The 112,738-nt window shown below is 72.1% G+C and carries 112 protein-coding genes and 1 tRNA gene (1 of these 113 only partly in view); 45 read left to right on the top strand and 68 right to left on the bottom strand.

The features are described 5' to 3' along the window. From NE235_RS20235 to NE235_RS20210, 6 genes are all read right to left on the bottom strand, one after another. Positions 1-1,726: the 5' portion of a DEAD/DEAH box helicase gene (locus NE235_RS20235; RefSeq protein ID WP_252805205.1), read on the bottom strand. The gene continues 998 nt to the left of window position 1, outside the view; the window shows 1,726 of its 2,724 coding nt (coding positions 1-1,726); the start codon lies at positions 1,724-1,726; its stop codon lies beyond the left edge, outside the window. Between the two features lie 122 nt (positions 1,727-1,848). Beyond that, positions 1,849-2,703 carry a twin-arginine translocase subunit TatC gene (gene tatC, locus NE235_RS20230; RefSeq protein ID WP_252805204.1) on the bottom strand — a complete coding sequence of 285 codons (855 nt, stop codon included), beginning with the start codon at positions 2,701-2,703 and terminating at the stop codon, positions 1,849-1,851. A 23-nt stretch (positions 2,704-2,726) separates the two neighbouring features. After that, the gene (gene tatA / locus NE235_RS20225) at positions 2,727-3,056 is read right to left on the bottom strand and encodes a Sec-independent protein translocase subunit TatA (RefSeq protein WP_252805202.1); all 330 of its coding nucleotides are present in this window, start codon (positions 3,054-3,056) and stop codon (positions 2,727-2,729) included. A 65-nt stretch (positions 3,057-3,121) separates the two neighbouring features. Further along, entirely contained in the window at positions 3,122-3,310 is a 189-nt protein-coding gene (locus tag NE235_RS20220) for a hypothetical protein (RefSeq protein WP_406567606.1), read from the bottom strand. 160 nt (positions 3,311-3,470) lie between these two features. Then, on the bottom strand, positions 3,471-4,412 hold the full coding sequence (locus NE235_RS20215; protein ID WP_252805200.1) for a helix-turn-helix transcriptional regulator: 942 nt from the start codon (positions 4,410-4,412) through the stop codon (positions 3,471-3,473). After that, positions 4,409-5,353 (bottom strand): helix-turn-helix transcriptional regulator, encoded by a 945-nt coding sequence (locus tag NE235_RS20210; protein WP_252805197.1) that lies wholly within the window; start codon positions 5,351-5,353, stop codon positions 4,409-4,411. The genes NE235_RS20215 and NE235_RS20210 overlap by 4 nt, the downstream gene beginning before the upstream one ends. 51 nt (positions 5,354-5,404) lie before the next feature. On the opposite strand from NE235_RS20210, the gene NE235_RS20205 reads away from it, so the two are divergent. Next, positions 5,405-6,499 (top strand): DUF3866 family protein, encoded by a 1,095-nt coding sequence (locus NE235_RS20205; RefSeq protein WP_252805195.1) that lies wholly within the window; start codon positions 5,405-5,407, stop codon positions 6,497-6,499. 289 nt (positions 6,500-6,788) lie between these two features. Here the strand turns inward: NE235_RS20205 and NE235_RS20200 are convergent, their stop codons facing one another. From NE235_RS20200 to NE235_RS20140, 13 genes are all read right to left on the bottom strand, one after another. Next, positions 6,789-7,253, bottom strand: coding sequence for a DUF3291 domain-containing protein (locus tag NE235_RS20200; RefSeq protein ID WP_252805193.1), 465 nt, complete (start codon positions 7,251-7,253; stop codon positions 6,789-6,791). Positions 7,254-7,286: 33 nt separating this feature from the next. Beyond that, on the bottom strand, positions 7,287-8,063 hold the full coding sequence (locus NE235_RS20195; RefSeq protein ID WP_252805191.1) for a helix-turn-helix transcriptional regulator: 777 nt from the start codon (positions 8,061-8,063) through the stop codon (positions 7,287-7,289). 48 nt (positions 8,064-8,111) lie between these two features. Next, complete coding sequence (locus tag NE235_RS20190; protein WP_252805189.1) at positions 8,112-9,020, bottom strand: FKBP-type peptidyl-prolyl cis-trans isomerase; 909 nt, start codon at positions 9,018-9,020, stop codon at positions 8,112-8,114. A gap of 25 nt (positions 9,021-9,045) precedes the next feature. Continuing rightward, positions 9,046-10,374 carry an FKBP-type peptidyl-prolyl cis-trans isomerase gene (locus NE235_RS20185; RefSeq protein ID WP_252805187.1) on the bottom strand — a complete coding sequence of 443 codons (1,329 nt, stop codon included), beginning with the start codon at positions 10,372-10,374 and terminating at the stop codon, positions 9,046-9,048. A gap of 87 nt (positions 10,375-10,461) precedes the next feature. Beyond that, entirely contained in the window at positions 10,462-11,820 is a 1,359-nt protein-coding gene (gene pafA / locus NE235_RS20180) for a Pup--protein ligase (protein ID WP_252783541.1), read from the bottom strand. 161 nt (positions 11,821-11,981) lie between these two features. Continuing rightward, the gene (prcA, locus tag NE235_RS20175; RefSeq protein ID WP_252805287.1) at positions 11,982-12,716 is read right to left on the bottom strand and encodes a proteasome subunit alpha; all 735 of its coding nucleotides are present in this window, start codon (positions 12,714-12,716) and stop codon (positions 11,982-11,984) included. Between the two features lie 51 nt (positions 12,717-12,767). Next, complete coding sequence (gene prcB / locus NE235_RS20170) at positions 12,768-13,571, bottom strand: proteasome subunit beta (RefSeq protein ID WP_252805185.1); 804 nt, start codon at positions 13,569-13,571, stop codon at positions 12,768-12,770. Positions 13,572-13,743: 172 nt separating this feature from the next. After that, the gene (locus tag NE235_RS20165; protein WP_252805183.1) at positions 13,744-14,130 is read right to left on the bottom strand and encodes an endonuclease domain-containing protein; all 387 of its coding nucleotides are present in this window, start codon (positions 14,128-14,130) and stop codon (positions 13,744-13,746) included. A 301-nt stretch (positions 14,131-14,431) separates the two neighbouring features. Next, positions 14,432-14,641, bottom strand: coding sequence for a ubiquitin-like protein Pup (locus NE235_RS20160; protein WP_252805181.1), 210 nt, complete (start codon positions 14,639-14,641; stop codon positions 14,432-14,434). Positions 14,642-14,875: 234 nt separating this feature from the next. Next, a complete protein-coding gene (gene dop, locus NE235_RS20155) occupies positions 14,876-16,390 on the bottom strand; it encodes a depupylase/deamidase Dop (protein ID WP_343886897.1) in 1,515 nt (504 codons plus the stop codon). A gap of 303 nt (positions 16,391-16,693) precedes the next feature. Next, the gene (gene arc / locus NE235_RS20150; protein WP_252805179.1) at positions 16,694-18,466 is read right to left on the bottom strand and encodes a proteasome ATPase; all 1,773 of its coding nucleotides are present in this window, start codon (positions 18,464-18,466) and stop codon (positions 16,694-16,696) included. 238 nt (positions 18,467-18,704) lie between these two features. Then, positions 18,705-19,637 carry a tRNA (adenine-N1)-methyltransferase gene (locus NE235_RS20145; protein WP_252805177.1) on the bottom strand — a complete coding sequence of 311 codons (933 nt, stop codon included), beginning with the start codon at positions 19,635-19,637 and terminating at the stop codon, positions 18,705-18,707. Between the two features lie 9 nt (positions 19,638-19,646). After that, positions 19,647-20,723, bottom strand: coding sequence for a site-2 protease family protein (locus tag NE235_RS20140; RefSeq protein WP_252805283.1), 1,077 nt, complete (start codon positions 20,721-20,723; stop codon positions 19,647-19,649). 273 nt (positions 20,724-20,996) lie between these two features. Here NE235_RS20140 and NE235_RS20135 point away from each other — a divergent pair, with 273 nt between their 5' ends. The 5 genes from NE235_RS20135 to NE235_RS20115 all read left to right on the top strand — a co-directional run bounded on the left by NE235_RS20135 (position 20,997) and on the right by NE235_RS20115 (position 27,344). Then, positions 20,997-21,905, top strand: coding sequence for a RecB family exonuclease (locus NE235_RS20135; RefSeq protein WP_252805175.1), 909 nt, complete (start codon positions 20,997-20,999; stop codon positions 21,903-21,905). 118 nt (positions 21,906-22,023) lie between these two features. Continuing rightward, a complete protein-coding gene (locus NE235_RS20130) occupies positions 22,024-23,205 on the top strand; it encodes a sensor histidine kinase (protein ID WP_252805173.1) in 1,182 nt (393 codons plus the stop codon). Beyond that, positions 23,206-23,883, top strand: a complete 678-nt coding sequence (locus tag NE235_RS20125) for a response regulator (protein WP_252805171.1) — start codon at positions 23,206-23,208, stop codon at positions 23,881-23,883. It abuts the gene before it with no gap. A gap of 165 nt (positions 23,884-24,048) precedes the next feature. Further along, positions 24,049-24,843 (top strand): ABC transporter ATP-binding protein, encoded by a 795-nt coding sequence (locus NE235_RS20120; RefSeq protein WP_252805169.1) that lies wholly within the window; start codon positions 24,049-24,051, stop codon positions 24,841-24,843. Then, the gene (locus NE235_RS20115) at positions 24,843-27,344 is read left to right on the top strand and encodes an ABC transporter permease (RefSeq protein WP_252805167.1); all 2,502 of its coding nucleotides are present in this window, start codon (positions 24,843-24,845) and stop codon (positions 27,342-27,344) included. Before NE235_RS20120 ends, NE235_RS20115 begins: the two co-directional genes overlap by 1 nt. A gap of 73 nt (positions 27,345-27,417) precedes the next feature. On the opposite strand, the gene NE235_RS20110 is transcribed toward NE235_RS20115, so the two are convergent. From NE235_RS20110 to NE235_RS20075, 8 genes are all read right to left on the bottom strand, one after another. Continuing rightward, positions 27,418-29,130 carry an ABC transporter substrate-binding protein gene (locus NE235_RS20110; RefSeq protein WP_252805165.1) on the bottom strand — a complete coding sequence of 571 codons (1,713 nt, stop codon included), beginning with the start codon at positions 29,128-29,130 and terminating at the stop codon, positions 27,418-27,420. A gap of 107 nt (positions 29,131-29,237) precedes the next feature. After that, on the bottom strand, positions 29,238-30,323 hold the full coding sequence (locus NE235_RS20105; protein ID WP_252805157.1) for an ABC transporter ATP-binding protein: 1,086 nt from the start codon (positions 30,321-30,323) through the stop codon (positions 29,238-29,240). Positions 30,324-30,414: 91 nt separating this feature from the next. After that, the gene (locus tag NE235_RS20100) at positions 30,415-31,473 is read right to left on the bottom strand and encodes an ABC transporter ATP-binding protein (protein ID WP_252805155.1); all 1,059 of its coding nucleotides are present in this window, start codon (positions 31,471-31,473) and stop codon (positions 30,415-30,417) included. Continuing rightward, positions 31,470-32,483 carry an ABC transporter permease gene (locus tag NE235_RS20095; protein ID WP_252805153.1) on the bottom strand — a complete coding sequence of 338 codons (1,014 nt, stop codon included), beginning with the start codon at positions 32,481-32,483 and terminating at the stop codon, positions 31,470-31,472. The genes NE235_RS20100 and NE235_RS20095 overlap by 4 nt, the downstream gene beginning before the upstream one ends. A 47-nt stretch (positions 32,484-32,530) precedes the next feature. Then, positions 32,531-34,279 carry an ABC transporter substrate-binding protein gene (locus NE235_RS20090; RefSeq protein ID WP_252805151.1) on the bottom strand — a complete coding sequence of 583 codons (1,749 nt, stop codon included), beginning with the start codon at positions 34,277-34,279 and terminating at the stop codon, positions 32,531-32,533. Positions 34,280-34,325: 46 nt separating this feature from the next. Next, positions 34,326-35,324, bottom strand: a complete 999-nt coding sequence (locus NE235_RS20085; protein ID WP_252805149.1) for an ABC transporter permease — start codon at positions 35,322-35,324, stop codon at positions 34,326-34,328. A 252-nt stretch (positions 35,325-35,576) separates the two neighbouring features. After that, the gene (locus NE235_RS20080; protein WP_252805147.1) at positions 35,577-36,005 is read right to left on the bottom strand and encodes a hypothetical protein; all 429 of its coding nucleotides are present in this window, start codon (positions 36,003-36,005) and stop codon (positions 35,577-35,579) included. Between the two features lie 291 nt (positions 36,006-36,296). Further along, complete coding sequence (locus NE235_RS20075) at positions 36,297-36,947, bottom strand: HAD family hydrolase (protein ID WP_252805145.1); 651 nt, start codon at positions 36,945-36,947, stop codon at positions 36,297-36,299. A 319-nt stretch (positions 36,948-37,266) separates the two neighbouring features. Here NE235_RS20075 and NE235_RS20070 point away from each other — a divergent pair, with 319 nt between their 5' ends. Both NE235_RS20070 and NE235_RS20065 read left to right on the top strand, forming a co-directional pair. Then, positions 37,267-37,773 carry a MauE/DoxX family redox-associated membrane protein gene (locus tag NE235_RS20070; RefSeq protein WP_252805143.1) on the top strand — a complete coding sequence of 169 codons (507 nt, stop codon included), beginning with the start codon at positions 37,267-37,269 and terminating at the stop codon, positions 37,771-37,773. After that, positions 37,773-38,285, top strand: coding sequence for a peroxiredoxin family protein (locus tag NE235_RS20065; protein ID WP_252805141.1), 513 nt, complete (start codon positions 37,773-37,775; stop codon positions 38,283-38,285). The genes NE235_RS20070 and NE235_RS20065 overlap by 1 nt, the downstream gene beginning before the upstream one ends. Before the next feature lie 111 nt (positions 38,286-38,396). Here NE235_RS20065 and metH read toward each other — a convergent pair whose 3' ends face one another. Next, a complete protein-coding gene (gene metH / locus NE235_RS20060) occupies positions 38,397-41,870 on the bottom strand; it encodes a methionine synthase (protein ID WP_252805139.1) in 3,474 nt (1,157 codons plus the stop codon). A 293-nt stretch (positions 41,871-42,163) separates the two neighbouring features. Here metH and NE235_RS20055 point away from each other — a divergent pair, with 293 nt between their 5' ends. Together NE235_RS20055 and NE235_RS20050 are read left to right on the top strand one after the other, a co-directional pair. After that, positions 42,164-42,622, top strand: coding sequence for a universal stress protein (locus NE235_RS20055; RefSeq protein ID WP_252805137.1), 459 nt, complete (start codon positions 42,164-42,166; stop codon positions 42,620-42,622). Positions 42,623-42,779: 157 nt separating this feature from the next. After that, positions 42,780-43,628: a PAC2 family protein gene (locus tag NE235_RS20050; protein WP_252805135.1), complete on the top strand. Its 849-nt coding sequence runs from the start codon at positions 42,780-42,782 to the stop codon at positions 43,626-43,628. 80 nt (positions 43,629-43,708) lie between these two features. Here the strand turns inward: NE235_RS20050 and mshC are convergent, their stop codons facing one another. Further along, on the bottom strand, positions 43,709-44,971 hold the full coding sequence (gene mshC / locus NE235_RS20045) for a cysteine--1-D-myo-inosityl 2-amino-2-deoxy-alpha-D-glucopyranoside ligase (RefSeq protein ID WP_252805281.1): 1,263 nt from the start codon (positions 44,969-44,971) through the stop codon (positions 43,709-43,711). A gap of 247 nt (positions 44,972-45,218) precedes the next feature. Here mshC and NE235_RS20040 point away from each other — a divergent pair, with 247 nt between their 5' ends. After that, positions 45,219-46,139: an alpha/beta hydrolase gene (locus tag NE235_RS20040; protein ID WP_252805133.1), complete on the top strand. Its 921-nt coding sequence runs from the start codon at positions 45,219-45,221 to the stop codon at positions 46,137-46,139. Between the two features lie 64 nt (positions 46,140-46,203). Here the strand turns inward: NE235_RS20040 and NE235_RS20035 are convergent, their stop codons facing one another. From NE235_RS20035 to NE235_RS20025, 3 genes are read right to left on the bottom strand one after another with little or no spacing between them, the layout of a single operon-like run. Next, positions 46,204-46,968 carry an SCO1664 family protein gene (locus NE235_RS20035; RefSeq protein WP_252805131.1) on the bottom strand — a complete coding sequence of 255 codons (765 nt, stop codon included), beginning with the start codon at positions 46,966-46,968 and terminating at the stop codon, positions 46,204-46,206. A 27-nt stretch (positions 46,969-46,995) separates the two neighbouring features. Further along, positions 46,996-47,547: a DUF3090 domain-containing protein gene (locus NE235_RS20030; protein ID WP_252805129.1), complete on the bottom strand. Its 552-nt coding sequence runs from the start codon at positions 47,545-47,547 to the stop codon at positions 46,996-46,998. Between the two features lie 9 nt (positions 47,548-47,556). Further along, positions 47,557-48,219, bottom strand: coding sequence for a histidine phosphatase family protein (locus NE235_RS20025; RefSeq protein ID WP_252805127.1), 663 nt, complete (start codon positions 48,217-48,219; stop codon positions 47,557-47,559). Positions 48,220-48,323: 104 nt separating this feature from the next. Here NE235_RS20025 and corA point away from each other — a divergent pair, with 104 nt between their 5' ends. Continuing rightward, positions 48,324-49,295 (top strand): magnesium/cobalt transporter CorA, encoded by a 972-nt coding sequence (gene corA, locus NE235_RS20020; protein ID WP_252805125.1) that lies wholly within the window; start codon positions 48,324-48,326, stop codon positions 49,293-49,295. Positions 49,296-49,338: 43 nt separating this feature from the next. On the opposite strand, the gene NE235_RS20015 is transcribed toward corA, so the two are convergent. Beyond that, entirely contained in the window at positions 49,339-50,157 is an 819-nt protein-coding gene (locus NE235_RS20015) for an undecaprenyl-diphosphate phosphatase (RefSeq protein ID WP_252805123.1), read from the bottom strand. A gap of 196 nt (positions 50,158-50,353) precedes the next feature. Here NE235_RS20015 and NE235_RS20010 point away from each other — a divergent pair, with 196 nt between their 5' ends. The 3 genes from NE235_RS20010 to NE235_RS20000 all read left to right on the top strand — a co-directional run bounded on the left by NE235_RS20010 (position 50,354) and on the right by NE235_RS20000 (position 53,709). Further along, positions 50,354-51,292, top strand: coding sequence for an aldo/keto reductase (locus NE235_RS20010; protein ID WP_252805121.1), 939 nt, complete (start codon positions 50,354-50,356; stop codon positions 51,290-51,292). An 87-nt stretch (positions 51,293-51,379) separates the two neighbouring features. Then, positions 51,380-52,984 (top strand): helix-hairpin-helix domain-containing protein, encoded by a 1,605-nt coding sequence (locus NE235_RS20005; RefSeq protein WP_252805119.1) that lies wholly within the window; start codon positions 51,380-51,382, stop codon positions 52,982-52,984. 83 nt (positions 52,985-53,067) lie between these two features. After that, positions 53,068-53,709 carry a hypothetical protein gene (locus NE235_RS20000; RefSeq protein WP_252805117.1) on the top strand — a complete coding sequence of 214 codons (642 nt, stop codon included), beginning with the start codon at positions 53,068-53,070 and terminating at the stop codon, positions 53,707-53,709. Between the two features lie 576 nt (positions 53,710-54,285). On the opposite strand, the gene NE235_RS19995 is transcribed toward NE235_RS20000, so the two are convergent. Together NE235_RS19995 and NE235_RS19990 are read right to left on the bottom strand one after the other, a co-directional pair. Beyond that, a complete protein-coding gene (locus tag NE235_RS19995; protein ID WP_252805115.1) occupies positions 54,286-54,618 on the bottom strand; it encodes a hypothetical protein in 333 nt (110 codons plus the stop codon). Then, entirely contained in the window at positions 54,615-54,905 is a 291-nt protein-coding gene (locus tag NE235_RS19990; RefSeq protein ID WP_252805113.1) for an ATP-binding protein, read from the bottom strand. The genes NE235_RS19995 and NE235_RS19990 overlap by 4 nt, the downstream gene beginning before the upstream one ends. A 263-nt stretch (positions 54,906-55,168) precedes the next feature. On the opposite strand from NE235_RS19990, the gene NE235_RS19985 reads away from it, so the two are divergent. The 3 genes from NE235_RS19985 to NE235_RS19975 all read left to right on the top strand — a co-directional run bounded on the left by NE235_RS19985 (position 55,169) and on the right by NE235_RS19975 (position 57,516). After that, complete coding sequence (locus NE235_RS19985; RefSeq protein ID WP_252805111.1) at positions 55,169-55,978, top strand: helix-turn-helix domain-containing protein; 810 nt, start codon at positions 55,169-55,171, stop codon at positions 55,976-55,978. Continuing rightward, positions 55,975-56,085, top strand: coding sequence for a DUF397 domain-containing protein (locus tag NE235_RS19980; RefSeq protein ID WP_252805110.1), 111 nt, complete (start codon positions 55,975-55,977; stop codon positions 56,083-56,085). The genes NE235_RS19985 and NE235_RS19980 overlap by 4 nt, the downstream gene beginning before the upstream one ends. Positions 56,086-56,253: 168 nt before the next feature. Next, positions 56,254-57,516: an MFS transporter gene (locus NE235_RS19975; protein WP_252805108.1), complete on the top strand. Its 1,263-nt coding sequence runs from the start codon at positions 56,254-56,256 to the stop codon at positions 57,514-57,516. An 89-nt stretch (positions 57,517-57,605) separates the two neighbouring features. On the opposite strand, the gene fabI is transcribed toward NE235_RS19975, so the two are convergent. Both fabI and NE235_RS19965 read right to left on the bottom strand, forming a co-directional pair. Further along, the gene (gene fabI, locus NE235_RS19970; RefSeq protein ID WP_252783574.1) at positions 57,606-58,370 is read right to left on the bottom strand and encodes an enoyl-ACP reductase FabI; all 765 of its coding nucleotides are present in this window, start codon (positions 58,368-58,370) and stop codon (positions 57,606-57,608) included. A gap of 67 nt (positions 58,371-58,437) precedes the next feature. Then, positions 58,438-59,142, bottom strand: coding sequence for a beta-ketoacyl-ACP reductase (locus tag NE235_RS19965; protein WP_252783575.1), 705 nt, complete (start codon positions 59,140-59,142; stop codon positions 58,438-58,440). Between the two features lie 115 nt (positions 59,143-59,257). Between NE235_RS19965 and NE235_RS19960 the strand changes: the two genes are divergently transcribed. After that, positions 59,258-60,757, top strand: coding sequence for a TldD/PmbA family protein (locus NE235_RS19960; RefSeq protein WP_252805106.1), 1,500 nt, complete (start codon positions 59,258-59,260; stop codon positions 60,755-60,757). Next, positions 60,754-62,145 (top strand): metallopeptidase TldD-related protein, encoded by a 1,392-nt coding sequence (locus tag NE235_RS19955; protein WP_252805103.1) that lies wholly within the window; start codon positions 60,754-60,756, stop codon positions 62,143-62,145. The genes NE235_RS19960 and NE235_RS19955 overlap by 4 nt, the downstream gene beginning before the upstream one ends. A 79-nt stretch (positions 62,146-62,224) precedes the next feature. Here the strand turns inward: NE235_RS19955 and NE235_RS19950 are convergent, their stop codons facing one another. Beyond that, positions 62,225-62,437, bottom strand: a complete 213-nt coding sequence (locus tag NE235_RS19950; protein ID WP_252783578.1) for a dodecin — start codon at positions 62,435-62,437, stop codon at positions 62,225-62,227. A gap of 203 nt (positions 62,438-62,640) precedes the next feature. On the opposite strand from NE235_RS19950, the gene NE235_RS19945 reads away from it, so the two are divergent. After that, positions 62,641-62,994 carry a DUF3099 domain-containing protein gene (locus tag NE235_RS19945; protein WP_252805101.1) on the top strand — a complete coding sequence of 118 codons (354 nt, stop codon included), beginning with the start codon at positions 62,641-62,643 and terminating at the stop codon, positions 62,992-62,994. Positions 62,995-63,279: 285 nt separating this feature from the next. Here the strand turns inward: NE235_RS19945 and NE235_RS19940 are convergent, their stop codons facing one another. Together NE235_RS19940 and NE235_RS19935 are read right to left on the bottom strand one after the other, a co-directional pair. Then, positions 63,280-64,116, bottom strand: coding sequence for an ABC transporter permease subunit (locus NE235_RS19940; protein WP_252805100.1), 837 nt, complete (start codon positions 64,114-64,116; stop codon positions 63,280-63,282). Further along, positions 64,113-65,045, bottom strand: a complete 933-nt coding sequence (locus tag NE235_RS19935; protein WP_252805099.1) for an ABC transporter ATP-binding protein — start codon at positions 65,043-65,045, stop codon at positions 64,113-64,115. The genes NE235_RS19940 and NE235_RS19935 overlap by 4 nt, the downstream gene beginning before the upstream one ends. Positions 65,046-65,350: 305 nt before the next feature. Here NE235_RS19935 and NE235_RS19930 point away from each other — a divergent pair, with 305 nt between their 5' ends. From NE235_RS19930 to NE235_RS19895, 8 genes are read left to right on the top strand one after another with little or no spacing between them, the layout of a single operon-like run. Continuing rightward, entirely contained in the window at positions 65,351-66,382 is a 1,032-nt protein-coding gene (locus tag NE235_RS19930; RefSeq protein ID WP_252805098.1) for a cation diffusion facilitator family transporter, read from the top strand. Next, entirely contained in the window at positions 66,313-66,810 is a 498-nt protein-coding gene (locus NE235_RS19925; RefSeq protein WP_252805293.1) for a hypothetical protein, read from the top strand. Before NE235_RS19930 ends, NE235_RS19925 begins: the two co-directional genes overlap by 70 nt. Then, complete coding sequence (locus NE235_RS19920) at positions 66,804-67,049, top strand: monovalent cation/H+ antiporter complex subunit F (protein WP_252805096.1); 246 nt, start codon at positions 66,804-66,806, stop codon at positions 67,047-67,049. Before NE235_RS19925 ends, NE235_RS19920 begins: the two co-directional genes overlap by 7 nt. Beyond that, the gene (locus tag NE235_RS19915) at positions 67,046-67,315 is read left to right on the top strand and encodes a monovalent cation/H(+) antiporter subunit G (RefSeq protein WP_252805094.1); all 270 of its coding nucleotides are present in this window, start codon (positions 67,046-67,048) and stop codon (positions 67,313-67,315) included. The genes NE235_RS19920 and NE235_RS19915 overlap by 4 nt, the downstream gene beginning before the upstream one ends. Continuing rightward, the gene (locus tag NE235_RS19910) at positions 67,308-67,559 is read left to right on the top strand and encodes a hydrogenase subunit MbhD domain-containing protein (protein ID WP_252805091.1); all 252 of its coding nucleotides are present in this window, start codon (positions 67,308-67,310) and stop codon (positions 67,557-67,559) included. The genes NE235_RS19915 and NE235_RS19910 overlap by 8 nt, the downstream gene beginning before the upstream one ends. Next, entirely contained in the window at positions 67,556-68,257 is a 702-nt protein-coding gene (locus NE235_RS19905) for an MnhB domain-containing protein (protein ID WP_252805090.1), read from the top strand. Before NE235_RS19910 ends, NE235_RS19905 begins: the two co-directional genes overlap by 4 nt. Continuing rightward, positions 68,254-68,595 carry a sodium:proton antiporter gene (locus NE235_RS19900; RefSeq protein ID WP_252805087.1) on the top strand — a complete coding sequence of 114 codons (342 nt, stop codon included), beginning with the start codon at positions 68,254-68,256 and terminating at the stop codon, positions 68,593-68,595. The genes NE235_RS19905 and NE235_RS19900 overlap by 4 nt, the downstream gene beginning before the upstream one ends. Beyond that, on the top strand, positions 68,595-70,346 hold the full coding sequence (locus NE235_RS19895) for a complex I subunit 5 family protein (protein ID WP_252805085.1): 1,752 nt from the start codon (positions 68,595-68,597) through the stop codon (positions 70,344-70,346). The genes NE235_RS19900 and NE235_RS19895 overlap by 1 nt, the downstream gene beginning before the upstream one ends. Positions 70,347-70,365: 19 nt before the next feature. Here NE235_RS19895 and NE235_RS19890 read toward each other — a convergent pair whose 3' ends face one another. Beyond that, entirely contained in the window at positions 70,366-70,950 is a 585-nt protein-coding gene (locus tag NE235_RS19890; protein WP_252805083.1) for a hemerythrin domain-containing protein, read from the bottom strand. 217 nt (positions 70,951-71,167) lie between these two features. Between NE235_RS19890 and NE235_RS19885 the strand changes: the two genes are divergently transcribed. Further along, complete coding sequence (locus NE235_RS19885) at positions 71,168-71,374, top strand: hypothetical protein (RefSeq protein WP_252805081.1); 207 nt, start codon at positions 71,168-71,170, stop codon at positions 71,372-71,374. Positions 71,375-71,413: 39 nt separating this feature from the next. Here the strand turns inward: NE235_RS19885 and NE235_RS19880 are convergent, their stop codons facing one another. From NE235_RS19880 to moaA, 4 genes are read right to left on the bottom strand one after another with little or no spacing between them, the layout of a single operon-like run. Beyond that, positions 71,414-71,659 (bottom strand): DUF6457 domain-containing protein, encoded by a 246-nt coding sequence (locus tag NE235_RS19880; RefSeq protein WP_252805079.1) that lies wholly within the window; start codon positions 71,657-71,659, stop codon positions 71,414-71,416. Beyond that, on the bottom strand, positions 71,652-72,236 hold the full coding sequence (gene mobA / locus NE235_RS19875; RefSeq protein ID WP_252805077.1) for a molybdenum cofactor guanylyltransferase: 585 nt from the start codon (positions 72,234-72,236) through the stop codon (positions 71,652-71,654). Before mobA ends, NE235_RS19880 begins: the two co-directional genes overlap by 8 nt. Beyond that, positions 72,223-72,534, bottom strand: a complete 312-nt coding sequence (locus NE235_RS19870; RefSeq protein ID WP_252805075.1) for a DUF3467 domain-containing protein — start codon at positions 72,532-72,534, stop codon at positions 72,223-72,225. Before NE235_RS19870 ends, mobA begins: the two co-directional genes overlap by 14 nt. A gap of 10 nt (positions 72,535-72,544) precedes the next feature. Next, entirely contained in the window at positions 72,545-73,534 is a 990-nt protein-coding gene (gene moaA, locus NE235_RS19865) for a GTP 3',8-cyclase MoaA (protein WP_252805074.1), read from the bottom strand. A 213-nt stretch (positions 73,535-73,747) separates the two neighbouring features. Here moaA and NE235_RS19860 point away from each other — a divergent pair, with 213 nt between their 5' ends. After that, the gene (locus NE235_RS19860; protein ID WP_252805054.1) at positions 73,748-74,245 is read left to right on the top strand and encodes a DUF4232 domain-containing protein; all 498 of its coding nucleotides are present in this window, start codon (positions 73,748-73,750) and stop codon (positions 74,243-74,245) included. A gap of 231 nt (positions 74,246-74,476) precedes the next feature. Here the strand turns inward: NE235_RS19860 and NE235_RS19855 are convergent, their stop codons facing one another. The 3 genes from NE235_RS19855 to selA form a co-directional block, all read right to left on the bottom strand. Further along, a complete protein-coding gene (locus tag NE235_RS19855) occupies positions 74,477-75,670 on the bottom strand; it encodes an RtcB family protein (protein ID WP_252805051.1) in 1,194 nt (397 codons plus the stop codon). A 91-nt stretch (positions 75,671-75,761) separates the two neighbouring features. Then, positions 75,762-77,492 carry a selenocysteine-specific translation elongation factor gene (gene selB, locus NE235_RS38275; protein WP_252805049.1) on the bottom strand — a complete coding sequence of 577 codons (1,731 nt, stop codon included), beginning with the start codon at positions 77,490-77,492 and terminating at the stop codon, positions 75,762-75,764. Continuing rightward, positions 77,483-78,787, bottom strand: coding sequence for an L-seryl-tRNA(Sec) selenium transferase (gene selA, locus NE235_RS19845; protein WP_252805047.1), 1,305 nt, complete (start codon positions 78,785-78,787; stop codon positions 77,483-77,485). The genes selB and selA overlap by 10 nt, the downstream gene beginning before the upstream one ends. A gap of 96 nt (positions 78,788-78,883) precedes the next feature. Here selA and NE235_RS19840 point away from each other — a divergent pair, with 96 nt between their 5' ends. Then, the gene (locus NE235_RS19840) at positions 78,884-79,825 is read left to right on the top strand and encodes an ornithine cyclodeaminase family protein (protein WP_252805045.1); all 942 of its coding nucleotides are present in this window, start codon (positions 78,884-78,886) and stop codon (positions 79,823-79,825) included. 482 nt (positions 79,826-80,307) lie between these two features. Here NE235_RS19840 and NE235_RS38710 read toward each other — a convergent pair whose 3' ends face one another. The 4 genes from NE235_RS38710 to NE235_RS19820 form a co-directional block, all read right to left on the bottom strand. Continuing rightward, positions 80,308-80,442: a DUF397 domain-containing protein gene (locus NE235_RS38710; protein WP_406567604.1), complete on the bottom strand. Its 135-nt coding sequence runs from the start codon at positions 80,440-80,442 to the stop codon at positions 80,308-80,310. A 5-nt stretch (positions 80,443-80,447) separates the two neighbouring features. Next, the gene (locus tag NE235_RS19835) at positions 80,448-81,341 is read right to left on the bottom strand and encodes a helix-turn-helix domain-containing protein (protein WP_308206114.1); all 894 of its coding nucleotides are present in this window, start codon (positions 81,339-81,341) and stop codon (positions 80,448-80,450) included. A 270-nt stretch (positions 81,342-81,611) separates the two neighbouring features. Further along, positions 81,612-82,211: a DJ-1/PfpI family protein gene (locus NE235_RS19825; protein ID WP_252805044.1), complete on the bottom strand. Its 600-nt coding sequence runs from the start codon at positions 82,209-82,211 to the stop codon at positions 81,612-81,614. Beyond that, positions 82,208-83,164, bottom strand: coding sequence for a GlxA family transcriptional regulator (locus NE235_RS19820; protein WP_252805042.1), 957 nt, complete (start codon positions 83,162-83,164; stop codon positions 82,208-82,210). Before NE235_RS19820 ends, NE235_RS19825 begins: the two co-directional genes overlap by 4 nt. 97 nt (positions 83,165-83,261) lie before the next feature. On the opposite strand from NE235_RS19820, the gene NE235_RS19815 reads away from it, so the two are divergent. Continuing rightward, on the top strand, positions 83,262-83,786 hold the full coding sequence (locus tag NE235_RS19815) for a DinB family protein (RefSeq protein WP_252805040.1): 525 nt from the start codon (positions 83,262-83,264) through the stop codon (positions 83,784-83,786). A gap of 173 nt (positions 83,787-83,959) precedes the next feature. Here NE235_RS19815 and NE235_RS19810 read toward each other — a convergent pair whose 3' ends face one another. Both NE235_RS19810 and NE235_RS19805 read right to left on the bottom strand, forming a co-directional pair. Continuing rightward, entirely contained in the window at positions 83,960-85,027 is a 1,068-nt protein-coding gene (locus NE235_RS19810; RefSeq protein ID WP_252805038.1) for a hypothetical protein, read from the bottom strand. A gap of 92 nt (positions 85,028-85,119) precedes the next feature. Continuing rightward, a complete protein-coding gene (locus NE235_RS19805) occupies positions 85,120-85,515 on the bottom strand; it encodes a MarR family winged helix-turn-helix transcriptional regulator (RefSeq protein WP_252805036.1) in 396 nt (131 codons plus the stop codon). 60 nt (positions 85,516-85,575) lie between these two features. On the opposite strand from NE235_RS19805, the gene NE235_RS19800 reads away from it, so the two are divergent. After that, positions 85,576-87,063 (top strand): MFS transporter, encoded by a 1,488-nt coding sequence (locus NE235_RS19800; RefSeq protein WP_406567603.1) that lies wholly within the window; start codon positions 85,576-85,578, stop codon positions 87,061-87,063. Between the two features lie 4 nt (positions 87,064-87,067). On the opposite strand, the gene NE235_RS19795 is transcribed toward NE235_RS19800, so the two are convergent. Continuing rightward, positions 87,068-87,826, bottom strand: coding sequence for a protein phosphatase 2C domain-containing protein (locus NE235_RS19795; protein WP_252805032.1), 759 nt, complete (start codon positions 87,824-87,826; stop codon positions 87,068-87,070). A 265-nt stretch (positions 87,827-88,091) separates the two neighbouring features. On the opposite strand from NE235_RS19795, the gene NE235_RS19790 reads away from it, so the two are divergent. Both NE235_RS19790 and NE235_RS19785 read left to right on the top strand, forming a co-directional pair. Next, positions 88,092-88,910 (top strand): acetate uptake transporter family protein, encoded by an 819-nt coding sequence (locus NE235_RS19790; protein WP_252805030.1) that lies wholly within the window; start codon positions 88,092-88,094, stop codon positions 88,908-88,910. 214 nt (positions 88,911-89,124) lie between these two features. Further along, the gene (locus NE235_RS19785) at positions 89,125-89,325 is read left to right on the top strand and encodes a hypothetical protein (RefSeq protein WP_252805028.1); all 201 of its coding nucleotides are present in this window, start codon (positions 89,125-89,127) and stop codon (positions 89,323-89,325) included. Between the two features lie 124 nt (positions 89,326-89,449). On the opposite strand, the gene NE235_RS19780 is transcribed toward NE235_RS19785, so the two are convergent. Then, positions 89,450-89,989, bottom strand: coding sequence for a hypothetical protein (locus NE235_RS19780; protein WP_252805026.1), 540 nt, complete (start codon positions 89,987-89,989; stop codon positions 89,450-89,452). A gap of 162 nt (positions 89,990-90,151) precedes the next feature. On the opposite strand from NE235_RS19780, the gene NE235_RS19775 reads away from it, so the two are divergent. Beyond that, positions 90,152-90,967 (top strand): alpha/beta fold hydrolase, encoded by an 816-nt coding sequence (locus tag NE235_RS19775; RefSeq protein ID WP_252805024.1) that lies wholly within the window; start codon positions 90,152-90,154, stop codon positions 90,965-90,967. A 2-nt stretch (positions 90,968-90,969) separates the two neighbouring features. Beyond that, the gene (locus NE235_RS19770; RefSeq protein ID WP_252805022.1) at positions 90,970-92,211 is read left to right on the top strand and encodes a hypothetical protein; all 1,242 of its coding nucleotides are present in this window, start codon (positions 90,970-90,972) and stop codon (positions 92,209-92,211) included. Positions 92,212-92,361: 150 nt separating this feature from the next. On the opposite strand, the gene NE235_RS19765 is transcribed toward NE235_RS19770, so the two are convergent. From NE235_RS19765 to NE235_RS19745, 5 genes are all read right to left on the bottom strand, one after another. Continuing rightward, a complete protein-coding gene (locus NE235_RS19765; RefSeq protein ID WP_252805021.1) occupies positions 92,362-93,873 on the bottom strand; it encodes an alpha/beta hydrolase domain-containing protein in 1,512 nt (503 codons plus the stop codon). 72 nt (positions 93,874-93,945) lie between these two features. After that, positions 93,946-94,134, bottom strand: coding sequence for a hypothetical protein (locus tag NE235_RS19760; RefSeq protein ID WP_252805020.1), 189 nt, complete (start codon positions 94,132-94,134; stop codon positions 93,946-93,948). Further along, positions 94,121-94,216 (bottom strand) — tRNA-Sec (locus NE235_RS19755). The genes NE235_RS19760 and NE235_RS19755 overlap by 14 nt, the downstream gene beginning before the upstream one ends. A gap of 14 nt (positions 94,217-94,230) precedes the next feature. Further along, positions 94,231-94,935: a YidC/Oxa1 family membrane protein insertase gene (locus NE235_RS19750; protein ID WP_252805019.1), complete on the bottom strand. Its 705-nt coding sequence runs from the start codon at positions 94,933-94,935 to the stop codon at positions 94,231-94,233. Between the two features lie 127 nt (positions 94,936-95,062). After that, positions 95,063-95,329, bottom strand: a complete 267-nt coding sequence (locus NE235_RS19745; RefSeq protein WP_252805018.1) for a DUF6412 domain-containing protein — start codon at positions 95,327-95,329, stop codon at positions 95,063-95,065. Between the two features lie 108 nt (positions 95,330-95,437). On the opposite strand from NE235_RS19745, the gene selD reads away from it, so the two are divergent. The 3 genes from selD to NE235_RS19730 all read left to right on the top strand — a co-directional run bounded on the left by selD (position 95,438) and on the right by NE235_RS19730 (position 98,080). Further along, positions 95,438-96,448, top strand: coding sequence for a selenide, water dikinase SelD (selD, locus tag NE235_RS19740; RefSeq protein ID WP_252805017.1), 1,011 nt, complete (start codon positions 95,438-95,440; stop codon positions 96,446-96,448). 69 nt (positions 96,449-96,517) lie between these two features. Next, the gene (locus tag NE235_RS19735; protein WP_252805016.1) at positions 96,518-97,159 is read left to right on the top strand and encodes a trimeric intracellular cation channel family protein; all 642 of its coding nucleotides are present in this window, start codon (positions 96,518-96,520) and stop codon (positions 97,157-97,159) included. Between the two features lie 150 nt (positions 97,160-97,309). Beyond that, positions 97,310-98,080: an LppU/SCO3897 family protein gene (locus NE235_RS19730; RefSeq protein ID WP_252805015.1), complete on the top strand. Its 771-nt coding sequence runs from the start codon at positions 97,310-97,312 to the stop codon at positions 98,078-98,080. 56 nt (positions 98,081-98,136) lie between these two features. Here the strand turns inward: NE235_RS19730 and nrfD are convergent, their stop codons facing one another. The 3 genes from nrfD to fdh all read right to left on the bottom strand — a co-directional run bounded on the left by nrfD (position 98,137) and on the right by fdh (position 103,204). After that, complete coding sequence (gene nrfD, locus NE235_RS19725) at positions 98,137-99,045, bottom strand: NrfD/PsrC family molybdoenzyme membrane anchor subunit (RefSeq protein WP_252805014.1); 909 nt, start codon at positions 99,043-99,045, stop codon at positions 98,137-98,139. Between the two features lie 83 nt (positions 99,046-99,128). Then, positions 99,129-99,965, bottom strand: coding sequence for a 4Fe-4S dicluster domain-containing protein (locus tag NE235_RS19720; protein ID WP_252805013.1), 837 nt, complete (start codon positions 99,963-99,965; stop codon positions 99,129-99,131). A gap of 5 nt (positions 99,966-99,970) precedes the next feature. Further along, positions 99,971-103,204, bottom strand: a complete 3,234-nt coding sequence (gene fdh / locus NE235_RS19715; protein WP_252805012.1) for a formate dehydrogenase — start codon at positions 103,202-103,204, stop codon at positions 99,971-99,973. 153 nt (positions 103,205-103,357) lie between these two features. Here fdh and fdhD point away from each other — a divergent pair, with 153 nt between their 5' ends. After that, positions 103,358-104,167 carry a formate dehydrogenase accessory sulfurtransferase FdhD gene (gene fdhD / locus NE235_RS19710; RefSeq protein ID WP_252805011.1) on the top strand — a complete coding sequence of 270 codons (810 nt, stop codon included), beginning with the start codon at positions 103,358-103,360 and terminating at the stop codon, positions 104,165-104,167. 22 nt (positions 104,168-104,189) lie between these two features. Then, positions 104,190-105,083 carry an alpha/beta fold hydrolase gene (locus NE235_RS19705; RefSeq protein WP_252805010.1) on the top strand — a complete coding sequence of 298 codons (894 nt, stop codon included), beginning with the start codon at positions 104,190-104,192 and terminating at the stop codon, positions 105,081-105,083. On the opposite strand, the gene yczR is transcribed toward NE235_RS19705, so the two are convergent. Next, a complete protein-coding gene (gene yczR, locus NE235_RS19700) occupies positions 105,080-106,498 on the bottom strand; it encodes a MocR-like transcription factor YczR (protein WP_252805009.1) in 1,419 nt (472 codons plus the stop codon). The two genes, NE235_RS19705 and yczR, sit on opposite strands and share 4 nt — an antisense overlap. Positions 106,499-106,628: 130 nt before the next feature. On the opposite strand from yczR, the gene yczE reads away from it, so the two are divergent. Beyond that, complete coding sequence (gene yczE, locus NE235_RS19695; protein ID WP_289848880.1) at positions 106,629-107,294, top strand: membrane protein YczE; 666 nt, start codon at positions 106,629-106,631, stop codon at positions 107,292-107,294. A gap of 51 nt (positions 107,295-107,345) precedes the next feature. On the opposite strand, the gene NE235_RS19690 is transcribed toward yczE, so the two are convergent. Next, positions 107,346-108,890 (bottom strand): MFS transporter, encoded by a 1,545-nt coding sequence (locus NE235_RS19690; protein ID WP_252805008.1) that lies wholly within the window; start codon positions 108,888-108,890, stop codon positions 107,346-107,348. Positions 108,891-109,040: 150 nt separating this feature from the next. On the opposite strand from NE235_RS19690, the gene NE235_RS19685 reads away from it, so the two are divergent. Then, entirely contained in the window at positions 109,041-110,843 is a 1,803-nt protein-coding gene (locus tag NE235_RS19685; RefSeq protein ID WP_252805007.1) for a glycoside hydrolase family 15 protein, read from the top strand. A 50-nt stretch (positions 110,844-110,893) separates the two neighbouring features. On the opposite strand, the gene NE235_RS19680 is transcribed toward NE235_RS19685, so the two are convergent. Together NE235_RS19680 and NE235_RS19675 are read right to left on the bottom strand one after the other, a co-directional pair. After that, positions 110,894-111,757, bottom strand: a complete 864-nt coding sequence (locus NE235_RS19680; RefSeq protein WP_252805005.1) for a hypothetical protein — start codon at positions 111,755-111,757, stop codon at positions 110,894-110,896. Beyond that, positions 111,754-112,710, bottom strand: a complete 957-nt coding sequence (locus NE235_RS19675) for a S66 peptidase family protein (protein ID WP_252805004.1) — start codon at positions 112,708-112,710, stop codon at positions 111,754-111,756. The genes NE235_RS19680 and NE235_RS19675 overlap by 4 nt, the downstream gene beginning before the upstream one ends. Between the last annotated feature and the right edge of the window lie 28 nt (positions 112,711-112,738).

Raw genomic sequence — 112,738 nt, 5'->3', positions numbered from 1 at the left:
CGAACCGGCCGTGCGGGACCATGATGACGTCACCGAACCGCAGCCGCTCCAGCGACCGTGCCGCCTCGGCGCGCCGCGCCCCCGACCGCTCCCGGGCCAGGTCCCGCTCGCGTTCGGTGAGGCGCTGCCGCATGCGGGCGTACTCCATGAAGTCGCCACGGTCGCAGGTGGCCGCCTCCAGGTAGCCCTCCAGGGCCTCCTCGTTGCGGCGCAACTGCTTGGCGAGCCCGACGACCGCCCGGTCCGCCTGGAACTGCGCGAAGGACTCCTCCAGGAGCGTACGGGCGCGTTCGCGGCCGACCTGGCCGACGAGGTTCACGGCCATGTTGTACGACGGGCGGAAGCTGGAGTTCAGCGGGTACGTGCGCGTGCCCGCCAGACCGGCCACCGCCGCGGGGTCGACGCCGGGCGCCCACAGGACGACGGCGTGCCCCTCCACGTCGATGCCGCGCCGCCCCGCCCGCCCGGTGAGCTGGGTGTACTCGCCGGCCGTCAGGTCGGCGTGCATCTCGCCGTTCCACTTCACGAGACGCTCGATCACGACGGTGCGGGCGGGCATGTTGATGCCCAGGGCGAGCGTCTCGGTGGCGAAGACGGCCCTGATCAGCCCTTCGGTGAACAGCTCCTCGACGACCTCCTTGAAGGTCGGCAGCATGCCCGCGTGGTGCGCGGCGAGACCGCGCTCCAGCCCGGCCAGCCACGTGCCGTACCCGAGCACGTCGAGGTCGGCGCGCGGGATGTCGGCGGTGCGCGCCTCGACGTGCGCGCGGATCTCCTCGCTCTCCTCCTTGGAGGTGAGCCGCAGCCCGGAGTACATGCACTGCTCGACGGCCGCGTCGCAGCCGGCCCGGCTGAAGATGAAGGTGATGGCGGGCAGCAGCCCGGCGCGGTCGAGGCGCTCGATCACGTCGGCGCGCGACGGCGGCCGGTACCGCTCGGGGCGGCGTTCGCGCCGCTGCCCGGACCGGCGGCTCTGGTTGATCCGCGTGCGCCGCAGGTCGTCGAGGGCGAACCGCCGCAGCTCCGGGTTGACCTTGGTGTGCTCGTCGTCGACGAACAGGTCGTACAGCCGGTTGCCGGCGAGCATGTGCTGCCACAGCGGCACCGGCCGCTCCTCGTCGACGATGACGGTGGTCTCGCCGCGGACCTCCTGCAGCCACTCGCCGAACTCCTCGGCGTTGCTGACGGTCGCCGACAGCGCCACCAGCCGCACCGATTCGGGAAGATGGATGATCACCTCTTCCCAGACCGCGCCGCGGAACCGGTCGGCGAGGTAGTGCACCTCGTCCATCACGACGTACGCCAGCCCGGTCAGCGTCGAGGATCCGGCGTACAGCATGTTGCGCAGGACCTCGGTCGTCATGACGACGATCGGCGCCTCGCCGTTGATGGTGTTGTCGCCGGTCAGCAGGCCGACCTTGCCCGCGCCGTAGCGGCGGACGAGGTCGGCGTACTTCTGGTTGGACAGCGCCTTGATCGGCGTGGTGTAGAAGCACTTCCGGCCGCCCGCGAGCGCCAGATGCACGGCGAACTCACCGACGACGGTCTTGCCCGACCCGGTGGGCGCGGCGACGAGCACGCCGTGGCCCTCCTCCAGCGCACGGCAGGCGTCGACCTGGAAGAAGTCCAGGTCGAAGTCGTACAGGCTTTGGAACTCGGTCAGCGCGGGCGTGAAGAGCGCCATGCGCTGCCGGTGCGCCGCGTAGCGCTCCGCGGGGGTGGTCATGGCTCAAGCCTACGGACCACCGCCGACCGAAACGGTGGCACTCCGCGGATTGCGGATCGCGGCCGGCCGGGAGCCGCGGGTCGTAGCGGAGACGGCCGCCGCGGACGGCCCGCGCGGGCCGTCTACACGCGCTCGCCGTCCTCCAGCTCACTGTCCGGCAGGTCCAGCGGCGAGGCCTCGTCGTCCGACAGGCCGGCGTACGGGTCGGGCCGGGCGGCCTTATGCCGATCGTGGAAGTACGCGATGACCTCGGCGACCTCGAAGAGCACCACGGTCGGCAAGGCCAGCGCCAGCATCGTGAACGGGTCCTGGCTGGGGGTGGCCACGGCCGCGAACACGAACAGGCCGAAGAGGATCAGGCGGCGGGACTTGCGGATGCGGGCGTGCGTCAGCACCCCCGCCAGGTTGAGGATCACGACGAACAGCGGCAGCTCGAACGCGACTCCGAAGATCAGGAGCATGGCCACGGCGTAGCCGAGATAGCTCGAGACCGTGATGAGGGCGGTGGTGCCGTTCGGCACGAAGCCGAGCAGGATGCCCAGTCCCTTGTCGAGGGTCACGTAGGCCAGCGTGGCCCCACCGGCGAACAGCGGGACGGAGGCGGTCAGGAAGATGTACGTCCAGCGCCGCTCGCGCTGGTACAGCCCCGGGGCGACGAACGCCCAGAGCTGGTACAGCCAGATCGGAGCGGAGATCACCAACCCGACGATCAGGGAGATCTTCAGGTTGAGGAAGAAGCCTTCGGTCAGGCCGTTGACGACCAGGCCGCACCCCTTGCCCAGCCGGTTCTTCTCCGGGAGCTGGCAGTACGGCTGCTGGAGGAACCTCCAGATCGGGTCGAAGAACCACAGCCCCACGCCGGTGCCCACGAGGATGCCCAGCAGAGCCTTGAGCAGGCGGTTTCGCAACTCGCGGATGTGCTCGATGAGCGGCATGCGCCCATCGGGGTTCGCATTCCGCGACGGTCTGATCGTCATGGTCGTCGATTGTGCCGGGTCGGTCAGGACTTCCGGCCGTGCTCCGTCTGGGAAAGCGGCACGCCGCTGATGGTGGTGCCGTCCTCGCCCGGGGCGTTCAGCTGCTGCGGCTGCTGGGCCGCCGCCTGCTGCTCCAGCAGCGCCGCCTGCTCACGAAGCCGGGCCGCCTGCGCACGGGCGTCCTGCGCCTGCCGCGGCTGCTCCTCGTCGTCGCTGATCAGGCCCTTGGTCTCGGACTTGAAGATGCGCATCGACCGCCCGAGCGAGCGGGCGGCCTGGGGCAGCTTGGCGGAACCGAACAGCACCAGGATGACGACCGCGATGATCGCGATCTCCCACGGTCCAAGATCCATTAGGTAGTCCTCTTCAGCAGGAGGGGCGTTACTCCCCCCGATCGTACGCCGTCGAGCCGGATGTCTCACTCCCCTGATCGCTCCAGGCGGCGCAACGCACGGGCGAAGGCCTCCTGTTCCGGCTGCAGACGCGCCCGCGTCCGCCGCAGTTCACGGCCCAGACCGCGGACCGCCAGGCCCACCTTCACCGCGCACACGCTCAGAACGACCAGCCCGGCGAAGGCCAGCCCGACGTACACCATCATCCACGACACACGCCGACCCTAGTGCGGCGCGCGCCGAGGTTCCCAATCCCTCGGGCCGGGCCCGCGCCGGGCCCGCGCCCTCACGGCCGTGCCGGCCTGCACGCGTTCCCTTGCCCGGCGAACAGAACGTCCGCGCGCCAGGGCACCGCCGGCCGCGGCGGCGCGGGTGTCACGCGTCGTACAGCTTCAGGGCCCTGGCGGCGTCCTCCCGGACCTGGGCGGCCAGCTCGGCGGGCTCGGTGATGCGGCCGGTGCCGGCGAGGCGCAGCGCCAGCCGGCGCACCCAGCGCACGTCGCGGGTCCGCAGCACGACGCGGAGACGTCCCTCCCCCAGCTCGGAGACGCTCTCACAGGGGTAGTGGTCGGCGACCCAGCGCCCGGCCGGGGACAGCTCCAGCGTCACCCGTACGTCCTCCGGCGAGGGGCGGAACAGCCCGGCGTCCAGGTCGAGCGGTTCGGCCTCGTCCGGGATGCTGGCGGGGACGTCGAGGACCCGCAGGTCGACGATCCGGTCCAGGCGGAACAGGCGGACGGCCTCGGCGCGGCGGCACCAGCCCTCCAGGTAGGACCAGCCGTCGATGAGGAGCAGCCGCATCGGGTCGACGTCGCGCACGGTGTTCTCGTCGCGGCCCGGCACGTAGTAGGTCATCTTCAGCCGGTGGCTCTGGTCGAGGCCCGAGCGCACCTGGACCAGGACGTCCGGGCGCACGTCGAGCTCGACGGCGACCTGACTGCTGGGCCGGGCGGCGGTGCCCGCCGCGTCCTCCAGCTTGGCGATCACCCGGCTCACCGCGTCGCCGTGCTCGGGCAGCCCGGCGATCGTGCGCAGCGCGACGAGGAGGGCGGCGGCCTCGTCGACGTCGAGCCGCAGCGGCCTGCTGATCGACTCCGCCTCGCAGACCACGATCTCGCCGCCCTCGTACGACAGGTCGATCGGGCAGTACGGGTCGGGCGCGCGCAGCTCGACGCACCACAGGAGGTTCAGGTCGTCGATGATCTGCTTCTCGGTCACGCCGAACGCCGCGGCGGCCTCCTCGACGCTGACCGAGCTGCGGTTGATGACGTACGGGACGAGGGCGAGCAGCCGCCGCAGCCGTTCGGAGGAGCTCACTGGCACACCGCCTTCAGATGCTGGATCATCGCGTCGCGTACGTCCGGCGGCTCGATGACGACCACGTCGTCGGCGAACCCTGCGAGGTGGTCGGCGAGCCGGTCGACCTCGGCGAACGTCAGCTCTGCCAGATCCCACTCGTCATCGTCACGACGGATGTCCGCCGCCCAGCGCCGGATGCCGTCCGCCGCGCCGCGCCGCAGGCGCACGGTCGCGGTACGCCGCCCGGGTGCCGGGCCGCCCATGGAGGTGACGACCTCCCGCACGTCGATGCCCTCGGGGACGGTCACCGTACCCGCCGGCCCGTCGGGGACGACGTCGCCCCTGATCCGGCTCAGCCGGAAGACCCGCGCCTCGCCGCGGTCGCGGTCGTGGCCGGCGACGTACCAGCGGCCGTGCCTGCTGACCACTCCCCAGGGCTCCAGGTGCCGGCGCTGCGGCGCGCTGCGGCCCACCCCCTGGTACTCGAAGGCGACCGGCCGCCGGTCCCGCACCGCGCGCCACAGCGCCGGGAAGGCGGGCTCGTCGGTGCCGACCCGCGGCTCGATGCCGAGGGAGGCTGCCTCATCGGTGTCGACGCCCGCGGCGCGCAGCTTCAGCAGCGCGCCGGAGGCCGCCTCGGCCAGGCTGGCCCGCTGCCACACCCGCGCGGCCAGCCCGAGGACGGCCGCCTCGTCGCGGGCCAGCTGGATCTCCGGCAGCTCGTACGCCTGGCGCTGGATGCGGTAGCCGGGCTCCTCGTCGCCGTCACTGCCCATCTCCAGAGGGATGCCGAGCTCGCGCAGTTCCTCCTTGTCGCGCTCGAACATCCGCTTGAACGCCTCATCCCCACCGGGATAACCCGGCACGGCCTGGCGGATCTGCTCAGCGGTGAGGTACCGCCGGGTGGCCAGCAGGCACACCACGAGATTGAGCAGCCGCTCGGTCTTGCGGCGCGACATCGTCCACTCCTTCTGGCCCGTCCGCGTGGCCTCCGACGCTACCGTTGGCGGGTGATCCGATGGCGCAAAGGCACGGTTGTCAAGATACGCCGCGAATGGCCCGGAGCGGTCGAACTCGACGTCATCATCGACGAAGAGGGCGAAGCACGCGCCCTGGCCTACCCGGCCCTGGTGGGACGGCCCCGGCCGGGCGACGCCGTACTGCTCAACACGACGGCACTCGCGATGGGACTCGGCACCGGAGGGTACGCCATGGTGGTGGCGGTCCCCGACCGTTTCCCGCCGGATCCGTCCGGCCCGGGTCATCTGGTCAAGGCACGCTACACCCCCCTGCAGGCGACGGTGCTCGGCGCCGACGAACAGGACTCCGCCCACCACGCGATCCTGCGCGACGCCGAGTCGATCGACGGGATGCCGGTGGTCGTCGCCGACCTGCACTCGGCGTTGCCGGCGATCATCGCCGGGCTGCACCTGGACCGCCCCGGCGCCCGGGTCGTCTACGTCATGCCGGACGGCGGCGCGCTGCCCGCCTGGTTCTCCCGGACGATCGCGACGCTGCGCGAGGCGGGCGCGCTGGCCGCCACGGTGACGGTCGGCCAGGCGTTCGGGGGTGACCTGGAGGCGGTGACCCTGCACACCGGCCTGCTCGCCGCCCGTCTGGTGCTCGGTGCCGAGGTCGCCGTCGTCGCGCAGGGCCCGGGGAACCTCGGCACGGGCACCCGCTGGGGGTTCTCCGGCGTATCGGCGGGCGAGGCGGTGAACGCCGCGGCGGTCCTCGACGGCCGTCCCGTGGCGTCCCTGCGGGTCAGCGAGGCCGACGCGCGCGAGCGTCACCGCGGGATCTCCCATCACAGCCTGACCGCCTACGGCCGCGTGGCCCTGGCCCGTGCCCAGGTTGCGGTGCCGGACCTGCCGGGCGCGTTCGGCGACCGGGTGCGTACCGAGGCCGAGCCGCTCGGCGAGCGCCATGAACTCGTCACCGTGCCCGTGGACGGCCTGGAGGAGGCGATCCGCGACTCGCCCGTCCGGGTCTCGACCATGGGCCGGGGGCTGGACCAGGATCTCGCGGGCTTCCTGGCGGTCGCCGCCGCCGGACGCCATGCCGCGGATCTTCTCGGCCGGCGCCTCGACCCCGTGGAGTCGTGACCGGGATCCGACCGAGCCGGGCGCGCTTCACCCTCGTCGTCACCTCCTCCCGGTCCCACCGGGAACGTCCGCGAGGATCCTGGAAGCGGGGAGGCGATGACGCGCCGGCGTGGAGAGGACCGGCCGTCCCTCGCGGGGCGGCCTCGAGGAGAGCCTGGACCGGACCGTGCGCGTCTTCGCGCACTGACCGGAGAACGAGGAAGACACCGGGTGCGTGCTCCGGTGTCTTCCTGTGATCGGCGTGGCCGGATCGTGATCGACGTCCCGGCCACCGCCTTTACATCGTAGATCAGACGGTGGCGAGCGCGCCGTCCGGGTCGTACACCTTCCGGTACGTGAACGCCTCCGGCCCGGGACCCTCACGCCGCAGCATGGCCAGGCGCTCCCGCGCCTCCTCCAACGGAGGGACATATCCCGCCGGCACCCACCACATGACGAAGTAGGGCTCGGCCATCCGCAGCAACCATTCGCGGCGCCGGCGCATGACGTCCAGGTGGGCCGACCGGTAGGCGAAGTTCCACAGCGCCTCGCGCGACTCCCAGACCGACAGGTTGATGATGATGTCGTCGCCGTAGGGACGGATGGCCGTCGCGTCGTCTCCCTCTCCGTCCGTCAGCCGCCAGACGAATCCGGGGGCGGAGTCGGCCAGGGCGTTGATGGGTTCGAAGAGGGCCAGGAACTCGGCCATCGCCGGGGCGTCGAGGGGCTCGCGGAGGCGGGCGACGTTGAACTCCGCCAGGTGGTGGTCCGTCATGTCCGCCAGCAGATCACCACCCGGGTCTCTATGTCAACTATCGTTATTTTTAGAATCGAGGACCACGCAGCACTCCCCCGGCCTCGGGTCCATGCGCGCCGTCACCCCGGCCGGCCCGAGACCCTCGACCAGTCCTTCCAGCAGTGCCAGGTTCATCCCGCAGACCACCGGCGGGAACGCCACGGCCAGCGCGTGGAACGGGCAGTTGCGCAGCCGCAGCTCCGCGCCGTCGCGGTACGGCTCATAGCCCCGGGCCCGCAGCGCGGCCATCATCCGCTCGCCCGGCGCGCCCGCGTCCGGCGTGTCCGGGTCCGGCGTGTCCCCGCCCGGCGTGCCCGCACCCGCTCTGTCCGCACCCGCTCTGTCCGCGCCCGCTCTGTCCGCGCCCGTCTCCGCTGCCGCCGCCATCGCCTCCGCGGCGGCCGCGCCGGCGGATCTACCACGGATGCGCGCCAGCCGCTCCAGGACCTCCTCGCCGCCGATCTCCTCGACGACCTCGGCCAGGAGCTCCGCCGGCACCCGGTAGTCGCGCGGTGGCACACTCACCGTCCGCTCGGTCGCCGAACGCCGGTACAGCTTCGCGGGCCGGCCCGCGCCCGGACCGGAGCGCCCGGCGGGCCGCCGGAAGACCGCGTCGAGGAGCCCCGCCTCGGTCAGGCGGTCGAGATGGAACGCCGCCAGGGTGCGCTGAATCCCGGCCGCGTCCGCGGCCTCCGCCCGGCCCACCTCGTGATCCTGCGCGGCCACGTAGTCATAGAGCCTCCGGCGTACCGGATCCTGCAGGGCCGCGATGGCATCGACGTCGTCCACGTCCCGAGTCTAGGGACCCGGCTCCGGCGGACCGGCCCGGTGACCGGCTCAGTAAGCGGCGAGGACGTCGATCACGAAGGCGAGCGTGTCGTTCTTCCTGATGCCCGAGGCGGCGTGGCCCTTCGACCCGTACCCGTCCTTCGGCGGGATCACGACCAGGACCCGGCTGCCGACCCGCTGCCCGACCACGGCCCTGTCCCAGCCTCTGATCATCTGACCGGCTCCGGCCAGCGCCGAGTCGGGGCGGCCGCGGGCGCGGGTCGACTCGAAGACCTTGCCCGTGCGCCAGATCTGCCCCAGGTCGTGGAAGACGACGAGCTGATGCGCCTGCACCGGAGGCCCACCACCCTGGATGATCGTCTTGACCTGGAGCCGGCCCGGAGGCGCCGCCGAGGGAATTTTCATCGTCGGCGTGGCCCCCGCGGTGACCTGCGGCAGCGCCGCGTCGTTCTGCGGCTGCGGCCGTCCCTGCGCGCTCGCCCCGTTGTGGTACGTGGCGAGCACGTCCAGGACGAAGACCATCGAGTCCCCCGCGCCGATCTGCCACGGCGCGTAGCCACTCGGCCCGTACCCCTGACCCGGCGGGATCACGGCCAGCACCCGGCCCCCCGGCCGCTGCCCGGCGAGAGCCTTGTTCAGGCCCGTGACCAGGCGGCCGTACGGGAACACGGCCGGCCGCCCGGCCTCATAGCTGCTGGCGACCAGCCTGTGGTCACCGCCGTTCCAGCGGTACCCGACGTAGTCGGCGACCACGAGGTCGCCATCGGTCACCGCCGAGCCCTTTCCCTTCCGCAGCGTCTCGACCTTCAGCTTCCCCGACGGGGCGGACGCCGGGATCGTCACCGTGGGCTGCCGGCCCACCACCCCGGCGACCTTCAACCCGTCGGGCAGGCCGCCTCCGCTGCACGCCGTGGCGGCGACCAGGGGGACCAGGGCCAGCGCGGCGACGCGCCGCATGCGTGAACCTCCGAACACCGGACGATCAGTACGAACCGAGGACGTCGACGACGAACACGAGGGTGTCGGTGCCCTTGATGCCGCCCTGCGGCGAGCCCTTCGAGCCGTACCCGTCCTTCGGCGGGACCACGAGGAGCACCCGGCTGCCGGCCTTCTGGCCGACCAGGCCGGTGTCCCAACCCGGGATCACCTGCTTGACACCGATCGGGAACGACGCGGGCGCGCCGCGCTGCCACGACGAGTCGAACACCTTGCCGTTCCGCCACAGCACGCCGTGGTACTGCGCGATCAGCGTCTGCCCCTTCTGCACCACCGGCCCGTTGCCCTGGATCAGGGTCTTGACCTGCAGCTTGTCGGGCGCGTCCGCAGACGGGATCTTGACCGTCGGCGCCGTTCCCGCGCCACCGGTCACCGCCGGCAGCTTGGGGTTGTCGAGCTTCTGCGGCGTGCCCTGCGCCGAGGCGTTCTTACCGAAGCTGTTCAGCACGTCGACCGTCACGACGAAGTCGTCGGTCTTGCCGAGCTGCAGCGACTGGGCGATCTGGTCGCCGACCGCCTGGTATGGCAGGGTCATCACCAGCCGCGTCCCCGCCTTACGCCCGGTGATCGCCTTGTCGAGCGGGGCCAGCCCGGTCAGCTGGCCGGCCTGCCCGATGGCCGGCTGCTTCTTGGTGTAGGTGTTCAGCAGCTCCTTGCCGCCACCCTTGGCGTTCCACTTGTAGGCGACCAGCTGCGCGACGACGAGGTCGCCGTTCGCGACCGCCTTGCCCGACCCCGCCACGACCTCCTTCACCTGCTGCTTGACGGGCGGCTTGGCCTTCGGCACCTTGACCGCCGGCGCCTTGCCGAACGCGCCCGTCACCTTCACCGACGGCGCCGGGCGCGTCTCGTACCAGACCGCCCCGCCCGCCGCCAGCGCGATGAGCACCACGGCGGCCGTCGTGAAAAGGATCTTGCGGCGTTTCGCCTGGGCGCGAGTGCCCGAGCGGGGAGCGCCCAGGCCCTTCGCGCCCAGCGCGTGCGGCGTGAACTCGCTGCGGGTGATCTCCTTCGCCGCCGGGATCTTCAGCTTGATCGGATCCGGATGGGCGAACCGGCTCTTCTGCTCGTCCTCCGCATCGGCCTCGGCCGCGTCCTCTTCGGCGGCCGGCGCCTCGGCCTCGGCCTCGGCGTCCTTCCCGCTCACGGCAGCCTCGGCGCTCTCCGCCTCGGTCCGCTCGGTGTCCTCCGTCTCGGGCCGCTCGGCGGCTTCGGGCTCACCGCTCGCCGTGGGGTCCGCCGCGGAGGCGTCCCGCCCCTCGGCGTCCTGCGGCTCGTCCGTCCGCGTCTGCTCGCGGCCTTTGACTTCAGACATCTTCTCCACCGTTCCGCGGGTCGACGACTATCGCTGACAAGGCCCCCACCTTGTCAGCGGGCATCTAAAGGTAGCGTGAGAACGCCGCTACATTCCCGCGATCAGCTTGTCGACGCGGTCGTCGACCGACCGGAACGGGTCCTTGCACAGGACCGTCCGCTGCGCCTGATCGTTCAGCTTCAAATGCACCCAGTCGACCGTGAAGTCCCGCCGCTTCTCCTGCGCCTTGCGGATGAACTCCCCGCGCAGCCGGGCCCGCGTCGTCTGCGGCGGCACCGACTTGGCCTGGAAGATGTCCAGGTCACGAGCGACCCGCTCGACGGCGCCCTTGCGCTCCAGCAGGTAGTACAGGCCCCGGCCGCGATGCACGTCGTGGTAGGCGAGGTCGAGCTGCGCCACCCGCGGCGAACTCAGCGGCAGATCGTACTTGTGCCGATACCGCTCGATCAGCTGGTACTTCGTCACCCAGTCGATCTCCCGGGCCACCAGGTCCAGGTCACCCGTCTCCACCGCGCGCACGGTCCGCTCCCACAGGTCGAGCACGCGCAGCACCACCGGGTCCGCGCCCCGCCGGTCGATGAACTCCCGCGCCTTGTCGAGGTACTCCTTCTGGATCTCCAGCGAGCTGGCCTCCCGGCCGTTGGCCAGGCGTACCTTGCGCCGGCCGGTCATGTCGTGGCTGACCTCACGGATCGCCCGGATCGGGTTCTCCAGCGTCAGGTCGCGCATCACGACGCCCGCCTCGACCATGCGCAGCACCAGGTCGGTCGCGCCGACCTTGAGCAGCATCGTCGTCTCGCTCATGTTCGAGTCGCCGACGATGACGTGCAGCCGCCGGAAACGCTCGGCGTCCGCGTGCGGCTCGTCCCGCGTGTTGATGATGGGCCGCGAGCGCGTCGTCGCCGACGACACGCCCTCCCAGATGTGCTCGGCGCGCTGGCTCACGCAGTACACCGCGCCGCGCGGCGTCTGCAGCACCTTGCCCGCACCGCAGATGATCTGGCGCGTCACCAGGAACGGGATCAGCACGTCGGCCAGCCGGCCGAACTCACCGTGCCGCCCGACCAGGTAGTTCTCATGGCATCCGTACGAGTTGCCGGCCGAGTCGGTGTTGTTCTTGAACAGGTAGATGTCGCCCGCGATGCCCTCCTCACGGAGGCGCCGCTCGGCGTCGACGAGCAGACCCTCCAGGATCCGCTCCCCCGCCTTGTCGTGCACGACGAGTTCGTCGACGCTGTCACACTCGGGCGTCGCGTACTCAGGATGACTGCCGACATCGAGGTACAGCCGTGCCCCGTTGCGCAGGAACACGTTGCTGCTACGGCCCCACGAGACGACCCTGCGGAAGAGGTACCGCGCCACCTCGTCGGGTGACAACCGCCGCTGCCCGCGGAAGGTGCACGTTACGCCGTACTCGTTCTCCAACCCGAAGATGCGCCTATCCACATCCGCAAGGCTATGCGTCCGGAGGCCGCCGTTGGTAGAGATCAGGTTGCGGTCTGCGGCCACCGCCTTTACGTTGTAGATCACGACAAGCGCGGCGCCAGCCCGCCCCGCTCCGGGGAACGCGGCGGACAGGCGCAGAGGTCACTCCCCGAACGTCACTCCTAGGACGCGTCGCCCGGCTCGGAAGCGGACTCGGCCGGCGCGTTCCCGGCGTCGGCCTCCTCCAGCAGCGTCCGGATGCGCGCCGGCGGCAGCCGCCGGAACATCCGGTGCGTCCGGTTCCGGTCCAGCACCGCTACCTCCAGCTGCTCGGCCTCCAGATGCCGGTCGGCGTCCTGCCGCTCCAGCGCCCGTACGCCCAGCCGCAGCGCCCGCGCCAGCGACAGCCCCTCCTCGAAGTGCTCCTGCAGCGCCGCCGCGACCTGGTCGGCCTGACCGCCCATCGCGACATACCCGTGCTCATCGGCGACGGACCCGTCGAACGTCAGCCGGTAGATCTGGTCCGAGGCGGCGTCCTCGCCCAGCTCCGCGACGACGAGCTCCACCTCGTACGGCTTGTTCATCTCGGTGAACACCGTGCCCAGCGTCGTCGCGTAGGCGTTCGCCAGACCCCGCGCGGTGACGTCACGGCGGTCGTACATGTACCCGTTGACGTCGGCGTACCGCACGCCCGCCTGACGGAGATTCTCGAACTCGTTGTACTTGCCGACCGCGGCGAACGCCATCCGGTCGTAGATCTCGCTGATCTTGTGCAGCGCGCGGGACGGATTGTCCGCCACGAACAGGATGCCGTCGTCGTACTGCAACACGACGACACTGCGGCCGCGCGCGATGCCCTTACGCGCGTAGTCGGCCTTGTCCTTCATCTGCTGTTCGGGCGACACGTAGAACGGCATGGACACCGGTGGCGTTCCTTACTACTCGTTCACTACTCGAGATCGCGGACGTTACAGCAGCGGAGCCGACGGCCCGCCCGGCGAGCGCATCCGTCCCTCGACGACCCGCTCCGTCAGGCCTCCGACCTCATCGTCCGGCAGCCGCCGGTACCCGTCGGCCGTGACCGCCGCGACCACCGGGAAGATCCGGCGGGTCAGGTCCGGGCCGCCGGTCGCCGAGTCGTCGTCCGCCGCGTCGTACAGCGCCTGGATCGAGGCGACGACCGCGTCCTCCTCCGCCAGCTCCGCCCGGAACAGCTTCTTCAGCGCGCCCTTCGCGAACACCGACCCCGAGCCGATGCTGTAGAAGTCCTGCTCTTCGTACTTCCCGCCGGCCGGGTCGTAGCTGAAGATCCGCCCCCGGTCCTGGTCCTCGTCGTAACCGGCGAACAGCGGCACGACCACGAGACCCTGCAGGGCCATGCCCAGGTTGCCGCGGACCATCGTCGCGAGCCGGTTGGCCTTGCCCTCCAGCGAGAGCGTGCGGCCCTCCATCTTCTCGTAGTGCTCCAGCTCCACCTGGAACAGGCGCACCACCTCCAGGCCGATGCCCGCGGTGCCCGCGATCGCGACCGCGGAGTACTCGTCGGCGCGGTAGACCTTCTCGATGTCCCGCTGGGCGATCACGTTGCCCGCGGTGGCCCGCCGGTCGCCCGCCATCACCACCCCGCCCGGGAACGTGATCGCGACGATCGTCGTGCCGTGCGGGATCTGGTCTCCGGCCGACACTCCGGCCGGAAGCTCGCGCGACCCCGGCAGCAGCCCCGGCGAGTACGACGACAGGAACTCGGTGAACGACGGGGGGCCCTGGCTCATGAACGCGCCCGGTAGACGCCCCGGCGCGGAACCTTGCGACGTCACACGACTCCTTCCAAAGGCAGCGGATGCGATGCGCCTCCGCAACTCAGACCCTACTGTCACTGTGACGTCAGGCGCATACCGCGTGATCCCTGCCCCCGTCCGCCCAGGGCGAACCCGACCGCCTCGGTCAGCGGCCGTCAGGGCCCACTCCGCCGGCCCCAGCGGCTCCCCCGGCAACGCGTCCCGATCCGATCACGGGAAAGCGCTCCTCCAACGGCTCCGGACCCGCCACCAGCACATCCGTCTCCCACGGATCCTCCGAACCCCCATCCGCCATCGCGTGCAGGAGCGCGAGGTCGTCCGTGCAGGCCCGCCCCAGGTGCCACCCCGGATCGACGACGACCTCATCGGACCGCCGCGGGCGTACGACGGCCACCTCGTAATTCCCGTCCTCGGTCAGCCGCAGCCCCGACAGCCCACCGGTGAGGTACTCGATCGCCCGCCGGACCACCCAGGGATCGTCCCGCAGCTGCCCCATCCCCGTATTGCAGTCGGCGCACAGGATGCCCCGCACGGCCCCGGTGACGTGGTCGATCTGGCTTCGAGCCGTTACGCCCGAAGCTCGAGATCGACTTCACCTCACCGCATCGCGAACAGTATCTGGACCCTTCGGGTACGTCCGGGCGTTCTCGCACCTCTCTGCCGCGCTCGGCCATGCGTTTGCGGTAACTGACTTTCGAGCGCCTACCGAAGCATTCCTTGCAATAGCGTGCGAGGCCGTCAGCCATCCGCTTGTTGCGGCCGAACTGAGAGACGGGCTTTAACTGCCCGCAATCAGGGCACTTTTTAGAGTCCCCCGAATCGGACATATATGGTCACTCCCCGCCTTTTTGGACATATGACCTTACGAACTCTTCTGCGTTCTCTTCGAGCACCTCGTCGATTTCGTCCAGGATTGCGTCGACGTCGTCGGTGAGCTTCTCCTGGCGCTCCTGGACGTCCTCGCTGGGCGCGGCCTGGGTCTCGTCGACCTCTTCCTCGCGCCGGGTCGTCTGCCGCTGACCGCCGGTGTCCCTCGTTGCCATCGTGATCCTCCCGTTCGTGCCGAGACCTTGACTCTATCGTCGCCCGCCGACGCGGAGTGGATCACTGAGCGTGCGCCACGCCGATCGGCGGTCGGTCTCCTGACGCCGTTATCGCCGGTGGCCATCGCGGCGAAACGGTCATTCCCGTCACAACTGAGCAGCGATCACAGCCGCACCCGCCTCCCCGGCCGCCCGTGGGCGGGCCGGGGAGGGCTTACGGGCGGGATGTACGGGTCACTCGCCGGTCAGGGCCGAGACGAGGTCGGAGGCGGTACGGCAGCGGTCCAGGAGCGCGCCGACGTGCGCCCTGGTGCCGCGCAGGGGCTCCAGGGTGGGCACCCGCTGCAGCGACTCGCGGCCCGGCACGTCGAAGATGACCGAGTCCCAGGACGCGGCCGCGACGGAGTCGGCGTACTGGCGCAGGCACCGGCCGCGGAAGTAGGCGCGGGTGTCCTCCGGCGGGTTCTCGATCGCCGACTCGATCTCGGCGTCGCTGACGATCCGCTCCATACGCCCGCGGGCGGCGAGCCGGTTGTACAGGCCGCGGTCGGGGCGGATGTCGGAGTACTGCAGGTCGACGAGCTGCAGGCGCGGGTGGGACCAGTCGAGCCCGTCGCGGGTGCGGTAGCCCTCGAGCAGTTCCAGCTTGGCGACCCAGTCGAGCTCGCGGGACAGCTGCATCGGGTCGTCGCCGAGCCGCTGCAGGACCGACTCCCAGCGGTCGAGGACGTCCCTGGTGAGGTCGTCGGCGTCGCCGCCGAACCGGTCCTCGACGTACTTGCGGGACTGTTCGAGGTACTCCATCTGGAGCTGCACCGCGGTCATCTTGCGGCCGTCCCGCAGGGTGAGCAGGTGCTTGCAGCTCGGGTCGTGGGAGATCGCCCGCAGGGTGGCGACGGGCATGTCGACCGACAGGTCGACCGTGAGGAAGCCGTCCTCGATCATGGCGAGGACCAGGCCGGTCGTGCCGAGCTTGAGGTAGGTCGAGACCTCGCTCATGTTGGCGTCGCCGATGATGACGTGCAGCCGGCGGTACTTCTCCGGGTCGGCGTGCGGCTCGTCACGGGTGTTGATGATGGGGCGCTTGAGGGTGGTCTCCAGGCCGACCTCGACCTCGAAGAAGTCGGCCCGCTGGCTGATCTGGAAGCCGTCGCCGCGGCCGTCCACGCCGATGCCGACGCGGCCGGCGCCGCAGACCACCTGCCGGGTGACGAAGAACGGCGTGAGATGCCGGACGATGTCGGAGAACGGGGTCTCCCGGCGCATCAGGTAGTTCTCGTGGCAGCCGTAGGAGGCGCCCTTGTTGTCGGTGTTGTTCTTGTACAGCTGGATCGGGTGGGTGCCCGGCACCCGGGCGGCGCGGGCGGCGGCGTCGGCCATGACGCGCTCTCCGGCCTTGTCCCAGATCACGGCGTCCCGGGGGTTGGTGCACTCGGGCGTGGAGTACTCCGGGTGGGCGTGGTCGACGTAGAGACGGGCCCCGTTGGTGAGGATGACGTTGGCCAGGCCGAGGTCCTCGTCGGTCAGCTGGGTGGGGTCGGCGACCTCCCGGGCCAGGTCGAAGCCGCGGGCGTCGCGCAGCGGGTTCTCCTCTTCGAAGTCCCACCGTGCCCGCCTGGCCTTCGCCGCCGACGCCGCGAGGTACGCGTTGACGACCTGTGAGGAGGTCACCATCGCGTTGGCCCCTGGCTGACCGGGCACGGAAATGCCGTACTCCGTCTCGATCCCCATTACCCGCCGCACACTCATAGGTCCGAGCCTAATGCGCGATGGCCGTGGTCCTGTGCGGCACGGCGTGATCGTGACGCGAAACCGCGGGTGGCGAGAGGGCCGGATGCGGCCGCGAAGGGCCTCAGCGGCGCGTCAGGGTAATGGCCGCCACCGGCTCGGCATGATCTTGGTCAAGCCGCGGTCACGGCGTGGTGCGGCCGTACGGCCGCCGTGGGCCGCGTCACGGCGCGGCGGCACGCGGAGCCGGAGAACGCCCGGGAAAGCCGCGTGGCGGCCGGAACCGGGTTCCGGCCGCCATGGGCTCTCGTCGTTCCTCGTCGGTCAGAGGTACTGCCCGGTGTTCGCGACGGTGTCGATCGAACGCCCGGCCTCCGTGCCCTGCTTGCCGGAGACGAGCGTGCGGATGTAGACGATCCGCTCGCCCTTCTTGCCGGAGATGCGGGCCCAGTCGTCGGGGTTGGTGGTGTTGGGCAGGTCCTCGTTCTCGCTGAACTCATCGACGCAGGCGGCGAGAAGGTGGGTGACCCTCAGGCCCTTCTGCCCGCTGTCGAGGAAGTCCTTGATGGCCATCTTCTTGGCCCGGTCGACGATGTTCTGGATCATCGCGCCGGAGTTGAAGTCCTTGAAGTACAGGACCTCCTTGTCGCCGTTGGCGTAGGTCACCTCGAGGAAGCGGTTCTCCTCGGTCTCGCTGTACATCCGCTCGACGACGCGCTGGATCATCGCGTCGACGGTTGCCTCCGGAGATCCGCCGTGCTCCTTCAGGTCGTCGGGGTGGAGCGGCAGGCCCGTGAGGATGTACTTGGAGAAGATGTCCTTGGCGGCCTCGGCGTCCGGACGCTCGATCTTGATCTTCACGTCGAGGCGGCCGGGGCGGAGGATCGCCGGGTCGATCATGTCCTCCCGGTTGGAGGCGCCGATGACGATGACGTTCTCCAGGCCCTCGACGCCGTCGATCTCCGACAGCAGCTGGGGGACGATGGTGTTCTCGACGTCGGATGAGACACCGGATCCGCGGGTGCGGAAGATGGAGTCCATCTCGTCGAAGAACACGATCACGGGGGTACCCGCGGAGGCCTTCTCGCGGGCCCGCTGGAAGACCAGGCGAATGTGCCGCTCGGTCTCGCCGACGTACTTGTTGAGCAGCTCGGGGCCCTTGATGTTGAGGAAGAAGCTCTTCCCCTCGGCCCCGGTCTTCTCGGCGACCTGTTTGGCGAGCGAGTTGGCGACCGCCTTGGCGATGAGGGTCTTGCCGCAGCCGGGCGGGCCGTACAGCAGGACGCCCTTCGGGGGACGGAGCTGGTGCTCGCGGAACAGGTCGGCGTGGAGGTAGGGCAGCTCGACGGCGTCGCGGATCTGCTCGATCTGTGGGCCGAGACCGCCGATCTCGTCGTAGGAGATGTCGGGGACCTCTTCGAGGACGAGCTCCTCGACCTCCGCCTTGTGGATCTTCTCGTAGGCGTATCCGGATCGGGTGTCCAGCATGAGCGAGTCGCCGGCGCGGAGGGCGATTCCGCGCAGGGGCTCGGCCAGCTTGACGACGCGTTCTTCGTCGGCGTGGGCGATCACGAGGGCGCGTTCGCCGTCTTCGAAGGCCTCCTTCAGCATCACGACCTCGCCCTGCGTCTCGAACTCGAGAGCGGCGACGACGTTGAGCGCCTCGTTGAGCATGACCTCCTGGCCACGCTGCAACTCGTCGAGCTCGATGCCCGGACTGACGTTCACCCGCAGCTTGCGGCCACCGGTGAAGATGTCGACCGTGCCGTCCTCACGCGCGGCGAGGAACGTTCCGAAGGCCGACGGTGGCTGCGCGAGCCGGTCGACCTCCTCCTTGAGGGCGATGATCTGCTCTCGGGCTTCCTTGAGAGTCGCCACGAGACGTTCATTCTGGCCCGTAACCGCGGCCAGACTTGCCTGCGCCTCGTGAAGGCGCTCTTCGAGTACACGAACTTGTCGGGGGGACTCCGCGAGCTTGCGGCGCAGCACGGAGATCTCCTCCTCCAGGAAGGAGACCTGCGTCTGGAGGTCGCGGACCTCCTTTTCGTGCTGCGCCTTACGCGCCCCGGCATCGTCACGAGCGGCCACGCTCGTCACCTCCTCAGGCAGAGACGACGACCTATCTGAAACCCTACCTATCCCGAGCGCCTCCGTAACCTGGCCCAGGGGTACTCGTGTCGTGGCGTGGGAACCATGTTCAGGATGAAGTGGCAGGTCCCCGGGCTGGAGGACCTTCGGCGGAACCCCCCGGCCTCCGAGAAAAAGATCGCTTCGGGGGCTTGACGGCGCAAGTCCTCGCGTCCGGACGGGGTCGTTCCGGGTAGGGAGATTCTCGTCACTCTCCGGACAGATCGGGTTCGGCCGCCGGCCGGGAGGGCGTCGTCTCGGTGTTCTCGCCGTAGGCGCCCTTGGCGGGGCGGCGGCGCCGGGCCGGGGGGCGTACGCCGTCGGCGAGCCGGCGGGCGGTGGCGAGGAAGCCGGTGTGGCCGACCATGCGGTGGTCGGGGCGGACGGCGAGGCCCTCGACGTGCCAGGAGCGCACGAGCGTCTCAAAGGCGTACGGCTCGGCGAAGGTGCCGTGCTCGCGCAGGGCCTCGACGACGCGGGACAGCTGGGTGGTGGTCGCGACGTAGGCGCAGACCATGCCGCCGGGGACGAGGGCCTTGGCGACGGCGTCGAGGCATTCCCAGGGGGCGAGCATGTCGAGGACGACACGGTCGACGTCGGTGTCGGTGAGGGCGTCCTCGAGGGAGCCGACGGTGAGGCGCCAGGCGGGGTGCGGGCCGCCGAAGTAGCCCTCGACGTTGGCGCGGGCGATCTCGGCGAAGTCCTCGCGGCGCTCGTAGGAGGAGACGGTGCCGTGTTCACCGACGGCGCGCAGGAGCCAGCAGCTGAGCGCGCCGGAGCCGGCGCCGGCCTCGACGACGCGCGCGCCCGGGAAGATGTCGGCGGCGGCGAGGATCTGGGCGGCGTCCTTGGGGTAGACGACGGCGGCGCCGCGCGGCATGCGGAGGGTGTGGTCGGCGAGGAGGGGCCGGAAGGCGAGGTACTCGGTGCCGCCGGAGGAGCGGAAGACGCTGCCCTCGGGGCTGCCGATGATCTCGTCGTGCGGGATGGAGCCCTTGTGGCTGTGGTACAGCTTGCCGGGCTGCAGGGTGACGGTGTTGATGCGGCCCTTGGGGTCGGTGAGCTGAACCCGGTCGCCGGGACGGAACGGTCCGTGAGGGACCTTGGGCATGCGGGAACCGGCGGAGGAGGGTTCGGTCATGCTCCTAGGCTAAGGCCTCGCGACGGTCCGGCTGACGTCCTCGGTGGCGAGCACGCCGTACATCTCCCCGGTGGGTTCGACGAGGAGGTACTCGGTGGCGGGAGTGCGCTGCAGGGCGGTCAGGAGGTCTTCGCCGGACAGGTCGGCGGGGAGGATGAGGCCGGGATCGAGGGCGCGGGTGAGGGCGTCGGCGTCGACCCAGGGACGGCGGTTCTCCGGGGTCGCGTTGACGGCGTTCTCGCTGACGATGCCGACCGGGTCGCCCTCGTGTCCGACGACGACGATCGCGCCCGCCCGTGCCTCGCGGGCGCGGCGGACCGCCTCGGCGAGGGGCAGGTTCTGCGGGACGCGTACGGCGCGGCGGGCGAGGGCGCGGGCGTTGAGAAGGGGGATGCGCTCGCGGAGTACGGCGACCCGGATCGCCTCGCTGGCCCCCATCCAGATGAACGACGCGACGAAGGCGCCCCAGAGCACCGTGAGCCAGCGGCCGCCGCCGGTCGCGGACACGCCGGCGCTGAGGGCGAGGACGGCGAGGGCGAGGGCCCGGCCGATCCAGCCGGCGGTGACCGTGGCGGCGCGCTGCCGCCCGGTGAGCTTCCACACGCCGGCGCGGACGATCCGGCCGCCGTCGAGGGGCAGTCCGGGCAGGAGGTTGAAGACGCCGACGATGAGGTTGGCGGCGGTGAGCGCCTCGACGAGGAGTTCGGCGACCGGCGGCAGGCCGACGAAGTGCAGGAGGGCGTAACCGCCGGCGGCGAGGGCGAGGGACAGCGCGGGGCCGGCGGCCGCGACGGCGAACTCGCGGCCGGGCGTGCGCGGCTCGCGCTCGATCTCGGAGACGCCGCCGAGCACGTGCAGGGTGATGGCGCGGACGGGCAGGCCGAAGCCGCGGGCGACGACGGAGTGGCTGAGCTCGTGGACCAGCACGGATCCGTAGAGCAGGACGGCGTACAGGAAGGCGACGAGGTAGCTCTGCGGCCGGTCGACGATACGCAGCGCGGTGGGTTCGAACATCACCGTGATGATGAGCGCGACGATGAACCAGGTCGGCGAGACGTACACCGGAATGCCGAACGGCCGTCCCATGAGGATGCCCGGGCGCTGGGAGGGGCCGCGGTCGCGGGGGGTGCTGTCTGCCACGGGGGGAATGCTACGCGTCCGGCCGTCAAGGCGACCTAAGGGCGGCCGGCGTGATCCCGGCCGCCGGTACGCCCGCCGCCGGTACGGCCGGCGTGGTCTCGGCCGCCGGTACGACCGGCGGACCGGCGGGTGCCGTCGGGCGACGCGGCCGGGTGTGGCCGACCGTGCCGGGCACCTTCCGGCGCGATTCTGTCGTCGGTCTCCCCTAGGGTTGCGGGCATGACGGCCATCGAGACCGGCGCGGCGTCCCCGGGCGGCGCCCGCGTGATCGGCACGTTGTCCCCGTCGCGGGCGGGCGATTTCATGACGTGCCCGTTGCTGTACCGCTTCCGGGTGATCGACCGGATCCCTGAGCGGCCGAGTCCCGCGGCCGTGCGCGGCACGCTCGTGCACGCGGTGCTGGAGCGGTTGTTCGACATCCCGGCGGCGCGGCGCACGCCGGCGACGGCGCTGGAGCTGCTGGGGCCCGAGTGGGACCGGCTGCTCGCGGAGGAGCCGGAGCTCGCCGACCTGTTCGACGGCGAGGACGGTGCGGACGTCGAGGCGGCGCGCGCCGAGTGGCTGGCCGAGGCGCGGGCGATGGTCGAGCGCTACTTCGTGCTGGAGGACCCACGGCGGCTGGAGCCGGCGAGCCGTGAGCTGTACGTCGAGACGGTCCTGGACTCGGGGTTGCAGCTGCGCGGCTACATCGACCGGCTGGACGTCGCCCCGACCGGTGAGGTCCGGGTGGTGGACTACAAGACGGGTAAGGCGCCGCGGGCGGACTTCGAGGCGCGGGCCCTCTTCCAGATGAAGTTCTACGCGCTGGTGCTGTGGCGGCTGCGCGGCACGGTGCCGCGGTTGCTGCAGCTGATGTATCTCGGCAACGGCGAGGTGCTGCGCTACTCCCCCGACGAGGCCGATCTGCGCGCGACCGAGCGAAAGGTCGACGCGTTGTGGCAGGCGATCCGCCGGGCGATGGACTCCGGCGAGTGGCGGCCGCGCAAGAGCCGGTTGTGCGACTGGTGTGACCATCAGCAGCGCTGTCCGTCGTTCGGCGGGGAGCCGCCGCCGCTGCCTGTGGTGGGCGGCGGGCCGGGGATGCCCGCGGACGAGGTGGCGCCCCGGGATCCGCGCGACGACGTGTGAGGCCGGGCGCGGCCGGTGATGTCCCGGTCGTCCTGGTCGGTGCCCTCCTCCCGGAGGAGGAGACGGATTCCGCGCGCAGGAGGGGAGCACATACGGTCACACGCCATAACGTGTGGGTGTGTCCGAGCTGATTCGTGGTCGCCGCGCGTGGCTGGAGGCGCATCCGATCACGGCGGATGCGCTCATGTCCGTGTTCCTGGCGGCGGCCTTCCTGGCCGCCGCCCTGCTCCAGGGAGACGACGGCGCCCCGAACGGGCCGGACGTCTTCAGCGTGGTGCTCGGCGGCGCGGCCTTGATGTCGCTCACGGTCCGGCGGCGGCTGCCGGTCGGGGTGCTGGCGTTCGTCACAGCGGTCTGCGGGACGCTGACGGTGATGGGGTATGACGTGTCGGCGCCCGCCGTGGCCATGCTGATCGCGACGTACACCGTCGCCGCGCATCGGGGGCTGGCGACCAGTCTTCCCGTCGGCGCGTTGACGCTGATGCTGTTCATCGCGTTGTTGTTCGTGGCGGGCGCGGACTTCTGGCCGGCGGTCAGCAACACGATCCTGTTCGTGGGCGTGTGGTGGCTGGGGCGGAGCCTGCGGCTGCGGCGGGCGTACCTCAACGAGCTGGAGGCCCGGGCCCGGCGGCTGGAGCGGGCGCGTGAGGCCGACGCGCGGGCGGCGCGTACGGAGGAGCGTTCGCGGATCGCGCGGGAGCTGCACGACGTCGTCGCCCATCACGTCAGCGTGATGACCGTTCAGGCGGGTGCGGCGCGGCGGATCCTGGAGCGGGACCCGGATGCCGTGCGGGACGCCCTGTCCACCATCGAGCAGATGGGGCGTACGGCGCTGGGTGAGATGCGGCGGCTCGTGGGGGTGCTGCGGACGGAGGCGGAGCCGGTGCGGGGTGAGCTGTCGCCGCAGCCGGGGGTGAACGACGTGGGCGAGCTGGTCGATCATCTGCGGGAGACGGGGTTGCAGGTGCAGTTGTGGATCGAGGGCGATAGCCGGTCGCTGTCGCCGGGCGTGGATCTGGCGGCGTTCCGCCTGATTCAGGAGGCGCTGACCAATACGCTGAAGCACGCGGGTCCGCAGGCACGGGCCTGGGTGCGGATCCACTACACGGACCGGCAGCTCATGGTGGAGGTCGAGGACGACGGCCGGGGGCTGGCGGCCGGGCTCGGCCAGAACGGCAGCCGTGGTCATGGGCTGGTGGGCATGCGTGAGCGTGTCGCCCTCTATGGTGGCGATCTGCGGATCGGGCCGCGTTCCGGTGGTGGGTTCGAAGTCCGCGCCCGTTTCCCGTTGGAGGTCTAGGTGACGATCAGGGTGCTCCTCGTCGACGATCAGCCGCTGCTGCGCACCGGCTTCCGGCTCATCCTGGAGGGTGAGCCGGACATCGCGGTGGTGGGTGAGGCCGGTGACGGCGCCCAGGCCGTCGAGCTCACGCGGACGCTCCTGCCGGAGGTGGTCCTGATGGACATCCGGATGCCGGGTGTCGACGGGATCGAGGCGACGCGGCGGATCGTACGGGAGGGCGCGGCGACCCACGATCCGCGGGTGCTGATCCTGACGACCTTCGACTTGGACGAGTACGTCGTCGAGGCGGTGCGGGCGGGGGCCAGCGGGTTCCTGTTGAAGGACGCGCCGCCGGAGGATCTGGTGGCGGCGATCCGGATCGTGGCGGCGGGTGACGCGATCGTGGCGCCGAGCGTGACGCGGCGGTTGCTGGACAAGTTCGCGACGCGGCTGCCGGCCGTGCGGGAGACCGCGCCGCCGCGTGGGCTGCGGATGCTCACCGAGCGGGAGCTGGAGGTGCTGCGGCATGTCGCGCGGGGCCTGTCGAACGCCGAGATCGCGAGGGAGCTCGTCGTGAGCGAGACGACCGTGAAGACGCACGTGGGCAATCTCCTGGCGAAGCTGGGGCTCCGTGACCGCGTGCAGGCCGTCGTCTTCGCCTACGAGACGGGTCTCACTCAGCCGGGTCAGGGTTAGGGCGGGGCGGGAGCAGGGCGGGGTTCATCCCCGAGGAGGAGGTGGCTCGGAGGCTCCGTCTGCGGGTGGAACCGGCGTCCCGTCCGCTGGGCCGACGAAACCGCTCACGGCGGCTCTTAGTCTCATGCGAGACAGAGCACCGCAGGTGAGCAGGGAGTTCCTTCCGTGACCGATATCTCCTCCCCCGTGACCGGCGACCCGCCCGCCCCGGTGGGTGCCGCGCCGGCCGCGCGCGCCGATCGGATCGTCAAGGAGTACGGCCGGGGGGACGCGAAGGTCGTCGCGCTGAACGAGGTCTCGGTGGAGCTGCCCGCCGGGCGGTTCACCGCGATCATGGGGCCGTCGGGCTCGGGCAAGTCGACGCTCATGCACTGCATGGCGGGCCTGGACTCGGTGGACTCCGGGCGGGTGTTCGTCGGTGACGTGGACCTGACCCGGCTGGACGACAAGCGGCTCACCCGGCTGCGGCGGGACCGGATCGGTTTCATCTTCCAGGCGTTCAACCTGGTGCCGACGCTGACGGCGCTGGAGAACATCACGCTGCCGCTGGACATCGCCGGCCGGAGGCCGGATCAGGCGTGGCTGGACACCGTCGTCGACTCGATCGGGCTGCGCGAGCGGCTGTCGCACCGGCCGAGCGAGCTGTCCGGCGGCCAGCAGCAGCGGGTGGCGTGCGCCCGCGCGCTGGTGAGCCGCCCCGAGATCATCTTCGCGGATGAGCCGACCGGCAACCTGGACTCGCGGTCCGGGGCGGAGGTCCTGGCGTTCCTGCGCAACGCGGTGCGGGAGATGGGGCAGACGGTCGTGATGGTGACACACGATCCGGTGGCGGCGGCGTACGCGGATCTGGTGCTCTTCCTGGCCGACGGGCGGCTGGTGGACCAGATGGCGGATCCGACGGCGGAGAAGGTGCTGGAGCGGATGAAGGGGTTCGAGCTGCCGGGGGTCGGCTACCGGTGATGCTCAAGGTCACGGTGCGCAACCTGGTCGCGCACAAGATCCGCCTGGCGCTGACGGCGTTCGCGGTGGTGCTCGGAGTGGCGTTCGTCGCCGGCACGCTGGTGTTCACCGACACGATGGGCCGGCAGTTCGACCGGTTGTTCTCCCGGACCGGCAAGGGCGTCGCGGTGCAGGTCCGCCCGAAGAAGGTCGTCGAGTCCGAGGAGGGCGCGGCGGCGCCGACGCTGCCAGCGTCCCTGGTCGCGGTGGTCGGCCGGGTGCCGGGGGTGGCGCGGGCGCACGGCGAGGTGAGCGGCTTCGCCGCGATCGTCGGGAGGGACGGCAAGGTCGTCGGGGGTTCGGGGCCGCCGCAGCTGGGTGTCGACTGGGACCCCGCCGACCGGAACTTCCCGATCAAGGCCGGGCGGGGCCCGAGCGGCCCCGGTGAGGTCGCCATCGACCGGCAGACGGCGGGGAAGGCCGGTCTGGGGGTCGGTGACCGGGCCCGTGTCGTCATCCAGGGGCCGACCCAGCTGGTGACGGTCGTCGGGATCGTGGACTCCGGAAGCCTGATGGGCGCGACCCTCACGGCCTTCGATCAGGGCACCGCGCAGCGGCTGCTGCTGCGGCCCGGCCGGTTCAGTGACATCACGGTGGCGGCGCGGCCGGGCGTCTCGGAGACGGTGCTGCGCGACCGGATCCGGCGGGTGCTCCCGTCACCGGACTATGAGGCGATCACCGGTGCGAAGCTCCGTGAGGAGAACAAGAGCCAGGTGGCGACGATCATGTCGTTCATCCGGACGGCGCTGCTGATCTTCGCGGTCATCTCGGTCTTCGTCGGTGCGTTCATCATCTTCAACACCTTCTCGATGCTGGTCGCCCAGCGGTCCCGTGAGCTGGCCCTGTTGCGTGCGGTCGGCTCCTCGCGCCGGCAGGTCACGCGTGCCGTGCTCGGCGAGGCGATCGGTGTCGGGCTGGTCGGCTCGACCGCGGGGCTGGGGGCGGGTGTGGGCCTGGCCGTGCTGCTGCGGGCGTTGTTCAACGCGCTCGGCGCCGACCTGGGCGGCGGCCTGGCCTTCACCTACCGGCCCGTCCTCTGGTCGTACGCCGTCGGCATGGTGGTCACGGTGGTCGCGGCCTATCTTCCGGCGCGCCGGGCGGCGAGGATTCCGCCGGTCGCCGCGATGCGCGACGACGTCGCGATGCCGCAGCGTTCGCTGCGGATCCGGATGACGGCCGGGTCGCTGGTGACGGCCGCGGGCGCGGTCCTGTGCGGCCTGGGTCTCGGCGGCTCGGGCGCGGCGCTGCTCGGCGTAGGTGTCGCCCTGGTGTTCCTGGGCGTGGCGATGCTCGCGCCGGTGCTCGCCCGCCCGGTCGTGAGAGCGCTCGGCGCGGCGTACCCGCGGGTGTTCCGCACGCCGGGCCGCCTGGCGACCCAGAACGCCCTGCGCAACCCGCGCCGTACGGCGGCCACCGCCTCCGCGCTGATGATCGGGCTGGCCCTCGTCACCGGGATCAACGTGATGAGCGCGTCGGCGAAGGCGTCGATCACCCGGCAGGTCGACCGGAGTTTCGCCGCCGACTACATGGTCACCGCGGCGGGACGGGTGTTCAGCCCGGCCGAGCCGGCGAAGGCGGTGCAGGCCGCGGCCGGGGTCGAGCAGGTGACGGCGCTGTACGCCGGCCGGTTCGTGGCCGGGGGGAAGACGAGGTCGTTCGTGGCGACCGAGCGCCCCGCCGACCTGAGGCGGGCGGCCCGGCTGTCGCTGGTGTCCGGGTCGGCGGAGCTGGGCGCGGACGGTCTCCTGGTGGACCGGCCGACCGCGGCCTCGGAAGGGCTGAGGGTGGGTTCGGCGGTCGGCGTCCGCTTCCCGGACGGCGGGTCCGCGTCGGTGCGGGTCGCCGGGATCTACGCCAGGAACCCGCTGGTCGGGTCCCGGGTGCTGGCGCTACCGGCCTACCTCGCGCACACCGACCACCCGACGGGTGCCGCCCTGATGGTCAACGTGGCCAAGGCCGGCACGGCCACGAAGCAGGGCGTGGAGCGGGCACTGAGCGCCTACCCCGGCCTGAAGGTGCAGGATCAGTCGGACGTGAAGAGGAGCGTCCAGCAGGGCGTCGACCAGTTCGTGCTGCTGCTGACCGCGCTGCTGGCCCTGTCGATCGTCATCGCCGCGCTGGGGATCATCAACACGCTCGCGCTGTCGGTGATCGAGCGGACCCGGGAGATCGGGCTGCTCCGGGCGATCGGTACGAGCCGGCGGCAGACGCGGCGGATGATCCGCCTGGAGTCGGTGCTGATCGCGGCGTTCGGCGCCGTCCTCGGCATCGCCCTCGGCGTCGTCGCCGGGATCGCCTTCCAGCGGGCGCTGCGCGGTCAGGGCCTGAACGTCCTGAGCGTGCCGGTGACCACCCTGGCCGGCTACCTGGTGCTGTCCGCGGTCATCGGTGTCCTGGCGGCCCTCTGGCCGGCGTGGCGGGCCTCCCGCATAGACGTCCTGAGGGCCATCGCCGTCGAGTAGCCGCCGCCCCCAGGCGGAGTGGATCTCCTGGCCGTTCCCCCGGCCGTCCTCCTGATCGCCGCCGCGCGGCCGGTCAGGGGGACGGCGACGTCCGGGTCCCCGTCCGCAGGCCGAGCGCCGCGTAGTCGTACATCCCGTACGCCGGGTGGACGTAGACGTTCGCGAGCGCCGCCGGGCGGTACAGTACGGTCTTCTCGGCGAGGAGGGGCACGTAGGCGGCCGTCTGCATGACGGCGCGGTCGGCGTCGGCCCACCGCTGCGCGCGGCGTGCGGCGTCGGGCGTGCGGGCGCCCAGGGTGAGGGCCCGGGTCACGCGCGGGTCGCGTAGCTCCATCAGGTTCAGGTTGTTGACCTTCGCGACGGTGCCGGTGAGGGGGCGCAGGAAGGCGTGCCCGGTGGGCCGGCTCGCGGCCCACGAGTCGAGCAGGACGCCCAGGCCGTGCCGGTGGACGTACGCGGGCGACCCCGCCGTGCTGCCCCACTGGAACGCCGAGAGGGTGGTGACCCGCGCGTCGATGCCGATCTGCCCGAGCGCCTGGCGGAGGGTCTGCGCGGCGGCGACGTCGCCCGGCCGGTCCGCGCGCACGGCGAGGCCGGTGGCGAAGCCGTTGGGACGGCCGCACGCCGCCAGTTCCCGCCGTGCCCGCGCGAGGTCGTGGGGGTACGGGTCGGCGGCCTGGTATCCGGTGACGGTGGGCGGCAGCACGTTGGTCGCCGGGGCGCCCGCGGTGGGCCCGCCGTAGGCGCGCTGGACCGCCGTGCGGTCGACGGCGTACTGGACGGCCCGCCGGCAGTGCGCATTGTCGAAGGGGCGGACGCGGGTCGACAGCGCGGCGTAGTGCACCAGGCCGGTCAGGGGGTTGTCGGCCCGGGCCTTCGCGGTGGGCGCCCCGAGGATCGTCGTCCGGGTGGTGGGCAGGACGCCCGCGCCGGCCAGGTCGGCGTCCAGGGAGCCGGTGCCCAGCCTGGCGTCGAGGTCGGCGGCGGCGACCCGCTCGGTGACCTCGATGCGGTCGGGCAGCGCCGTACGGTTCGGGTCGTCGTGCCAGCGCGGGTTGCGCACGAGCGTGAGGCCGGTGCCGACGTCGTGCCGCGCGAAGCGGTACGGCCCGGTCGACAGCGGGTGCTTCTCGTAGTCGAGCCGGGTGTCCTTCGCCTGCGGCACGGGAGCGGTCTGCGGGCTCGCCGCGAGCTGGTCGAAGTCGTAGTCGGGTCTCTTGAGGTGGAAGACGACCGTGCGGTCGTCGGGCGTGGTCACGCCGGTGAAGTGGTCGAGGTCGTGGTCGAGGTACGGGCCCCAGTAGGCGCCGCGGAGGGCCTCGCGCAGGTCGCGGGGTCCGTCGTTGAGCTCGGCGGTGTAGGAGCTGCGCGCGACCGCGTACTTGACGTCACGGGCCCGTACGGGGGTGCCGTCCTCGTACGTGATCCCGGGGCGCAGCCGGTACGTCCAGGTCCGGCCGCCGTCGCCGGGCCGGCCGAGGCTCTCCGCCAGGTCGGGCACGAGCCGTAGCCCGGCCGGTCCGGGGCCCGGCGCGTAGGTGACGAGGGAGCGGGCGTACAGGCGGGCGAGGTCCGCCTCGTAGGCGAGCCCGGCGTCACCGGGGTCCAGGGAGACCGGGGCGTCGGTCACGGCCAGGCGCAGCGTGCCTCCGCGCGCGGTGGACGGGTACACGACACGGGACGACGCCTGGTCGAACGCCGTGTCGGAACGCACCGTGGCCGGTCCGCCGCAGGCGACGGTACCGAGCAGGAGGAGGGCGAGGCAGGCCGCGAATCTACCACTCACAGGTAAATTATTGCAGTGAGTGCATCTTTGTACCAATCGGCGCCATGAGAGCTTCACCACCCTCCGCGGCCCGCCCGCGGAGGGTGAACGGAGCGTACGGCGGGGTGTCAGGCCGGATCGGCCTGCTCGGCGGCCTGCGTGACCTTCTCGCCCGCGCCCTCCGGGGCGTTCTCCGGGAAGTGGCAGGCGACGCGGTGCCCGGGAAGGACCTCGACCAGCGGCGGCTCGACCTTGCCGCAGATCTCCTGGGCCTTCCAGCAGCGGGTGTGGAAGCGGCAGGCAGCCGGCGGGTTCAGCGGGCTGGGCACGTCGCCCTGCAGCCGGACGCGGTCCCGGCCCTTGCGCTTGGCCGGGTCGGGGATCGGCACCGCCGACATCAGCGCGACGGTGTAAGGGTGCATCGGGCTGTCGTACAGGGCCGCGCTGTCGGCCAGCTCGACCAGCTTGCCGAGGTACATGACGCCGACGCGGTCGGAGATGTGCCGCACCACCGACAGGTCATGGGCGATCACGACGTAGGTGAGGTTGAACTCCTCCTGCAGGTCCTCCAGCAGGTTGACGACCTGCGCCTGGATCGACACGTCCAGCGCGGAGACCGGCTCATCCGCGACGATGAGCTTCGGCCGCAGCGCGAGGGTGCGGGCGATGCCGATGCGCTGGCGCTGGCCGCCGGAGAACTCGTGCGGGTAGCGGTTGTAGTGCTCGGGGTTCAGCCCGACGACCTCGAGGAGGTCCTGCACGGCCCGCTTGACGCCGTTCTCGGTCGCGATGCCCTGGAGCCGGAACGGCGCCCCGATGATCGACCCGACGGTCTTGCGGGGATTCAGCGAGGAGTACGGATCCTGGAAGATCATCTGGAGGTCGCGCCGGAGGGGCCGCATGTCGCCCTGCGACACGTGCGTGATGTCCCGGCCCTCGAAGATGATCTGCCCGTCCGACGGCTCCAGCAGGCGAGTGATCATCCGGCCGGTGGTGGTCTTGCCGCAGCCGGACTCGCCGACGAGGCCGAGCGTCTCGCCCGCGCGCACCGAAAAGTCGACGCCGTCGACCGCCTTGACCGCGCCCACCTGACGCTTGATGATCGCGCCTCGGTTGACCGGGAAGTGCTTGCGGAGCCCGCGGACCTCCAGCAGCGCGTCGCCGTCACCGGCCGGCCGCTGGTCCGCCACGACCTCGCTGTCGGGTGTAGTCACAGTCTCTCCAGTTCGATCCGGCCGTCCGGCCGGTGCCATCCGTCGACGGTACGTGCCGGCGCGGCGTGCCCGTCCCCCACGATCTCCTCGATCACAGTTTCGGCCGGATCTCTTCGGTCCAGATGCGGTGCCGGTCCTCCCGGCCGAGGTGGCAGGCCACACGGTGGCCGGGCGCGACCTCCCGCAGCTCCGGCCGCTCGGTCTCGCTGCGGCCCTGGTTGAGCTCGGAGTAGGCGCAACGGGGACTGAACGCGCAGCCGACCGGGACGTTGATGAGGCTGGGCGGCGAGCCCTTGATGGGGATGAGGCGCTCGGACCGGTCGCGGTCGAGTCGCGGCATCGAGCCGAGCAGCCCCCAGGTGTAGGGGTGCTCGGGCCGGTGGAAGATGTCGTCGGCCGAGCCGTACTCCACGCACCGGCCGCCGTACATCACGAGGATGTCGTCGGACAGCTCGGCGACCACGCCCAGGTCATGGGTGATCATGATGACGGCGGAGTTGAACTCCTCCTGCAGGTCGCGGATCAGGTCGAGGATCTGCGCCTGCACCGTCACGTCGAGCGCGGTGGTCGGCTCATCGGCGATGAGCAGCTCGGGGTCGCAGGACAGCGCCATGGCGATCATGGCGCGCTGCCGCATGCCGCCGGAGAACTGGTGCGGGTAGTCGTCGACCCTCTTGTCCGGCTGCGGGATGCCGACCCTGCCCAGCATGTCGATCGCATGCTTGCGCGCGACCTGCTTGCTGACGTCGTTGTGGATCCGGTACGCCTCGATGATCTGCGCGCCGACCGTGTACAGCGGGTGCATCGACGACAGCGGGTCCTGAAAGATCATCGCCATCTTCCGGCCGCGCAGGCGGCGCACCTGCTCCGGGGACGCGCCGACGACCTCCTGGCCGTCCAGCCAGATCTCACCGGACACGCGGGCGTTGCGGCGGTTGTGCAGGCCGAGCAGGCCGAGGCTGGTCACGCTCTTGCCCGAGCCGGACTCCCCCACGATGCCGAGGGTGCGGCCGCGTTCGAGCTGGAACGACAGGCCGTCGACGGACTTGACCAGCCCGTCGTCGGTCGGGAAGTGGATGCGCAGGTCCCGGACGTCCAGGAAGGACTTCGGCCCGGCGGGGGCGGATCCCTCGGTCTGGTCCTGGGTCACGACAGCCTCACCCTCGGGTCGACCACGGCGTACAGGATGTCCACGACGAGGTTGCACAGCACGATGAAGAACGCGCCCACCATCACCACGCCGAGCACCCGCGGCAGGTCGTTGTTGTTGATCGAGTCGATGGCGAACTTACCCAGCCCCGGCAGGGAGAAGGTGCTCTCGGTGAGCACCGCGCCGCCGAGCAGGATGCCCAGGTCCAGGCCGAAGATCGTGAGGACCGGGGTGAGCGTGGACCGCAGGGCGTGCCGGACGATGACGGTGCGTTCGGGCAGTCCCTTGGCGCGCGCCGTCCGGATGTAGTCCTCACCCATCGTCTCCAGCATGCCCGCCCGCGTCAGCCGGGCGTACAGGGCCGCCTGGAGAAACGCGAGCGTCACCCACGGCAGGGCCAGGGCCGACGCCCACTGGAGCGGGTTCTGGGTCAGCCCGACGTAGGTCCCGGCGTTGGGGAACCAGTTCAGGTTGTCGCGGAAGATGGCCAGCGACAGCAGACCGGTGAAGAAGATGGGCAGGGAGACGCCGGCCAGCGCGATGCCCATCGAGACGCGGTCGATCGCCGTGCCCCGCTTGAGCGCGGAGATCACGCCGGCCGTGACGCCGAAGATCACCCAGATGATCGCGGCACCGGCCGCGAGGGAGAGGGTGACCGGGGCCCGGTCGAGCAGGTCGGGCCAGACCGGCGTCTGGTTGATGAAGGAGTAGCCGAAGCACGGTGGCCCGCAGTAGACCTTCGACGGTCCGAAGTCGTAGTGGGCGCCGATGATGATGCCCTTGACGAAGTTCCAGTACTGGATCGCCACCGGCCTGTTCAGCCCGAGGCGCACCTCGACCTCGTGGATCGCCTGCGGTCCGGCGCTCTTGCCGACGTACCGCGAGGCGAGGTCCGCGGTGGTGGCCCCGGTCAGCCTCGGGACGAGGAAGAAGATCGCGAAGGTCACCATGCTGACGATGATGAGCAGCGCGATCGCGGCGATCAGACGCCGGATGAGGAATGTGACCACAGTGCCCGGCCACCGACGGCCTTCACCTGCCTTCTAGGGAGCGGAGGTTACTTCACGCCCATCTGGGCGTAGTCGTACAGGCCGTTGAGGCCCTGGTTCACGAAGACGTTCTTCACGCCCGGCGGGCGGTACAGCAGGCCCTTCACGTTGAGGAACGGCATGATGTACGCGTCGTCCATGACCTTGGCGTCGATCTGCGCCCACAGGTCGTTGCGGGCGGTGGCGTCCGCGGTGACGGCGGCCTGGTCGACCAGCTTGTCGACCGCGGGGTCCTTGACGCCGAGGTTCGTGTTGCCGGCGTCGCGGATGACGCGGCTGTCGACGATCTGGGACAGGTAGCCGAAGCCCTCCGGCCAGTCCGCGCCCCACGCCATCATGATCAGGCCGAGGCCGTTCTTCTTCACGTACTCCGGCTTACCGGCGTACAGCTTGAAGTAGTCGCCCTGCGGGAACTTCTTGATCTCCGCCTGGATGCCGACCTTCGCGAGGCTCTGCTGCAGGGCCAGCGCGCCGTTGACCTCCTTGACCCGCTCGGTGCGGGCCGTGAGCACCGTCTTGAAGCCGTTGGGCTTGCCGCAGGCCGCCAGCTCCTGCTTGGCCTTGGCGATGTCGCCGTGGTTGCCCGGGCCGGAGGGGTACGGGTTGATGTCCTTGCTGCCGGGGATCAGCGGCATCATCAGGTGCGTGGCGACGTCGCCGCCGGACAGCGGGCCGCCGAACGCGGTCTGCATGGCGGTCTTGTCGGCCGCGTACTCCACCGCGCGGCGGCAGTGGATGTTGTCGAACGGCGCGACGTCGCCGGAGATGGCGGTGTACCAGAGGCGGGCCGTCGGCGCCGCGTCGGCGTTCTTCTTGAGCCGCGCCTGCGACTGGATCTTCGCGGCGGCGGCCGCCTGTACGCCGGTGCCGACGACGTCGCTGTCCAGCGACCCGTTGATGAGGCGGTTGTCGAGGTCGTCGGCGTTGATGCCGAGCTGTACCTCGATCCGGTCGGGCAGCTGCTTGCGGTTCGGGTCGGTGCTCGGGTCCCAGTTCGTGTTGCGGACCAGCGCCATCGACTTGCCCGGCGTGTAGTTCTCGAACTTGTACGGACCGGTGGCGACGACGTGCTGCTTGTAGTTCGCGCCCGTGTCCTTGGCCGGCGGCACCGGCATGGTGGCGGGCAGCATCGCGAAGTAGTCGAACGCCGCGAACGCCTTCTTCAGGTGGAAGACGATCGTCTGGTCGTCCGGCGTGTCGATGGCCTTGAGGCCGAGCTTGCCGGGGGTCTTGTCGTTGTAGGGCGAGGTGTAGCCCTGCAGGTCGAGGTAGTCGTTGAAGTAGGTCGGCCCGTTCGGGAAGACCTTCTTGTCCAGCGACCGCTCGACGTCGTACTTGATGTCCTGCGCCCGGACCGGGGTGCCGTCCTCGTACTTGATGCCCGGCTTGAGCTTGTACGTCCAGGTCTTCAGGTCCGCGCTGTGCTGGCCCGGGCCCTGCGCGAGGTCGGGGGTCAGTTCCGTGCCGGACTTCCCGGGCACGGACTTGAACATCATCAGCGTACGGCCGTAGAGACGGGCGAAGTCCCACGAGTAGGCGTAGTACGTGTCCGCCGGGTCGACGTTGTCCCAGTCGCCCGAGTTCGCCAGGCGGAGGGTGCCACCGGTCTTGGTCGACGGGTTCACGGGCTTGGTCAGCGCGGCGTTGAACGTGCCGTCGCCGCCGCTGCCGCCCGAACCGCCGCTCCCGCCGCCGCAGGCGGCCAGGGCGAGGGACGCCGCGAGCCCTGTCGCGACGAGAGGGATGGATCTCCTCATTTGGCTACGTTCCTCCTTGTGGGGGTTTCTTGGAGAAGGCGTGTGGTCAGCGGGCCCGCGGGTCGAGCGCGTCGCGGAGGCCGTCGCCGAACAGGTTGAAGGCGAGCACGGTCACGAAGATCGCCAGACCGGGCACCACCATGAACCAGGGGTCGACCGAGTAGATCGGGACCGCCTGGGAGAGCATGCCGCCCCAGGTCGGGGTCGGCTCGCTGACGCCGACGCCGAGGTAGGACAGCGCCGCCTCGAACAGGATGTTCGTCGGGATCAGCAGGGTGGAGTACACCAGGATCGGCGCGATGAGGTTGGGCAGCAGCTCACGGAACAGGATGTACGGGGCGCGCGCCCCCATCGCCCGCGCGGCGTCCACGAACTCCCGCTCGCGCAGCGACAGGGTCTGGCCCCGGATGATCCGGCCGATGTAGGCCCAGTTGAAGAAGCCGATGATGAAGACCAGCAGGGCGATGCGCAGGCCGTTGCCGGACAGCCCGAACGCCTTGCCCTGCACGACGCCGCCGAGCGCGATCGCGAACAGCAGCAGCGGGAAGGCCAGGAAGACGTCCATCGCCCGGGCGATCAGGGTGTCGACCCAGCCGCCGAAGTAGCCGGCGATCATCCCGAGGATGGTGCCGATCACCACGGACATCAGCGTCGCGAGGAAGGCGATCAGCAGCGAGATCCGGGCGCCGTAGACGATGCGGCTGAAGATGTCCCGGCCGTTGGTCGGCTCGACGCCGAGCAGGAACTTCCCGCTGATCCCCGAGTGCCACGGGCCGTGCAGCGGGCGCTGCAGGTTCGGGTCGATCATGTCCTGGTGGAACTCGCTCGGCGGATGCCCGAACCAGTCGCTCAGGAACGGAGCGAAGATCGCCACCAGGATGAGCACGACGACCACGATGCCGCCGGTCATCGCGAGCTTGTCGCGCCGCAGGCGCATGAGCGCGATCTGGCCGAGGGAACGCCCCTCGATCTTCCGCGCGCCGCCGAGGACGGCATCGGGCCTGGCCTCGAGCTCTGACCCGGTGACCTCGATCGGTGCGGTCACGACAGGTACCTCCCACGTTCGGCCGCGTTGTTCATCTGAGGACCGACCAGGGGCCAACCTGCGGACACCCATCGTTGCGGTCCATCGGAGAGGGAACCTACCTCCCCGGAGATGACTCTCACGCCCGTGAGCAGGCTGACGCTAGTACCCGTGTCTCGATTGTGATCTCGTCGTCATCAAGGCCAGACGTGATCTCACGTGAGCGCGATCCGGCGAACGCGGAGCGTCACCCACCACCGAAGTCTTCGCAGGTCAGCTGATCCCGCGGTTCTTCAGGATCTGCTCGATCTCCGCCAGATCCGGGTCGGCGGCCGCGCCGCCGGCCGGCTTGCCGCGCTCGATCTCACCCCGGGCCGCCGCGCCCTTCGGCGCGCTCTTCGGCTCGGCCTTCCGGCGGGGGCCGCCCTCCACGGCCGAGCCCTTCCGCAGCATCACCCCGGAGGCGACGTAGAGAAGCGCCCCGAGGCCCAGCACGGCGACGCCGGCCCACTTGACCGGGCTGAACGCCAGATCCGCCAGGAACTCGGTGAGGCCGGTCAGATAGGCGCCCATCGGCACCAGGGACCAGGCGGCGCCCCGCATGCCCGAGGCGGCGCCGCGCCTGCGGAAGGCCGCCCAGCTGCCCAGCAGGCCGAGCACGGTCGCCGCCAGGCTGATCGTGAACAGAAGGACATCGCTCATCGCACACTCCACCCGCGGCCCGGCCGGTCCACCCGCCGTCCGCGGCGGACGGCGCCACCGGGCCGGCCGGAGTCCGGCCATCTCATGACGTCTCCATCCTGACACGTCATGACGCGTCGGGCGCTCCTCCTCCGGGACCGTTCCGGGTACTCCCCCGGCATGATCTCGAGGGCGGCCCCGAGACCGGGGCGCGGGCGGGCCGCCCTCGCGCGCTCAGGGACAGGGCCGCCCTCGGGCTCGCGAACGGAGGGCGTCCCTGAGGTCGCACCAGGGCGCGGGTGGCCCCCGGGCTCAGATCAGGGCGCGGAGGCGGTCCAGGTCGACCTCGCGCAGGGAGGCGACGACCGTACGGCGCGGGGCCGCGTCGATCGGCACGACGCTGGGCACCGCGACGACGTGGCAGCCCGCGGCGGCGCCGCTGGTCGCGCCGTTGAGGGAGTCCTCCAGGGCGACACAGCGGCGCGGGTCGACGTCGAGCAGGCTGGTCGCCGCGAGGTACGGCTCCGGGTGCGGCTTGGTCCGGCGCACCTCGTCCCCGGCGACGGTCACGGTGAAGCTGTCGCGCCCGATCCCGTCGAGGGCGTGCTCCATCAGCACGCGGTGGGTGGAGGAGACCAGAGCGGACGGCAGGCCGGCGGCGCGGACCTCGTCGAGCAGGTCACGGGCGCCCGGCATCATCGGCACGCCGGCCCGCAGCCGTTCGGCCATCGCGCCCATCAGCCTGCGGCCGACCTCCTCGGGCGCGGCGGGCACGCCGGTCAGGTCGAGCATGTAGGCGACCGTGCGGTCGAGCGAGCCGCCCACCAGGAACTCCTGATGCTCCGGTCCCCACGAACCGCCGAGCCAGGCCATCACCTCGGCCTCGGCCTCCAGCCAGAGCCGCTCGGAGTCGAGCAGCAACCCGTCCATATCGAACAGGACCGCCTGCAGCACCCGTGCCATCCCTTCGTCCCCCGCGCGAAATGGGGCAACGAAGCCTATGTCACGCCCGGGACGGCCGCGAACGGCGGCCGGCGGTGCTCCAGCACGGGCTCCGGCCCGCCGGTGGAAAAGGCCGGCGGGGAAGGCCGGCGGATCGCTCCCGGCGCACGCCGGCTCAGGCTTTCAGGGCTACTTATCCGCTTCATTCGGCCTGCCCGAAACCTCCGGGCCTGCGTCTGCCGATCAAATCCCGGAACTTGCGGTCCGGGCATTGTGCCGTAATCCGGGCCAACCGATGATCATGATCACTGCCGCCCGCGCGCCGTTCCAGGGAGTGAGCATGGAATCCGTCCGGCTCGGATGCGCCTGTCTGGTGGGGCTCGTCTTCGTCGTGTCCGCCGTCGCGAAGCTGCGCGATTTCGACGGCTTCGCCAGGTCCGTTCCCGACCTCGTGCCGGCCCGGCCGGACCGCGCCCGTCTCCTGGCGATCGCCGTCACCGTGCTCGAGGCGTCGGTTCCGCCGCTGCTGATCACGCCGGCCACCGCTCCGTACGGCTTCGGGATCGCCGCCGTGCTGCTGGCCGCCTTCACCGTCGCCATCGCGGCCGCGATCCGGCGGGGACGCCGCGCCACCTGCCGCTGCTTCGGCCCGTCCCGCGTTCCGCTCGGCCCGCGCCATCTCGTCCGCAACGGAGCGCTGCTCGGGTGCGCGATGCTCGGCGCCGTCTCCCCCGGCGGCCTGCCGCCCGCGGGCGGGATCGCGGTGGCCGCCGCGGCCGGGCTGGTGGGAGCGGTGCTGATCGTCTCGTTCGAAGACATCGTCGACCTGTTCGCGAGGAACCCCTGATGCCCTACCTTGCCGCCGCCGTCGTCCTCATCGGCCTGCTCTGCGTGCTGAACCTCCTCCTCACCGTGGGCCTGATCCGCAGGCTGCGGGAACAGGGCGCCGGCCGGCCGGGGAACGCCGCGCCGCCCACGGCCCTGGGGCCCGGCTCCCGGATCGGCGACTTCACCACCAGGACCACCGACGGCGAGCCGGTCTCCCACGAGGACCTCGTCGGCCTGGTCGGATTCTTCTCCGCGGGGTGCACGCCGTGCCACGACCTGGCCCCGCGCTTCGCCGCCCACGCGGCGGGTCTCCCCCGGCGGGAGGTCCTCGCGGTCGTCACCGGCGAGGACCCGGAGCTGGTCGCCCTCCTTTCTCCGGCGGCCCGCGTCGTCACCGAGGAGTTCGACGGCGCCGTGACGAGCGCCTTCCAGAACTCCTGGACGCCGGCGCTGTACCTGATCGGCGCCGGGCGGCGCGTGGTGGCCACGGGCGGCCGTCTGGAGGACCTGCCCGTCGAATCCTCGGCATGAGACCACCGGAACCCGGGAGCCCGGGACCCGGCGCCCAGCGCGCCGCCTGAGCGCAGTCTGAGCGCAGCCTGAGCGCCGGCCGGCGGAGCCCGTTCGGGCGCCCGGGCGGGCTCAGGTGTTGAAGTACTTCGCCTCCGGGTGGTGCACCACGATCGCGTCGGTGGACTGCTCGGGGACGAGCTGGAACTCCTCCGACAGGGTCACGCCGATCCGCTCCGGCCGCAGCAGCTCGACGATCTTGGCGCGGTCCTCCAGGTCCGGGCAGGCGCCGTAGCCGAGGGAGAACCGCGCGCCCCGGTAGCCGAGCTTGAAGAACGCGTCGAGGTCCTCGGGGTCCTCGCCGCCGAAACCCAGCTCCGCGCGGACGCGGGTGTGCCAGTACTCGGCGAGCGCCTCCGCGAGCTGCACCGACAGGCCGTGCAGCTCCAGGTAGTCGCGGTAGGAGTTCTTCTCGAACAGCTCCTGCGTGGCCTCGCTGATCCTCGAGCCGACGGTCACGAGCTGGAAGCCGATCACGTCGGTCTCACCGGACGCCCGGGGCCGGAAGAAGTCGGCCAGGCACAGGTGCCGGTCGCGGCGCTGCCGGGGGAAGGTGAACCGGGTGCGCTCGGAGCCGTCCTCGTGGAGCAGGACGACGTCGTCGCCCTCGCTGACGCACGGGAAGTAGCCGTACACGATCCCGGCCTCGACGAGGCCCTCGGTCTGGATGCGGTCCAGCCACATCCGCAGCCGCGGCCGTCCCTCGGTCTCGACGAGCTCCTCGTAGGAGGGTCCGTCGCCGCCGCGGGCGGCCCGCAGGCCCCACTGGCCCATGAAGGTGGCCCGCTCGTCGAGGAACGCGGCGTACTCGGCCATCGGAATGCCCTTGACCACCCGGTCGCCCCAGAACGGCGGGTCGGGGATCTTGTTGTCGGTGGCGACGTCCGAGCGCTCCGGCATGTCCTCGGGCTCGGTCACCTGGAGCTTCGCTCCCCCGGTGACCCGGCGCGGGCGCAGCGGCGGCAGCGCGGCGCCGGCCTCGCCGCGCTTGACGGCCATGAAGGCGTCCATCAGGCGCAGCCCCTCGAAGGCGTCGCGGGCGTAGCGGACCTCCCCGTCGAACAGCCCGGCGAGGTCCTGCTCGACGTACGCGCGGGTCAGGGCGGCGCCGCCGAGCAGCACGGGCCAGCGGCCGGCCAGCCCGCGCGAGTTGAGCTCCTCGAGGTTCTCCCTCATGATCACGGTGGACTTGACCAGGAGCCCGGACATGCCGATCACGTCGGCCCGGTGCTCCCTGGCCGCGTCGAGGATCGCCGACATCGGCTGCTTGATACCGAGGTTGATCACCTCGTAGCCGTTGTTGGACAGGATGATGTCGACGAGGTTCTTGCCGATGTCGTGGACGTCGCCCTTGACGGTCGCCAGCACGATGCGGCCCTTGCCGCCCTCGTCGCTCTTCTCCATGTGCGGCTCGAGGTAGGCCACCGCGGTCTTCATCACCTCGGCGGACTGCAGCACGAACGGCAGCTGCATCTCGCCGGACCCGAACAGCTCGCCGACCGTCTTCATGCCGTCGAGCAGCACCTCGTTGACGATCTCCAGGGCCGGGCGCCGCGTCAGTGCCTCGTCCAGGTCGGCGGTCAGCCCGTCGGGCTCCCCGTCGATGATGCGGCGCTTCAGGCGCTCCCACAGCGGCAGGGCGGCCAGTTCGGCGGCACGGTCGGCGCGCATCGCGGCGGCGTCGACGCCCTCGAACAGCTCCAGGAATCGCTGCAGCGGATCGTAGCCGTCCCGGCGCCGGTCGTACACGAGGTCGAGCGCGACCTGGCGCTGCTCGTCGGGGATCCGCGCCATCGGCAGGATCTTGGAGGCGTGGACGATGGCCGAGTCCAGGCCCGCGTTGACGCACTCGTTGAGGAAGACGGAGTTGAGCACGATCCGGGCGGCGGGGTTCAGCCCGAACGAGACGTTGGACAGGCCGAGGGTGGTCTGCACCTGGGGGAAGCGCCGCTTGATCTCGCGGATCGCGTCGATCGTCTCGACGGCGTCGCGCGGGGACTCCTCCTGCCCGGTGCCGATCGTGAAGGTGAGGCAGTCGATGATGATGTCCTCGACGCGCATCCCCCACTTCGTGGTGAGGTCCTCGATGAGCCGCGTGGCGACCCGGACCTTCCACTCGGCCGTGCGGGCCTGACCCTCCTCGTCGATGGTCAGCGCGATGACCGCCGCGCCGTGCTCCTTGACGACCGGCATGAGCCGCGCCGTACGGGACTGCGGGCCGTCGCCGTCCTCGTAGTTCACCGAGTTGATCACGGCGCGGCCGCCGAACATCTCCAGCCCCGCCTGGATGACCGGCGGCTCGGTGGAGTCCAGCACGATCGGCAGGGTGGAGGCGGTGGCGAACCGGAAGGCCAGCTCCTTCATGTCGGCGACGCCGTCGCGGCCGACGTAGTCGACGCACAGGTCGAGCATGTGGGCGCCGTCCCGGGCCTGGTCCCGGGCGATCTTGACGCAGTCGTCCCAGCGGCCCTCCAGCATCGCCTCGCGGAACGCTTTGGAGCCGTTCGCGTTGGTGCGCTCGCCGATCGCGAGGTAGGACGTGTCCTGCCGGAACGGCACGTGCTGGTAGAGCGAGGCGGCGCCCGCCTCCGGCCGCGGCCGGCGCGCGGCGACCTCCCTGCCGCGGACGCGCTCGACGACCCGGCGCAGGTGCTCCGGCGTCGTACCGCAGCAGCCGCCGACCAGGGACAGCCCGAACTCCCGGGTGAACGTGTCGTGCGCGTCGGCGAGCTCGTCCGGCGTGAGCGGGTAGCGGGCGCCGTCGGCGGTCAGCTCCGGCAGTCCGGCGTTCGGCATGCAGGACAGCGCGGTCGTCGCGTGCCGGGCGAGGTAGCGCAGGTGCTCGCTCATCTCGGCCGGGCCGGTCGCGCAGTTGAGGCCGATGACGTCGAGGCCGAGCGGCTCCAGGGCCGTCAGGGCGGCGCCGATCTCCGAGCCGAGCAGCATCGCGCCGTTCTGCTCGATCGTGACCTGCCCGATGAGGACCGTGCCGGTGCCGGCCTTGGCGATCGCACGTTTCGCGCCGACGATGGCGGCCTTGGCCTGCAGCAGGTCCTGGCAGGTCTCGATGATGAGCGCGTGCGCGCCGCCCGCGATCAGGCCGGCGGCGTTGCGCTCGTACGCGTCGCGCAGCTCGGCGAACGACACGTGGCCCAGCGTCGGCAGCTTGGTGCCCGGCCCCATCGAGCCCAGGACCCAGCGCGGCCGGTCGGGCGTCGACAGCTCCGCCGCGACCTCACACGCGATCCGCGCGCCCGCCTCCGACAGCTCCTCGATGCGCTCGGTGATGCCGTACTCGCCGAGGTTGCCGAGGTTCGCGCCGAAGGTGTTGGTCTCGACGCAGTCGACGCCGGCGGCGAAGTACTCCGCGTGCACCCGGCGCACGATGTCGGGGCGGGTGACGTTGAGGACCTCATTGCAGCCCTCGTGGCCCTCGAAGTCCTCGAGGGTGGGGCCGGCCGCCTGGAGCATCGTTCCCATGCCTCCATCGGCCACGACGACACGGTCACGGAGTGCCTGGCGAAGGGTCTCTGGCGTCGCGTCCATGAGCCCCAAGCCTATCGGCGGCCGCCGGAATCCCGCTCGCGCGCGGCGCGCGGCGGAAGGACCCGGCCGCCGGGGGAAGGACCCGGCCGCGGCGGAAGGCCAGGGCGCCTGGCGACGGCCGGCGACGGGCGGACCGCGAACGGCGGACGACGGGGGCCCGGAAAGTGATCGACATCTCGGTCCGCATGCGTTCCGTAACCGTTACGGTCGATGCGCGTTGTCCTGAACGGCACCGTATGCCTGATCGTCCGTTGCCGGGCCCCGCTCCGGCCCGGTCTCCCCAAGGAGGACCCGTGGGCTCCTATAACACCGTCCTCGTCGGCACCGACGGCTCCCCGTCCTCGTTCCGGGCGGTCGAGGCCGCGGCGCGGATCGCGGCCGACGCCGGCGGCACGCTCGTCCTCGCCTGCGCCTTCCACCCGATGTCGGCGCGCGAGCGCCAGCACGCCGCCGACCGGCTCGGCGACCTCGCCTACAAGGTCGAGGGCTCGACCCCCGCCGACGACGCGCTGCGCGCCGCGCGGGAGCGGGCCGTCGCCGCCGGGGCCCGCGACATCGACGAGGTCGCCGTCGAGGGCGACGCCGTCGACTCCCTGGTCGAACTCGCCGAGAACCGGCGCGCCGACCTCGTCGTCGTCGGCAACCGGGGGCTGAACAGCCTCGCGGGCCGTCTGCTCGGCTCGGTGCCGGCGAACCTGTCGCACCGCGCCCCCTGCGACGTACTGATCGTCCGCACGACCGACGGCCGGTGACCGGCGGGCGATGACCGGCGGGCGATGACCGGCGGGCGATGACCGGCGGGCGATGACCGGCGGGCGCGACCACAAGATGATCTCCGGGGAACGCGGCGGGGCGTACAGGACATAGGCTGGAGATGTCGTTTATCGGACGTCGGTTGGGAGGCAGCGCGTGGTCGAGCTCGACGACGTGCCCGAGCTCGTCGACCCGGTGGTGATCGCCGCCTTCGAGGGGTGGAACGACGCCGGTGAAGCGGCGAGCGGTGTCGTACGGCACCTGGAGGAGATCTGGGGCGCCACTCCGCTGGCCGCACTCGACCCGGACGACTACTACGACTTCCAGGTCACACGTCCGACCGTGGAGATGGTCGACGGGGAGACGCGGCGCATCAGCTGGCCGACGACGCGCCTGTCGGTGGCCAAGATGCCGGGCTCCGAGCGTGACGTCGTCCTGATCCACGGCATCGAGCCGAACATGCGCTGGCGGGCGTTCTGCCGTGACCTGGTCGGCATCATGCTCGAGCTGAACGCCCGTACCGTCGTGCTGCTCGGGGCGCTGCTGGCCGACGCCCCGCACACCCGGCCCGTGCCGGTCACCGCGGCCTCCTCCGACGCCGCCCTGACCACGCGGCTGCAGCTGGAGCCGGCGCGTTACGAGGGCCCCACCGGCATCCTCGGCGTGCTGCAGGACGCCTGCGCGAAGGCGGACCTGGAGACGGTCTCCCTGTGGGCCGCGGTGCCGCACTACGTGTCGCAGCCGCCGTCGCCGAAGGCGACGCTGGCGCTGCTGCGCTGGGTCGAGGACGTCCTCGACATCTCGGTGTCCCTCGGTGAGCTGCCGGAGCAGGCGCGCGCCTGGGAGCACGGCGTCAACGAACTGGCCGAGCAGGACTCCGAGGTCGCGGAGTACGTCCGCGCGCTGGAGGAGCAGAAGGACGCGACGGAGCTTCCGGAGGCGAGCGGCGACGCGATCGCCCGGGAGTTCGAGCGCTACCTCCGCCGTCGCGGCGACGCCGAATGACCCGCGGGCGAGGAAACGCCTGACGTTCGACAGGCACACCGTGTGAGGGGAGGCCGCGGGCCTCCCCTCATGCGTGTCTCCTACAGTTCGACGCCGAGCAGCGCGTCGACGGCGGCGCGGACCAGGCCGGGTGCGGCGCCGTCGGCCTCACGGTCCTCGTCCGTGACGCTCAGGGCCTGGTCGGCCCACCGGTCGACGGCCGCGAGCGCCGCCGGGGCGTCGAGGTCCTCGGCCAGGTGCCGCCGGACGCGGCCGACGAGGTCGGCCGCCGGGGGCGCCGCCGGCAGCAGGACCGCCTCACGCCAGCGGGCCAGGCGGGCCTCGGCCCGGGTCAGGTCGTCGTCGGTCCACTCCCAGTCGGAGCGGTAGTGGTGGTCCAGCAGCGCCAGCCGGATCGCCATCGGGTCCGTGCCCGCCTTCCGCAGCCGGGACACGAAGACGAGGTTGCCGCGCGACTTGGACATCTTCTCGCCGTCGAGGCCGACCATGCCGGCGTGGACGTACGCCCGGGCGTGCGGGCGCTCGCCGGTGGCGATCTGGGCGTGCGAGGCGCCCATCTCGTGGTGGGGGAAGACCAGGTCCGAGCCGCCGCCCTCGATGTCGAAGGACATGCCGAGGGTGCGCACGGAGATCGCCGCGCACTCGACGTGCCAGCCGGGCCGTCCCCTGCCGAACGGGGAGTCCCAGGACGGCTCGCCGGGGCGCTCGGCCTGCCACAGCAGCGCGTCGAGGGGGTCCTTCTTGCCCTTGCGCCCGGGGTCTCCGCCGCGCTCGGCGAACAGCGGGAGCATCTCCTCGGCCGACAGGCGGCTCACCGCGCCGAACGCCGGGTCGGCGGAGATGGGGAAGTACAGGTCGCCGTCCAGCTCGTAGGTGGCACCCTTGGCCCGGAGCAGCTCGATGAACTCGATGATCAGCGGGATGGACTCGACCGCGCCGGCGTAGTCGCGGGGAGGGAGCACGCGCAGGGCGGTCATGTCGTCGCGGAACAGCGAGATCTCCCGCTCGGCCAGCTCCCGCCAGTCCTCGCCGGTCTGGTCGGCTCGCTCGAGCAGCGGGTCGTCGACGTCGGTGGCGTTCTGCACGTAGTGCACGTCGTGCCCGGTGTCGCGCCAGACGCGGTTCGCCAGGTCGAACGCCAGGTAGGTCGCGGCGTGCCCCAGGTGGGTCGCGTCGTAGGGGGTGATGCCGCAGACGTAGATCCGCGCGGTCGGCCCGGGATCGGTGGGGCGTACGGCGCCGGTGGACGAGTCGTAGACGCCGAGCCGGACGTCGTCGGGGGCGGGAAGGCCGTGTTCGGCCAGGCTGGGGACCTTGGGGGCGGGCCACGATCGCATACCCAGCAGCCTAACCGGCGTCCCTGGGACCGCGATCAGGCAGGTTCGGTTCGACCGGACATCATCCGAATACCGCTCGGGTTCCATATGCCGGGCGGAGGGTAAAGAGTCGCCCATGTGGCGTGGAATAACTGCTGGTCCGCCAGCGATGTGGAAGTCTGGTCACGCTTGTCCCCTCCCCCGAACCTGAGCCCGCACCGTGTCGAAACACCGCAGGAAGAAGAAACGCCGCTCACCGCTGGTGGGCCTTTCCGTGTGGGCTGGGACCCTCGTCGGGGCGCTCGGGATCGCGTACGTGACGGTCAACTTCGGGCTGCACCACGGCTCGGCGGCCGCCCGCAGACCGCAGGACGCCGACACCCCGTCGCCCGCGCGCCCGGGGCTCGCCCGGCTTCAGGTGACCGACCCGGTCGACCACAAGGCGTACGGGGTGTACGTCTGGCGTCCCGACGTGCCGGAGACGCGGAGACTGCCGGTGCTGTACTTCCTGCACGGCGTGCCGAGCGACCCGAAGACCCTCATCGACGACGAGGGGCTCGCCAGGCAGGTCGCGGCGTACGTCGCCAAGGGGGGCACGCCGTTCGTCCTGGCGGTGCCGGACGGGAACGGCAGCCACCACGACGACACCGAGTGGGCGAACGCCGCCGACGGGTCCGACCTCGTCGAGGACCGGCTGCTCGACGAGGTGATCCCCGCCGTCGAGGGCCGGCACCGGCGTGACGCCGCACACCGGGCGATCGGCGGCTTCTCCATGGGCGGTTACGGCTCGATGAACCTCGCGCTGCGCCACCCCGACGTCTTCGGCGCGGTGACGTCCATCTCCGGGTACTTCCACGTCGACGACCCGTCGCACATGTTCGGCGACCGGGACGCCGTCATCGACGCCAACCGGCCGGACCGCGAGATCGCGGCCGCGCGCCGCGTGCGCATCTTCCTGTCGGCCGCGAAGAGCGAGGACAACGACGTCATCAAGGGCGAGCCGCAGCGGTTCAAGAGGCTGCTCGACGACGCCGGCGTGCCGGCCGTCCTGGAGGAACGCGCCGGCGGCCACGACTGGGACTACGTGCGCAGCGTCCTCCCCGACGCGTTCGGTTTCCTCGCGCAGGGCTGGGTGAAGGCCGGAGCGCCCGGGCCCATGCCCACGGCACCCGGCCCCAGCGGCTCGCCGCAGTAGGGCTCCGCGCCCCACGTCACCCCGTACGGGCGTGCGTGGAGGCGCGTACGAGCGGCCCCGGGCGTTACAGCGGCGGCCAGGGGATGGCGGGCCAGTCCTCCGGCGGGTAGGGGTGGATCCGGTGCTTGAGCATGAGCTCGATCCGGCCGTGCACCGCCTCGACCTCCTCCGCGGTCAGCAGGTCCGACAGCCGCCGGGCGAAGCCGTCGCGGGTGAAGGCGCGGCGCAGTCGCTGCAGCGCGTCGACGGCCTCTGAGGTGAGCGGCTTGCCCCGCCACTGCCAGAGCACCGTACGGAGCTTGTACTCGGATGAGAAGCAGACCCCGTGGTCGCAGCCGTACACGTGACCGCTCCGGGTGGGCAGCAGGTGGCCGATCTTCCGGTCGGCGTTGTTGACCACGGCGTCGAAGACGGCCATGCGGCGCACCCCGGGGTCCTCGCCGCGGGACAGCTCCACCAGGTCGACCTCGGCGTCGTGGTCGATCCACAGCTGCACCATGCCGGGACCGAACGGGCCGTCGCGATGCACCGTCGGGGGCACGACGCGCCAGCCCATCTCCTCCGAGACGACGTACGCGGCGACCTCGCGCCCCGCCAGGGTGCCGTCCGGGAAGTCCCAGAGCGGCCGCTCACCGGACACGGGCTTGTAGACGCAGTTGGCGCGCAGGTCGTCGTGGGTGATCGAGCAGTACAGCGTCGCGTTGCTGGCAGCGACGAGTCGCCCTTCGACGGTGATGGCGCCGTGCTGGAGGAGGCGGAGGGCGGCCTCGGTGTCGGTGGGGCTCAGCGCGCCGTCCCCGCCGATGCCGTACCTGGAGGGCTGACTCATGTGCTCAGTGTCCGTGGGATCGACGTCTCAGCCAAGATGGCCGTTCTGGCGGGGGCACACGTGACCCTGGGCGTCGAGCGGAAGACCGCACAGCGGGCACGGCGGGCGGCCCGCGGCGACGATCTTCAGGGCCCGCTGCGCGAACGCCCGCGCCTGGGCCGCGGTGATCCGCACGCGGAGCACGGCGACGGCGGGGTCCTCGCTGCCGATGTCGGCCTCGTCCTCCTCGCTCTCGGTCATCTCCTGGGCCTCGATGACGATCCGCTCGTCCTCGGGGTCCCAGGCGAGGGCCATGGTGCCGACCCGGAACTCCTCTTCGACGGGCTGCTCGAGGGGCGCGTCGTCCTGCAGCTCGACGGGCGCGACGGCGGGGACCACCGCGGCGCCGCCGCCCTGGCGCAGCACCTCGTCCAGCAGTTCCTCGAGGCGCTCGGCCAGGAGGGTCACCTGGAACTTCTCCAGACCGACACTGGTGACGCGGCGGCCGGCCCGCGCCTGGAGGAAGAAGGCGCGTTCGCCCGGCTGGCCGACGGTGCCCGCAACGAACCTGTCGGGCATGTCGTATGCGATGACCGGCATGAGAAGACCCTACGCTCCGCCGCCGACCGGTGCGTCACTGTCCCGCCCCGACTTCGCAAGAAGATCGTCGACCCGGCCGCCGACGTCGTTGAGGCGGACGAGGAAGGGCCGCAGCTCGGTGTAGCGGATCACGGTGAGCGCGGCCGGATCGGCCTGGAGGCGCTGGAACTGGTCCAGGTGCAGCCCGACGGCGTCGGCCACGATCGCCTTGATGATGTCGCCGTGGCTGCAGACGAGGTAGGTCGCCTCGGATCCGAGCCGGTCGTTCCACTCGCGGATCGCGGACACGGCCCGGTGCTGCGCCTCCGCGAGGGACTCCCCGCCCGGGAACCGCGCGGCACTCGGATGCGCCTGGACGACCTTCCAGAGGTCCTCCTTGGTCAGCTCCTCGAGCGGGCGGCCGGTCCACTCGCCGTACCTGACCTCGCCGAGCCGCTCGTCGGTCTGGAGGCCGAGGCCGTCACGGCCGGCCAGGATCGCCCCGGCGGTCTCCTGACAGCGGTCCAGGGGGCTGGCGACGATCGCGTCGAGGGGCACGGGCGCGAGCCGCGCGGCGAGGTCGGCGGCCTGCTTCCGGCCGCGTTCGTCCAGGTGCACGCCGGGGGTCCAGCCCGCGAGCACCGGTCCGGTCATCTCGGTCAGCCCATGGCGTACCAGCAGAAGTGTGGCCACCCGGTGAACTCTAGTGGCACCCGGGGGCAGCGCTTGCCTCCCGTGTCTCCGGGTAAGAGCTGTTGGACGATTCGTTAACCGGCGATACGGAACAATGTCCGGCCATGATCATGGATTGCGCGATCTACCGCAAAGGTGAGCGGGAGAGCGTCGACGGCGACCTCAGCGACGCCCTCGACGTCGCCCGGGAGAACGGCGACGCCTTCATGTGGATCGGCCTGCACGAGCCGACCCGGGAGGAGTTCGACCTGGTCGCCGACGAGCTGGGGCTGCACCCGCTGGCGATCGAGGACGCCGTCAACGCCCACCAGCGCCCGAAGCTCGAACGCTACGGCGACACGCTGTTCGTCGTCGTCAAGACGCTCCGCTACCTCGACGAGACCTCCGACATCGAGGTCGGCGAGATCATGCTGTTCGTCGGCGCGGACTTCGTCATCACCGTCCGGCACGGCCAGGGCAGCCCGCTCAAGGAGGTGCGCCGGCGGCTGGAGGGCGACCACGCCCTGATGGCCCACGGGCCGAGCGCCGTCCTCTACACGGTCCTCGACGAGGTCGTCGACCGGTACGAGGCGATCGCGCACGAGGTCGAGACCGACATCATCGAGCTGGAACGCGCGGTCTTCTCGCCGGGGCGCAGCATGATCACCGAGGAGATCTACGACCTCAAGCGGGAGGTGCTGGAGTTCCGCGGCGCCGAGGATCCGCTGATCCCGGTCATGCAGGACATCGTGAAGGGCCGGGTCGAGGTCGCGCCCGGCACGCGGGAGTACTTCCGCGACGTCCTCGACCACCTGCTGCGCGTGGACGAGCGCGTCGACTCCCACAGCGAGCTGCTGACGAACGTGCTGAACGCGCACCTCGCCCAGGTCGGCATGCAGCAGAACGAGGACATGCGCAAGATCTCCGCCTGGGCGGCGATCCTGGCCGTGCCCACCCTGGTGACGGGCGTGTACGGGATGAACTTCACCCACATGCCGGGGCTGACGCAGTGGTGGGGCTACCCCGCGGCGATCCTGCTCATCCTCGGGATCTGCCTGAGCCTGTACCGCTTGTTCCGCAAGAGCGGCTGGCTCTGACTCCGCGGTCCGGCCGCGGCTCACCCGCGGTCCGGCCGGCGGCTCAGGTGGCGGTGATGGCCCCTGCGGCCAGCAGGCCGATCAGGACGCCGCCGAGCGCCACCCGGTAGTAGGTGAACAGCAGCGTCGAGTGGCGGACGAGGAACTTCAGCAGCCACGCGATCGAGGCGTACCCGACGACGAAGGACACCAGGGTCGCGATGGCGGTCCCGGCGACCGGCAGGCCGCCCTCGCTGACCTTCCGCAGCTCGAACAGGCCGGACAGGACCACCGCCGGGATGGACAGCAGGAAGGAGTAGCGCGCCGCGGCCTCACGGGTGTACCCGAGGAAGAGGCCACCGGTGATGGTGGAGCCCGACCGCGAGGACCCGGGGATCAGCGCCAGGCACTGGAACCCGCCGATGATGAGGCCGTCCCGCATGTTGAGGTCGCCGACCTCGAGCTTCTGCCGGCCCGCCCACTCGGCGACCATCATCACCAGGCCCATGACGATGAGCGAGGCCGCGTTGATCCAGAGGTTACGGGCGGGCCCCTCGATCATCTTGTTGAACACCAGCCCGACGACGGAGACGGGGATCGTCCCGAGCCCGACGTACCACCCCATCCGCGCGTCGAGGTGACCGCGCAGCTCCTTGTTCGTGAGGCTGCGGAACCACGTGCCGATGATGCGGACGATGTCCCGCCAGAAGAACAGCAGGACCGCGAGCATCGTGCCGAGCTGGATGACCGCCGTGAACGCCGCGCCCGGGTCCTTCCAGCCCAGCAGCCGCGGCACGATGAGCAGGTGCGCGGAGCTGGAGATCGGCAGGAACTCGGTGAGTCCCTGCACGATGCCCAGCACGGTCGCTTGCACGAAGTTCACGGGTCCGGTGTCTCCTTGTGCACCCGCCGGCATGCGGGAAGACGTTGAATGACGATGGCAGCCTAGTGCCGCGCGGGCCGAGCCCCGCCCCACAGGGTGAGCGTTGGTGAGCGTGTCCCGCCGCCGGCCCGTATGCCCCGCCGCCCGGCCGGGCGGCGTATGCCGGGTCCCCTGACTGCCGATACGCTCCGCAGACATGGAACAGCGTCACCTCGGCCGGAGCGGCCTGGCCGTTTCCCGCCTCGGCCTCGGAACGATGACGTGGGGCGGGGACACCGAGGTCGAGGACGCCGCCGCCCAGCTCACCGCCTTCGTCGAGGCGGGTGGCACCCTGGTCGACACCGCGGACGTCTACTGCGGCGGGGACAGCGAGCGGGTCCTGGGCACCCTCCTCGGCCAGGTCGTCGCCCGCGACGACCTGGTCATCGCCACGAAGGCCGTGCTGACCGCCGACGGCACGCGCGACGCCTCCCGGCGGCACCTGCTGCGCGCCCTCGACGCCTCGCTGGAGCGGCTGGGCACGGACCACGTGGACCTCTGGCAGCTGCACGCCTACGACGCCCGGACCCCTCTCGAGGAGACGCTGTCCGCCCTCGACGACGCGGTCGCCTCCGGCCGGGCGCGGTACGCCGGCGTGTCGCACTTCGCCGCGTGGGAGCTCGCCCGCGCGGCGACGTGGCAGCGCGCGTGGCCGGGCCGCACCCCGATCGTCTCGACGCAGGTGGAGTACTCCCTGCTTCGGCGGGACATCGAGGACGACGTGCTGCCCGCCGCCGGCGAGCTGGGTGTCGGCGTGCTCCCCTGCTCCCCGCTCGGCCGCGGGGTGCTGACCGGCAAGTATCGCACCGGCATCCCCGCCGACTCCCGCGCGGCGAGCCCGCACTACGCGGAGTTCGTGCAGCCCTACCTGAGCGAGCGCGGCGCCCAGATCGTCGAGTCGGTGTCGACCGCCGCCGAGGGGCTCGGCGTCTCGCCGCTGGCCGTCGCGCTGAGCTGGGTGCGCGACCGGCCCGGCGTCGCGGCCCCCATCGTCGGGGCGCGTACGGCGGGTCAGCTCACCGCGATCCTCAAGGCGGAGGACGTGACGTTGCCGGCCGAGATCCGCGACGCGCTCGACGACGTCTCCTCCGAATAGGGTGACCGGCGCACGGGCGTACGGACGGCGGCGCCGTCTCCGCCAACGCGACCGGCTTCGGCGGCGACGCCACTAAAGTGACGAGCGATGACTGAGACCTTCTCCGGCCCCCTCTCCGGCGTGGCCGAGCTGTTCGCGGCCAGTGACGTTCCCGCCCGGCTGGCGCCCGAGGCCGTGGTCCGCCTCGGCGCGGCCGCCGCCGAGATCCTGCGCGGCGACCCGTGGCGCCTGCTTGAGCTCCCCGGCGTACGGCCCGAGCAGGCCGACTTCTTCGCCCGCAGACTGCTCGGCGCGGAGGCCGGGCCGCACGACCCGCGCCGCGCGGCGGCGCTGGCCGCGCACCTGCTGCGGCGGGCGGCGGGTGACGGGCATACGGTGACCTCCGCGAAGGCGATCCTGTCCGCGTTCCAGGCCCTGAACCCGGGGGACGCGGTCGAGGCCCTGCGCGCGTCCATCGCCGCCGGGGAGATCGCCGCGGTGATGGACGAGGCGTCCGAGGACGAGCTGCTCGGCCTGACCCGCCTCACCGTCGCGGAGGAGACGGTGGCCGAGGGCCTGGCCCGGCTCACCGCCACCGCCGATCCCCTGCCCGGGATCGAGGGCGTGCCGTCGGCCGTGTGCGAGAGCGGCGTCAGCGTGCTCGCGGGCGCGCCGGAGGCCGTCGAGGAGGTCCTCGGCCGGCTGCGCGGCGCTCCCGGCGTGATCGTCACCGCGCCGACCGACCGGGCCGCGCGGGCGGTGGGCGGCGACCGTTCCCTGCACCTGCTGCTCGAGCCGGCCCCGGACGGTTACACCCGCGGTGAGGATCGTCCCCTGGAGGCCGACCTCGTCGTGGTGGCCGACGCGGACACCCTCGACGTCGAGCGGGCGGCCGCGCTCGTCGAGGCGTGCATGGACGGGACGCACCTGGTGCTGGCGGGCGACCCGGCGGCGCCGTCCCCGTCCGGCGCGGGGCGCGTCCTCGCCGACGTCATCGCGTCCGGCACGGTCCCGGTCGTCGAGCTGCCCGCGGAGCCCGGCACCGTCATCGGACGGCTGACCGCGGCGGCCCGGGAGGGCACGCTCGCCCCGGTCGAGTCTCCCGACCGCGAGGTCGTCATCGTGCCGGCCGCCGAGGCCCGTGAGGCGGCCCATCGCGCGGTGCAGCTCGTCACGGACTCGATCCCGCGTGCCCTCGGCATCCCCGTCGAGGAGATCCTCGTCGTGACGCCCGTACGACGCGGCGAGGCCGGCGCGATCGCGCTCAACCGCGCGCTGAAGGAGCGGCTGAACCCCGGCACGGGCCCGTACGACGCCGGGGACCGGGTCGTCGCCGTCGCGGATCTGCCGGCGGCCGCCGCCGGCGAGTTCGGCTCCGTCACCGCCGTCCATCCGGACCAGGGCACCGTGGTGGTGGCGTTCCCGTCCGGCGAGGCGACGGTGCCGGTCTCCGCGGTGCGGCACGGCTGGGCGGTGACCGTCGGCCGGGCCCAGGGCACGCGCTGGCCGGCCGTCGTCGCGGTCCTGCCGGGAGAGGCGGGCGGGGCGCTGTCCCGGCCGCTCGCGGTGGGCGCCTTCAGCCGGGCGCGGCGGCACCTGTCGGTCGTGCACGCCGCCGGCCCGGAGCTGGCCCGGGCGGTCCGTGACCGCGCCGAGCCACCCCGCCGGACACGCCTCGCCGCGCTGCTGCGCGAGAACATGGCGGACCTGTAACCCTGTCCTTCCCGGCGTTTCCATGTAACGCTCGTCTCGTTGGACCTGTTGTCAGTAACAACGGGAGCGACGCAGGGAGTGACATGGGCTCAAGGCGAGACTGGCGGCGCGTCGGAGCGGCCTCGGCGACGGTGTCCGCCGGCGCGGTGGTGTTCTTCGCGGCCGGCGCCGGTCCGGCGTCGGCGGAGGCGAGCTCCACGGCCGGCAGGACGGGCGAGTGCAAGCTCGGTCCTCTGCTGTGCAGCATCCTGAACGGCGGGAAGGGCAGCCCCTCATCTCCTCCGAAGTCGAGCGGGGGTTCGTCGTCCAAGCCCACCAGCGAGCCGACGTCGAAGCCCAAGCCCCGGTCGAAGCCGAGGTCCAGGCCCGCCTCCGGGCACTCCTCCCACTCGGGGTCCGGTTCCGGTGGCTCGGCCGGTGGTTCCGGCGCGGTGAACGGTCCGGTCGCCCCGCCGGCGGGTGCGGCCGGGAACGTCCCCGAGGTCGCCGCGCCGCAGCAGCAGGGCCCGGCGCTGCCCGACATCGTGGGGCGGGATCCCCTCGTGTACCCGCAGGAGTCGCCCGCCGGGCCGAACCAGGCCACGTCCGCGCGCCTGATGGCCGCCAGCGATCCCGAGAGCGACTCGGTTCCGCCGCTGCTGGTGGCGACCGCCTCGGGCCTGGTCGGTGCCGTCACCGCGCTCAACCTCAGCGTCCTGGGCCGCCGGCTGCGCCGCCCGCGCTGACGGCCGGGTACGCCCCGGGTCCCGGGCGGCGCCCTGAGCCGGCCGATGAGGCGGCTCGGCAGCCCGCGGGCGTACGGCCACGACGGCGGCAACCGCCGCATCGCCTGGGCGGAGCCTCCCCCGCCGCCACGGTCACCGCGTTCGTCCGCGCGCCACGACGTCACCGCGGACATCACCGCGGAACCGGACGAGCCGGGTGGAGTTTGGACCTTGAGTTTGGACCGATTCTCCGGAATCGTCCGGTCGTTGCCATGCCCGCCTTCGTCTCCGCCGAGGGTTCTGGTCGCTCACACGACCAGAACCCTCGGCGGAGACGGATCTCGCAGCCGCATCTGCCACGACACGGGTGCCCGCCCTCCGCGCCCATGCGCCCCGGCCGGTACCGCCACGGTCGGCGGGTGCCGCACCTACGCCACATTCTTCGCCGCCACTATGGTCACTTCGCCGCCGCTGGAGCCGGGCCTCGTCCCGATCACCCGTTTCGTCCCGTCAACGCCGACGACAAGGCTCCACGCCGCCCGCGTGGAGACGGCGGCACCGAGGTCGGCCGCTCATTTGACGTCGGCGCCGTGGAACTCATGCGACCAGTGTCGTCTCCGCCGGACTTCCGGCCGACTTCAGGACGTAGCCCGACGCTGGGAAATGTGCGAACATTCCGAAGTCTCGGCGTCTGGCGAGCCGTTCCTCGTAGTAGGCCATCCGCTTCTCCAGTTCGGCCGCTGAATCGGCTTCGACGCGTACGAAGAACGTCCTGCTCGCCAGGTGGTCGGTGAGCGCCCACCAGGGCTTCAGTTCCCGGCCGTCGTAGCCGTATCCGTGACAGACCCCGTAGCCGACGATCCAACGGGGGTGACGCGCCTCGATCCGCGCGGTCATCCGGTCGGCATCCGCCTTGTCGATTCCCGTCACTCGGCGCATGGCACCGCTCTCGCGATCTTGCCGTGGCCGTCGCGCCGCCATTCGAACGACTCGCACAGCGCCTCGACCATGGCAAGGCCCCGGCCGGCGGTGTCCTCGTCGCCCGCCCGGCGCGCCTCGGGGATCTCATCGGACGGGTCCCAGACCTCGAGACAGATCCTCCCGGCTTCGCGGAATACCACGACCTGGATTCGCGTGGCGTTCTGCACGTGAAGAATGACGTTGTTGGACAGCTCGGCGACGACGCTGATCGCGTTATCGATCAAGCGGCTCGTCACATTCCCATTCTGTGAGTACATCCCGGACGAAGCGTCGAATGCCCTTCACCGATCGACGATCCGCCATCGGATGAATGACATATCGCCGATCGGAGTCGCCCCGTAGCATCGGCACGCCGGCTCACCTCTGTGTCGTGGTCGTTCCGTTCCTGGTCGGCACTTTCCCACCATGACAGTACGGAGTTATGCTGGCGGCCCGCTTTATGTCACAAGGCGACCGACCGCGTCTTGCGTCAAACCCCACACCAACGTAAGGGCCACCAATGGGTAGACCGGCAAAGCAGCTCAGACCGGGCGACTCCCCCGTTACCTATTTCGGATATGAGCTACGAAAACATCGCGAAAGCGAGCAGCTCACCCAGGACCAACTGGCCGCCGAACTGCGCTGGACCAGACCCATCGTCAGCATGCTGGAGCTGGCCGAGCGCATCCCCAGGCAGCACCACGCGGAGGCGCTCGACGCCCGCTTCCGCACCGACCGCTTCGGCCACCTCTACGAGCTGATCAAGAAAGAGGCCGTCCCCAGCTTCTTCCGGGGATACGTGGAGAGGGAGCGAACCGCCGATCAGGTACGGGCGCACGCGCCTCTGCTCATCCCCGGCCTCCTCCAGACCGAGGGGTACGCGACGGCCGTCCTCCGAGCCGGGCGCAGTCCCGGCGAGCTCGAGCGCTCCGTGGCGGCCCGCCTGGAGCGGCAGCGGATCCTCTTCCGGGACGACCCGGCGCCCGCCCGGCTATGGGCGCTGATCGACGAGACGGCACTGCGCCGCCAGGTCGGCGGCCCCGACGTCATGGCCGCCCAGCTCGGGCACCTTCTCGAGGTCAGCGACCGCTACAACGTCACGCTTCAGGTCGTTCCCGAGTCCGCGCAGACGTACGCCGGGCTCGAAGGGGCGTTCACCATCCTCGGCTTCCAGGACGGCGCGGACATCGCGTACGTGGACGCCGTGCGCGGCGGCTATCTCGTCGATCAGCAGGCGCGTGTCCGGGAGATCACGCTAACGTGGGATCTCGTCCGGACGTCGGCACTGCCGGGCGACGACAGCCTCCTCAAGATCAAGGAGTACCTGTGAACCAGCCGCGTCTCGTGCAGCAGCCCTGGCGGAAGAGCAGCCGCAGCGGCAACTCGGGCGGCGAGTGCGTCGAGGTCACCGTCCTGGAGGACACCGGGTCCGCCTGACGCCGGACGTACGAAGACCCCTCCGCCGCCGCTCGGCTCCCGGCGAGGCCGGGCCGTCCAGGTGGTCCGGCGCCGCGACCCCGGCGAGGTGACCTGGCGTCTCGGCGGCCTGCCGCCGGCCGCCGTCCGCGGCGGACGGCGTGACCGTTCGCCAGGGTGGCGCGGGAGATGACCGATCCGGTCGGCGCCCGCGGAGGTGGCGTCCTGATCGGCGCCCTGGTCGTCGACTCGGTGGGCAACGGGCTCTTCCTGCCGCTGTCCCTCGTCTTCTTCACCCGGCTCACCGACGTTCCGCTCGGTCTCCTCGGCGTCCTGATCAGCGTCGCCAACGCCATCACCCTCCCGGTTCCGGTCTGGGCCGGCGCGCTGGCCGACAGACTGGGCGCCCTGCCCCTGGTCGTCGCGGCCCAGCTCATGCAGGCGCTGGGCTACCTCGCCTACACCAGGGTCGACGAGCCCGTCGGCATCTTCCTCGCGGCGGCACTGGTGGCGGTCGGCGTCCGGTTCTTCTGGTCGAGCATCTTCACCGCGGTCGCGGACTACGCCGACGCCGCTTCTTCCGGCCGGAGGCCGGACTCCTGGTTCGCGTGGGCCAACATGGCCCGCACCGCGGGGCTCGGCGTGGGCGGGCTGATCACGGGTGCCGTCATGGCCGACGGTCACGCCGCCGCGTATCGCGGGATCGCCTACGGCGCGGCCGGCTGTTTCGCCGTGGCCGCCGCCGCGATCGCCGGGTTCGTCCGCGCACCACGGCTCTACCACGGCGCCGGACGGGCCGGAACCGGGTACGCGACGATTCTTCGAGATCGCCCGTTTCTCGCCCTGACCGGCGTCAACACCGTCATGGCGATGACGAGCATGATACTCTCCCTCGCCACGCCCACTTTCGTGATCACCGGCCTGGACGGGCCGTCGTGGCTCGCGTCCGCGCTCCTCGTGGGCAACTTCGTCCTGGTGTCGGCCTTGGCCGCGCCCGTGGTCGAACGGCTCGCCGGGCACCGGCGCACCCGGGTGATGGCGGCCGCGGCCGCCCTGTGGGCCACGTGGTCATTCCTCTTGTCCGGTCTCGTCCCCGGCCGGCCCGCCCTGGTGATCCCCGTGTTGATCGGCGCGACGCTGCTGTTCACCCTGGCCGAAGTGATGCACGCGCCCGTCTCGATGGCGCTGGCGACCGCGATCTCCCCGACCGAGCTGAGGGGCCGGTACATGGCCGCGTTCCAGTACTCGTTCACCGTGGCCGGGATGATCGCGCCGGCGTTCTTCACCCGGCTCTTCGGCGTTCACCGTGCCCTGCCGTGGGTCGCCCTCGGCGCGATCGACTGCCTCGCCATCGTCGCCGTACGGCTCCTGGAACCGGCCCTGATGACCGCGGCACGGCGCGTCGCCGCCGCGGGCGCCGCGCGGAGCCCCAAGGTCCCCCGGAGCCGATGAGCGGACCCGCGTGAAGCCGGCGTTCCCCTCACGATCGAATCGCCTCGGCGCCCCGCCGGAGTGGCGGGGCGCCGGGTCGTTTCCTCAGGTCAGCCGCCGACGGCGTGGACGCCGCCGTCGACGTGGACGATCTCGCCCGTCGTCGCGGGGAACCAGTCGGACAGCAGCGCGACGCACGCCTTGGCGGTCGGCTCCGGGTCGGCGACGTCCCAGCCGAGCGGGGCCTTGTCCGGCCAGACGTTCGTGAACTCCTCGAAGCCCGGGATGCTCTTGGCCGCCATCGTCTTGAGCGGTCCGGCTGCGACGAGGTTGACGCGCACGCCGTCCGGACCGAGGTACTTCGCGAGGTAACGGGCCGTGGACTCCAGGCCGGCCTTCGCGACGCCCATCCAGTCGTACACCGGCCAGGCCTGGGTGGCGTCGAAGTCCAGGCCGACGACCGACCCGCCGTTCTTCATCAGCGGGAGGCAGGCGGCGGTCAGGGACTTGAGGGAGTAGGCCGAGATCTGCACCGCGGTGGCGACGTCGTCCCAGCCGGTGTTCATGAAGTTGCCGCCCATGGCGGTCTGCGGCGCGAACCCGATGGAGTGCACGACCCCGTCGAGCCCGTCGACGTGCTCGGCGACCTTTCCGGCGAGGCCGTCGAGCTGCTCGGCGTTGGTGACGTCGAGCTCGATGACCGGGGCGGCCTCCGGGAGCCGCTTGGCGATGCGCTCGACGAGCGACATGCGGCCGAAGCCGGTGAGGACGAGCGTGGCGCCCTCCTGCTGGGCGAGCTTCGCCACGTGGAAGCCGATGGAGGCGTCGGTCAGGACGCCGGTGACGAGGATGCGCTTACCGTCGAGAATGCCCATTCAGTGTCCCATTTCCAGATGTCGGCCGCCGTTCACCGCGGCCCGGTGCTCGTTTCCAGGGGGCGGGTCAGTGGCCCATGCCGAGGCCGCCGTCGACGGGGATCACCGCGCCGGTGATGTAGGCGGCGTCCTCTCCGGCGAGGAAGCGGACGGCCTTGGCGATCTCGGCCGGCTGCGCGATGCGGCCCAGCGGGATCTGCTTCTTGATCTCGGCCTGGCGGTCCTCCCCCAGCACCGCGGTCATGTCGGTGTCGACGAAGCCGGGCGCGACGACGTTCACCGTGATGTTGCGGGAGCCGAGCTCACGGGCGAGCGACCGGGCGAAACCGACGAGGCCGGCCTTGGAGGCGGCGTAGTTGGCCTGGCCGCCGGACCCGAGCAGCCCCACCACGGAGGACACCAGGATGATGCGGCCGTTCCGCTTGCGCATCATGCCGCGGACGGCGCGCTTGGCGAGGCGGTAGGCGCCGGTGAGGTTGGTGTCGAGGACGGAGGTGAACTCGTCCTCGCTCATCAGGGCCAGCAGGTTGTCCCGGGTGATGCCGGCGTTGGCGACCAGCACCTCGACGGGGCCCTGCTCGGCCTCGACCTTCCCGAAGGCGGCGTCGACCTCCTCGGTGCTGGTGATGTCGCAGCGCACACCGAACAGGCCCTCCGGGGGCTCTCCGGAGCGGTAGGTCACGGCGACGGCGTCCCCGGCGTTCTTCAGCTCGTGGGCGATGGCCAGCCCGATTCCCCGGTTTCCTCCGGTGACCAGGACGGAGCGACTCATTCGGCAAACCTCCAGTTCGATCGTGGCGAGCCTATTGCCCTACCGATAGGTAACACGAGCACGGCACCGCCAAGGAGGACCGTCCGGTCTTTGTAGGGCGCGGTAGGTTGCTCGCGTGAGAGAGATCGATTCGGATTTCACCGCGCTGCCGCTGCGGGCGCTGGCCGACGCGGCGCTGTCCAGGGCCCGTGAGCTCGGCGCGGAGCACGTCGACTTCCGCCTCGAGCGCATCCGTCACCAGACGCTGCGCCTGTCCGACGGCAACCTCGAGACCGCCATCGACGCCGACAGCACCGGTTTCGCCGTCCGGGTGATCCTGGCCGGCACGTGGGGGTTCGCCTCCGGCATCGACCTGACGACGGACGCCGCGGCGCGGGTCGCCGAGCAGGCGGTCGAGGTGGCCAAGGTCGCCGCGGCGATCAACCGCGAGCGCATCGAGCTGGCCGCCGAGCCCGCGCACGGTGACCGGGTCTGGATCTCCTCGTACGAGGTCGACCCGTTCGACGTGGCCGTACGGGACAAGACCGCGCTGCTGGGCGACTGGAGCGCCCGGCTGCTGGGCGACGACCGCGTCGCGCACGTCGACGCGTCGCTCCTGCAGGTCAAGGAGAACAAGTTCTACGCCGACACGGCGGGGACCGTCACGACACAGCAGCGGGTCCGGCTGCACCCGGTGCTGACCGCCGTGGGCATCCGCGACGGGGCCTTCGACACGATGCGCACGCTCGCCCCGCCGGCCGGCCGCGGCTACGAGTACCTCACCGGCGCCGCCTGGGACTGGGACGACGAGCTGGCCCGCATCCCCGAGTTGCTGGCCGAGAAGCTCACGGCGCCGTCGGTCGAGGCCGGGACGTACGACCTCGTCGTCGACCCGTCGAACCTCTGGCTGACCATCCACGAGTCGATCGGGCACGCGACCGAGCTCGACCGGGCACTGGGGTACGAGGCGGCGTACGCCGGCACGTCCTTCGCGACGCCCGACAAGCTCGGCAGCCTCCAGTACGGCTCGAAGGTCATGAACATCACCGGCGACCGTACCGCCGAGCACGGCCTGGCCACGATCGGCTATGACGACGAGGGCGTCGAGACGCAGGCGTGGGACATCGTCCGCGACGGCCTGTTCGTCGGCTACCAGCTGGACCGGCGGATCGCGCGGCTGACCGGGGCGGAGCGGTCCAACGGCTGCGCGTTCGCCGACTCGCCGTCGAGCATGCCGCTGCAGCGCATGGCGAACGTCTCGCTGCGGCCGGCGCCGCAGGGCCCGTCCACCGAGGAGCTCATCTCCGGCGTCGACCGCGGCCTGTACGTCGTCGGCGACAAGAGCTGGTCGATCGACATGCAGCGGTACAACTTCCAGTTCACCGGCCAGCGGTTCTACAAGATCGAGAACGGCCGGCTCGCCGGTCAGGTCCGCGACGCCGCCTACCAGGCGACGACCACCGACTTCTGGAACTCGATGGAGGCCGTCGGCGGGCCGCAGACGTACGTCCTCGGCGGCGCGTTCAACTGCGGTAAAGGCCAGCCGGGCCAGGTCGCGCCGGTCAGCCACGGCACGCCCTCCGCGCTGTTCCGCGGCGTCAACATCCTCAACGCGGTGAAGGAGGCGGGCAAGTGACCACCCCGCAGGAGACTGTCGAGCGGGCGCTGGCGCTGTCGCGCGCGGACGGCTGCGTCGTCATCGCCGAGGAGTCCAGCGGCACGAACCTGCGCTGGGCGGGCAACACGCTGACGACCAACGGCGTCACCCGCTCCCGGCGGCTCACCGTCATCGCGATCAAGAACAAGGCCGAGGGCGTCTCGACCGGCGTCACGTCCCGTACGGGCGTGACCGAGGACCAGGTCGAGGACCTGGTGCGCGCGGCCGAGCGGGCGGCGGCCGACAACGCCCCCGCCGAGGACGCCACGTCGCTGATCGAGGCGGCCGAGGCCGGTCCGAGCGGCCGATGGGAGGAGCCGCCGGCCGAGACGTCCATCGGCGTCTTCGAGGGCTTCGCGCCGTCGCTCGGCGAGGCGTTCGCCGCGGCGGACGCGAACGCCCGCCTCCTGTACGGCTTCGCCGAGCACACGATGAACACCACCTTCCTCGGCACCTCGGCCGGGCTGCGGCTCCGGTCCGACCAGCCGACGGGGAAGGTCGAGCTCAACGCCAAGTCCGGCGACCGGTCCCGGTCCGCCTGGACCGGCGTCGGCACCCGCGACTTCCGCGACGTGGACGTCACGGCGCTCGCCGGGGACCTCGCCCGGCGGCTGGAGTGGGGACGGCGGCGGATCGACCTGCCCGCCGGCCGCTACGAGACGCTGCTGCCACCCAGCGCGGTCGCCGACCTGATGGTCTACCTCTACTGGTCCGCGGGAGCCCGCGACGCCCACGACGGCCGTACGGTCTTCAGCCGACCGGGCGGTGGCACGAAGGTCGGCGAGAGCCTGACCGGCACGCCGGTCCGGCTGTACAGCGATCCCGCGGCACCCGGCCTGGAGTGCACGCCCTTCGGGGTCGCGCACGCGTCCAGCCGTGACTCGTCGGTGTTCGACAACGGGGTCGCGCTCCGCCCGGTCGACTGGATCTCCGAGGGCCGGCTGTCCGCGCTTCTGCAGACCCGGCACTCCTCCCGGCTGACGGGCCTGCCGTTCACCCCCGGCGTCGACAACCTCCTGATGGAGGTCCCGGGCAGCACCGCGACGCTCGACGAGATGATCGCCGGGACCCGCCGCGGGCTGCTGCTCACCTGCCTGTGGTACATCCGGGAGGTCGACCCGCAGTCGCTTCTGCTCACCGGCCTGACGCGCGACGGCGTGTACCTCGTCGAGGACGGCGAGGTCGTCGGCGAGGTCAACAACTTCCGGTTCAACGAGAGCCCGGTCGGCGTGCTGTCGCGGATCGCCGAAGCCGGGGCGACGCGGCGGACGCTCGCCCGCGAGTGGTCCGACTACTTCACGCGGACGGCGATGCCGCCGCTACGGATCGCCGACTTCAACATGTCGACGGTCAGCAAGGCGAGCTGACCACCTTCTCACCGGCGATGTCCGTAAAGTCGGCCGGAACGTCCGTTCAGGCGTCCTCGAGAGGGAAGCCCACCTTCGCTCAGGCATCCTCGAGGCGGAAGCCCACCTTGAGGCCCACCTGGTAGTGCGCGACCTCGCCGTCGACGATCTGGCCGCGCACCTGGGTGACCTCGAACCAGTCGAGGTGCCGCAGCGTCTGCCCGGCCCGCCTGATCGCGTTGCGGATCGCGGCGTCGACGCTCTCCGGTGAGGTGCCCACGATCTCCGTTACCCGGTACGTCCGGTCCGTCATGACAGTTCCTCCCGCGCCGCGATTGAGATGCTTCGATGCTCCTTCCCGCGAGGCGCACCCGCCATGCGGTGCGGTGGGAGCGGTCCCGCCCCGCCGGGTCCCGCGGCCTGATGAGGGGCGCCGTCGCGGGCACGGACGCCTGTGGCGCATCAGGGATCACCCGGGCGCTTGCCCGGTTCCTCCCGAGGACTACGGTGGGGAGAGTGAGGGTGAGACCGCCGATCCGGCGACGTGAGCGGCCCGTGGTGTACACGGTGACGGACGCTCGCCGGCCACTGTCCGAGGACATCGGCTACCGCGAGCGCCGTTACCTGATCACGATGGCCGTGCGGGCGCTGTGCTTCCTGCTGAGCATCATCTGCGCCGTGGCGCTGCCCGGCGCCTGGCGGCTGACGGCGATCGTCGCGCTGCTCGGCGCGGTGGTGCTGCCCTATGTCGCCGTCATCTTCGCCAATGGCGGCCGCGAGCCGGACTCGGCCGCGCGATTCACCCCGTACGAGCCAAAGACCGGTGACCGAAAAGAGATTTCCGGCCCGCGCGACGAAATCGGCTCGTGACAATCTCTTGACTAACAGAGGGGGGGTTCGGTGTACGATTTGTACCGGCGCTCTGGTCCCCCGTCGGAGCGCCCGTGCCGGTGTTCCGGGCCCCCGTCGGAACACCGATGATTGCGACGCCGGGAGGATTGCCCCCGTATCCTCCCGGCGTCGCCACATTTCTCCCCCTTATGTGGTTGTGCCGCCTCAGGGACGATTCCACGCCGAAGACGGAGCCGGGCCGCCCGATCGCGGCCCGGCTCCGTCCGTCATGCGTCGCGCCGTCCGTCAGGCGCGCGCCGGCCGTCAGGCGTCGCGCCGCTTGAGCACGACCGCCGCGATCACCAGCAGCACCGCGGTCCAGACGCAGAAGACCCCGAAGCCCTGCCACGGCGTCAGGAGGTCGTCCTTGCCCTGGTGCGCCTGGGCGATCAGATGACCCGCCTCGGACGGCAGGTACGCGTGCACGTGCTTGCCGATGCTGCCCGGGAGCAACTGGACGAGCGGCTGCAGGACGAGGACGAATCCGATCACGCCCGTGATGCCCGCCGCGGTGTGCCGGACGATCCCGCCGATGGCCATCGCGAACAGGCCCAGCACGGCGAGGTAGAGACCGCCGCCGATGACGGCGCGCAGGACTCCCGGGTCGCCCAGCGACACGGGCGCCTTGGAATGGAGCATCGGCGCGCCGATGAAGAAGGAGACGAACGACACCGCCGTTCCGAGAACGAGGATGAGGAGCCCGAACACCGCCGCCTTGGCGGCGAGCATGGGCACCCGCCGGGGCACCGCCAGGAGGCTGGCCCGGATCATCCCGGTGGAGTACTCCGACGCGATCACCATGACGCCGAGGACGCAGACGGTCAGCTGGCTGAGGAAGAAGCCGCTGCCGAGGATCGCGCTCGTCGGATCGGCGATCGCGTTCGCGTGATCCTGGGGGGACGCCTTGTCCCACTGCCCGACCATGATGCCCACGAACAGGGCGGTGAAGCCCAGGTCGAGGACGACCAGCAGGATCAGCGACCACACGGTCGAGCGCACCGAGCGGATCTTGGTCCACTCGCTGCGCAGCAGGTGGTGGAAGCCCGGCCGGTGGTCTGCGGGAACGGCCGGGCGTTCCGTCACGCTGGAAACGGTGGTCATCGCGGGTCTCCTTCGGCGTGCGGGGCCGATGCCGTGCCGTACTCGACGCTGTCCCGGGTCAGCTCCATGAACGCCTCTTCCAGCGAGCCGCGCCGGGGGGTCAGCTCGTGCAGGACGAAGCCGCCGGCGGCGGCGAGCTCGCCGATGCGCGGAGCCTCCAGGTTGGACACGAGCAGCGCGCCGTCACCGTCGACGGTGGTCTTGCCGCCTTCCTCGTCGAGGACGGCGGCGAGCCGCTCGGCGTCCGGACTGCGGACGACCACCTGCTGCTCGGCGCTGCGCTCGATGAACTCCTCCGTCGAGCAGTCCGCGATGAGCCGGCCCCGGCCGATGACGATGAGATGCTCGGCGGTGACCGCCATCTCGTTCATCAGGTGGCTCGACACGAAGACCGTCCGCCCCTCGGCGGCGAGGTACTTCATCAGGTTGCGGATCCACAGGATCCCCTCGGGGTCGAGGCCGTTGACCGGCTCGTCGAGGATCAGCACGGACGGGTCGCCGAGCAGGGCCGCCGCGATGCCGAGCCGCTGGCCCATGCCCAGGGAGAAGCCGCCGGCGCGCTTGCGGGCGACCTCCCGCAGCCCGACCAGGTCGATGACCTCCTGGACCCGCGCGGGGCCGATGCCCTGGGTCTGGGCCAGGCAGAGCAGGTGGTTGTAGGCGCTGCGCCCGGTGTGGACCGCGCGCGCCTCGAGCAGCGCGCCGACCACCGAGAGGGGCCGCGGCAGGTCCGGGTAATGCCGGCCGGCGATCGTCGCGTCACCGCCGTCCGGCCGGTCGAGCCCGAGGAGCAGGCGCATCGTCGTCGACTTCCCGGCGCCGTTCGGCCCGAGGAATCCGGTCACCCTTCCGGGTTGGACGGTGAAGGAGAGGTCCTGCACGGCGACCTTGTCGCCGTAGCGTTTGGTGAGGTTCTTCGCCTCGATCATCAGCAGATCCTGAGTTCGGGGACAGGGGACGTGAGCTCAATCACATTAGATGCTGCCTTATGAGACCGGATCCACCCTTGGTATTGATCTGATCGTCCTCCGGCCATTTCCGGCCGTCCATCGGCCGAGCAGGTCTTATCCATCACGGGGGACCGCACGAGCCGGGCCCCGTGGCGCCGTCGTGCGTCGGACGGAGACGTTTCGGCCGGCGCGTATCCGCCGGCACGTCTCCGCCGGTGGGAAACCCCCCGGCAGGGCACCCGCCAGCGCGTATCGACGCGTTGTGCGCGGGTAACGGAATCCCCATGAATCGGTCAACCCGTCGTACGGTCCTCGTCGCCGGCGCCGCCAACCTGGTGGTCGCGGCGACCAAGCTGGTCGCCGGCCTGATCTCCGGATCGAGTGCGATGCTCGCCGAGGCCGCCCACTCCCTCGCCGACACCCTCAACCAGGTGTTCCTGCTCACGTCGCTGCGCCAGAGCAACCGGCCGCCGGACCGCGACCACCCCTTCGGCTACGGGCAGGAGCGGTACTTCTGGTCGCTGCTGGCGGCGTTCGGGATCTTCGTGGCGGGCGCCGGGTTCTCCGTGTTCGAGGGCATCCTCGCGATGCTGAAACCGCACGGGCACGAGTCCCCGCTGGTCGCGTACATCGTCCTGGCCGTCTCGCTCGTGGCCGAGGGCATCTCGTTCGCCCGTGCCGTCCACCAGATGCGCGGGGAGGCCGCGGACCAGGGCCGTGAGGTCATGGACCACGTACGCCGCAGCCCGGACACGACGGTGAAGGCGGCGCTGTTCGAGGACACCGCCGCCGTCATCGGTCTCGTCCTCGCCGCCGGCGGCCTGGTCCTCACCCAGCTCACCGGCTCCTCGATGTGGGACGGCGCCGCGTCCGTCGCCGTCGGCGTGCTGCTCATCGTCGTCGCGTACCGCCTCGGCCGCGACAGCCGGGACATGCTCATCGGCCACGCGGCCGACCCCGACGAGCAGCGGTTGATCGCCGAGGAGATCAACAGGACGGAGGGCGTCGACGACGTGGCCGAACTGCTGACGATGCGGCTCGGCCCCGACCACCTCCTCATCGCGGCACGGGCGAGCTTCGCCGACGACATCACCGCCGACCGGGTCGAGGAGATGGCCGAGGACATCGACCGGCGGGTCGGGGAACGGCTGTCCGTGAAACCGCACGTCTTCATCGACCCCACACGGCGGCGGCCCCCCGCGCAGCGCCCGGGTTTCGGGTCGGACGAACGGGTATACGGCCATTCGTGTTCGGACGAAGACGGCCGGGCGACGCACGGGGACGGCCCGGGCACGACCCTCGGACGGCGGGCCTGACCCGCTCCGCCGTCGAGCCGTTGACGTGGTGGGCGGCCCTGTACGGGATCTACCTGGGGATCATCTCGACGATCTCGGTGACCGAACTCGTCGTCGGGGCCGCCGCGGCGGTGTTCGGCGCCGCGGCGGCCGTCGCCACGCGGCGGGCCCTCCTGACCGACCTCGCGATCGCCCGTCCCCGGCCGCGCGTCCTGCTCCTCCTGCCCCCGCAGATCGTCCGCGACTGCCTGCTGCTCCTGCGACCGGCCCGGCGGGGCCGGTTCGCCGAGGTCGCGATGCCGTCCCGCCGCGACGGCGTGCTGACCCTCCTCCTGTCGCTGTCACCGGGCGCGTACGTCGTCCGGGTCTCCCCGGACCGGGACACCGTTCAGGTCCACCGCGCGGAGGACCGCTCCTCCCTCCTCGAACGGGAACTGACCTCATGCTGACCGCCGCGCTCGTCCTGCTGATCGCCGCCGTCGGACCCGCCGTGCTCGCGACCCTGTGGGGGGAGCCGGCGGACCGGCTGACCGGGCTCATCCTCGCGGGACCCACGGCGACGATGGTCCTCCTGCTCCTGGCCGCGGGGTACGACCGGCCCGCCTATCTCGACGTGGCGCTGGTGCTCGGCCTGCTGTCGTTCGCGGGCTCACTGGTGTACGCGCGGTTCATCGGGCGGACCCTGTGAGCGCCGCGCTGATCTGGGCCGGAGTCGCGGTCGCCGTGCTCAGCGCGGTCCGGCTGCTGCTCACCCGGGACCTGTTCGCCCGGCTGCACTTCATCGGGCCGGCCGCGGTGCTGGCCGCGCCCCTGGTCGTCGCGGGGCTCGCCCTGCGCCCGTGGTCGTCCTGGCACGACGTGGCCAAACTCGTGCTCATCGGTGTGCTGCTCGTCGGCACCGGGCCGGCGACCGTCGTCGCCACCGCTCGCGCGCGGCGAGGTCCCGATGGCTGACGCCGTCCTCATCGTGGCCCTGGCGCTCGCCGTCGTCATGGCGACGGCGGTCGTGCTGACCCGCGACCCGGCCCGTCAGGCGATCGTGCTGTCCGCCTACGGGGTGACGCTCGGCATCCTGTTCCTGGTGCTGCAGGCCCCCGACGTCGCGCTGTCCCAGATCGCCGTGGGCACGGTCGTGGTCCCCCTGGTGGTGATCCTCGCGATCCACGCGATCCGCAGGCAGCACGGAGAACGGCGATGAGCCACCGGGCGCGGTTCGCCGTCTTCGTCATCGGCGTGGCCGGCCTCGCGGTCCTGTACGTCCTGGCGGCGTTCCGCCTGCCGGACTTCGGCGGGCGGTTCCATCCGTACGGCGAGCGCGCGGTGACCTCGGCGATCGCCGAGCGGACGAAGAACGTCGTCTCGTCGGTCAACTTCGACCAGCGCGCCTTCGACACGGTGGGCGAGGAGCTGATCCTGTTCGCGTCCGCGCTCGGCGCCGTCGTCCTGCTGCGCACGGTACGGCGGGAGCGCGAGGAGGAGGCCGGCGAGCACGGGTACGGGCCCGCCGACGTGTTCGACGCACTCCGCCTGACGGGGTACGCCCTGCTCCCGGTGACGCTCCTGATCGGCGTGTACATCGTCGCGCACGGTCACCTGTCCCCCGGCGGCGGCTTCCAGGGCGGTGTCGTGCTCGGCACCGCACTGCACCTCCTCTACCTCACCGGCGACTACCCGGCCCTCGACCGGCTGCGTCCCGTACCGGCCTTCGAGGCGGGCGAGGCGCTCGCCGCGGGCGTCTTCGTGATACTCGGCCTGGCCGGCGCCGGGCTGGTGATACCGATGAACGCGATGGTCGGGCTGGAGGTCGGCTGCGCGATCGTGCTGGTGCTCACCAAGTTCTTCGAGCAGGCCCTCCTCGTACGCACCGACGAGGCGGGGAAGGGAGAAGGCACGTGAGTCATCTGCCGTACCTCGCCGCCGGATGGATCCTGCTGGCCGGGATCTTCGGCATGGTCACCAGCCGGAACCTCGTCCACGTCGTGGTGTGCCTGTCGGTGACGCAGTCGGCGACGTACGTCCTGCTGCTGACCATCGGCTACCGCAAGGGCGGGACCGCCCCGGTCTTCTCCGACATCAAGCCGACCGGGAAGGTCGTCGACCCGGTCGTACAGGCGATGGCGCTCACCGACATCGTCGTGAACGCGACGGTGACGGCCCTGCTGCTCGCGCTCGCCGTCCAGGTCGCGAAACGGCGGGGCACCATCGACCCGGACCAACTCCGGCCGCTGGAGTGATGGTCCAGGCCGCGATCGCGGCACCCGCCCTCGTCGCGGTCCTCCTCGCCGCGGGAGGCCGGTGGCTGCCGCGCCCCCTGGTCGACGCGGTCGCGACCGGGACCGTCCTCGCCGTGACCGTGCTGCTCGGTGCCGTGCTCGCGGCCGCGCTGCGGCACCCGGTCGTGGCGTGGCTCGGGGGGTGGCGGCCACGCGGCGGCGTGAGCGCCGGGATCCCGCTCGTCGCGGACCCGATGGCCGCCGGGCTGGCCTTGCTGGTCGCCGTCCTGACGCTCGCGGCCCTGGTGTTCTCCTGGCGCTACCTCGTCGAGGTTCAGGCGATCTACCACGCGCTCATGCTGCTGTTCACCGCCGCGATGTGCGCGTTCGTGCTCACCGGTGACCTGTTCGACGCCTTCGTGTTCTTCGAGCTGATGAGCGTGATCGCCTACGTCCTGACCGGCTACAAGGCCGAGGAGCCGCGGACGGTGCACGGGGCCCTCAACTTCGGTGTGATCAACTCGCTGGGCGCGTACGTCACGCTGATGGGGATCGGCCTGCTGTACGCCCGGACGGGGCAGCTGGGCTTCGCCGCCATGGGGGCGCGGCTCCCCGGTCAGGACCATCGCCTGGTCACCGTCGCGTTCGCGCTGGTCTGCACCGGCTTCCTGGTCAAGGCGGCGGCGGTGCCCTTCCACTTCTGGCTGGCGGACGCGCACGCGGTCGCCCCCACGCCGGTGTGCGTGCTGTTCTCGGGCGTCATGGTGGAGCTGGGCGTCTACGCGGTCGCGCGAACGTACTGGGCGACGTTCGCCGGGGCCGTCCCCGGAGCCGGGCCCGCCCTCGCCTCCCTCGGCGTCGTCACCGCCCTGCTGGGCGGCGTCATGTGCGTCCTCCAGCGGCACGTCAAGCGCCTGCTGGCGTACTCGACCGTCAGCCACGTCGGCGTCATCCTGCTCGGCGTCGCCGCTCTCGACCACGCCTCCCTCGCCGGCGCGGCGTACTACCTGCTCGGCCACGCGGGTGTGAAGTCCGCGCTGTTCATCGCCGCCGGGACGCTGCTGAACCGGTTCGAGACCCTCGACGAACGGGAGCTGCACGGCCGCGGCCGCCGGATGCGGGTGCCCGGCGCCGTCTTCCTGATCGGCGGCCTGGGGCTGGCCGGGATGCCGCCCTCGGGGCTGTGGGCCGGCAAGAGCCTCATGGACGAGGCGGCCGAGCGGGCCGGCTGGTGGTGGGCCGCGCCGGTCGGCGTGGTGGCGTCCGCGCTCACCGCGGGTGCGGTGCTGCGGGTGTGGCTACGCGTGTTCCGCGGCGTGGGCCCGTCCGGCGAGGGGACGGACGAGCACGAGGACACCGAGACCGGGCCGAGGATGTCACGCCTGCCCTGGACCATGCTCGCGCCGGCCATCGTCCTCGCCGGCGGCGCCGTGGTGCTGGGCCTCATCACCGGACTGATCCACGGCGTCTCGCACGCGGCGGGGCTCTTCGTCGACCAGCGCGGCTACGTGGCGGCGGTGCTGTCCGGCGGCGCCTGGCACGCGGCCTCCGAGCCGCTGCACCCCTGGACCGCCGCCGGCGTCATCGGCGGAGCGGCCGGGGTGGTCCTGGCGGTGCCGGTCGCCGTGCTCGGCCTGCGCCGCCCGGCTCCGCGGCTCCTGCGGCCCGCGGTCGACCGCCTGCGCGCCGCGCACTCCGGGCATGTCGGAGAGTACGCCGCGTGGCTCACCGCGGGGGTGGCGCTGTTCGGACTGCTCCTGTTCACCGCCTGACGGTCCTGTCGCGGCCCGGTCACCGCGCGAGGGGTCCCGAGCCGGTCCCCGGGCGGCCGTCCAGCCCCGGGCCCGTGTGATCGACCAGGCCGGGACCGCACCAGCCGTCGAGCGACGGAACATCGGCCGGCGCGGCGGCCGGCCATACGGGCGTCGCCCGCTTGGCGCGCTCGACCTTGGTGCCGAGCTCGTGGAGCGTGTCGGTGTCGCAGGCGCCGGCCAGCCGCGGGAAGAGGTTCGTCTCCTCGTCCGCGAGGTGCTCCTGAGTGGTCCCGATGAGGCGGCGGAACACCTCGTCGAACCGGGCGTCCGACGGGTCGAGTCCGTCCAGTTCGTTGATCGTCTGCCGCGTCAGGGCATGGTCCGCGATCTTCTCCGCGGCGAGCCGGTCGCCGTCCGGGATGTGCGCCCGGACCGCCGGATACAGGTACTGCTCCTCGGCCGCGGCGTGGCGCATGAGCTCGGTGATCACGCTCGCCACGACGTAGCGGCGCCGTCTGTCTCCGCGCGGGAGCGCGATGACGCGAACGAACATCTCCTTCACACGACGGTGATCCCCGGTGAGCACGTCGATGACGTCCCGGGACCCACGATCGGACGGCACGGTGCCTCCTCGTCCGCCGACCCCGGGCGAGCGACAGCCCCGCCCGCGCGGGATCGGCTGTCTGCTCAACCGTTGCGCCCCGCGTACCCGGACGCCTACAACCCAAACAAATCGCAACGAATACGCACAGTCAGGGTTATCCAGGTGAACTGCGAGGCCCGCCATGCCGGTGGGCCGGCCGGACACGACCGGTTCGCCGATCGGCCAGACTAGGGAGGTGACCGCTCCCGAACCGCTCCAGTGCTCCGCCAAGGGCTGCCACGCCGACGCCCGGTGGGCGCTGCGCTGGAACAACCCGAAGATCCACGATGCCGACCGGCGCAAGATCTGGCTGGCCTGCGACGACCACAAGGAGCACCTGAGCACCTTCCTGGGCCGTCGCGGCTTTCTCCGCGACACGATCCCGGTCGACGACCTGCCGTAAAGGACCAGGGCCCGTTCCCGGGCCCCGGCGGTCATGAGACTACGACGGCCGGCCCTCACGGCGCGCGGCCCACTCGGTGGCGAGTGCGGTGACACGGGCCGCCGCGTCCCGCGCGGGTTCGCCCCGTCCCACGGCCAGGCCGAGCAGGTACGCCGTGAGAGGAGCGGCGGGCCGTGCCACGCCGTGCGCGACGTCACGGGCCAGGTCGAGGACCAGGTCACGGTCGACCTCCGCGCGGTCGATGCCGAGCTCCGCGCACGCCGTGTCGAGCCACTCCTCAAGCATCGTTCTCCTCGATCAGCCGGGACGCCTGGGCGACGTCGTCCTCCGTGTCACAGTCGTACCACGCGGGCCGGGGGCGTCCGGCGGCCCGTACGCGCACCGGGTCGAGCGGGTCCATCAGCCCCCGCAGCGACGCCCCGGGATAGCCGGCCAGAGCGGCGCGCAGCGCGGCGGTCCGCCACACCCCGGTCAGCCACTGGCACCGGTCCTCGTCGTCGACGTACACCGCCCCGGTACGGCCACGGGCGCGGCCGCGCAGAGCGGTCACATCGCCGGAGGTGAGGAACGGCAGGTCGGCGGCGAGCACGGCCACCCACGGCGACTCGACCCGCGTCAGCCCGGCGCGCAGAGCGGGCACCGGCCCGGCGCCCGGCGGGTCCTCACGGACGGTGATCGCGGTGGGCAGCTCGGGACGCTCCGGCCCGACGAGCACGACGCGCCGCGCGCCCGCCACGGCCGCACCGACGCGCGCCACCAGCGGCCGCCCGCCGACGAGCAGACCGGGCTTGTCGGCGCCGCGCAGCCGCGACGCCGCCCCGCCGGCCAGGATCACGGCGTCGTACGCGTCATCCGCCGTCATGGGCGCTCTTGCCGCTCTCCCGCTCGTACGCGCTGAGGTTCTGCTCGAGGGCCTTCATCAGCTCCCAGACCTGGCTCGGCGGGATCCGCACTCGGGACACCACCTGCGCGGGGACGTGGACGTACGATTCGCCGCTCTCATCGTCCTGCACCACCTCCGGCGGGCGCACCGCCGTGGAGAAGTCGATGACGAACGAGTCCTGAGTGCGCCACACCGACGCGAACCCGGCGTACACGCCGACCTCGTGGTCGGGCGGCACGGTGATCTCGACCCGGTGTTCCTGCGGCTGTTCGGTCACGCGTCCCTTTCTACCCGCCGATCGCGGACATCGGGCGGGCGGGCTGCAGGAATCCGACATCGTCGATGCCGTGCCCCGCGCGCTTGGCCGCCACCGCGGCGGTCCAGCGCTCGGCGACGTCGTCGTCCGAGGCGCCCGAGCGCAGCGCCGCGCGCAGGTCGGACTCCTCCCGGGCGAACAGGCAGTTGCGGATCTGGCCGTCCGCGGTGAGCCGGACGCGGTCGCACGCTCCGCAGAACGGCCGGGTGACCGAGCCGATGACGCCGACCCGCGCCGGTCCTCCGTCGACGAGGAACGTCTCCGCCGGCGCGCTGCCGCGTACGGCCGTGTCGTCGGGGACGAGCGTGAACTCCGCGGCGAGCCGGTCGAGGATCTCGTCCGCGGTGACCATGTCCTCCCGGCGCCAGCCGTGCTGGGCGTCGAGCGGCATCTGCTCGATGAACCGCAGTTCGTACCCCTGCTCCAGACAGAAGCGCAGCAGGGCCGCTGCCTCGTGGTCGTTGACGCCGCGCATCAGCACGGTGTTCACCTTCACCGGCCGCAGCCCGGCCCGGTGCGCGGCGGCGAGCCCGGCGAGGACGTCCGGCAGCCGGTCCCGGTGGGAGAGGCGCGCGAAGGTCTCCCGGTCGAGGGTGTCGAGGGAGACGTTCACCCGGTCGAGGCCGGCCTCGCGCAGCGGCCCGGCCAGCCGGGCGAGGCCGATGGCGTTCGTGGTCAGCGACACCTGCGGGCGCGGGCGCAGCGCGGTGGTGCGCGCCACGATGTCGGCGAGTCCCCTGCGGAGCAGCGGCTCGCCTCCGGTGTAGCGGACCTCGGTGATGCCGAGGCGCTCGACGCCCACCCGCACGAGCCGGACGACCTCGTCGTCGGTGAGCAGCTCCGGCTTGGGAAGCCACTCGAGGCCTTCGGGGGGCATGCAGTAGGTGCAGCGCAGGTTGCATCGGTCGGTGAGGGACACGCGAAGGTCGGTGGCCACCCGGCCGAACCCGTCCACGAGCAAGGACGAACCCCCTCTGTCGTTACGGACACCCCAGCCTATGCCGTCGCGCCGACAACACGCGGCGGCCGGCGCCGTCGCACCCGTCCGTTCCCTGACTTATGGCGAAACCGCTCCTCGTACCGCCGCCCTAGATGATCATGGTCTCTGGACGGGAGATCCGTCCCTCCCGCGTGTAGCGGGAGCCGTCTCCGATGGAGAGTGAGAGTCACCCAGGTGAAGCTCAGCACCACGCTCGCGATGACCGGCGTCGCCGGCGCCATCGCCGTGGCCGGTCTCGCGTCACCGGCGCAGGCCGCGACCACGACGGCGAAGGCACCGGCCTGCTCGGTCGCCAAGAACAAGCTGGTCCTCCAGTTCGCCCACGACTACGTCACGGGCAAGAAAGTCGACCAGCCGCTGTCGATCAGCACGAAGGGCAAGAAGACCTGCCTGCTCAGCGGCCGGCCGGTCGTCCGGCTGCTGGACAAGAAGCACAAGGTCATCGGCGTGTACAAGGGCGCCAAGGGCCAGGCCCTGGTCGGCCCCGCCGACCAGGCGGTGTTCCACCTGACCTTCACGAAGGGCGGCAAGCACCCCGTCCACCCGGCGTGGGTCCAGGTCACGGTGTCCCCCAAGGGCGCGGCCTTCAAGCCGATCCGCTGGAGCTCGACGTACCGCTCGATCTCCAAGAAGAGCATCAAGGTCGGCGCCCTCAAGCCCTGGCTGGACTGATCCCCGAGCCGGCGCACGCGTGCTGAAGCCGTCCCCGCCCCCGTGCGGGGACGGCCCCGGCGCGAACCGGCCGTCCGTTGTGACCACGGGCGGCGTGGAGCCCACGGCGGCGGCACCGTGACGACGGCGATGGCGACGCCGGAGCCGTCCCCGCCGTCCCGGCGGGGACGGCTCAACGGCTCCCGGTGAGCCTTCGGCGCGCCCGCAGGGCCGCGACCCGGCGGGCGCCGGTCAGCCCTTGACGCAGATCAGCTGGCGCAGGTGGGCGACGACCTCGACGAGGTCGGACTGTGCCTCGATGACCGACTCGATGTCCTTGTACGCCCCCGGGATCTCGTCGATCACCCCGGAGTCCTTCCGGCACTCGACGCCCCTGGTCTGCTCGATCAGGTCGTCCACGGTGAAGGAGCGCTTCGCCTGGTTACGGCTCATCCGCCGGCCCGCGCCGTGCGACGCGGAGTTGAACGCCTGCTCGTTGCCGAGCCCCCGCACGATGTACGTGCCGGTGGCCATCGATCCCGGGATGATCCCGAGGTCGCCGTCGCCCGCGCGGATCGCGCCTTTGCGGGTGACGAGCAGCTCGACGCCGTCGTAGACCTCCTCGGCCACGTAGTTGTGGTGGCAGGAGATGACGTCGTCCCAGCGGACCCGCTTGCCGGCGAAGAACCGCGTGACGACGTTCTGCGTGAGGGCCATCATCACGGCGCGGTTGCGCCGCGCGTAGTCCTGCGCCCAGAACAGGTCCCGGCGGTACTCCTCCATCTTGCGCGTGCCGTTGATGAAGACCGCCAGGTCGCGGTCGGGCAGGTCCTGGTTGTGCGGCAGGCGCATCGCGGCCTCGATGTGGTGCTCCGCCAGCTCCTTGCCGATGTTGCGGGAGCCGGAGTGCAGCACGATCCAGACCGAGCCCTCGTCGTCGGCGCACACCTCCAGGAAGTGGTTGCCCGAGCCGAGCGTGCCGAGCTGCGAGGTCGCCTTGCCCCGGCGGGACCGCGCGACCGGCGCCAGCTCGTCGTACCGCTGCCAGAAGTCGTACCAGCCGCGCTCCTTGAGACCGGGGATCGCGGACGGGTCGATGGGCGTCTTGTGCGCCCCGCGCCCCACCGGAACGGCCTTCTCGATCTTCGCGCGCAGGCGGCTCAGGTCGTCGGGGAGATCCTCGACCGTGAGGCTGGACTTGACCGCGGTCATCCCGCAGCCGATGTCCACGCCCACGGCGGCCGGCGCGACGGCGTCGCGCATCGCGATCACCGAGCCGACCGTCGCGCCCTTCCCGTAGTGCACGTCGGGCATGACCGCGACGCCGTGCACCCACGGCAGCCCGGCCACGTTGCGCAGCTGGTCGAGCGCGACCGTCTCGACGTCCGCAGGGTCGGTCCACATCCGGATCGGAACGTGGCCGCCCTTCATCGTGCGGTACGGCATCACCATCTCCTCTCCGCATGTCGGTGAGCCGGGTCTATGACGCCAGACAGGCGGTCCCCGTTTCAACCGAATTAATGCCCGGTGGGAGGTCTCAGCGGACGCGGCGCCGGTCTCCGGTGCGTTCGGTGAGGCCGCGCCGGTCGAGGTGTTCGAGCAGGGGAACGGCGACGCGCCGGGTGGTGCCGAGCGCGCGGCGCGCCTCGCTGACCGTGAACGGCTGAGGCAGACCGGTCAGCCGCCGCGCGGCGTCGGTGTCCGCGCCGGGCAGCAGGACGATGCCGTCGGCGATCTTCAGGAGCGCGCCCGCGCGTACGGCGGCGGCCAGGGCGCGGCCGGTGAGGCCCAGGTCCGCGAGCCGGCCGGCCTCCGGGGCGTGGAACGGGTCGTTCCGCAGCTCGTCGCGGAGCCGCCGGACCGCACCCGCCACCGGCGCCGGCAGGCTCGCCTCCGCGGACCCGCGCACGCGACCGCCGTCCAGGCGGAGCGGTGGGCGGGCCAGCGCGTCGACCAGCCGCCGGTCGGGCAGGCCCAGCAGGGCCCGCGCCGCCTCCACCGGAAGGCCCGGGTCGAGCGGGTCGGCGGCGTCGTGGCGCTCCACCTCCTCCGCCAGCCGGCGGCGCAGGCACGCCCAGTGCTCCGGGTCGGCGAGCCAGTCCGCGGCGACCGGCTCGGCCTCGGCGGCGACGCCCATGGCGCGCAGGTCGGCGATCCGGAGCAGGCCGTACCGGCGCAGCAGCGCCCCGGCGTCCGGGACCCCGGCCGCCAGTTCGCGGGCGCGGTCGGCGGCCGCGCCGCGCCGTCGCAGCGCCGGGGGCCGTACGTCCAGGACGGTCAGCCCGGCGACCCGCCGGGCGCCGGGGTCGCGCAGGAGCGCGCGGTCACCGATGTGCAGCGGCAGCGGCCGGGTCAGCGCCAGCCGCGCCGTGTCGTCCCCCAGGGGGCGGAGGCGTACGGGGACGGCGGCGGAACCGATATGCAGGACCGGCTCGCGGGGCAGCGCCGCCGTGTCGGCTCCGTGGACGCGGACGTCGACGAGGTCGGTGACGGTCCACTCGTCGCCCGTCAGCGCCATGCCGCGGGCGACCTGGTCGCGGTCGACGCCGCGCAGGTTGATGGCGACGCGGGCGACGGCGGAGACGATCTCGGCGGTCTCCTTCAGCGTCTGCAGGGCCCGGACGCGTACGGGGCGGCCGTCGAGCCGCAGTTCGGCGCCGACACTGAGGGTTCCCCCGGGCAGGGTGCCGGTGACCACCGTGCCGCTGCCCTTGATGGTGAACGCGCGGTCCACCCAGACCCGTACGGGCGCGGTGGCGTCGGGGGCGGGGAGCCGGGCGACGAGCCGGTCCAGGGCGTCCCGCAGGGCGGGCAGGCCCGCGCCCGTGGCACCGCTGACCGTGACCGCCTCGACCCGTCCGAGGCCGGTACGGGCGATCTCGGCCGCGGCCTCGTCGCGGGCGGCGGCGGGGTCGGCGAGGTCGGCGCGGGTCACGACGAGCAGGCCGTGCCGGACGCCGAGAGCGTCGATCGCCGCGAGATGCTCGGCGGACTGCGGCATCCAGCCCTCGTCCGCGGCGACCACGAACATCACGGCGGGCACCGGCCCGACGCCGGCCAGCATGGTCGTGACGAACCGCTCGTGGCCCGGCACGTCGACGAGCGCGATCCGCTCCCCCGACGGCAGTGTCGTCCAGGCGTACCCGAGGCCGATCGTCATGCCGCGCCGGCGCTCCTCGGCCCAGCGGTCCGGTTCCATGCCGGTCAGCGCCCGTACGAGCGTGGACTTGCCGTGGTCGACGTGGCCGGCGGTGGCGATCACGTGCACGGGCGCTCCTCCCCCGCTGCGACCGCCCGCTCGATCCGCCGCGCCAGTTCGCCGTCGTCGAGTTCGGCGGGGACGGTGCGCAGATCGAGGAGCAGGCGGCCGGACTCCAGCCGTCCGACGACGCCCGCCCGGCGGAGCGGGACGGCGTACGACGCCGGCAGGCTGACGGCCGCGCTGGGCAGTTCGACCCCCGGCGCTCCTCCGCCGCCGACCCGGGCCGTCGACTCGACGGCCGCGGCGTCGTGCCCGGGAAGCCGCTCGGCGAGCCGCTCGGCCCGCCGCCGCAGCACGCCGGCGTCGGCGTGCAGGGCCTCGTCGGTGGGCGTACGAGGACCCCGGACGGTCGCCTCCAGCGCCGCGAGCGTCAGCTTGTCGACGCGGAGCGCGCGGGCGAGGGGGTGGCGCCGCAGGCGTTCGACGAGGTCGGCGCGGCCGAGGATGACACCGGCCTGCGGGCCGCCCAGCAGCTTGTCGCCGCTGGCGGTGACGAGGTCGGCGCCCTCCCGCAGAACGGTGGCGGCGTCGGGTTCCTCGGGCAGGGCCGGGTCCGGGGCGAGCAGCCCGGAGCCGATGTCGACGACGACCGGGACGCCGAGCCGGGCCAGCTCACGCACCGGCGCCTGCGCGGTGAAGCCCTCGATCCGGAAGTTGGACGGGTGGACCTTGAGGACGAACCCGGTCTCGGGGCCGACGGCGGCCGCGTAGTCGGCCGCGGTGGTGCGGTTGGTCGTGCCGACCTCGCGGAGCCGCGCGCCGGTGGAGACGAGCAGGTCGGGGAGGCGGAAGCCGTCCCCGATCTCCACCATCTCGCCGCGGCTGATGACCATCTCCCGGTCACGGGCGAGCGCGGTGGCGGCCAGCACCAGGGCGGCGGCGTTGTTGTTGACGACGTGGACCGCCTCGGCCGCCGGGCACGCCTCCCGGACGGCGGCCAGGGCGCCCTCACCCCGCCGGGCCCGGCGGCCCGTCTCCAGGTCGTACTCGACGTCCGTGCAGCCGGCCGCGGCGAGCACCGCCTCCCGCGCGGCGGCGGACAGCGGCGCACGGCCCAGGTTGGTGTGCAGGAGGACACCCGTCGCGTTGATCACCGGTCGCAGGGTCGCGGCGTGGGACGGCAGGGCCGCCGCGGCCGTGTCGGCGACACTCTCGGGAGCGATCTCACCTCGCCGCGCCCGCTCCTGCGCCGCCACGACGGCCGACTTCACGATGCCGCGCCCCAGCCTGCGGGCCGCCTCCGCGAGCCGTGGATCGGCGAGCACGGCGTCCGTACGCGGAACCCGGCGTCGAGAGTCCATGGCAGAAACCTACGACCAGCCCGGCCCCGGACGCCAAGACGCCCCGGCCCCGCACCCCAGCGCACTCCGGACGCGCCGATGAGCGAAGATCATCCGGTGACCGTCCTGTTGAGCCGCAGCGACCTGCAGACGATCCTCGAGCCTCGGGCGTGCCTCGACGCGCTCCGCGCCGGCTTCCTGGCGTCTCCCGGCCCCATCCGGCCCCAGCGCGTACGCACGGACCTGCCGGGACCCGGCACCGCGACGGCGCTCATCCCCGGCCTCATCGAGGGCATACCGGCCTACACCGTGAAGGTCAACGCCAAGTTCCCGGACGCGGCACCCGCGTTGCGGGGCGTCGTCTGCCTGCACGACCTCCGGACCGGTGAGTTGCTCGCGCTGCTCGACTCGGCCACCGTGACCGCCTGGCGCACCGGCCTTTCCGCGGCGCTGGGCACCGACGCGCTCGCCCGGCCGGACGCGGGCACGGTCGCGGTCATCGGCGCGGGTGCGCAGGCGCACCTGGTGGTCACCGGACTGCGCGCGCTCCGGCCGATCCGCGATCTGGTGGTCACCGACCTCGACCCGGAGCGGGCCGCCGCCTTCGCCGCCCGGCACGGTGGCCGGGCGGTTCCGGCGCGGGCCGGGCAGGGCGTCCCGCCCGACGTCACGGCGGCGGACATCATCGTGACGGCGACCTGGGCGAGAACGCCGTTGCTTCGCGCCGCCGACGTCCGCCCGGGCGCGCACGTCACCTCCCTCGGCGCCGACGAGCCCGGCAAGGCGGAACTGTCGTCCGACCTGCTGCGGGCCGGCCGTACGTTCGTCGACGACCTGGACCTCGCGGTCGCGATGGGAGCGCTCGGCAACGCCGGTCTCGGGCACGCGGACGCCGCCGGTGTGATCTCGGACGTCCTGCGCGGGGCGGCCCCGGGCCGTACGGAACCCTCCGAGGTCACCGTTTACGCGCCCGTCGGCCTGCCGTGGCAGGACCTCGCGCTGAGCTGGGCGGCCTACCGGGCGGCGGAATCGGCCCCCCGGTTCGACCTCCTCGGCTGAGACGCCTGCCTCCCCCGAAGGCGGGCCGGCTCGGACTGAGATGACGAAGGGCCTGGCGCCCGCACCCGCTTATGCGGCGGCGCCAGGCCCTTGTCCGGACTGACGGCGTCACTCCCGGATCAATGCCGCCGTTGCCTCAGCCACCTGCTCAGGATCTCGGCGATCTTCAGGGTCAAAAGGACGATGCGTTCAAGGAGCTCGTCATCCATCGGGCGCCACCTCCTCTCGTTCGGAACCCCCAAACACCCCGGGCGGTCCTAGAGATCAAGGTCACGAATGCGGCGGGCGGGAGCGCTTCCGCACTGAGCCGGTCGAAGCCGGGCCGATGCCGATAGGTCTCGGTCTCCTCGAAACGCCGAACGGTCCACTTCCCTCGCTGCGGCGAGGGAAGTGGACCGCCAGTATTGCTATTTCACGCACAATCGCTCACAATATTGCTATTGCGAGCGATTCAAGTTATTCGTCATTATTCGGTTGTGGCACTACTCCGCCGCGCGTGCCACGTCCTCCTCCGACGTGGCCTGCGGCACCGACGCGACCTCGACACATGCGCCGTTGGCCATGCTCCGAGATCCTTTGCGCCAGATGACGCCGGGATGCCTGACTGCTTGGTCCATTATAATCACCCCCCTCCATTCTGGGATCCCCACGCATCCCGGGCGATCCTGGAGATCAATTCCACGGATTCAGCGGGCGGGAGCGCTTCTGCACTAAGCCGGTCGAAGCTGAGCCGATGCCGGTAGGTCTCGGTCTCCTCTTCGAGATACGAGCAGCCGTTCTGATGCTCGATATAGATCACATCATGGAATTTGATGCCCCCGACCTGCGGGAACTGCAGAAGCGTGAAGGACCCCGTGGTGATCGGATGGGGTCCGTCAAGTGGAAGCACTTGAAGCGTGACGTTGGGCGACCCGGCCAACTCCACGAGGCGTTCGAGCTGCTCACGCATGACACCGGCGTCTCCGTACCGGCGCACCAGGGTGGCCTCGTCCAGGACCAGGGACAGCCGCAGGGGCGGCTCACGGGTGGTGAGCACGGACTGCCGCGCCAGCCGGGTCTCCACACGCGCGTCGAGGCGGCTCGGCGGGATGACCTCGATCGAGTGCAGCCCCTGCTCGACGGCCGAGGCGTACGCCTCCGTCTGGAGCAGGCCGGGCACGACCTGGGTCTCCCATTGGAGGATCTCCTCCGCCTCCATCTCAAGCCCGATATAGGAGGCATATTGCTCGGGAAGGGCGTCCGAATAGGCCTCCCACCAGCCCTTTCGGCCGGCATCCCGGGCCAGTTGGAGTAGTTGGTCCCGGTATGAGCCCTCAACACCGTAGAGATCCAGCAAGCTCCTCACGTCTCCCAGACGGGGGGCTTGGCGGGCGTTCTCGATACGGCTGACCTTCGATGCCGACCATCCGAGTCGGTCGGCGACGTCATCGCCGGTCAGTTCGGCTCTTTCGCGGAGGCGGCGCAACTCGGTGGCCAGTCTGCGGTTACGAACCGTGCCACTTCCGGGCCCGGGCACCTTGTTCCTCCCCAGCCGACCGGCGAGACCTCACCGGTCGAGCGTTACTACCTCAGCATAACCGTTATAGAGGTCGGCCGTAATAGTGTCAAGAAATCGCCGTCACACCATTTAGTGAAACTTGCGACGCAATATACCTTAGCGGACGCGGCGCGGCGAATCGGATCGCCCCGAGGGGACGATCCGATTCCTACCCAGCATGCATAGCAGCCCATCTGCCCGCTCGGCCCCACGACCTCCCATCTTGTGACGCTGCACACACCCTCTCGTTCAGGCGTCCTGTGGCTCGTCGGCGAGGTACGGCGGGGCCGGCTCGTACTGGATGTATCGGCGCACGGCCCGGGCGTGCTGCCTGCCGTGCAGCCGGCCGATCAGCCACAGCGCCATGTCGATGCCGGCCGAGACCCCCTGGCTGGTCACGAGGTTCCCGTCGACCACGTAACGCGCGTCGCGCACGACGGTGACGTCCCCGCGCGCCTGCAGCGTGTCCTCGAAGGCGTGGTGCGTCGCCACCCGGCGTCCCCGCGCGTGCCCGGCCTCGTGCAGCAGGAGCGCGCCCGTACAGACGCCGGTGACCCAGGAGGCGCCGGTCCGCCCGATCCAGTCGATCAGCACCGGATTGGACACCTCCCGCCGGGTGCCCTGGCCCCCGGGCACCAGCAGGACGTCCAGGGACGGGTGGTCGTCGAAGGAATGGTCGGCCAGGATCCTCAGGCCCTTGCCGCAGTGCACCGGGCCGGACCTCTCGGCGATCGTCACCGCGGTGTCGGCTCCCTCGCGGAGCATCGCGGAGGCCGTGAAGACCTCCCAGGGTCCCACGACGTCCAGCTCCTCCACGCCGTCGAACAGCAGCAGTCCATAAGTGGTCACGCGTACTCCCTGGTCGATCGGAAACGGTCCCGGTAGTCGGACGGGGGAACGCCGACATTCCGGTGGAACGCCCGGCGCAGTGTCTCGGCGGTGCCGAAGCCGCACCGCCGGGCGATGGCCTCGACCGGGTCGTCCCCCTCGGCCAGCGCGCGGCGCGCCGCCTCCACTCGGACCCGTTCGACGTACGCCGCCGGTGGCACGCCGAGTTCGGAGGTGAACCGGCGCTGCAGGTGACGAGGGCTCAACCCGGCCCGCGCGGCCAGGTCCCCGATCCCGTGCCGCGCCCCCGGCTCCGCGTGCACCGCGTCGACGACGGCGCGGATCGGGTCGCTCGACGGCTGCGCCGACCACAGCGGGACGCTGAACTGCGACTGGCTCCCCGGTCTGCGCAGGAACATGACCAGCTCGCGAGCCACCTCGTGGGCGACGTCTCGGCCGAGATCCTCCTCCACCAGGGCGAGGGCCAGGTCCATGCCCGCGGTCACCCCCGCGGACGTCCAGAACCTGCCGTCCCGGATGAAGATCGGATCGCAGTCGACGATCAGCTCCGGGTGTTCGGCGGCGAGCTGGTCACGGCGCTTCCAGTGGGTCGTGACCCGCCGGCCGCGCAACAGTCCCGCCGCCGCCGGCAGGAACACCCCGCTGCAGACCGACGCGACACGCCGGGCCGTCACGCCCACCGCCGCGATCCAGCCGACCAGTGCGGCGTCCAGCCGGGCCTCGTCGACCCCGGCGCCGCCCACCACGACGAGCGTGTCGACCCCGGCGGGGTCGACGTCGTCCACTCCGAACTCCGCGTGCACGGGCAGGCCGCTCCGCGAGCGTACGAGCCCGGCCCGCGGCGCGACGACCCGCGACCGGTATCCCGCGTGGTCGAACACCTCGTACGGCCCGGTGAGGTCGAGCGGCTGGAAGCCGTCGAAGACGACGAAGCAGATCTGGGGGGCGTCCACGTGCCCAGGCTGGCCTCACGGGCGCGATGGCGTCAACGACGCGTACCCCACGGATCACGCCACCGCCCCGCGCGTGGCCGGCTCCGACCGTCGGACGATGATCGGCCCCCGGAACCCCGCGCCCGAGCCCCCGCAGACGATGAGCGATCCGGCGGAGCTGCTCGCCGCGTACCTCGACTTCTACCGGGACGCGGTCCTGCGCAAGCTGGACGGCCTGTCCGAGGAGCGGCTGCGCACGAGCGTGCTGCCCAGCGGGTGGACGCCCCTCGAGTTGCTCAAGCACCTGGCACACGTCGAACGGCGTTGGCTGGAATGGGGTTTCGCCGGGGAGCCGGTCCGGGAGCCCTGGGGCGACGCCGGACCGGACGGCCGGTGGCACGTCGCCGAAGGCGAGAGCGTCGAGGAGGTCGTGGCGTTCTTCACCACACAGTGCCGGCGGTCCCGGGAGATCGTCGCGGGAGCCCGTCCGGCCGACGTGGCGTCCGGCGGCGGCCGGTTCGCGCCGCCGGCGGTCCGGCCGACGCTGGGCCGGATCCTGTTCCACCTGTTGCAGGAGTACGCCCGGCACGTCGGGCAGCTCGACGTCGTACGCGAGCTGATCGACGGAGCGGTCGGCGAGTGACGGGCCGCTGGGCACGGTGACGCGGGCACCGCTCCCGTCGAAGCGCGGGAGCCGGGCGGCCCGGCGGCGTGAAGGGAGCCGCTCCGCGTGACGGCTTGGGGAGCCCTTCGGCGTGACGGCATTGGAGCCGGGCGGACCGGGCGGACCGCGGGCGGTCAGGACTTCGTGAGTGGTCAGGGCGCCGTGAGTGGTCCCGCGACGAGTTCCGGCTGGTCGAGCACGATCCCCTCGTGGCGCCACAGCCGCCGTACCTCGTCTCGCAGGCGGGCGTCGGCTCGGGTACGGGCGACGAACTCCGCCGGGGAACGGGCGCCGGTGAGGCGGGCCAGTCGCGGAGACGCCGCGAGCAGCCCGGCCAGCAGATCGGGCTGCCGGGCCAGGCGGATCGGGACGCCGTCCTCGCCGGTCAGGCAGCCGTGCCGCCCGGCGTACAGGTGACAGTGGACCGGCCCCAGGCCGGGCAACTCCGCGGTGACCGGTGCCGGCAGCCGAACCCGGTGGTAGTTCGGCTCCGTACGGTCGACGGCCGTCAGCTGCTCGTCGTCGAGCCAGAGGACGACCAGGTCGGTGCTCGCGCCGGGGGTCAGGACCGGAACGGCGGGCACGTATCCCGGCCGGCTCACGTGCGCGGACGCCCCGGCGGTCAGCCCGGACACACGGGCGTACGTCATGGGGACGACCACGCGCGTCCGTGCCGCGAGCTTGCGCACGAGCTGCGCGGGCGAGGCGTTGGACCCGATGGCGAGCACCGGCCTGCGGTCGGCCATGACGGGGCCGCCGCAGGCCCTCAGCGCCTCGTCCAGGGGGACCTCCGGTCCGCCGCCGAACACGTGCGGCGGCACCGCCGACGCGTCGACGAGCCAGCTCCCGGGCGGCGGCGCGGCGGGCGAAGCCGCCGGATCCACGGCCCGGGCCGCCATGCCGGCCGCGGCCTCGGGCACGGCACCGGGTGCGGCCTCGGTCATGGCGCCGGGTGCGGCGTCCGGCGGGATCTCGGCCGCGGCGGGCGCCGGCCGGGCGTACGGCCGGTCCGGCGGCGGGACGACGGGCCGCGGGGCCACCGGGCGCAGATCGAGGAGGCATCCGTCGACGAGGAGCCCGGAGCGGGGCGGGCGGCGCCCGGGATAGGTGAGCGGCCGGGCGACGGGATCTTCGGTATGGCCGAGCGCAGCGAGTTCGCGTCCGGGGGCGGTGACGGGCGAGTACGGGGAGTCGGAGGGGTGGCCTGGTCCGTGCTGCACGGCTCTCCTGCCGCCGGCTCCGGCGGCCCAGAGCGCGGCGCGGATGGTCGGGGGTCGGTTCCCCCGATGCTACGCGCGGGGCACCGGCGAGGTCAGGCCCGGGCCGGCTCGGCCATCAGATGCTCGGCGAGGACGGCGCGCTGGGTCGAGCGCGCCCGCGTGTGGCGCTCCCGCCCGGCGGCGGTGAGCTTCACGAAGATCGCGCGCCGGTCTTCGGCGCACAGGCACCGCTCGACGAGTCCGTCGCGCTCCAGACGGGCGACCGTCCGTGAGAGCGCGCTCTGGCTGAGGTACATCGCGCCCGCCAGATCGTGCATGCGGAGGTCATCGCAGGAGGCGTCGACCAGCCGGTCGAGCACCTCGAACTCGCTCATCCCGATCCCGTGGGTCTCCTGCAGAGCGCGGTCGAGCGCGCAGGAGACCGTGCTGTAACAGGCCAGGACGTCACGCCAGCGCCGTACGAGCTCGGTCTCGCCCGTCTCCGTCATGGCCCGGACCATAGCACGCGACCTGGAATCATGCAACTGCATTTAATGCGTGGACATCTGATGCACATGCATGTAACTTCCTCTGCCGTGACCACCACAGCAATCCCAGACTCACGCACGCTTCCCGGCGCCGCGGCCGCACCTCAGCGGTGGCCTGCCCGACTGTGGGGCATCCTGGCCGTCCTCTCCCTGGTCCTCTTCCTCGACGGCCTCGACGTGTCGATGGTCGGCGTGGCACTCCCATCCATCGGCACGGCGCTGGGCCTGACCACCTCCAGCCTCCAGTGGATCGTCAGCGGATACGTCCTGGGCTACGGCGGGCTGCTCCTGCTCGGCGGCCGCACCGCCGACCTGCTCGGCCGGCGCCGGGTGTTCCTGATCGCCCTGGCGGTGTTCGCCGTCGCCTCACTGCTCGGCGGCCTGGTCGACTCGGGTCCGCTCCTGATCGCCACCCGGTTCATCAAGGGGGTCAGCGCCGCCTTCACCGCGCCCACCGGCCTGTCGATCATCACCACGACGTTCGCGGAGGGCCGGGCCCGCAACAAGGCACTCTCGATCTACACCGTCTTCGGGGCCAGCGGCTACTCCTTCGGCCTGATCTTCGGCGGGCTCATGACCGGGATCGGCTGGCGCTGGACCTTCCTGATGCCCGTGCCGATCGCGCTCATCGCGCTCGCCGCCGGCCTGTCGCTGATCCCCCGCGACCGCCCGGCCTCCGGCGGAGGCCACGACGTGCTCGGGGCGCTCACGTCGACGGCGGCGATGCTGCTGCTGGTGTACGACCTGGTGTCCGCCCCCGACCGCGGCTGGACCGCCCCGGTGACGCTCGCGCTGTTCGGCGCCGCCGTCGTCCTGCTCGGCGCGTTCGTGCTGGTCGAGCGCCGGGTCCCGCACCCGCTGGTCCGGCTGGGCATCCTGCGCAAGGGCACGCTCGTGCGCGCCAACCTCGGGATCGTCGCGCTACTCGGCTCGTACACCTCGTTCCAGTTCGTCGTCACGCTCTACCTGCAGTCCGTTCTCGGCTGGGCGCCGCTGACGATGGCCCTGGCGCTGCTGCCCGCCGGGCTCCTCGTGGTACTCAGCGCACCGTTCACGGGCACGCTGATCGACCGGTTCGGCACGGGCCGGTTCATCGTCGGCGGGCTGGCCGCGATGTCGGCCGGCTACCTGCTGTTCCTGCGCGTCGACACGCACCCCGTCTACGCCCTGGCCGTTCTGCCGACGGTGCTGCTGCTCGGCTCCGGCTTCGCCCTCGGGTTCCCGTCCATCAACGTGCAGGCGACGGCGGGGGTCGGGGACGACGAGCAGGGTCTGGCCGCCGGGCTCGTGCAGACGGCCGGTCAGGTCGGCTCCGCGCTGGTCCTGGCGGTCACGACCGCGATCATCACGGGCGATGACACGACACCGGCGTCGCACTCCCCCGCCGCCATGCTCGCGCAGTACCGACCCGGCCTGGTCTTCGTCACGGCCGTGGCCCTCGGCGGGCTGCTCGTCTCGCTCGTGCCGCTGCTGCGCCGGCGGACGGCACGGCGGGGCGCGGCGAGCTGAGCCGTCAGGCGGCCGGCGCGGTCGCCAGCAACGCGGTGGCGTCGTCGTGCGGCTTCGCCCCCGGTATCGGCCGCGCCCGCTCCGCCTGCCGCACGAGGCCGATGACGTGGGCCGGACCGCCGGTTCGCACGGTCTCGAACAGCCCCGGCCAGTCGTACCCATAGTGGTCGATCAACCGGGTCACTCCGTCGGTGAACATCGCCACCTGGCCGACCTCCGACTCCGGGAAGGCCGCCGTCACCGCCTGGTGGGCGGCCTCCGGGGCGCTGCTCGCCACCCAGAACCCGTTCTGCCGGTTCCGGTGCGCCCGCACCTGCTCGAGCGAGTACGGGCGCCCACCCGGCAGGTGCGCGAGACGATCGTCCTCCACCACCTGGAGCGAGCCGTCGCGACCGCGTACCGCGATCGGCGAGTCTGCCAGGACGAGGCACTCGACCCGGCCACCGTGCCGGCGCGTCACCGCGAGGGTCGAGGACGGGCTGTCCGGATTGGCCAGGTCGCAGGTGCCGGCGTGGGACGCGCAGACCTGGCCGATCGCGTCGGCGACGAGGTCGGGGAGCGAGCCGCCGGCCGCCTCGGCCAGCCGGGCGCCCAGTGCGCCCGCGAGCCGCCGCACCAGCCACGCGACGTCGTGGACGCATCCGCTGTCCACGCCGGCGGGCGCGGTGGCCCCGTCCAGCACGACCGCCCAGTCCGGGCCGGCCACCACACAGTCCTCGTTGACGGTGCCGGGGGCCGCCTGGGTCGCATAAGTGATCTGCACCGACTGCTCGTCCTCCGGTCCGGGATCCCGGCCGGCGCGGCCTCGTCCGCGTCGGCGTTCGCCGACACCCGACCGTAGTCCCCGGCCCCGGGATCCACGCCTACCGGCCCTCCGGTTCCGCTTCTGCGGGGAACAGGCTCGCGTTACAGAAGAAACCACTGGGAATGAAGTGTCTATACGCCAATATCTGCCCATAAGGGGTTTTTGGCGGGTGGATTCGCGGTATGGACAATTCGGGCATCCGTGAGCTAGGGGGGAGGATGCCATGACCGAATCAAGGGGCCAAGGCGCCTATAACAGACCCACGGGAACCGGAGCACGAGGACACGAGACCGCCGGGACGCCCACGGGCGGGGAGATGGAGCCCGAGCAGCGCGAGTTCTCGTTCTGGCAGGACCGGAGCCGGATCTTCCTGCAGCCGATCGCGGCACCGTCGATTCTGGGTCTCTTCGGGTTGGCGACGGCGACCATGATGGTCGGCGCGTGGATGGCGCGTTGGTACGGGGGCGCGTTCAGCCCGGTGATCCTGTTCCCCTTCATCCTGACCGCCGGCGGGCTCGCGCAACTACTGGCGGGCATGTGGTCCTACCGCGCCCGGGACGGCCTGGCCACCGCGGTGCACGGGATCTGGGGGGCGTTCTGGCTCGCGTTCGGCCTCATGTTCCTGATGGTCGCCGCGGGGGCGTTCCCCGTCGTGCTGGCCCCGAGGATCGGGGTCGCCAACCCACCGTTCGCCTTCTGGTTCATCGCGCTGTGCGTGATCACAGCCCTGTGCGCGCTGGCCGCGACGGCCCAGAGCATGGGCCTGACTCTCATGCTCATCCTGCTGTCCGTCGCGTCCGGGCTCACCGCCGCCGGCTTCTTCGCCGGGGCGTCGTGGCCGATCATCGTGGCGGGCTGGCTCTTCGTGGCGGCCGCCGCCACCGCGCTCTACGTCGCCGCCGCCATGATGATGGAGGGCAGCTTCGGGCGGACCATCCTGCCGCTGGGCAAGTACAGCGCGGCGGCCAACATCCCGGGCCGGAGGATCACCCGGCCGCTGGAGTACAAGCAAGGCCAGCCGGGAGTCAAGATCGGACAGTGACCGGACGACTTCCGCGACCGCGGACGCCCGCCTGAGGGCGGCACGGCGACGCCGGAGCCGCCCTCACGGGGGGCGCACGGCGACCCGCCCGGGGCCGCCCTCGGTCGGCGTCCGCCGCGCTCCCATGAAACCCCTGGTCACGAGCCATCTCCTCGTCGGCTACGCTCGACGAAGAGTTTGATTTGGCACGGTTTGTCCAGCGGGAGTCCCCCCAATGTCTCGTGTGGCCAGCTTCTGTAGCGCCCTGATCCGCCGTCCCCTCCGCGCGTACCACCTCGTCTGCGCCCGCGACGACGCGGCGACCTGGAAGGTCGTGATACCCGACGGGGTGTGGGCATGCCCTGGGTGCGACACGGTGCTCCTCCAGGCCGATCCCCCGCTCGAGCACGTGTGCACCGGCCACACCACCGTCTGAGCGGCGCTCCCCCGCTCGCGCGTTGAGCGCCGTTCCCCGTACCGGCGGAACGGCGGAACGGCGGAGTGGATCCTCCGGGCCGGGCGCGGAACGCCGGGCGGCGGTGACTCCCGTACGCCCGGGCTCAGGTGACGCTGAGCGTCGTCGCCCCCGTCGCGCTCGTCAGGCCCATCGTGAGACACCGCACCGCACTCGGCTGCGGGACGGTGATCGTCTGGATCGCCGTCCTGCCCAGGAAGCGGCCCTGGACGACGCGCCCGCTGATCGTGGTGATGATCTGCCCGGCCAGGGCGGTGCTGCTCCCGGTCGCGTCGACCACGCTCGCGTCCCCGGTGCTCCACCGGAACGTTCGCCGGGCGTGGAAGCCGTCGAGGAGATCATCACAGCCGGCGAAGATGGTGAACCGCTCCTCGTACGACCCGCCGGTCACCGCGCCCTGACCGTCGGCACAGGAGCCGAAACGCCCGCTCGTCGTGATCCGGATGTTCCGGGGGCGGAGGAGCACGCCCGGCCGGTAGGCGACGGTCTCGGTGCCCTGGCACTGCAGGAGCGCCGGTGACTCCGCGGCGGCGGGGCGCGCGATCGGCGCGGTCGCCCCGAGCGCCGCGAGCGCCGCGGCGCTCATCGTGGCAAGGACACGCGCCGATGATCCGTGCTCGGCCATGGAGGCTCCTTCGTCATCCGTGACAGGTCACTCACCGTCCGTAAGTGATCCGGCCGCCCCATCAGAGCACACCGTTCACCGCATGCATGCACTTCCCGGCAAAGTTCGGTGACTGTGTGCGATGATGACGGTCCATCCCCGGATCTCCTGCCCTGGAGCGTCATGGCCGCCTTCGAGACCGGCAGGCTCACGGTGCCCGGTGCGAGCCTGCACTACGAGGTGCGCGGGACGGGCCCGCTGCTGTTACTGATCGCCGCGGGATCCTCCGACGCCACGGCGTTCGAGGGGCTGGCCGCGGCTCTGGCCGCCCGCCACCGGGTGGTCTCCTATGACCCGCGCGGCAACTCCCGCAGCGCTCTGCACGGACCGCCGGTCGACCAGCGGATCGAGGTCCACGCCGACGACGCGGCCCGTCTGATCGATCATGTCGCCACCGGCGGAGAGCCGGTCCGCGTGTTCGGCAGTTGCTCAGGCGGGCTCGTCGCCCTCGACCTCGTGATCGGCCAGCCGGACCGGGTCCAGAGGGTCGTCGTGCACGAGCCTCCCGCGATGGCGCTGCTGCCGGACGCCGACGAGCACCGGGCCTTCTTCGACGACGTCCACGCGCTCTTCGGCCGCGCGGGGGTGGCAGCCGCGCTGAAGAGGTTCGGCGCCGTCTTCGGCGGCAGTCCCGCCCCGGCGCTGCCCCGGGCCTACGACAACGACGCGTTCTTCCTCGCCCACGCCATGCGGCCGTTCACCCGCCACGTACCCGACCTGACGGCTCTCGAGGCGATTCCGGAGCGGGTCGTGATGGCGGGCGGAGAGGACTCGCGCACGTACGCCGTCCACCGCCCGGCGGTCGCCCTCGCCCGGCGGCTCGGCCACCGGCCGGTCCTCTTCCCGGGCGGTCACATGGGATACGCCAAGCACCCGGTCGCCTTCGCCGGGCGGCTCGCCGAGGTGCTCGCGGCCACGGCCCCGCCACGGGAACGGTGACGATGCGGATCATCATGGGGGCACAGGGCTGCGGTTTCGGCCCGGCGGCCGAGCTCGTCGCCGTCTCCCGGCTGCTGACCGGGCACGAACGGGTGTTCGTCGGCGACGGCGTGGCGGCCGCGTTCGCGCAACGGAACGCCGACGCCTTCGACGAGGTGCACGAGCGGCCGCCGGGAACCGCGTCCGCGTCCATCGACGACCTGGTCGGATCCGCCGACCTGGCCATCTCGGTCATGGAGGCCGACCTGGTCCTGCGGGCCGTCACCGCAGGTTGCCCCGCCGTCATGGTGGACAGCCTGTTCGGCTTCTGGTCGCTGCGGCGCCCCCTGGCCGCCGTCCACCGCCTGTGCGCCGGTCTGCCACGCTCGTCCTTCGCGGCGGCCACCCGGCGGCTGGCCGGCCTGTCCCCGCACGAACGCGTCGTCGCGGCCCATCTGCTCGCCGAGCACAGCGTCGTGCAGAACTTCCCCGGCGTTCCCGGACGCGCCGCCGAGATGGCCGCCCTCGGCCCCGGCCCCGAGATCCACGTGACCGGCTCGATCATCGACCTGGAGGGCGTACGGACGGTGCCGCGGGACGCCGATCCCGGATGCGACCTCCTCATTAACGCCGGCGGCTTCACGAACTTCCTGCTGGGCCTCGACGTGAACGACGACTATCTGCGGCTGCTGCACCGGTGGCTCCCGGACCTGCTGCGCGACTGGCCGCGGTTCACGCGGGTGCTGGTCTGCGGTGGGCCGTACGGTCCCGGACGAGAGCGGACGTTCTCGGTCGCGGGCCGTCGCGCCGACTGCCGTCTCCTGCCGCAGCGCGAGCTGCTTCGCCGCGCGGCGGCCGTCCCCGACTACCTGCTCGCTCCGGGCCTGACGGCTCTGCACGAGGCGGTGGCCCTCGGGCGGCTGCCCCTGGCGCTACCCGAACAGCACTACGCGCACGTCTACACCGTGCGGCGGCTGGCCGACACCCTCTTCGGCCGTTCCGCCGCCCGGTTCGCCGACGTTCTGCCGGATCACCCGGTGCCCGAGGACGACCTCGCCGGAACCGCGGCCCTCGTCCGGATCGCCGGCCGGATCCGCGAAGACGACGAGTTGTACCGGCGGTTCCGGAGGTCCGTCAACGAGCGGATCGAGCACCACCTCTCCCTCGGCCCGGCCGCGCGAGCCGAGGGCGTCCGGGAGCTGCGGGAGCTTCTCGGCGGCGACCCGGTCCCGTCGGTGCTCGCCAAGATCGTCCCTCCCGGGTGACGACGGCCGCTCCGGATGAAGCGCCGGCCCGGCCGACGACGCGGACCTACGGACGCGGACTCGCGAACGCGGACCCGGACCGCGGCTGCCCGTGCGGTCCCGCCCCGGACGGTGCCGGGGGCGGAACCGGACGGGCCGCACGGCGCCGGTTCAGCCGCCGATGGCGGAATTCTGCGCGGCGGTGACGATCGTGGTGGCGTCCTCCGGCAGGAGGTACCCGGCGGTCACGGAGGCCTGCGCGGCCGCCCGCACCTTGCCCACGTAGTCCTCGTGCGTCGGATAGAGCCGGCTGAGCACCGGCTCGGTGGTCAGCGGAGCAGCCGGGTCGGACGGGTCACCGGCATCATGCCGGTCCCAGGGGTCGGCGTCGCCGTTCCACGGATCGCGGGCGCCGTACAGGCCGCAGAAGACGCCGCTGCCGCTGGTGTCCCGCAGCCCGGTGAGCGTGCGGGTCGGCACCGCGACGTCGGGCAGCCGGATCCCGCCGGTGGCCAGGCCGGTGCTCGGGTCACGCGCGTCGGTGTTCAGCACCGGCCCGCCCGGCGGCCGGGGCCCGCCCTGCGCCCAGCCGGTCAGGTGGCGCAACGCGGCGTTCATCGCGTAGTGGCCAGGCCCGTCGTTGTACGGGGCCGACCCCGCCGCGCAGCCGGGCTGGGGCGCGGCGGAGCCCGCCGACTTCTGCACCGTCGGATCGCCGAGGTCGTACGCCCACTGGTCGCCGTGCGAGGTACCGGCCAGCTCCCAGTGCACGACGCGGTTCGTGTCCGGCTGCCGGGCTGCGGACGCGAGCGGGACGTCGGTCTCGGTGAGCACCACGAAGGTCGGCACCGACAGGTCGGTCCGGATCCGGGACGGGTTCGGCACCAGCAGCATGTCGGCGGCGTTTCCGGTGATGGGCGCGGCGACGGCGCCGTTACTGTGGATCATGAAGCCGTCGTAGACCCCCGCCACCGGCTGCACGGCGTCGACGTACGTCGTCATGAACCCGGCCGACTGCGACTCGCCGTCGGCGAGCAGCGTCCTGACGCGCAGGCCGCCGAGCGGGTCGGGCCCGTCCGGGGCGCGCAGCGCCTGCCCGGCCTGGGAGAAGATGTCGTACGCGAAGGCGTCGCCGGGATGGAAGAGGGTGCCGTACCTCGCCGGGTCCCAGCCCTTGAGACCGTGGATCTGCCCGAGGCCGCCGTTCACGCCGACCGCCTGTGCCGAGACGCCGACCCAGGCGTAGCCATGGCGCAGCAGTTCGTCGCGTGCGAACCAGTAGTCCGGGGAGAGGTCGAGCTGGCCGCTGACGTTGAGCCACTCGACCACGACGGTGCCGTTGAACTTCGCCGGGTCGGTCGGCCGGCGGACGAGGATCCGCGTCCGGTACGGCGCGCGGAGGGACGGACGAACGCCCCATCGGCCGTCCGAGGTCCAGATCCCGGACGGCGCGTAGGCCGTGGCGGTGCCCGTGATGAAGTACTCGCTCTCGGTGTAACCGAACGAGCCGAGGTCCTCCGCCGCGGCGAGGAACGGGAAGCCGTGGCCGCCGCCGGGCGGCACCGTGATGGCCGGGCGGCCCGTGGCCCGGGCGGGCGGGGCGGCGAGGAAGACGGCGCAGAGCATCGCTGCCAGCACCGCGGCGACCGACCGCCGCCGCGGGAACCGAACGAGTGGGCGCACGGGATGCCTCCTGGGGAACAGGGGTCGGGAAGCACAGTGTCCGCCGCCCGCCACGGCCGGGAATCGGGGAAATCACCGGTCTTCGAACGGCACCTCGTCCACTGCCTGGAGCGGACCGGCCTGCCGGAGGACGCCATCCTCGAGGACGTGCGGCTCACTCCCGCCGTCCTGGTTCGGGTCGTGGAGCACGTAGACGTGCCGCACGTCCCGGTCGAGGGCCTCCCGTGTCAGCGCGACAGGGAACCGGTGGCGGAGGCGCACGGGAATCGAACCCGCCGACGACGCCGAGCGCCGTCCAATGGTTTTGAAGACCATGAGGGCCACCAGGCACCCTCCCGCCTCCGCCGCAGAGCCTACTCAGCCCGAGGCGCCCCCGCGCCACAGGAGGGCGCGTTCGGCGGTGCTCCACGCGGTCGATGTCAGCAGGTACAGGCCGGCCGCCAGGGGGACGTACGCGGCGATCGCGACGGTGCCGAACGGCAGCAGGCGCATCACCCGGCCGGCCGGCCCGGCCGGGATCGCCTGACCGGTGTGCATCCGGCGTGACGCCCACCAGGCCACCGCCGCCAGCAGGACGAACAGGGCGAGGAAGACGAGGCCGTGCGGGCCGAAGGCGCCGGCGGACGTGAGCCACCGGCTCCCCAGCGGCACGCCGAAGAGGGTGTCGGCGAGCAGCAGGTTGGCGTGGCCGCCGACGGCCGGGGACAGGAACAGCCGGTAGACGACGGCGAAGACCGGCATCTGCACCAGGGCGGGGCCGATGCCGGCGAACGCCGACGTGCCCTCGGCACGGTACAGCGCGGTCACCTCCTGCTGAGCGCGGAGCGGGTCGTCGCGATGACGCTCGCGCAGCGCGCCGACCTGCGGGGCGAGCCGGCGGCGGGCACGGTCGGCGGCGGCCTGGCGGCGGGTGAGCGGGTGGGGGGCGAGGCGGACCCCGGCGGTGAAGACGACGATGGCCAGGGCCGCGCTGAGGTCCCCGGTGAGCGGATGCAGGGCGGACGCGAGTCCGGTGACGAGGTCGTACGCCACGCGTACGGGACCGTCGAGAACGGCGAGCATGAGGAAGGACGACCCTTCGGTGGTCGGTCGGCAGGGACGGCGAACGGCCGCACCCGGCCGATCCCGCGTCGGCCGCGCCGGGAGACGCGGGGCGGTGATCGGAAGGCGGTGCGGCGAACAGGCGTCCCTACGGGGCCCGCACGCGAGGGCGGCCGGGCGCGCCGGGGTCGCGGAGGCGGATGAGCGCCGAACGGCCCGCGCGGTCACGCAGGGCGGCGGCGCGGACGGGCGGGCCCGCGGTGAGGGCGACCGGGAGGCGGAGGGCGACCAGGACGATGAGTCCCGTGACGGCCAGGGCCGCCGCCGCGACGAAGAGGACGGACGAGGCCGGCGCGTCAGTGAGATCCCACCATGCGATCAGCGCCGCGACGAAGGCGGCGAGCAGCCGGGCCATGTCCTACCAGACGCGCCCGCCGCCGGTCCGGTTCCCATGGCGGACGGCGAATACCGGCGAAGCGCCGGGAACGGCGGGCCGGCTCCCGCCCGCGATAGGTTCGCCGGTATGGGGAGCAGCAGCGGAGCACTCGGGTCGGCCTACCGCCTGACGCAGTTCGCGCACGGCGGCGGATGCGCCTGCAAGATCCCGCCCGGGGAGTTGGAGGAGATCGTCGCCGGGCTGATCGACACCGACCGCCCGGACGACCTGCTGATCGGCCTGGACGACGGTGACGACGCCGCGGTGGTGCGGATCGAGGGCGACCGGGCCGTGGTGGCCACCGCCGACTTCTTCACCCCGGTGGTCGACGACCCGTACGACTGGGGCAGGATCGCGGCGACGAACGCGCTGTCGGACGTGTACGCCGTCGGCGGCACCCCGGTCGTCGCGGTCAACCTTCTCGGGTGGCCACGGGACACGCTGCCGATGGAACCGGCCCGCGACGTGCTGCGCGGCGGTCTCGACGTCGCGCGCGCGGCCGGCTGCCACGTCGCGGGCGGGCACAGCGTGGACGATCCAGAGCCGAAGTACGGCATGGCGGTCACGGGGCTGGCCGATCCCGGACGGCTGCTGCGCCTGGACGCCGGGCGGCCCGGCGTCCCATTGTCCCTCACCAAGCCGCTCGGCGTCGGAGTGCTGAACACGCGGCACAAGGCGACGGGAGAGGTCTTCGCGCAGGCCGTCGCGGCGATGACGACGCTGAACGCCGAGGCGTCCCGCGCGGCGCTGGAGCGCGGACACCGCTGCGCGACCGACGTCACCGGGTTCGGGCTCCTGGGGCATCTGTACAAGATGGCGCGGGCGAGCGGCGTCACCGCGGTGGTGGACGCCGCGGCCGTCCCCTATCTCGACGGCGCGCGCGACGCGGTACGCGAGGGGTACGTGTCGGGGGGCACCCGCCGCAACCTCGCGTGGGTGACGCCGCACGCGGACTTCGGCCGGGTGTCGGAGGAGGACCGGCTGCTGCTCGCGGACGCCCAGACGTCCGGGGGGCTGCTCGTCGCCGGTGAGGTGCCGGGCGCGCCCGTGGTGGGCGAGCTCGTCCCCCGCGAGGCCACCGCCCTGATCGTCCGGTGACACGCCCGTGGGTCACGGCCGCGCCACCCCCCGTGACCGGCGCGACCTCGGACACGGCATGATCCGACTGTGAGCTCCGTCCACGCGACCGAAGTCGAGTACGTCATCGACCTGGCCGGGATCTTCGTGTTCGCGGTCACCGGCGCGCTCGTCGCCGTGCGCAAGCGCTTCGACGTGGTCGGGATGGCGGTGCTCGCGGAGATCACCGCGCTGGGCGGAGGGGTGCTGCGCGACCTCGTCATCGGGGCCGTCCCCCCGGCGGCGTTCCGGGACGTGGGTTATACGGCGGTGCCGATCGTGGCGACGGCGCTGACCGCCGTCTGGCATCCGCACCTGGAGCGCATCCGCCGCACGGTGCTCGTGCTCGACGCCGCCGGGCTGGGGCTGTTCAGCGTGGCCGGCGCGATGAAGGCGCTGACGTTCGGACTGGGGGCGCCGGCCGCCGCGGCGCTGGGCGTGACGACGGCGATCGGCGGCGGCATCCTGCGGGACGTGCTGGCGCGGGAGGTGCCGAGCGTCCTCCACGACCGGCAGCTGTACATCATTCCCGCCCTGCTGGGCGCGGGGACCGCCACGGCCGCGTCCCTGCTCGGGGCGCGCGGATACGCCGTCACCCTGGTCACCGCCGCGCTGGCGTTCGGGGTCCGCCTGCTGGCGCTCCGGCTGCGGTGGCGGATGCCACGCGCCCGGGGGTTCGAGGACCACGCGTGATCCGGTACTGTCCGCCTGCGGTCAGGAACGGATCAGCGGGATCCGGGACCCGGAACCTAACGTCTTAGGTAAAGGCCGGTTTGCATACCGGCGCGCAGACTAGTTGGCTAGTACAGCTTCGTGGGGTAATGCAACGAGGGGCGGTCGTCCGTGCACGAATCACCTGAGGGCTACGGCCAGGGGCCGTACTCCAACCCACCGCAGGGGCAGGGCGGCTACCCTCCGCAGCAGCCGTACCCCGGCCAGGGTTATCCGGGGCAGCAGCAGCCCTACCCCGGTCAGGGAGGGCAGCAGCCCTACTACCCGAACGACCCGTACGGGGGCGGCGGTCAGCAGCCTCCGCCCAACGACCCGTACGGCGGCGGTCAGCAGCCCCCGCCGAGTGGCCCGTGGGGTGGCGGCGGGGGGTTCGGCCCGTCGGAGCCGTCCGGTCCGGGCGGGTGGGGTCCGCCGCCGGGGCCGCCGCGCAAGAACAACGGCCCGCTGATCGTGGTGGCGATCGTCGCGGCGCTGGTCGTGCTCGGGGGCGGTGGCGCGATCGCGTGGGCGCTGAGCAGTGACGACAGCTCGAAGAAGCCGATCTCGCTGCCCACGCCGTCCTACTCCACCAGCGTGCCGGCCCCGACGACCAGCGGCTATCCCACGGTCGAGCCGAGCCCGACCGACACTCCCTCGTCCTCGTCGCCTCTGGACGCGGCGGCGGCGGCCGAGCCGGGCGACTGCGTGCGCAACGCCGGCACGAACTCGGCTCCGCACCTGGAGAAGACGACGTGCCACTCGGGGGTGTACAAGGTGCTGAAGAAGTACTCCGGCACCTCCGACTGGAACAAGTGCAAGGACGTGCCCGGCGCCACGGCGCGATACCGCCGGAAGAACGACATCACCCTCCTGAGCTTCGTGCTCTGCATGAAGAGGGTCTGAGCGGACGGACGAGGAGGCCCGCGGCGGAGAGACGAGGAGACTCCGCGGCGGGCGGATCAGGCCACGGTGCGGCGTTCGCGCTGTGGCACGACCGTGTACTTCGGGCCCTCCGCCGAGGCGTGCCCGGCGTAGAGGACCGCGAAGCGGGTGCACAGCGCGCCTCCGGTGAGCGCGAGGCCGGCGACGACGCCGGCCGCCCGGCTCCGGCTCGCCGCGACGGCGCCGATCGCCCCCGCGACGGTCAGCGCCCGCCCGGCGCGCAGGAGGGCTCCCGCGCGTCCGGTCCGGTAGGGCTCGGCGATGAGCTCCGGGTGTTCGTGCAGGCCGACGCCGCGTTCGAGGGCTCCGGCGGCGGCCAGTTCCAGGCCCGCACCGAGCAGCGCCATCCGGCGGGCGGGCCCGGCCTCGCCACGGGGCGTGGCGATCATGCCGGCCGCTCCGCCGCTCGCCAGGGAGCTGCCCGCGAACAGCAACGGCAGGTGCCGGTACGCCTCATGCCAGGCGGGCACGGCCGTGTCGGCCAGCAGGACGCCCGTGTAGGTCGCGACGAGGGGACCGGTCACCGCGGCGGCCGCGCCGGCCGCCCGGCCCAGGCCGGGCGCGATCCCGGTGACGGCGGAGGCCGCGGCCGCCATCGTGAACCCGCCCTGCCCGGCGAGGATCCACGAGCCGACGCTCATCGGCGAGGTCGGCTTGAACACGCGCAGCATGTTGAGGAACCGCTCGGGACGCCCGAGTTCGGCGACGAGCAGGCCGGCGCCCGCCGTGCCGGCCGCCGCCGCCGTGATCCTGCCGGTCAGCGCCAGCCGCGGCCGTCCGGTGGCGTCGGCCAGCGCCGCCATCGTGGAGGAGGCGCCCGACAATCCGCCCAGGTAGAGGTAGCCGGGCATGTGCGGGGCCTTCCAGCGCGGCTTCTTCAGGATGGGGCGGCCGTAGTAGGAGCGGAACTCCGCGCGCGGGACCATGCGCTCCTCGCGGCCCCCGCCTCCGCCTCCCCCGCGTCGTTCTTCTCGTCGCCCGGCGCTGCGATCGCCTCGATCCGGCCGCATCAGCGCCTCCCCAGGAACGACAGGGCCACTCCCCCGGCCAGGGCCAGGGCCGCGCCGCCGGCCCACTTCCACATGGCCGGCAGGTCGCGGGTGGTGACGACCGGGTCCGGCGGCAGGCCGTACACCTCGGGCTCGTCGAGCAGCAGGAAGAACGCGCCGGCGCCGCCGACGCCGTCTCCGTCGTCCTCGCCGTACAGGCGGGCCTCCGTCACGCCCTCCTCGTGCAGCGCGTCCAGGCGGGTCCTGGCCCGCTCCCGTAGTTCGTCGAGCGGGCCGTACTGGATGGAGTCGGTCGGGCAGGCCTTGGCACAGGCGGGTTCGAGGCCGTCGCCGATCCGGTCGTAGCAGAGCGTGCACTTCCACGCCCGCCCGTCGTCCTCGCGGCGGTCGATGACGCCGTACGGGCAGGCGGACACGCAGTACGCGCAGCCGTTGCAGACGTCGGACTGGACGACGACGGTGGCGAACTCGGTGCGGATGAGCGCGCCGGTGGGGCATACGTCGAGGCAGGCGGCGTGCGTGCAGTGCTTGCACACGTCGGACGCCATGAGCCAGCGGGTGTCAGAGCCGTCACCGACCTGACGCGGCCGGGTCTGCTCGACGAACGCCACGTGCCGCCACGTGCTCGCGCCGAGCGCGCCGGTGTTGTCGTAGGACATGCCGGTCAGCGCGAACCCGTCGTCGGGGACGGCGTTCCACTCCTTGCAGGCGACCTCGCAGGCCTTGCAGCCGATGCAGACCGACGTGTCGGTGAAGAACCCGCGGCGCTCGGGCGCGTCGGTGTAGCCGGCGTCCTCCGCGACGTCCGGGAGGGGGCCGTACAGGCTGTTGCTCATTCGGTTCAGTCCTCCGGGATCCCGGCCATGCGGCGGTAGCGCCGCACGAGGGCGCGCAGGGCCGGCCCCTGCGGGCGGCGTCCGGGGCGGATGTCGCAGGTCGCCGCCTTGCTCTCCTGGATGTGGGTGTTGGCGTCCAGCACGATCGGCAGCAGGTCGTTGACGGAGTCGCCGCGGACGGCGCCGGCCGAACCCCAGTGGTACGGCAGCCCGATCTGGTGGATGACCCGGCCCTGGATCCGCAGCGGCCGGACCCGGTCGGTGACGAGGACGCGGGCCTCGATGGCGGTGCGCGCGGAGATGACGGTCGCCCAGTCGCCGTGGACGAGGCCCCGCTCGGCGGCCAGCTCCGGCGACACCTCGCAGAACATCTCGGGTTGCAGCTCCGACAGGTAGGGCAGGAACCGGCTCATGCCGCCCGCCGTGTGGTGTTCGGTCAGCCGGTACGTCGTGAAGACGTACGGGTAGACGTCGCTCCCGACGGGGCCGTAGCGGTTGCCGGGTCGCTGGAAGGTCTGCCGGACCGGGTTGCCCTGCTGCTTGTACAGCAGGTTCGGCACGGGGGACTCGTGCGGTTCGTAGTGGGCGGGCAGCGGCCCGTCGACCAGGCCGCGCGGCACGAACAGCCAGGCCTTCCCGTCGGTCTGCATGATGAACGGGTCGGTCCCGGCGAGGGCGGCCTCGGCCGTCGCGTCCGGCGGCGGTTCGTACGACGGCGGCTTGGTCTTCTCGAAATCGGGGACGTCGTGGCCGGTCCACTGCTCGCCGTCCCACCAGACGTACGCCTTGCGCTCGCTCCACGGGCGGCCCTGCGGGTCGGCGGAGGCGCGGTTGTAGAGGATGCGGCGGTTCGACGGCCAGGCCCAGCCCCACTCGGGCGCGACCCAGGACTGCTCCGAACCGGGCTTGCGGCGGGCGGTCTGGTTGACGCCGTCGGTGTAGCAGCCGGAGTAGATCCAGCAGCCGCAGGACGTCGAGCCGTCGTCCTTGAGGGCGGTGAAGCCGGACAGGACGGTCCCGTCGGCGTCGTAGCCGTTGATCTCGCGCAGCACCGCCTCCGCGGACGGGTCGTGGTACGGCCCCTCCTCGGGGTAGTCCCACGTCAGGTCCAGGACGGGCCGGTCGACGGGATCGGCCGAGCCGGCCAGCCGTTCCCGGATCCGCAGGCCCAGGTGGTAGATGAACCAGAGGTCGCTGCGGGCGTCGTCCGGCGGCTCGATGGCCTTGTGGTGCCACTGCAGCAGCCGCTGGGTGTTGGTGAACGTCCCGTCCTTCTCCACGTGGGAGGCCGCGGGCAGGAAGAACACCTCGGTGCCGATCCCCTCGGGGGTCAGCTCACCGGTCTCGATCTCCGGGGAGTTCTTCCAGAACGTCGCGCTCTCGATGAGCTGCAGGTCCCGTACGACGAGCCAGTCGAGCGCGGCCAGGCCGAGGCGCTGCAGCCGGCCGGACGCCGAGCCCACCGCGGGGTTCTCGCCCAGCAGGAAGTAGCCCTTGACCTTGCCGTCGATCTGGTCGAGGACGGTGGTGTACGTGCCGTGGTCCCCGGTGAGGCGCGGCAGGTAGTCGAAGCAGAAGTCGTTCTCCTCGGTCGCCGCGTCACCCCACCACGCCTTGAGGAGGCTGACCATGAAGGACCGCTTGCGTCCCCAGAAGCCGGTGTCGCCGGCGGCGCGTTCGAGGTAGGTGTCGAGGTCCTCGTGGTGGTGGGCGTACGGCATCGGCAGGTAGCCGGGCAGCAGGTTGAACAGCGTCGGGATGTCGGTGGAGCCCTGGATGCTCGCGTGCCCGCGCAGCGCGAGGATGCCACCGCCGGGCCGCCCGATGTTGCCGAGCAGGAGCTGCAGGATCGACGCGGTGCGGATGTACTGCGCGCCGACGGTGTGCTGCGTCCAGCCCACGCTGTAGACCCACGCGGTGGTGCGGTCGCGCCCGGAGTTCGCCACGACCGCGTCGGCGAGCTCGGCGAAGTCCTCCGGCGCGATGCCGCAGACCTGCTCGACCAGCTCCGGGGTGTAGCGCGCGAAGTGCCGCTTCAGCACCTGGTAGACGCAGCGCGGGTGCCGCAGCGTCTCGTCGCGCTCGTCGGCGTGGCCGGTCTGCGACGAGGTGGCCTCGTACGTCGCGCCCGGCCCGTGCTCCTGCCGGATCGGGCCCGGCGGCCGGCCGGTGCCCTTGTCCGGGTCGTCGCCCTTCTGCTGCTCGTCGCGCGCCCCGGCGGCCGGCGCCTCCTGCTCTCCTCCGGCGTACGCCCAGGTCTCCGGGTCGTACGACGAGCTCTCGGCGTCGTAGCCGGAGAACAGCCCGTCGAGGTCCTCGGTGTCCTGGAAGTCCTCGCTCAGGATGACCGAGGCGTTGGTGTAGCGCAGGACGTACTCACGGAAGTCGTGCCCGCCGCTCAGCACATGGTTGATCAGCGCGCCGAGCAGGACGATGTCACTGCCCGCACGGATCGGCAGGTGCCGGTGTGCCATCGCGCTCGTACGGGTGAAGCGCGGGTCGATGTGGAAGATCCGCGCCCCGCGCGCCTTCGCCTCCATCACCCACTGGAACCCGACCGGATGGCACTCGGCCATGTTCGAGCCCTGGATGACGATGCAGTCGGAGTTCGCGAGGTCCTGCTGGAACGTCGTCGCGCCGCCGCGCCCGAAACTGGTCCCCAGACCGGGGACGGTGGCGGAGTGTCAAATACGGGCCTGGTTCTCGATCTGGATCGCGCCGAGGGCGGTCCAGAGCTTCTTGATGAGGTAGTTCTCCTCGTTGTCGAGGGTGGCGCCGCCGAGGCTCGCGAAGCCCATCGTGCGGCGCACCGGCTTGTCCTCGAAGGTGTCCTGCCAGCCCTCGCGGCGGGCCGCGAGAACCCGGTCGGCGATCATGTCCATCGCCTCGTCGAGGTCGAGCGGCTCCCACTCGGTGGCGTACGGCCGGCGGTACAGGACCCTCGTCTGCCGGGTCGGCGAGGTGACGAGCTGCTTGCTGGCGGAGCCCTTGGGGCAGAGCCTGCCCCGGGAGATCGGGGAGTTCGGGTCGCCCTCGATCTGGACGACCTTCTCGCCTGAGACGTAGACCTTCTGCCCGCAGCCGACCGCGCAGTAGGGGCAGACGGAATCGACCACCCGGTCGGCGCTCTCGGTCCGCGCCCGCAGGGCGTCCGTGCGCGAGGTCCGGGCGGCCCGGCCGCGCCCGAGCGGGTCGGTGCCCGTGAGCTGCCGGATCACCGGCCAGGAATCGATGCCCACGGCTGCGCTCCGCCCCCTCTCGGTTCCGGCCTCGTCCTCCACTTCCCTTTCCGCGCTCTTTATAACACCATGGCCCACGGTTTTCTCAGGCGACGCGTCGGGCCCGCCCGATCGTTCGGAACGTTTTACCGGGGTCCCGGGTACGGTCGGATCATGGGCCGAGTGACCGTACGACGGCGGATCGCGCACATCGACGAACGGGGACGCCGGGTGAGGCCGGACACGCTCGTCGTCGAGGAGCCCCTCGAGATCCGCCTGGACGGGCGCCCGCTGTCGGTCACCATGCGGACGCCCGGGAACGACTTCGATCTGGTGACCGGATTCCTGTACGCCGAGGGCGTCATCCGGGCACCGGAGGACGTCGCCGCGATGCGCTACTGCGCCGACACCGACACGTTCAACGTCGTCGACGTCGCCCTCGCCGCGGGCGTGGACCCGCCGGAGGTCTCGGTGGAGCGTTCCTTCTACACGACGAGCGCCTGCGGCGTGTGCGGGAAGACGAGCATCGACGCGCTCCGGCAGCGGGCACGCCATGACATCCGGTCGGACGCGACCGTCCTCGACCCGGAGGTCCTGGCCGCCCTGCCGGACACGCTGCGGGAGGCGCAGCGGGTCTTCGAGCGGACCGGCGGGCTGCACGCGGCCGGGCTCTTCGACGCGGGCGGCGCGCTGGTCACGCTCCGCGAGGACGTCGGACGGCACAACGCGGTCGACAAGGTGATCGGCTGGGCGCTGAAGGACGGGCGGCTCCCGCTCACCGGGCACGTGCTGCTGGTCAGCGGCCGCGCGTCGTTCGAGCTGACCCAGAAGGCGATGCTCGCGGGCATCCCGGCGCTGGCGGCGGTGTCCGCGCCGTCCTCGCTCGCGGCCGACCTCGCCGAGGAGGCCGGCATGACCCTCGTCGGCTTCCTGCGCGGGCGGTCGATGAACGTCTACACGGGGGCCGAGCGGATCAAGGACTGACGCCGGCCCTACCGTGGGCGTCATGTCCGACGACACGCGCACCCGCCGGGTTCACGGCGACGGAGTCGAACTGGCGGTGTACGAGCGCGGCTCCGGGCCGACCGTGCTGCTCGTGCACGGCTACCCGGACACCCACGCCGTGTGGGACGCGGTCGCCGCGCGGCTGGCGGAGCGCTTCCACGTCGTGGCGTACGACGTGCGGGGCGCCGGCGCGTCCTCGCGCCCGCCGGGGCGCGCGGCGTACGGCTTCGAGCACCTGATGGCCGACCTGCGTGCCGTGCTCGACGCCGTCTCCCCCGGCGCGCCCGCGCACCTGGTCGGGCACGACTGGGGGTCGATCCAGTGCTGGGAGGCCGTCCGGGCCATGCCCGGCCGGTTCGCCTCCTTCACCTCCATCTCGGGGCCCTGCCTGGACCACGCCTCGCACTGGTTCCGGACGCGCCCGCGACGGCTCTCCGGAGTCCCGGCCGTCGCCCGGCAGCTGCTGCGGTCCTGGTACCTCGCGGCGTTCCAGGTCCCGGTGGTGCCGGAACTCGTCTGGCGGCGAGGGCTGGCCGCCCGGTGGAGCCGCCTCCTGGAGCGGGCCGAAGGCGTGCCGCGCGGCGGCGGGCACCCCGCGCCCACCCTTCTCCAGGATGCCGTGGCCGGGCTGAACCTCTACCGGGCGAACATGCTCGGCCGGAGCCGTACCGCCCGCCGGGCCGGCGTCCCCCTCCGGGTGACCGTGCCGACGCAGGTGATCGTGCCGACCCGCGACGCGTACGCGACGCCGGCGCTGGTGGCCGAGGCGCCCCGCCCGTTCACCGAGCACCTGCGCGTACGGCCCGTCGCCGCGTCGCACTGGGGGCTCCTGACCCGGCCGGAGGAGTTCGCCGGGCTCATCGCGGACCACATCGACCAGGTGCCGAGGACTTAGACGAAGGCCATCGGGGGCCGCGGCGCGCGGGCGGCCTCCCGGGAGGCCGCGGCGAGCCGGGAGACGGCGTCGCGCAGCACCTCCGGCGGGAGCACGTAGGGCACGCGGAGGTGGTCGTCCAGGACACCGTCCACGCCGAAGGCCGTGCCGGGCACGACGTGCAGGCCGTACCGGGCCGCGGTGGCCGCGAGCGCGGTGCTCGACGTCCCCTGCAGCCGGACCCACAGCGACAGGCCCCCGGGCGGGAGGGTGAACGTCCAGCCGGGGCACTCGCGGCGCAGGGCCTCGACGAGGACCGCGCGGCGCTCTCGCAGCATCGCGCGCCGCTCGCCGGTCACCGCGCCCATGCGGCCGAGCAGCCGGGCCACGATGAGCTGCTCGAACACCGGGCTGGCCAGGTCGACCGCCTCGCGGACCTCGGCCAGCCTCCGGACGAGCGCCTGCGTGCCCCGGATCCAGCCGATGCGCAGACCGCCCCACAACACCTTCGACGCCGACCCGATGGTGATCACACGTCCGTCGGTGTCGTGGGCGGCGAGGGGACGCGGCCGGGTGACGTCGTCCACGGCGAGTTCGGTGAAGGTCTCGTCGCCGATGACGTACGTGCCGGTGGCGCGCGCGGCGGCGACCAGCGCGGCGCGCACCTCGTCGTCCATCAGCAGGCCGGTGGGATTCTGGAAGTCCGGGATGAGGTACGCGAGGCGGGCGGCGGACTGGCGCAGGCCGCTCGTGATGAGTTCGGCGTCCCAGCCGGCGTTGACCCCCGCGGGCACCAGGCGGGCTCCCGCCCGGCGCAGCGCGTCGAGGGCGTGCGGGTACGTCGGCGACTCGACGAGCACGGGATCGCCCGGATGGACGAGCGCCTGGAGGACCAGCCACAGCCCGTGCTGCGCCCCGGTCGTGATGAGAATCTGCTCGGGCAGCGTCGGCACACCGCGCGCGCCGTAGCGCGCGGCGACGGCCTCGCGCAGCGCCCACAGACCGAGCGGCTCGTAGCCGGGCCCGCAGGCGTACGCCGGGAGGTCGGCCACGGCGGCGGCGACGTCGTCCTCGAAGCCCCGGGGGGCGGGCGGCGCGACGCGGGCCAGGTCGATGAGCGAGCGGTCCCCTGCGGGCTCGTGACGGGCCGCCTTCGGGCTGCCGGCCGGCAGCGCGGTCCAGCTGCCCGCTCCCTGGCGGCTCTCGACGTACCCCTCGGCGCGCAGGGCGTCGTACGCGGCGGTCACCGTGGTCCGGCTCACCCCCAGCGCGGCCGCGAGGTCGCGTTCGGCGGGCAGCCGCGTGCGCAGGGGAAGACGGCCGTCGAGGACGAGGCTCCGCAGGTCCCGGGCCAGCACCGCGTACAGGGGCCTGCCCTCCGGGGTGCCGCCGAGCAACCGGGCGAGGCTCGCGGCGTTGATCATCCGGGAGGTCATATGGCCACTTTTCCTGATTGGCCATTAAGTCGCAAGCCACTTCATGGGTGAATGATCCGCGGAGAGACCGGCGCGGGCATCGATCAGCCGCCATCCGGCCTCAGGAGTCACGCAGGAGCGGAGGAGACCGTTGATCGCCCGCCGATTGGCCCAGTTGTACGTTGGATTGGCCCTCTATGGGCTTGGGATCGCCCTCCAGGTGGCCTCAAGGCTCGGCAACGACCCGTGGGACGTCCTCCACCAGGGACTCGCCCGCCAGACCGGCCTGTCGATCGGCACCTGGATCATCATCGCGGCCGTCGCCGTGATGGCTCTGTGGATCCCGCTCCGCCAGCGGCCCGGCATCGGGACGATCAGCAACGCGCTCCTCGTCGGCGCGTTCGCCGACCTCTTCCTCTGGGCGCTCCCCCACCCCCATACGGTCGCCGTGCAGTGGGGCTACCTCGTCGCGGCGATCCTCGTCGGCGGGTTCGCCACCGGGTGCTACATCGGGGCCGGGCTGGGGCCGGGCCCCCGCGACGGTCTGACCACCGGCCTGGCCGCCCGCGGTCACTCGATCCGCGTCGTCCGCACCGGCATCGAGCTGACGGTGCTCGCCGCGGGCTGGCTGCTGGGCGGCACCGTCGGCCTCGGCACGCTCCTCTACGCGGTCACGATCGGCCCGCTGACCCACGTCTTCATCCCGAGGCTGGAGATCAAGACGGCGCCGCGCGCGGAGACGCCCGGGCGGCCGGACGACCAGGAGGGAGCCCTCCCCGTCCCGGCGGTGCCCGCCGAATGCGGCGACGCCGCCTGACCGGGCTCAGGCCGTCCCCGCTCAGGCCATCCCCGCTCAAGCCGTCCCCGCTCAGGCCGTCCCCGCTCCGGCGGGCCCCGGGCCGGTCGGCCCCGCGCCAGGGTCGAGCCGCCGGCCGACCTGCTCGGTGACCCGGCGCGCCGCCGACAGCGGCGTCGCGACGTCCTCCAGCGACGCCCGCTCGGCCTTGACCCCGTAGACCGCCTCCACCACCCCGGCGACGAGCATGATCCCCGCCGCGATCAGGTAGGCGATGAACAGCCGGCCGGGGTCCGGGTGGCCCTTGTCGCCGATCAGCGCGCCGAAGATCGTCGGGCCGAGGGCGCCGAACACCTGGGCGACCGCGAAGAAGAGCGCGATCGCCTGGGCGCGCAGCTCCAGCGGGAAGATCTCGCTGACGGTCAGGTAGCCGGAGCTCGCCGCCGCCGACGCGACGAAGAAGATCACCGACCACAGGATCGTCTGGGTCAGGGCGGACAGCTCGCCGAGCTTGAACAGGTAGCCGCTGACCGCCAGCAACGTGCCGGAGAACAGGTACGTCCCGGCGATCATGCGCTTGCGGCCGACCGTGTCGAACAGCGGCCCCAGCACCAGCGGCCCGAGCAGGTTCCCGGCCGCGAAGGCGAAGAAGTACTTCGGCACGTCGTGGTCGGCCACCCCGTAGAAGTGGCTGAGCACCAGGCCGTACGTGAAGAAGATCGCGTTGTAGAGGAACGACTGGCTGATCATCAGCGTGGCACCGAGCAGCGACCGCGACGGGTACTCCCGGAACAGCGTGCGCCCGACGGTCAGGAACGACACGGACTTGTGCGGGTGGACGTCGAGGTACCGGCTCTCGTCCACGGGCGGCAGCCGGTGGCCCGTCGCCGCCACCTCGCGCTCGATCCGCGCGACCGTCTCCTCCGCCTCTTCGGCGCGCCCGTGCATGAGCTGCCAGCGGGGGCTCTCCGGCAGCGTCCTGCGCAGTGTCCAGATCCCGACGCCGATCACCGGTCCGATGAAGAAGCCGATCCGCCAGCCGAGGTTCTGGGGCAGCAGCTGCGGGTTCAGCAGGACGTACTCCCCCAGGGACGCGAGGATCGCGCCGAACCAGTACGTGCCGCTGACGGCCAGGTCCACCCGCCCCCGGTACCGCGCGGGGATCAGCTCGTCGATCGCCGAGTGGATCGCGGCGTACTCCCCGCCGATCCCCATCCCCGCGATGAACCGGAACAGCAGGAAGATGCCGTAGTTGAACGACAGGGCGGTGAGGGCGTTCGCGGCCAGGTACAGCCCGAGCGTGGCGATGAACAGCTTGCGGCGGCCGAGCCTGTCGGACAGCCGGCCGAAGATCAGCGCGCCCGCCACCTCACCGAGCAGGTAGACCGTCGCGGCGAACCCGACGGCCCGGGAACTCAGCCCGAGCGTGCCGTGATGCTGCAGGACCGGCCCGACAATGCTCGCGATCTGGATCTCCAGCCCGTCCAGCACCCAGGCGACGCCGAGCGCGACGATCATCCGGGTGTGGAACCGCGACCAGGGCAGCCGGTCGATCCGGGCGGGTACCAGGCTGCGGACGACGCCCGGCGGGGCCGCCGCGTCACCGGTCTCGTGCATGTCATCTCCTTGGTCCGCGCACCGCCGCGAGGAACGGGGGAGACGTAACCGGCCGATCAGGCGATAAACAACCACGTGGTACCGGCCTTGTGGTCCCGCCGGGCCCGTGCCGCGCTACGGTACGACGGGGATCCGCGACATGAGGGGACGATGGTGCCCGGACGCATCGAGGATTACGCGCTCATCGGCGACCTGTTCAGCTGCGCGCTCGTCGGCCTGGACGGCTCCATCGACTGGCTGTGCCTGCCCCGGTTCGACTCCCCCGCCTGCTTCGCCGGCCTGCTCGGGACGCCCGACAACGGCCGCTGGCAGATCGCGCCCGTCTCCGGCGGCCGGGCGACGCGCCGCCGCTACCGCGGCGACACGCTGATCCTGGAGACCGAGTGGGACACCCCGGACGGCACCGTCCGGGTCATCGACTTCATGCCCGAGCGCGGCGACGCGGCCGACGTCGTCCGCATCATCGAGGGCGTGTCCGGCCGGGTGCCCATGCGCCTCGATCTGCGGCTCCGGTTCGACTACGGGCGGGTCGTCCCCTGGATGCGCCGCATCGGCGACCACCTCACCGCCACCGCCGGGCCCGACTCGGTGTGGCTGCGCAGCCCGATCGAGCTGGAGGGCCGCGACTTCGCGCACCGCGCGACGTTCGTGGTGTGCGAGGGCGACTCGCTGCCGTTCGTCTGCACCTGGCACCCCTCCCACCTGCCCACGCCGCGTGACGTCGACCCGTACGACGCGCTCGACGGCACGGAGCGCTTCTGGACCGGCTGGGCCCGGCAGTGCACCTACGACGGCCGGTACCGCGACGCGGTCGTCCGCTCGCTGGCCACGCTGAAGGCGATGACGTACGAGCCCACCGGCGGCATCGTCGCCGCCGCGACCACCTCGCTGCCCGAGGACGTCGGCGGCGTGCGCAACTGGGACTACCGCTTCTGCTGGCTGCGCGACGCGACGATGACCCTGGAGGCCCTGCTGCGCAGCGGCTACCGCGACGAGGCCAAGGCCTGGCGGGCCTGGCTGATGCGCGCCGTGGCCGGCACCCCTCAGGACCTGCAGATCATGTACGGCGTCGCGGGCGAGCGCCGGCTCGCGGAGTACGAACTGCCCTGGCTGCCCGGGTATGAGGACTCCCGGCCGGTCCGCGTCGGCAACTCCGCGTCCACGCAGCTGCAACTCGACGTCTTCGGCGAGGTCGCCGACTCGCTGTACCTCGCGCTGAACACCGGCATCCAGCCCGAGCGGCACGCCTGGTCGCTGCAGCGCGCGCTGACCGAGTTCCTCGAGGGGCACTGGAACGACCCGGACGAGGGGCTCTGGGAGGTCCGCGGTCCCCGGCGGCACTTCGTGCACTCGAAGGTCATGACGTGGGTGGCGGTCGACCGCGCCGTCCGCATGATCGAGACGTTCGACCGGCAGGGCCCGCTCGACAAGTGGCGGGCGCTGCGCGACGAGATCCACCGCGAGGTGTGCGCCAAGGGGTTCGACTCCGACCGGGGCACGTTCACCCAGTCGTACGGTTCCAAGGAGCTCGACGCCGCCCTGCTGCTCATCCCCCGCGTCGGCTTCCTGCCTCCCGACGACCCGCGCGTCGTCGGCACGGTCGAGGCGATCCAGCGGGAGCTCACCGTCGACGGCTTCGTCCAGCGGTACGAGACCGGCGAGCAGGACCAGGGGGTCGACGGGCTGCCCGGCCGTGAGGGCGCGTTCCTGGCCTGCAGCTTCTGGCTGGCCGGGGCGCTGCGGCAGATCGGCCGGGCCGGCGAGGCCCGCGAGCTGTTCGAGCGGCTGCTGGACCTGCGCAACGACGTCGGCCTGCTGGCCGAGGAGTACGACCCGCGGCTGCGCCGTCAGGTCGGCAACTTCCCGCAGGCGTTCAGCCACGTGCCGCTCGTCCTCACCGCCTACGACCTCGACGGCCACGACGGCGTCCGCCGCGCCCGCGCTGCCTCCTGACCTCCGGCCGCCCGTGTCGGAACGTGGATCGGGCCGGGACGGCGGCCGGGTCAGGGCAGGCTGTCGAGGAACCGCGTGAAGTCGGCGGGCAGCACGAGGCGGCCGCCGATCATGCGGGTCTCCAGGAGGGTGAGCGTGCCGTTCCGGCTCCAGAACAGCTCCGGCGTGAGCGAGCCGGGGCCCTCGTCGTAGGCGTTCCTGGCGAAGGCGTGCAGGCGCTCGGCCGTGATCAGCGCGGTGTTCTTGCGGATGGCGCAGGCGGCGATCGCGCTCCGGGTGGGGGCGACGGCCAGCGCGCCGTACGGCCCGGGGTCGAGGTAGGCGTCCAGCCAGAGCAGATGCGTCGCGGCGTAGAACGTCTGCCCCTCCAGGACGCGGATGCCGGTGTCGTCGATGACGTCGCACTCCAGCGGGCCGTCGGCGCGCACGCCCTCACGGCCGACCGCGAACAGCTCGTCGGCCGTCACCGGCCACGTCATGGCGTCGTCGGTGACGATCGTGCGCACGGTCGTGGGGGTGTCGGCGACGATCGCCTCGATGAGCCCGGGCGCGAACGGCCGGCAGATGAGGCGGCCCGTGCGGGCCTCGGCCGGATAGACGCGGGCCCGCAGCAGCCCGCGCACCAGCGGGAAGTCGCGCAGGTCGAGCGGCTCCTCGATCGCGGTGATGATCGTGCCGACGTGGTCGGCGACCAGCGCGGGCCAGTCGTCGCGCGGCACCTGGCGAGCGAGCTGGCGCAGGTTGCGCATGCCGATGTGGAGGCGCTGCGGGCCGTCCAGGAGCATCGCGTCGTTCTGGACGGGGCGGCAGCCGTAGCCGTGGCTCTCGGCGACCAGCACGACGAGCGAGTCGAGGGCACGGTCGTCACCGCCGGCCGGGGCGGGCCGGTGGTCCCGGCGTTCGAAGGTCGTCATGGTGTCTCCCCCGCGAAGGCGCCCGGGAGCCCGGACCGCCACCCCCGGGCGTCCGGCACGCCCGGGTGAAGTACGAGCGCGCCCGCGTCGAGCAGGACCGGAGCGCCCAGCCGGATGGTCAGCTGCCGGGGGCCGTGCCCGACGGGCACCCCCGCGAGGATCGGCACGCCGAGCGGGACCAGGCGGTCGGCGAACACCGCGTCGAGGTCACCGCAGCCGGTCCAGGTCCCGAGCACGATCCCGGCGACACCGTCGAACCAGCCCGCCTGGCGGAGCTGGGTGAGCATGCGGTCGACGCGGTAAGGCGCCTCGCCGACGTCCTCGAGGAACGCGATGCGGCCGGTGGCCGGCTCCGGGGCGTACGGCGTGGCCAGCAGGGAGGTCAGGAGTGAGAGGTTCCCCCCGGTCAGGGGGGCGGTCGCGTGACCTCCGCGCAGCGCGTGCGTGCCGGCGACCGGAGCACCCCGGCCGCAGAGCGCGGCCCGCAGGTGGTCGAGCGCCTCCGGCTCGCCGTCGGCGATGAGGGAGGCGACCATCGGCCCGAACGAGGTGGTCACCCCGAGCCGCCGGCCGAACGCCACGTGCAGGGCGGTGATGTCGCTGGATCCGTGCAGCGGCTTCGGCGTCGCGCGGCCGAGCGCGGCCCAGTCGAGGTGGTCGAGGACCCGCGCGGCGCCGTATCCGCCACGAGCGCACAGGACGGCCGCGATCTCCGGGTCGCACCAGGCCGCCTGCAGGTCGGCCGCGCGGTCGGCGTCGGCGCCGGCGAGGTGGGGCAGCCCGGGAGCGACGTCGAGGACGTGCCGCCCGAACGTCACCTCGAGGCCGAGGCTCCGCAGCACCGTGGCGCCGCGATCGAGGCGGCCGGAATCGACCGGACCGCTGGGGGCGACGACGGCGACTCGATCCCCGGCGCGCAGCGACGATGGCTGACCGCCCCCGGGGTCGCGCATCCGCCCCTCCTTGTTATGTGCTGCGTCA

The sequence above is a fragment of the Actinoallomurus spadix genome, from assembly GCF_024055725.1.
GTDB lineage: Bacteria > Actinomycetota > Actinomycetes > Streptosporangiales > Streptosporangiaceae > Actinoallomurus > Actinoallomurus spadix.
Note: the sequence above shows the minus strand (reverse complement) of the source record. Positions and strands in the feature narration are given on the sequence as shown.

Excerpts from the sequence above, each read along its gene's own strand:
- tatC (WP_252805204.1), bottom strand. The coding sequence starts at position 2,703 with ATGACGATCAGACCGTCGCGGAATGCGAACCCCGATGGGCGCATGCCG.
- tatA (WP_252805202.1), bottom strand. The coding sequence starts at position 3,056 with ATGGATCTTGGACCGTGGGAGATCGCGATCATCGCGGTCGTCATCCTG.
- NE235_RS20210 (WP_252805197.1), bottom strand. The coding sequence starts at position 5,353 with ATGTCGCGCCGCAAGACCGAGCGGCTGCTCAATCTCGTGGTGTGCCTG.
- NE235_RS20200 (WP_252805193.1), bottom strand. The coding sequence starts at position 7,253 with ATGACGGACCACCACCTGGCGGAGTTCAACGTCGCCCGCCTCCGCGAG.
- NE235_RS20190 (WP_252805189.1), bottom strand. The coding sequence starts at position 9,020 with ATGCGGCGCGTCGCCGCGCTGGCCCTGGTCCCCCTGGTCGCCGCCACG.
- NE235_RS20185 (WP_252805187.1), bottom strand. The coding sequence starts at position 10,374 with ATGTCTGAAGTCAAAGGCCGCGAGCAGACGCGGACGGACGAGCCGCAG.
- prcA (WP_252805287.1), bottom strand. The coding sequence starts at position 12,716 with ATGCCGTTCTACGTGTCGCCCGAACAGCAGATGAAGGACAAGGCCGAC.
- prcB (WP_252805185.1), bottom strand. The coding sequence starts at position 13,571 with ATGAGCCAGGGCCCCCCGTCGTTCACCGAGTTCCTGTCGTCGTACTCG.
- NE235_RS20160 (WP_252805181.1), bottom strand. The coding sequence starts at position 14,641 with ATGGCAACGAGGGACACCGGCGGTCAGCGGCAGACGACCCGGCGCGAG.
- dop (WP_343886897.1), bottom strand. The coding sequence starts at position 16,390 with ATGAGTGTGCGGCGGGTAATGGGGATCGAGACGGAGTACGGCATTTCC.
- NE235_RS20145 (WP_252805177.1), bottom strand. The coding sequence starts at position 19,637 with ATGACCGAACCCTCCTCCGCCGGTTCCCGCATGCCCAAGGTCCCTCAC.
- NE235_RS20140 (WP_252805283.1), bottom strand. The coding sequence starts at position 20,723 with ATGGGACGGCCGTTCGGCATTCCGGTGTACGTCTCGCCGACCTGGTTC.
- NE235_RS20135 (WP_252805175.1), top strand. The coding sequence starts at position 20,997 with ATGACGGCCATCGAGACCGGCGCGGCGTCCCCGGGCGGCGCCCGCGTG.
- NE235_RS20115 (WP_252805167.1), top strand. The coding sequence starts at position 24,843 with ATGCTCAAGGTCACGGTGCGCAACCTGGTCGCGCACAAGATCCGCCTG.
- NE235_RS20090 (WP_252805151.1), bottom strand. The coding sequence starts at position 34,279 with ATGAGGAGATCCATCCCTCTCGTCGCGACAGGGCTCGCGGCGTCCCTC.
- NE235_RS20080 (WP_252805147.1), bottom strand. The coding sequence starts at position 36,005 with ATGAGCGATGTCCTTCTGTTCACGATCAGCCTGGCGGCGACCGTGCTC.
- NE235_RS20075 (WP_252805145.1), bottom strand. The coding sequence starts at position 36,947 with ATGGCACGGGTGCTGCAGGCGGTCCTGTTCGATATGGACGGGTTGCTG.
- NE235_RS20070 (WP_252805143.1), top strand. The coding sequence starts at position 37,267 with ATGGAATCCGTCCGGCTCGGATGCGCCTGTCTGGTGGGGCTCGTCTTC.
- NE235_RS20065 (WP_252805141.1), top strand. The coding sequence starts at position 37,773 with ATGCCCTACCTTGCCGCCGCCGTCGTCCTCATCGGCCTGCTCTGCGTG.
- metH (WP_252805139.1), bottom strand. The coding sequence starts at position 41,870 with ATGGACGCGACGCCAGAGACCCTTCGCCAGGCACTCCGTGACCGTGTC.
- NE235_RS20035 (WP_252805131.1), bottom strand. The coding sequence starts at position 46,968 with ATGAGTCAGCCCTCCAGGTACGGCATCGGCGGGGACGGCGCGCTGAGC.
- NE235_RS20030 (WP_252805129.1), bottom strand. The coding sequence starts at position 47,547 with ATGCCGGTCATCGCATACGACATGCCCGACAGGTTCGTTGCGGGCACC.
- corA (WP_252805125.1), top strand. The coding sequence starts at position 48,324 with ATGATCATGGATTGCGCGATCTACCGCAAAGGTGAGCGGGAGAGCGTC.
- NE235_RS20010 (WP_252805121.1), top strand. The coding sequence starts at position 50,354 with ATGGAACAGCGTCACCTCGGCCGGAGCGGCCTGGCCGTTTCCCGCCTC.
- NE235_RS20005 (WP_252805119.1), top strand. The coding sequence starts at position 51,380 with ATGACTGAGACCTTCTCCGGCCCCCTCTCCGGCGTGGCCGAGCTGTTC.
- NE235_RS20000 (WP_252805117.1), top strand. The coding sequence starts at position 53,068 with ATGGGCTCAAGGCGAGACTGGCGGCGCGTCGGAGCGGCCTCGGCGACG.
- NE235_RS19985 (WP_252805111.1), top strand. The coding sequence starts at position 55,169 with ATGGGTAGACCGGCAAAGCAGCTCAGACCGGGCGACTCCCCCGTTACC.
- NE235_RS19975 (WP_252805108.1), top strand. The coding sequence starts at position 56,254 with ATGACCGATCCGGTCGGCGCCCGCGGAGGTGGCGTCCTGATCGGCGCC.
- fabI (WP_252783574.1), bottom strand. The coding sequence starts at position 58,370 with ATGGGCATTCTCGACGGTAAGCGCATCCTCGTCACCGGCGTCCTGACC.
- NE235_RS19965 (WP_252783575.1), bottom strand. The coding sequence starts at position 59,142 with ATGAGTCGCTCCGTCCTGGTCACCGGAGGAAACCGGGGAATCGGGCTG.
- NE235_RS19950 (WP_252783578.1), bottom strand. The coding sequence starts at position 62,437 with ATGACGGACCGGACGTACCGGGTAACGGAGATCGTGGGCACCTCACCG.
- NE235_RS19940 (WP_252805100.1), bottom strand. The coding sequence starts at position 64,116 with ATGACCACCGTTTCCAGCGTGACGGAACGCCCGGCCGTTCCCGCAGAC.
- NE235_RS19935 (WP_252805099.1), bottom strand. The coding sequence starts at position 65,045 with ATGATCGAGGCGAAGAACCTCACCAAACGCTACGGCGACAAGGTCGCC.
- NE235_RS19930 (WP_252805098.1), top strand. The coding sequence starts at position 65,351 with ATGAATCGGTCAACCCGTCGTACGGTCCTCGTCGCCGGCGCCGCCAAC.
- NE235_RS19920 (WP_252805096.1), top strand. The coding sequence starts at position 66,804 with ATGCTGACCGCCGCGCTCGTCCTGCTGATCGCCGCCGTCGGACCCGCC.
- NE235_RS19910 (WP_252805091.1), top strand. The coding sequence starts at position 67,308 with ATGGCTGACGCCGTCCTCATCGTGGCCCTGGCGCTCGCCGTCGTCATG.
- NE235_RS19905 (WP_252805090.1), top strand. The coding sequence starts at position 67,556 with ATGAGCCACCGGGCGCGGTTCGCCGTCTTCGTCATCGGCGTGGCCGGC.
- NE235_RS19895 (WP_252805085.1), top strand. The coding sequence starts at position 68,595 with ATGGTCCAGGCCGCGATCGCGGCACCCGCCCTCGTCGCGGTCCTCCTC.
- NE235_RS19880 (WP_252805079.1), bottom strand. The coding sequence starts at position 71,659 with ATGCTTGAGGAGTGGCTCGACACGGCGTGCGCGGAGCTCGGCATCGAC.
- mobA (WP_252805077.1), bottom strand. The coding sequence starts at position 72,236 with ATGACGGCGGATGACGCGTACGACGCCGTGATCCTGGCCGGCGGGGCG.
- NE235_RS19855 (WP_252805051.1), bottom strand. The coding sequence starts at position 75,670 with ATGCCGTACCGCACGATGAAGGGCGGCCACGTTCCGATCCGGATGTGG.
- selA (WP_252805047.1), bottom strand. The coding sequence starts at position 78,787 with ATGGACTCTCGACGCCGGGTTCCGCGTACGGACGCCGTGCTCGCCGAT.
- NE235_RS38710 (WP_406567604.1), bottom strand. The coding sequence starts at position 80,442 with ATGGACCAAGCAGTCAGGCATCCCGGCGTCATCTGGCGCAAAGGATCT.
- NE235_RS19815 (WP_252805040.1), top strand. The coding sequence starts at position 83,262 with ATGATCGGCCCCCGGAACCCCGCGCCCGAGCCCCCGCAGACGATGAGC.
- NE235_RS19805 (WP_252805036.1), bottom strand. The coding sequence starts at position 85,515 with ATGACGGAGACGGGCGAGACCGAGCTCGTACGGCGCTGGCGTGACGTC.
- NE235_RS19800 (WP_406567603.1), top strand. The coding sequence starts at position 85,576 with ATGCACATGCATGTAACTTCCTCTGCCGTGACCACCACAGCAATCCCA.
- NE235_RS19790 (WP_252805030.1), top strand. The coding sequence starts at position 88,092 with ATGACCGAATCAAGGGGCCAAGGCGCCTATAACAGACCCACGGGAACC.
- NE235_RS19785 (WP_252805028.1), top strand. The coding sequence starts at position 89,125 with ATGTCTCGTGTGGCCAGCTTCTGTAGCGCCCTGATCCGCCGTCCCCTC.
- NE235_RS19780 (WP_252805026.1), bottom strand. The coding sequence starts at position 89,989 with ATGGCCGAGCACGGATCATCGGCGCGTGTCCTTGCCACGATGAGCGCC.
- NE235_RS19775 (WP_252805024.1), top strand. The coding sequence starts at position 90,152 with ATGGCCGCCTTCGAGACCGGCAGGCTCACGGTGCCCGGTGCGAGCCTG.
- NE235_RS19770 (WP_252805022.1), top strand. The coding sequence starts at position 90,970 with ATGCGGATCATCATGGGGGCACAGGGCTGCGGTTTCGGCCCGGCGGCC.
- NE235_RS19750 (WP_252805019.1), bottom strand. The coding sequence starts at position 94,935 with ATGCTCGCCGTTCTCGACGGTCCCGTACGCGTGGCGTACGACCTCGTC.
- NE235_RS19745 (WP_252805018.1), bottom strand. The coding sequence starts at position 95,329 with ATGGCCCGGCTGCTCGCCGCCTTCGTCGCGGCGCTGATCGCATGGTGG.
- selD (WP_252805017.1), top strand. The coding sequence starts at position 95,438 with ATGGGGAGCAGCAGCGGAGCACTCGGGTCGGCCTACCGCCTGACGCAG.
- nrfD (WP_252805014.1), bottom strand. The coding sequence starts at position 99,045 with ATGGTCCCGCGCGCGGAGTTCCGCTCCTACTACGGCCGCCCCATCCTG.
- NE235_RS19720 (WP_252805013.1), bottom strand. The coding sequence starts at position 99,965 with ATGAGCAACAGCCTGTACGGCCCCCTCCCGGACGTCGCGGAGGACGCC.
- fdhD (WP_252805011.1), top strand. The coding sequence starts at position 103,358 with ATGGGCCGAGTGACCGTACGACGGCGGATCGCGCACATCGACGAACGG.
- NE235_RS19705 (WP_252805010.1), top strand. The coding sequence starts at position 104,190 with ATGTCCGACGACACGCGCACCCGCCGGGTTCACGGCGACGGAGTCGAA.
- yczR (WP_252805009.1), bottom strand. The coding sequence starts at position 106,498 with ATGACCTCCCGGATGATCAACGCCGCGAGCCTCGCCCGGTTGCTCGGC.
- NE235_RS19690 (WP_252805008.1), bottom strand. The coding sequence starts at position 108,890 with ATGCACGAGACCGGTGACGCGGCGGCCCCGCCGGGCGTCGTCCGCAGC.
- NE235_RS19685 (WP_252805007.1), top strand. The coding sequence starts at position 109,041 with ATGGTGCCCGGACGCATCGAGGATTACGCGCTCATCGGCGACCTGTTC.
- NE235_RS19680 (WP_252805005.1), bottom strand. The coding sequence starts at position 111,757 with ATGACGACCTTCGAACGCCGGGACCACCGGCCCGCCCCGGCCGGCGGT.
- NE235_RS19675 (WP_252805004.1), bottom strand. The coding sequence starts at position 112,710 with ATGCGCGACCCCGGGGGCGGTCAGCCATCGTCGCTGCGCGCCGGGGAT.